Origin of the sequence: Rhizobium grahamii, assembly GCF_009498215.1 — a bacterium.
In the GTDB taxonomy this organism is placed as follows: Bacteria; Pseudomonadota; Alphaproteobacteria; order Rhizobiales; family Rhizobiaceae; genus Rhizobium; species Rhizobium grahamii_A.
In genome coordinates this window covers 3,069,530-3,182,145 of the sequence record NZ_CP043498.1, presented here as the reverse complement: position 1 = coordinate 3,182,145, position 112,616 = coordinate 3,069,530, and the positions used below count along the sequence as shown (strand labels likewise).

106 protein-coding genes and 7 pseudogenes (2 of these 113 running past the window's edge) are annotated in these 112,616 nt (G+C 61.0%); 75 read left to right on the top strand and 38 right to left on the bottom strand.

Annotation, left to right across the window (positions count from 1 at the left end; translation table 11 throughout):
- The 3 genes in view from rpsP to ffh are tightly spaced (at most 49 nt apart) and all read right to left on the bottom strand, a layout consistent with a single transcriptional unit that may run on beyond the window.
- Positions 1–195 carry the 5' portion of a 30S ribosomal protein S16 gene (gene rpsP / locus FZ934_RS15355; protein WP_153271775.1) on the bottom strand. 174 nt of this gene lie to the left of the window's left edge, so 195 of the gene's 369 nt are visible here — the first part of the coding sequence; it begins with the start codon at positions 193–195; its stop codon lies off the left edge, out of view.
- Positions 196–244: 49 nt separating this feature from the next.
- Complete coding sequence (locus FZ934_RS15350; RefSeq protein ID WP_016556656.1) at positions 245–565, bottom strand: chorismate mutase; 321 nt, start codon at positions 563–565, stop codon at positions 245–247.
- Positions 566–581: 16 nt separating this feature from the next.
- Positions 582–2,150 carry a signal recognition particle protein gene (gene ffh / locus FZ934_RS15345; protein WP_153271774.1) on the bottom strand — a complete coding sequence of 523 codons (1,569 nt, stop codon included), beginning with the start codon at positions 2,148–2,150 and terminating at the stop codon, positions 582–584.
- A 305-nt stretch (positions 2,151–2,455) separates the two neighbouring features.
- Between ffh and FZ934_RS15340 the strand changes: the two genes are divergently transcribed.
- Positions 2,456–3,460, top strand: coding sequence for an MBL fold metallo-hydrolase (locus FZ934_RS15340; RefSeq protein WP_153271773.1), 1,005 nt, complete (start codon positions 2,456–2,458; stop codon positions 3,458–3,460).
- On the opposite strand, the pseudogene FZ934_RS15335 reads toward FZ934_RS15340, so the two are convergent.
- A pseudogene (locus FZ934_RS15335) lies at positions 3,461–5,418 on the bottom strand (elongation factor G).
- 204 nt (positions 5,419–5,622) lie between these two features.
- Between FZ934_RS15335 and dapF the strand changes: the two are divergent.
- From dapF to FZ934_RS15310, 5 genes and pseudogenes are all read left to right on the top strand, one after another.
- Positions 5,623–6,528, top strand: a complete 906-nt coding sequence (dapF, locus tag FZ934_RS15330) for a diaminopimelate epimerase (protein ID WP_153271772.1) — start codon at positions 5,623–5,625, stop codon at positions 6,526–6,528.
- Positions 6,525–7,799 (top strand): tRNA (N(6)-L-threonylcarbamoyladenosine(37)-C(2))-methylthiotransferase MtaB, encoded by a 1,275-nt coding sequence (gene mtaB, locus FZ934_RS15325; protein ID WP_153271771.1) that lies wholly within the window; start codon positions 6,525–6,527, stop codon positions 7,797–7,799. Before dapF ends, mtaB begins: the two co-directional genes overlap by 4 nt.
- A gap of 15 nt (positions 7,800–7,814) precedes the next feature.
- Positions 7,815–9,460 (top strand): annotated as a pseudogene (gene ftsY / locus FZ934_RS15320) (signal recognition particle-docking protein FtsY).
- A 64-nt stretch (positions 9,461–9,524) separates the two neighbouring features.
- Complete coding sequence (locus tag FZ934_RS15315) at positions 9,525–10,169, top strand: septation protein A (protein WP_153271770.1); 645 nt, start codon at positions 9,525–9,527, stop codon at positions 10,167–10,169.
- On the top strand, positions 10,166–10,753 hold the full coding sequence (locus tag FZ934_RS15310; protein ID WP_153271769.1) for a DUF2585 domain-containing protein: 588 nt from the start codon (positions 10,166–10,168) through the stop codon (positions 10,751–10,753). Before FZ934_RS15315 ends, FZ934_RS15310 begins: the two co-directional genes overlap by 4 nt.
- Here the strand turns inward: FZ934_RS15310 and FZ934_RS15305 are convergent, their stop codons facing one another.
- The 5 genes from FZ934_RS15305 to ccmA form a co-directional block, all read right to left on the bottom strand.
- Positions 10,754–11,359 (bottom strand): DsbE family thiol:disulfide interchange protein, encoded by a 606-nt coding sequence (locus tag FZ934_RS15305; protein WP_153271768.1) that lies wholly within the window; start codon positions 11,357–11,359, stop codon positions 10,754–10,756.
- The gene (gene ccmD / locus FZ934_RS15300; protein ID WP_153271767.1) at positions 11,356–11,523 is read right to left on the bottom strand and encodes a heme exporter protein CcmD; all 168 of its coding nucleotides are present in this window, start codon (positions 11,521–11,523) and stop codon (positions 11,356–11,358) included. Before ccmD ends, FZ934_RS15305 begins: the two co-directional genes overlap by 4 nt.
- A gap of 2 nt (positions 11,524–11,525) precedes the next feature.
- Complete coding sequence (locus tag FZ934_RS15295) at positions 11,526–12,287, bottom strand: heme ABC transporter permease (RefSeq protein WP_153271766.1); 762 nt, start codon at positions 12,285–12,287, stop codon at positions 11,526–11,528.
- A gap of 47 nt (positions 12,288–12,334) precedes the next feature.
- Positions 12,335–12,994 (bottom strand): heme exporter protein CcmB, encoded by a 660-nt coding sequence (gene ccmB, locus FZ934_RS15290; RefSeq protein ID WP_153271765.1) that lies wholly within the window; start codon positions 12,992–12,994, stop codon positions 12,335–12,337.
- Positions 12,995–13,289: 295 nt separating this feature from the next.
- The gene (gene ccmA, locus FZ934_RS15285) at positions 13,290–13,967 is read right to left on the bottom strand and encodes a heme ABC exporter ATP-binding protein CcmA (RefSeq protein WP_153272472.1); all 678 of its coding nucleotides are present in this window, start codon (positions 13,965–13,967) and stop codon (positions 13,290–13,292) included.
- 228 nt (positions 13,968–14,195) lie between these two features.
- On the opposite strand from ccmA, the gene acnA reads away from it, so the two are divergent.
- From acnA to FZ934_RS15270, 3 genes are all read left to right on the top strand, one after another.
- A complete protein-coding gene (gene acnA, locus FZ934_RS15280) occupies positions 14,196–16,886 on the top strand; it encodes an aconitate hydratase AcnA (protein ID WP_153271764.1) in 2,691 nt (896 codons plus the stop codon).
- Positions 16,887–17,118: 232 nt separating this feature from the next.
- Positions 17,119–17,856 (top strand): DUF1223 domain-containing protein, encoded by a 738-nt coding sequence (locus FZ934_RS15275; protein WP_153271763.1) that lies wholly within the window; start codon positions 17,119–17,121, stop codon positions 17,854–17,856.
- Positions 17,857–18,198: 342 nt separating this feature from the next.
- The gene (locus tag FZ934_RS15270; protein WP_153271762.1) at positions 18,199–18,600 is read left to right on the top strand and encodes a DUF2794 domain-containing protein; all 402 of its coding nucleotides are present in this window, start codon (positions 18,199–18,201) and stop codon (positions 18,598–18,600) included.
- A 6-nt stretch (positions 18,601–18,606) separates the two neighbouring features.
- Here the strand turns inward: FZ934_RS15270 and FZ934_RS15265 are convergent, their stop codons facing one another.
- The 4 genes from FZ934_RS15265 to FZ934_RS15250 form a co-directional block, all read right to left on the bottom strand.
- Positions 18,607–19,164 carry a GNAT family N-acetyltransferase gene (locus tag FZ934_RS15265; protein WP_153271761.1) on the bottom strand — a complete coding sequence of 186 codons (558 nt, stop codon included), beginning with the start codon at positions 19,162–19,164 and terminating at the stop codon, positions 18,607–18,609.
- Positions 19,165–19,274: 110 nt separating this feature from the next.
- Entirely contained in the window at positions 19,275–20,003 is a 729-nt protein-coding gene (locus FZ934_RS15260) for a Bax inhibitor-1/YccA family protein (protein WP_153271760.1), read from the bottom strand.
- A gap of 182 nt (positions 20,004–20,185) precedes the next feature.
- A complete protein-coding gene (locus FZ934_RS15255) occupies positions 20,186–22,729 on the bottom strand; it encodes an ABC transporter permease (RefSeq protein WP_153271759.1) in 2,544 nt (847 codons plus the stop codon).
- Positions 22,726–23,433: an ABC transporter ATP-binding protein gene (locus FZ934_RS15250; protein WP_153271758.1), complete on the bottom strand. Its 708-nt coding sequence runs from the start codon at positions 23,431–23,433 to the stop codon at positions 22,726–22,728. The genes FZ934_RS15255 and FZ934_RS15250 overlap by 4 nt, the downstream gene beginning before the upstream one ends.
- Positions 23,434–23,497: 64 nt before the next feature.
- Between FZ934_RS15250 and FZ934_RS15245 the strand changes: the two genes are divergently transcribed.
- The gene (locus FZ934_RS15245; RefSeq protein WP_153271757.1) at positions 23,498–24,142 is read left to right on the top strand and encodes an arylesterase; all 645 of its coding nucleotides are present in this window, start codon (positions 23,498–23,500) and stop codon (positions 24,140–24,142) included.
- A gap of 68 nt (positions 24,143–24,210) precedes the next feature.
- Entirely contained in the window at positions 24,211–24,804 is a 594-nt protein-coding gene (thpR, locus tag FZ934_RS15240; RefSeq protein WP_113360221.1) for an RNA 2',3'-cyclic phosphodiesterase, read from the top strand.
- Here thpR and FZ934_RS15235 read toward each other — a convergent pair.
- The gene (locus tag FZ934_RS15235) at positions 24,738–25,211 is read right to left on the bottom strand and encodes a low molecular weight protein-tyrosine-phosphatase (protein ID WP_153271756.1); all 474 of its coding nucleotides are present in this window, start codon (positions 25,209–25,211) and stop codon (positions 24,738–24,740) included. The genes thpR and FZ934_RS15235 overlap by 67 nt on opposite strands.
- Positions 25,212–25,247: 36 nt before the next feature.
- On the opposite strand from FZ934_RS15235, the pseudogene FZ934_RS15230 reads away from it, so the two are divergent.
- Positions 25,248–25,552: pseudogene (locus FZ934_RS15230) on the top strand (4a-hydroxytetrahydrobiopterin dehydratase).
- Between the two features lie 52 nt (positions 25,553–25,604).
- Entirely contained in the window at positions 25,605–25,994 is a 390-nt protein-coding gene (locus FZ934_RS15225; protein ID WP_153271755.1) for a YkvA family protein, read from the top strand.
- Here FZ934_RS15225 and FZ934_RS15220 read toward each other — a convergent pair whose 3' ends face one another.
- Positions 25,995–26,555, bottom strand: coding sequence for a sigma-70 family RNA polymerase sigma factor (locus tag FZ934_RS15220; RefSeq protein ID WP_153271754.1), 561 nt, complete (start codon positions 26,553–26,555; stop codon positions 25,995–25,997).
- A gap of 334 nt (positions 26,556–26,889) precedes the next feature.
- Between FZ934_RS15220 and FZ934_RS15215 the strand changes: the two genes are divergently transcribed.
- The 5 genes from FZ934_RS15215 to FZ934_RS15195 all read left to right on the top strand — a co-directional run bounded on the left by FZ934_RS15215 (position 26,890) and on the right by FZ934_RS15195 (position 31,755).
- A complete protein-coding gene (locus FZ934_RS15215) occupies positions 26,890–27,447 on the top strand; it encodes an invasion associated locus B family protein (RefSeq protein WP_113360234.1) in 558 nt (185 codons plus the stop codon).
- 228 nt (positions 27,448–27,675) lie between these two features.
- Positions 27,676–28,911, top strand: coding sequence for a 23S rRNA (adenine(2503)-C(2))-methyltransferase RlmN (rlmN, locus tag FZ934_RS15210; RefSeq protein ID WP_153271753.1), 1,236 nt, complete (start codon positions 27,676–27,678; stop codon positions 28,909–28,911).
- Between the two features lie 94 nt (positions 28,912–29,005).
- Positions 29,006–29,959, top strand: coding sequence for an ABC transporter substrate-binding protein (locus FZ934_RS15205; RefSeq protein ID WP_153271752.1), 954 nt, complete (start codon positions 29,006–29,008; stop codon positions 29,957–29,959).
- A gap of 123 nt (positions 29,960–30,082) precedes the next feature.
- Positions 30,083–30,964, top strand: a complete 882-nt coding sequence (locus FZ934_RS15200; protein ID WP_153271751.1) for an ABC transporter permease — start codon at positions 30,083–30,085, stop codon at positions 30,962–30,964.
- The gene (locus FZ934_RS15195) at positions 30,961–31,755 is read left to right on the top strand and encodes an ABC transporter ATP-binding protein (protein WP_153271750.1); all 795 of its coding nucleotides are present in this window, start codon (positions 30,961–30,963) and stop codon (positions 31,753–31,755) included. The genes FZ934_RS15200 and FZ934_RS15195 overlap by 4 nt, the downstream gene beginning before the upstream one ends.
- Positions 31,756–31,798: 43 nt before the next feature.
- On the opposite strand, the pseudogene FZ934_RS15190 reads toward FZ934_RS15195, so the two are convergent.
- Positions 31,799–32,439 (bottom strand): annotated as a pseudogene (locus tag FZ934_RS15190) (LysE family translocator).
- Positions 32,440–32,519: 80 nt separating this feature from the next.
- The gene (locus tag FZ934_RS15185) at positions 32,520–33,374 is read right to left on the bottom strand and encodes an SDR family NAD(P)-dependent oxidoreductase (RefSeq protein WP_153271749.1); all 855 of its coding nucleotides are present in this window, start codon (positions 33,372–33,374) and stop codon (positions 32,520–32,522) included.
- A 187-nt stretch (positions 33,375–33,561) separates the two neighbouring features.
- Between FZ934_RS15185 and FZ934_RS15180 the strand changes: the two genes are divergently transcribed.
- Positions 33,562–34,785 carry an argininosuccinate synthase gene (locus tag FZ934_RS15180; RefSeq protein ID WP_153272471.1) on the top strand — a complete coding sequence of 408 codons (1,224 nt, stop codon included), beginning with the start codon at positions 33,562–33,564 and terminating at the stop codon, positions 34,783–34,785.
- Positions 34,786–34,833: 48 nt separating this feature from the next.
- Here FZ934_RS15180 and FZ934_RS15175 read toward each other — a convergent pair whose 3' ends face one another.
- On the bottom strand, positions 34,834–36,042 hold the full coding sequence (locus FZ934_RS15175; protein WP_246737808.1) for a multidrug effflux MFS transporter: 1,209 nt from the start codon (positions 36,040–36,042) through the stop codon (positions 34,834–34,836).
- A 166-nt stretch (positions 36,043–36,208) separates the two neighbouring features.
- On the opposite strand from FZ934_RS15175, the gene FZ934_RS15170 reads away from it, so the two are divergent.
- Positions 36,209–36,850: a LysE family translocator gene (locus FZ934_RS15170; RefSeq protein ID WP_113360252.1), complete on the top strand. Its 642-nt coding sequence runs from the start codon at positions 36,209–36,211 to the stop codon at positions 36,848–36,850.
- A gap of 2 nt (positions 36,851–36,852) precedes the next feature.
- Here FZ934_RS15170 and FZ934_RS15165 read toward each other — a convergent pair whose 3' ends face one another.
- Positions 36,853–37,284, bottom strand: coding sequence for a hypothetical protein (locus tag FZ934_RS15165; RefSeq protein WP_153271748.1), 432 nt, complete (start codon positions 37,282–37,284; stop codon positions 36,853–36,855).
- A gap of 212 nt (positions 37,285–37,496) precedes the next feature.
- Between FZ934_RS15165 and FZ934_RS15160 the strand changes: the two genes are divergently transcribed.
- The 8 genes from FZ934_RS15160 (at position 37,497) to ppa (ending at position 48,518) form a co-directional block, all read left to right on the top strand.
- On the top strand, positions 37,497–39,584 hold the full coding sequence (locus FZ934_RS15160; protein WP_153271747.1) for a M3 family metallopeptidase: 2,088 nt from the start codon (positions 37,497–37,499) through the stop codon (positions 39,582–39,584).
- Between the two features lie 136 nt (positions 39,585–39,720).
- On the top strand, positions 39,721–40,836 hold the full coding sequence (locus FZ934_RS15155; protein ID WP_153271746.1) for an ABC transporter ATP-binding protein: 1,116 nt from the start codon (positions 39,721–39,723) through the stop codon (positions 40,834–40,836).
- Positions 40,829–41,788, top strand: coding sequence for an ABC transporter substrate-binding protein (locus tag FZ934_RS15150; protein ID WP_153271745.1), 960 nt, complete (start codon positions 40,829–40,831; stop codon positions 41,786–41,788). Before FZ934_RS15155 ends, FZ934_RS15150 begins: the two co-directional genes overlap by 8 nt.
- 10 nt (positions 41,789–41,798) lie before the next feature.
- Positions 41,799–43,478, top strand: coding sequence for an ABC transporter permease (locus FZ934_RS15145; RefSeq protein ID WP_153271744.1), 1,680 nt, complete (start codon positions 41,799–41,801; stop codon positions 43,476–43,478).
- Between the two features lie 129 nt (positions 43,479–43,607).
- Entirely contained in the window at positions 43,608–45,185 is a 1,578-nt protein-coding gene (locus FZ934_RS15140) for an alkaline phosphatase D family protein (RefSeq protein ID WP_153271743.1), read from the top strand.
- Positions 45,186–45,311: 126 nt separating this feature from the next.
- Positions 45,312–47,129 (top strand): translational GTPase TypA, encoded by a 1,818-nt coding sequence (typA, locus tag FZ934_RS15135; protein WP_153271742.1) that lies wholly within the window; start codon positions 45,312–45,314, stop codon positions 47,127–47,129.
- 205 nt (positions 47,130–47,334) lie between these two features.
- Positions 47,335–47,841 (top strand): GNAT family N-acetyltransferase, encoded by a 507-nt coding sequence (locus FZ934_RS15130; RefSeq protein WP_153271741.1) that lies wholly within the window; start codon positions 47,335–47,337, stop codon positions 47,839–47,841.
- A 140-nt stretch (positions 47,842–47,981) separates the two neighbouring features.
- Positions 47,982–48,518, top strand: coding sequence for an inorganic diphosphatase (gene ppa / locus FZ934_RS15125; protein ID WP_065694490.1), 537 nt, complete (start codon positions 47,982–47,984; stop codon positions 48,516–48,518).
- A gap of 123 nt (positions 48,519–48,641) precedes the next feature.
- On the opposite strand, the gene FZ934_RS15120 is transcribed toward ppa, so the two are convergent.
- Entirely contained in the window at positions 48,642–48,932 is a 291-nt protein-coding gene (locus FZ934_RS15120) for a YggT family protein (RefSeq protein ID WP_153271740.1), read from the bottom strand.
- Between the two features lie 136 nt (positions 48,933–49,068).
- On the opposite strand from FZ934_RS15120, the gene FZ934_RS15115 reads away from it, so the two are divergent.
- Entirely contained in the window at positions 49,069–50,313 is a 1,245-nt protein-coding gene (locus FZ934_RS15115) for an MFS transporter (RefSeq protein ID WP_153271739.1), read from the top strand.
- Between the two features lie 16 nt (positions 50,314–50,329).
- Here the strand turns inward: FZ934_RS15115 and FZ934_RS15110 are convergent, their stop codons facing one another.
- The 6 genes from FZ934_RS15110 to hemC form a co-directional block, all read right to left on the bottom strand.
- Positions 50,330–51,091, bottom strand: a complete 762-nt coding sequence (locus FZ934_RS15110; RefSeq protein ID WP_153271738.1) for a glutamine amidotransferase — start codon at positions 51,089–51,091, stop codon at positions 50,330–50,332.
- Positions 51,081–51,566 (bottom strand): TerB family tellurite resistance protein, encoded by a 486-nt coding sequence (locus FZ934_RS15105; protein ID WP_153271737.1) that lies wholly within the window; start codon positions 51,564–51,566, stop codon positions 51,081–51,083. Before FZ934_RS15105 ends, FZ934_RS15110 begins: the two co-directional genes overlap by 11 nt.
- Before the next feature lie 14 nt (positions 51,567–51,580).
- Entirely contained in the window at positions 51,581–53,167 is a 1,587-nt protein-coding gene (locus FZ934_RS15100; RefSeq protein ID WP_153271736.1) for a heme biosynthesis protein HemY, read from the bottom strand.
- 3 nt (positions 53,168–53,170) lie between these two features.
- A complete protein-coding gene (locus FZ934_RS15095) occupies positions 53,171–54,400 on the bottom strand; it encodes a COG4223 family protein (protein WP_153271735.1) in 1,230 nt (409 codons plus the stop codon).
- Positions 54,401–54,480: 80 nt separating this feature from the next.
- Positions 54,481–55,185 carry a uroporphyrinogen-III synthase gene (locus FZ934_RS15090; protein ID WP_153271734.1) on the bottom strand — a complete coding sequence of 235 codons (705 nt, stop codon included), beginning with the start codon at positions 55,183–55,185 and terminating at the stop codon, positions 54,481–54,483.
- 6 nt (positions 55,186–55,191) lie between these two features.
- Complete coding sequence (gene hemC, locus FZ934_RS15085) at positions 55,192–56,121, bottom strand: hydroxymethylbilane synthase (RefSeq protein WP_153271733.1); 930 nt, start codon at positions 56,119–56,121, stop codon at positions 55,192–55,194.
- Positions 56,122–56,194: 73 nt separating this feature from the next.
- On the opposite strand from hemC, the gene tsaD reads away from it, so the two are divergent.
- The 5 genes and pseudogenes from tsaD (at position 56,195) to FZ934_RS15060 (ending at position 59,666) form a co-directional block, all read left to right on the top strand.
- Positions 56,195–57,292, top strand: a complete 1,098-nt coding sequence (gene tsaD / locus FZ934_RS15080) for a tRNA (adenosine(37)-N6)-threonylcarbamoyltransferase complex transferase subunit TsaD (RefSeq protein WP_153271732.1) — start codon at positions 56,195–56,197, stop codon at positions 57,290–57,292.
- Positions 57,289–58,272, top strand: coding sequence for an NAD(P)H-dependent glycerol-3-phosphate dehydrogenase (locus FZ934_RS15075; RefSeq protein WP_153271731.1), 984 nt, complete (start codon positions 57,289–57,291; stop codon positions 58,270–58,272). The genes tsaD and FZ934_RS15075 overlap by 4 nt, the downstream gene beginning before the upstream one ends.
- 9 nt (positions 58,273–58,281) lie before the next feature.
- Positions 58,282–58,575 carry a YciI-like protein gene (locus FZ934_RS15070; protein ID WP_153271730.1) on the top strand — a complete coding sequence of 98 codons (294 nt, stop codon included), beginning with the start codon at positions 58,282–58,284 and terminating at the stop codon, positions 58,573–58,575.
- 2 nt (positions 58,576–58,577) lie between these two features.
- Complete coding sequence (locus FZ934_RS15065; RefSeq protein ID WP_153271729.1) at positions 58,578–59,009, top strand: EVE domain-containing protein; 432 nt, start codon at positions 58,578–58,580, stop codon at positions 59,007–59,009.
- A gap of 7 nt (positions 59,010–59,016) precedes the next feature.
- A pseudogene (locus tag FZ934_RS15060) lies at positions 59,017–59,666 on the top strand (class I SAM-dependent methyltransferase).
- Here FZ934_RS15060 and FZ934_RS15055 read toward each other — a convergent pair.
- A complete protein-coding gene (locus FZ934_RS15055; RefSeq protein WP_153271728.1) occupies positions 59,653–60,138 on the bottom strand; it encodes a hypothetical protein in 486 nt (161 codons plus the stop codon). The pseudogene FZ934_RS15060 and the gene FZ934_RS15055 sit on opposite strands and share 14 nt — an antisense overlap.
- Positions 60,139–60,438: 300 nt before the next feature.
- Here FZ934_RS15055 and sdhC point away from each other — a divergent pair, with 300 nt between their 5' ends.
- The 17 genes and pseudogenes from sdhC to FZ934_RS14970 all read left to right on the top strand — a co-directional run bounded on the left by sdhC (position 60,439) and on the right by FZ934_RS14970 (position 78,571).
- A complete protein-coding gene (gene sdhC, locus FZ934_RS15050) occupies positions 60,439–60,834 on the top strand; it encodes a succinate dehydrogenase, cytochrome b556 subunit (protein ID WP_153271727.1) in 396 nt (131 codons plus the stop codon).
- An 11-nt stretch (positions 60,835–60,845) separates the two neighbouring features.
- The gene (gene sdhD, locus FZ934_RS15045; RefSeq protein WP_113362011.1) at positions 60,846–61,226 is read left to right on the top strand and encodes a succinate dehydrogenase, hydrophobic membrane anchor protein; all 381 of its coding nucleotides are present in this window, start codon (positions 60,846–60,848) and stop codon (positions 61,224–61,226) included.
- Positions 61,227–61,233: 7 nt separating this feature from the next.
- Positions 61,234–63,075, top strand: coding sequence for a succinate dehydrogenase flavoprotein subunit (gene sdhA / locus FZ934_RS15040; RefSeq protein WP_153271726.1), 1,842 nt, complete (start codon positions 61,234–61,236; stop codon positions 63,073–63,075).
- A 2-nt stretch (positions 63,076–63,077) separates the two neighbouring features.
- A complete protein-coding gene (locus FZ934_RS15035) occupies positions 63,078–64,010 on the top strand; it encodes a glycosyltransferase family 25 protein (protein WP_153271725.1) in 933 nt (310 codons plus the stop codon).
- A 9-nt stretch (positions 64,011–64,019) separates the two neighbouring features.
- A complete protein-coding gene (locus FZ934_RS15030) occupies positions 64,020–64,799 on the top strand; it encodes a succinate dehydrogenase iron-sulfur subunit (RefSeq protein WP_113362008.1) in 780 nt (259 codons plus the stop codon).
- 224 nt (positions 64,800–65,023) lie between these two features.
- Positions 65,024–65,536: a protease inhibitor Inh/omp19 family protein gene (locus FZ934_RS15025; protein ID WP_153272469.1), complete on the top strand. Its 513-nt coding sequence runs from the start codon at positions 65,024–65,026 to the stop codon at positions 65,534–65,536.
- Positions 65,537–65,582: 46 nt separating this feature from the next.
- Positions 65,583–66,746, top strand: coding sequence for a cell division protein ZapE (zapE, locus tag FZ934_RS15020; protein ID WP_153271724.1), 1,164 nt, complete (start codon positions 65,583–65,585; stop codon positions 66,744–66,746).
- A gap of 177 nt (positions 66,747–66,923) precedes the next feature.
- The gene (gene mdh / locus FZ934_RS15015; protein ID WP_113362006.1) at positions 66,924–67,886 is read left to right on the top strand and encodes a malate dehydrogenase; all 963 of its coding nucleotides are present in this window, start codon (positions 66,924–66,926) and stop codon (positions 67,884–67,886) included.
- Between the two features lie 38 nt (positions 67,887–67,924).
- Positions 67,925–69,118, top strand: coding sequence for an ADP-forming succinate--CoA ligase subunit beta (sucC, locus tag FZ934_RS15010; protein WP_153271723.1), 1,194 nt, complete (start codon positions 67,925–67,927; stop codon positions 69,116–69,118).
- Positions 69,119–69,135: 17 nt separating this feature from the next.
- The gene (sucD, locus tag FZ934_RS15005; protein WP_153271722.1) at positions 69,136–70,038 is read left to right on the top strand and encodes a succinate--CoA ligase subunit alpha; all 903 of its coding nucleotides are present in this window, start codon (positions 69,136–69,138) and stop codon (positions 70,036–70,038) included.
- A 161-nt stretch (positions 70,039–70,199) separates the two neighbouring features.
- Positions 70,200–73,184, top strand: coding sequence for a 2-oxoglutarate dehydrogenase E1 component (locus FZ934_RS15000; RefSeq protein ID WP_153271721.1), 2,985 nt, complete (start codon positions 70,200–70,202; stop codon positions 73,182–73,184).
- 118 nt (positions 73,185–73,302) lie between these two features.
- Positions 73,303–74,541 carry a 2-oxoglutarate dehydrogenase complex dihydrolipoyllysine-residue succinyltransferase gene (odhB, locus tag FZ934_RS14995; RefSeq protein ID WP_153271720.1) on the top strand — a complete coding sequence of 413 codons (1,239 nt, stop codon included), beginning with the start codon at positions 73,303–73,305 and terminating at the stop codon, positions 74,539–74,541.
- A gap of 48 nt (positions 74,542–74,589) precedes the next feature.
- Positions 74,590–75,135 carry a hypothetical protein gene (locus tag FZ934_RS14990; protein WP_153271719.1) on the top strand — a complete coding sequence of 182 codons (546 nt, stop codon included), beginning with the start codon at positions 74,590–74,592 and terminating at the stop codon, positions 75,133–75,135.
- Positions 75,132–75,883, top strand: a pseudogene (locus tag FZ934_RS14985) (SDR family oxidoreductase). The gene FZ934_RS14990 and the pseudogene FZ934_RS14985 overlap by 4 nt, the downstream one beginning before the upstream one ends.
- A gap of 18 nt (positions 75,884–75,901) precedes the next feature.
- On the top strand, positions 75,902–76,540 hold the full coding sequence (locus FZ934_RS14980; protein ID WP_153271718.1) for a LysE family translocator: 639 nt from the start codon (positions 75,902–75,904) through the stop codon (positions 76,538–76,540).
- Between the two features lie 26 nt (positions 76,541–76,566).
- Positions 76,567–77,973 carry a dihydrolipoyl dehydrogenase gene (gene lpdA, locus FZ934_RS14975; RefSeq protein WP_153271717.1) on the top strand — a complete coding sequence of 469 codons (1,407 nt, stop codon included), beginning with the start codon at positions 76,567–76,569 and terminating at the stop codon, positions 77,971–77,973.
- Between the two features lie 94 nt (positions 77,974–78,067).
- Positions 78,068–78,571: a cytochrome b gene (locus tag FZ934_RS14970; RefSeq protein WP_153271716.1), complete on the top strand. Its 504-nt coding sequence runs from the start codon at positions 78,068–78,070 to the stop codon at positions 78,569–78,571.
- Here the strand turns inward: FZ934_RS14970 and FZ934_RS14965 are convergent.
- The gene (locus FZ934_RS14965) at positions 78,568–79,647 is read right to left on the bottom strand and encodes a TraB/GumN family protein (RefSeq protein ID WP_153271715.1); all 1,080 of its coding nucleotides are present in this window, start codon (positions 79,645–79,647) and stop codon (positions 78,568–78,570) included. The two genes, FZ934_RS14970 and FZ934_RS14965, sit on opposite strands and share 4 nt — an antisense overlap.
- 82 nt (positions 79,648–79,729) lie before the next feature.
- On the bottom strand, positions 79,730–80,665 hold the full coding sequence (locus FZ934_RS14960; protein ID WP_153271714.1) for a tyrosine recombinase XerC: 936 nt from the start codon (positions 80,663–80,665) through the stop codon (positions 79,730–79,732).
- A gap of 143 nt (positions 80,666–80,808) precedes the next feature.
- Here FZ934_RS14960 and FZ934_RS14955 point away from each other — a divergent pair, with 143 nt between their 5' ends.
- From FZ934_RS14955 to FZ934_RS14875, 17 genes are all read left to right on the top strand, one after another.
- Positions 80,809–81,756, top strand: coding sequence for a GNAT family N-acetyltransferase (locus tag FZ934_RS14955; protein ID WP_153271713.1), 948 nt, complete (start codon positions 80,809–80,811; stop codon positions 81,754–81,756).
- A 21-nt stretch (positions 81,757–81,777) separates the two neighbouring features.
- Positions 81,778–82,914, top strand: a complete 1,137-nt coding sequence (locus tag FZ934_RS14950; protein ID WP_153271712.1) for an AAA family ATPase — start codon at positions 81,778–81,780, stop codon at positions 82,912–82,914.
- 60 nt (positions 82,915–82,974) lie between these two features.
- Positions 82,975–85,191, top strand: a complete 2,217-nt coding sequence (locus FZ934_RS14945) for a primosomal protein N' (protein ID WP_153271711.1) — start codon at positions 82,975–82,977, stop codon at positions 85,189–85,191.
- 79 nt (positions 85,192–85,270) lie between these two features.
- Entirely contained in the window at positions 85,271–85,660 is a 390-nt protein-coding gene (locus FZ934_RS14940; RefSeq protein ID WP_153272468.1) for a DUF4345 domain-containing protein, read from the top strand.
- A 260-nt stretch (positions 85,661–85,920) separates the two neighbouring features.
- A complete protein-coding gene (locus FZ934_RS14935) occupies positions 85,921–86,481 on the top strand; it encodes a F0F1 ATP synthase subunit delta (protein WP_153271710.1) in 561 nt (186 codons plus the stop codon).
- On the top strand, positions 86,481–88,010 hold the full coding sequence (atpA, locus tag FZ934_RS14930) for a F0F1 ATP synthase subunit alpha (RefSeq protein ID WP_153271709.1): 1,530 nt from the start codon (positions 86,481–86,483) through the stop codon (positions 88,008–88,010). Before FZ934_RS14935 ends, atpA begins: the two co-directional genes overlap by 1 nt.
- 24 nt (positions 88,011–88,034) lie before the next feature.
- Complete coding sequence (locus tag FZ934_RS14925; protein ID WP_153271708.1) at positions 88,035–88,919, top strand: F0F1 ATP synthase subunit gamma; 885 nt, start codon at positions 88,035–88,037, stop codon at positions 88,917–88,919.
- A 23-nt stretch (positions 88,920–88,942) separates the two neighbouring features.
- Entirely contained in the window at positions 88,943–90,391 is a 1,449-nt protein-coding gene (atpD, locus tag FZ934_RS14920) for a F0F1 ATP synthase subunit beta (protein ID WP_153271707.1), read from the top strand.
- A gap of 77 nt (positions 90,392–90,468) precedes the next feature.
- Positions 90,469–90,876: a F0F1 ATP synthase subunit epsilon gene (locus tag FZ934_RS14915; RefSeq protein WP_113361986.1), complete on the top strand. Its 408-nt coding sequence runs from the start codon at positions 90,469–90,471 to the stop codon at positions 90,874–90,876.
- A gap of 223 nt (positions 90,877–91,099) precedes the next feature.
- Entirely contained in the window at positions 91,100–91,870 is a 771-nt protein-coding gene (locus FZ934_RS14910) for an SDR family NAD(P)-dependent oxidoreductase (RefSeq protein ID WP_153271706.1), read from the top strand.
- A gap of 104 nt (positions 91,871–91,974) precedes the next feature.
- Entirely contained in the window at positions 91,975–92,310 is a 336-nt protein-coding gene (locus tag FZ934_RS14905; RefSeq protein WP_153271705.1) for an ArsR/SmtB family transcription factor, read from the top strand.
- A gap of 68 nt (positions 92,311–92,378) precedes the next feature.
- On the top strand, positions 92,379–93,272 hold the full coding sequence (locus FZ934_RS14900; RefSeq protein WP_153271704.1) for a LysR family transcriptional regulator: 894 nt from the start codon (positions 92,379–92,381) through the stop codon (positions 93,270–93,272).
- Positions 93,273–93,422: 150 nt separating this feature from the next.
- Entirely contained in the window at positions 93,423–93,902 is a 480-nt protein-coding gene (locus FZ934_RS14895; protein WP_153271703.1) for a formate dehydrogenase subunit gamma, read from the top strand.
- Positions 93,899–95,455, top strand: a complete 1,557-nt coding sequence (locus FZ934_RS14890; protein WP_153271702.1) for a formate dehydrogenase beta subunit — start codon at positions 93,899–93,901, stop codon at positions 95,453–95,455. Before FZ934_RS14895 ends, FZ934_RS14890 begins: the two co-directional genes overlap by 4 nt.
- Before the next feature lie 4 nt (positions 95,456–95,459).
- On the top strand, positions 95,460–98,339 hold the full coding sequence (gene fdhF / locus FZ934_RS14885) for a formate dehydrogenase subunit alpha (protein ID WP_153271701.1): 2,880 nt from the start codon (positions 95,460–95,462) through the stop codon (positions 98,337–98,339).
- The gene (fdhD, locus tag FZ934_RS14880) at positions 98,336–99,163 is read left to right on the top strand and encodes a formate dehydrogenase accessory sulfurtransferase FdhD (RefSeq protein ID WP_153271700.1); all 828 of its coding nucleotides are present in this window, start codon (positions 98,336–98,338) and stop codon (positions 99,161–99,163) included. The genes fdhF and fdhD overlap by 4 nt, the downstream gene beginning before the upstream one ends.
- Positions 99,153–99,401, top strand: coding sequence for a formate dehydrogenase subunit delta (locus FZ934_RS14875; protein WP_153271699.1), 249 nt, complete (start codon positions 99,153–99,155; stop codon positions 99,399–99,401). Before fdhD ends, FZ934_RS14875 begins: the two co-directional genes overlap by 11 nt.
- An 8-nt stretch (positions 99,402–99,409) precedes the next feature.
- On the opposite strand, the gene FZ934_RS14870 is transcribed toward FZ934_RS14875, so the two are convergent.
- Complete coding sequence (locus tag FZ934_RS14870; protein ID WP_153271698.1) at positions 99,410–99,832, bottom strand: cupin domain-containing protein; 423 nt, start codon at positions 99,830–99,832, stop codon at positions 99,410–99,412.
- Entirely contained in the window at positions 99,832–100,602 is a 771-nt protein-coding gene (gene gloB, locus FZ934_RS14865) for a hydroxyacylglutathione hydrolase (RefSeq protein WP_153271697.1), read from the bottom strand. The genes FZ934_RS14870 and gloB overlap by 1 nt, the downstream gene beginning before the upstream one ends.
- A gap of 53 nt (positions 100,603–100,655) precedes the next feature.
- Here gloB and FZ934_RS14860 point away from each other — a divergent pair, with 53 nt between their 5' ends.
- The 3 genes from FZ934_RS14860 (at position 100,656) to FZ934_RS14850 (ending at position 103,557) form a co-directional block, all read left to right on the top strand.
- Positions 100,656–101,432 carry a class I SAM-dependent methyltransferase gene (locus FZ934_RS14860; RefSeq protein ID WP_153271696.1) on the top strand — a complete coding sequence of 259 codons (777 nt, stop codon included), beginning with the start codon at positions 100,656–100,658 and terminating at the stop codon, positions 101,430–101,432.
- An 89-nt stretch (positions 101,433–101,521) separates the two neighbouring features.
- A complete protein-coding gene (gene hisC / locus FZ934_RS14855) occupies positions 101,522–102,631 on the top strand; it encodes a histidinol-phosphate transaminase (RefSeq protein WP_153271695.1) in 1,110 nt (369 codons plus the stop codon).
- Positions 102,628–103,557 carry a prephenate/arogenate dehydrogenase family protein gene (locus FZ934_RS14850; RefSeq protein ID WP_113361976.1) on the top strand — a complete coding sequence of 310 codons (930 nt, stop codon included), beginning with the start codon at positions 102,628–102,630 and terminating at the stop codon, positions 103,555–103,557. Before hisC ends, FZ934_RS14850 begins: the two co-directional genes overlap by 4 nt.
- A gap of 2 nt (positions 103,558–103,559) precedes the next feature.
- Here FZ934_RS14850 and FZ934_RS14845 read toward each other — a convergent pair whose 3' ends face one another.
- The gene (locus FZ934_RS14845; RefSeq protein WP_153271694.1) at positions 103,560–104,561 is read right to left on the bottom strand and encodes a DUF2125 domain-containing protein; all 1,002 of its coding nucleotides are present in this window, start codon (positions 104,559–104,561) and stop codon (positions 103,560–103,562) included.
- Between the two features lie 11 nt (positions 104,562–104,572).
- On the opposite strand from FZ934_RS14845, the gene FZ934_RS14840 reads away from it, so the two are divergent.
- Positions 104,573–105,142, top strand: a complete 570-nt coding sequence (locus FZ934_RS14840) for a gamma-glutamylcyclotransferase (protein WP_153271693.1) — start codon at positions 104,573–104,575, stop codon at positions 105,140–105,142.
- Positions 105,143–105,144: 2 nt separating this feature from the next.
- Here FZ934_RS14840 and FZ934_RS14835 read toward each other — a convergent pair whose 3' ends face one another.
- From FZ934_RS14835 to ftsE, 4 genes and pseudogenes are all read right to left on the bottom strand, one after another.
- Positions 105,145–105,942 carry a lysophospholipid acyltransferase family protein gene (locus FZ934_RS14835; RefSeq protein WP_153271692.1) on the bottom strand — a complete coding sequence of 266 codons (798 nt, stop codon included), beginning with the start codon at positions 105,940–105,942 and terminating at the stop codon, positions 105,145–105,147.
- Positions 105,943–106,020: 78 nt separating this feature from the next.
- Positions 106,021–106,730, bottom strand: a pseudogene (locus FZ934_RS14830) (YdcF family protein).
- Between the two features lie 74 nt (positions 106,731–106,804).
- Positions 106,805–107,815, bottom strand: coding sequence for a cell division protein FtsX (locus FZ934_RS14825; RefSeq protein ID WP_153271691.1), 1,011 nt, complete (start codon positions 107,813–107,815; stop codon positions 106,805–106,807).
- Entirely contained in the window at positions 107,808–108,467 is a 660-nt protein-coding gene (gene ftsE, locus FZ934_RS14820) for a cell division ATP-binding protein FtsE (RefSeq protein ID WP_113361972.1), read from the bottom strand. Before ftsE ends, FZ934_RS14825 begins: the two co-directional genes overlap by 8 nt.
- A 206-nt stretch (positions 108,468–108,673) precedes the next feature.
- Between ftsE and FZ934_RS14815 the strand changes: the two genes are divergently transcribed.
- The 3 genes from FZ934_RS14815 (at position 108,674) to FZ934_RS14805 (ending at position 110,395) form a co-directional block, all read left to right on the top strand.
- Complete coding sequence (locus tag FZ934_RS14815) at positions 108,674–109,315, top strand: hypothetical protein (RefSeq protein ID WP_153271690.1); 642 nt, start codon at positions 108,674–108,676, stop codon at positions 109,313–109,315.
- 62 nt (positions 109,316–109,377) lie between these two features.
- Positions 109,378–109,920 (top strand): hypoxanthine phosphoribosyltransferase, encoded by a 543-nt coding sequence (hpt, locus tag FZ934_RS14810; protein WP_113361971.1) that lies wholly within the window; start codon positions 109,378–109,380, stop codon positions 109,918–109,920.
- Between the two features lie 115 nt (positions 109,921–110,035).
- Complete coding sequence (locus tag FZ934_RS14805; protein WP_113362025.1) at positions 110,036–110,395, top strand: response regulator; 360 nt, start codon at positions 110,036–110,038, stop codon at positions 110,393–110,395.
- Between the two features lie 52 nt (positions 110,396–110,447).
- Here FZ934_RS14805 and FZ934_RS14800 read toward each other — a convergent pair whose 3' ends face one another.
- Both FZ934_RS14800 and FZ934_RS14795 read right to left on the bottom strand, forming a co-directional pair.
- Positions 110,448–110,894, bottom strand: coding sequence for a hypothetical protein (locus FZ934_RS14800; protein WP_153271689.1), 447 nt, complete (start codon positions 110,892–110,894; stop codon positions 110,448–110,450).
- A gap of 124 nt (positions 110,895–111,018) precedes the next feature.
- A protein-coding gene (locus tag FZ934_RS14795) for a TIGR02302 family protein (protein WP_153271688.1) crosses the window boundary here: on the bottom strand, positions 111,019–112,616 show its 3' portion. Its footprint extends 1,078 nt past the window's final position; only the last 1,598 of its 2,676 coding nucleotides appear in the window; the start codon falls outside the window, past its right edge; its stop codon occupies positions 111,019–111,021.

The window sequence follows — 112,616 nt, the reverse complement described above, 5'->3', positions numbered from 1 at the left end:
CTGGTCGAGCCAATGCTTGATGCGGTCAGCGTCGAGCTTGATGCGGGCATCGTTGTCCTTGGCGAGCATCGGGTTCCAGGAACCGAGGTTCTCGAGGAAGCGGCCATCGCGCGGCGAACGGGCGTCGGCGAGAACGATGTGGTAGTACGGGCGCTTCTTGGAACCACCGCGTGCGAGACGAATTTTCAGTGCCATTTTCTTTACTCCTTGGACTTTTCTGGACCGCCCGATCGGGCGGTATGGTTCATTTTGCTGCGGCGCCGTTTTCGGCGTGATCTGCAGCGATCTGCTCATGATGCCGGATGACTTCCTTGATGATGAAGTTCAGGAACTTCTCGGCGAAATCCGGATCCAGATTGGCATCCTTCGCCAGATGGCGGAGGCGTTCGATCTGGTATTCTTCGCGCGCCGGATCAGCCGGCGGCAACTTGTACTTGGCCTTGAGAACGCCGACCTCTTTGGTGCAGCGGAACCGTTCGGCCAGGATATGGACCAGCGCGGCGTCGATGTTGTCGATCGACTGGCGATAGTTCGAAAGCTGGGCTTTGATTTCAGGATCAATCATCTTCTACGCGACCCCTTCACTTCTTCTTGGGCAGGCCAGGAAGGCCTGGGAAACCACCGCCAAGGCCCGGCAGCTTGGCGCCGCCCAGACCCGGCAAACCGCCGCCGCCAAGACCGGGCAGCCCGCCGCCCGGCTTTCCTAGACCGGCAGCTTCAGCCTGCTTCTGGAGCGCTTCGAGCTGCTTTGGGTCGATGTTCGAAAGATCAGGCATGCCACCGCCGAGGCCACCAAGGCCCATCTTGCCGGCAAGGCCGCCCATCATCTGCTTCATCAGGCCGCCCTTGCCCTTGCCGCCCATCATCTTCATCATGTCCGCCATTTGGCGGTGCATCTTCAGAAGCTTGTTGATGTCGGAAGCATCGGTGCCGGAGCCTGCGGCGATGCGCTTCTTGCGCGAATGCTTGAGCATATCAGGGTTGGCGCGCTCGGCCTTGGTCATCGAACCGATGATGGCGAGCTGGCGGCCGAACAGGCTATCGTTCAGGCCGGCTGAGGCCATCTTGTCCTTCATGCCGGCCATGCCGGGCATCATCGACATGATGCCGCCCATGCCGCCCATCTTCTGCATCTGGCGCAGCTGGTCGGCGAGGTCGTTGAGGTCGAACTTGCCCTTGGCCATCTTGGCGGCCATGGCGGCCGCCTTCTCGGCGTCGATGTTTTCGGCCGCGCGCTCGACGAGGCTGACGATGTCGCCCATGCCAAGAATGCGGTCGGCGATACGGCGGGGGTGGAATTCCTCCAGCTCGCCCATGCGCTCGCCGACACCGATGAGCTTGATCGGCTTGCCGGTCACTGCGCGCATCGAGAGCGCCGCACCACCACGGCCGTCGCCGTCCATGCGGGTGAGCACGAGGCCGGTGATGCCGACGCGTTCGTCGAAGTTGCGGGCGAGATTGACTGCGTCCTGACCGGTCAAGCTGTCGGCGACCAGCAGGATTTCATGCGGGTTCGACTTCTTCTTGATGTCGGCCATTTCGACCATCAAGGGCTCGTCGATATGCGTACGGCCGGCGGTGTCGAGGATGACGACGTCATGGCCGCCGAGCTTGGCTGCCTGAACGGCGCGCGCGGCGATATCGGTCGGCGACTGGCCGGCGATCACGGGCAGCGTGTCGACATTGGTCTGGACGCCGAGCTGGCGCAGCTGCTCCTGGGCGGCCGGGCGTCGCGTATCGAGCGACGCCATCAGAACCTTCTTCTTCTCGCGGTCGGTGAGCCGCTTGGCGATCTTCGCCGAGGTCGTCGTCTTGCCCGAGCCCTGCAGACCAACCATCATGATGACGACGGGGGCAGCCGCATGCAGGTCGACGCCCACGCCTTCGCCGCCGAGCATCTCGATCAGCTCGTCATGGACGATCTTGACGACCATCTGGCCGGGCTTGATCGACTTCAGGATCTCGGCGCCGACGGCCTTTTCACGGACGCGATCGGTAAAGCCGCGCACCACGTCGAGCGCGACGTCGGCCTCCAGAAGCGCACGGCGAACCTCGCGCAGCGCTGCGGAAACATCGGCTTCCGAAAGCGCGCCACGGCCTGTCAGTCCATTCAGAATGGATCCAAGACGGTCCTGGAGGTTCTCAAACATCGGCTCTTCCTTGTGATTTCCGCGATGACGGAAACCTTGTGCTTTTCCTTGACGAAAACAAGACGCATAGCCAAAAAGCACCCGAGGGCGCATCGCGCTGTCGGGTGTGGACCTCCGGGATCGATTTATACCTTTGCGGGTCCCGGTCGGTGGCTCGAGTCTTGAAGCTCGTCGCAGATTGAGCGGCGGTAAACAGGAAAAAGCGCCGCGAGTCAAGGCAAAGCCGAGAAAAGACGGCGTTTTGGCCTTTCAAAAGCGCCCACTCGATCCCAGATCAGCCTTCCCTTCAACGGAAACGCTCTTGCATGTCCACTGCCAAGCGACGCAATCCCTATTATCAGGGTCCGGTCTCCGATCACTTCGACGGCACGCATTTCTTCAATCCCGATGGCATCGAACCTCTCGGTTTCAGAGATCTCATGCGATGGCAGTTCGGCGGTGGTCGCGATCGCTGGCCGAAGTCGGTTCCAAGCCCATTCCAGCCAGCCAAGCCGGATTTGCGTGTCGATGGCGAGGATATCAGGGTAACGATGGTCGGCCATGCGACCATGCTGATTCAGGTCGCGGGGTTGAATATCCTGACGGATCCCGTCTGGTCGGATCGGGCCAGTCCCTTCGCCTTCGCCGGACCCAAGCGCGTCGTTGCGCCCGGCATCGCGTTCGACGATCTGCCGCCGATCGATCTCGTCCTCGTTTCGCATAACCACTACGATCACCTTGATGTTGCGACGCTTCGCCGTCTGCAGGCGAAACACCGGCCGCATGTCGTTACACCGCTTGGCAACGATACGATCATTCGCCGTGCCGCGCCCACAATGCAGGTGACGGCAATGGACTGGGGCGAGCACATCTCGCTTCAGGGGATCGATATCTACGCGGAGCCTGTTCACCACTGGTCGGCGCGCGGCACCGGGGATCGTCGAATGGCCCTCTGGGCCGCGTTTGTCTTGGCGACGCCGGCCGGGAAGATCTATCACATCGGCGATACCGGCTTTCACGGCGGCGTCAACTATAAGGCCGCCCAGCAAAAGCATGACGGTTTTCGCCTCGCCATCCTGCCGTTCGGCGCTTACGAGCCGCGCTGGTTCATGAAGGGGCAGCACCAGAACCCGGACGAGGCGGTGCGCGGGATGAACCTTGCGAATGCTGCCTATGTCGCCGGGCACCATTTCGCTACGTTCCAGCTGACGGACGAGGCGATCGATGCGCCGGTCAAGGCGCTCAACACGGCAATGGCCGAACACAGCATCTCGCCCGAACGGTTCCGGCCGCTCAGGGCAGGCGAGGTGTTCGATGTGCCGCTGCTATGATCAGTGTGGCTGCGCCCCCGAACCGTGGGTGTTGACGATGGAATCGGCCTCCTTGCCGTAAAGTTCTTCGAAATGATCGAAGGTCTTCGAGAAGTGGCCGATGCCCTGCGTAGCGGATTTCAGGGATCGTGCCAGCTCTTCGAGGACGCCACCTGGCACCAGTGCGCGGAATATGTCCCAGCCCTTTGCGTTCTCGTCCCGGTCGAAACCGAGAACCTGTCCCTTGAGCGAGGAAACGAGCGTCACCATGCCTCCGGAATAGACCGAGGGGATATGGATATCGACCCGCACGACAGGCTGCATGAGCACGGCGGATGCTTGCGACAGCGCCTGCTTGACGCCCATCTTGCCTGCCGCGCGGAAGGCGAAATCGGAGCTGTCGACCGAGTGGTACTGTCCGTCGGTCAGTGTGACGTCGACGTCGATTACCTGGAAACCGAGAGGTCCTTTCTCCATGGCTTCGCGAGCGCCGGCCTCGACCGCTGGTATGTAGTTTCGCGGCACGGTGCCTCCCTTGACGTGTTCGCCAAAGGTGAAGCCCTGGCCGCGCTCGTTGGGGCGCACACTCAGCTGCACATCGGCGAATTGACCCGCGCCCCCGTCTGCTTGCGGTGGCGGTAATGAACGTCCGACGTCTTCGAGATGGTCTCGCGATAGATCGGGTTCGGCGCGCGATCCGAAACTTCTACGCGAAAGACCTCCGACAGCGTCTTGCGAAGATCGCGGAGATGGACGGGACCCTGGGCGCATATCAGGGCAGCGCCGGTGCCTTCCTCCTGCATTACTTTCAGGCCGCGATCGGTTTCCGCGAGTTTTGCCAAAGTCGCGGACAGTTTCGTCTCGTCGCGCTCGTTGCCGGGGACAAGAATTCTTTCCAGCATGGGTGTTGGTGGCGTCGTCCAGTCGGGTGGCTCGACGCTGCCCGGCTGCGTCAGCAGGGCAGGTGCCGGCAGATGATCCGATTTCAATGCGACAAAGACATCACCCGCCTTGACTGCGCCGGCGATCGGCTTGCCGCTGCCAGCCTCCTGCAGCGGGCCAAGCGTGGCGCCGCCGAGCGAACCGCCTTGCTTGAGGCCATCGACGAGCGCCCGCATCAATACCGTCTTGCCGACATTGGCCTTGTGATAGGCGTGGAAACTCACGGCGGAAAGCGTTGCCTCCTGCGCGCCGGAACTTGTTGCCAGCCTTGCGCGTAGCGCTGTCGCCGGTGGTGCTTCATGGCGAAGCGCCTTCATCAGGCGCATAATGCCATTGCTATGCGAGGCTGCCCCGAACAGCACTGGGATAACCCGGTTCTCCTTCAGAATGCGCGACGAGATCGCGAAGATCGTGTCGCTCGCCGGTTCACGATCCTCGATCAGTTCCTCGAGCAGCCAGTCATCGAACTCGGAAAGCTGCTCGAGCATCTCTGCGCGGGCTTCATGTTCGCGTTCTAGAGTATCCTTGGGAAGTTCGATCAGTGCGGAGGGTTGGCCCTCGCGATAGCGCCAGGCGCGCTCGGAAATCAGGTCGCAGCTGCCGACGATTGTATCGCCCTCGCGGATCGGCACCTGCCGCAGCACGAGGGGATGGTTCGAGTAGGTTTGAAGCGCGGCAATGACATCGCGCAATCGGCCGCGCGGCTCATCCATCCTGTTGATGAAGACGAGACAAGGCGTGCCCGAGGCCTCAATGGCGCGCAAATAGGGTGCAGCCAGAACGGCATCATCGGGCGTTGGCGATATGCAGAGAATACAGGCGTCGCTGGCAAGCAGGGCATCCTGCGCGAGGGCAAGCGCCTCGTTTGCTCCGGGGGTGTCGATCGCACACCACGCTTCGTCCTTGAAATCGAATTCCGTCAGGCTTGATCCATATGGTGAAGCTGACTTTCTGGGCATTCCCTCGAGCGAGGCCAGCTTTGCGACGAGTGTCGTTTTTCCCGTCTGCGAGGGCCCAAGTACCGTGAAGCAGCGCATCGGCGATCCTCCCTGCCAAAAGCACGCATCCGAGACCAAGAATGCCTCGAAGCGGCGAAAAGCGCTAGATATCTGCAGTCATTCTTAAATATGAAGTCGGTCCGGCTTCCCATGAATGTGTCGCTGCGTCCCGCTCCGTCAAGCCACTGGTAATTCCTCGGCATTTCCGCCATATACAGCCCAAACAGAGACGGACATGACACTATGAGCGCAACGGTCGAATTCGCGAAGATGAACGGGCTTGGGAACAAGATCCTGGTCGTTGACATGCGCGGCCGCGCCGACAAGGTGACGCCGGCCGCAGCAATCGCGCTGAATGCCGCTGACGATACGCAGTTCGACCAGATCATGGCGATCCATGACCCGAAGGCTGCAGGCACCGATGCCTGGATCGACATCCTCAACTCGGACGGCTCGAAGGCGCAGGCCTGCGGCAACGGTACGCGCTGTGTCGTGCAGGCGCTTGCGTCCGAGACCGGCAAGAAGGTGTTCACCTTCCAGACGGTTGCGGGCATCCTCAATGCCGTCGAGCATGAGGACGGGACGATCTCCGTCGACATGGGCAAGCCGGTGTTCGAGTGGGACAAGATTCCGCTTGCCGAAGAATTCCATGATACCAGCCGCATCGAGCTGCAAATCGGGCCGATCGACAATCCGGTTCTGCATTCGCCCTCCGTCGCGTCGATGGGCAATCCGCATGCAATCTTCTGGATCGACCGCGATCCGATGTCGTTCGATCTCGGCCGCTTTGGACCGCTGCTTGAAAACCATCCGATGTTCCCTGAGCGCGCCAATATCACGCTGGCGCAGGTGACCTCGCCGAGCTCGATCACGACACGCACCTGGGAGCGGGGCGCGGGACTGACGCTTGCCTGCGGTTCTGCCGCCTGTGCGACGGCTGTTTCCGCTGTCCGCACGGGACGGACCGGGCGGGAAGTCGCGGTGAAGGTCGCGAGCAGCCCCAATCAGGGCATCCTCAACATTGAATGGCGCGAAGGCGATGGCCACGTCATCATGACCGGCCCTGCCGAATGGGAATGGTCTGGCACGCTCGATCCGTCGACGGGTGCGTGGTCGCGCGATGCGGCGCCGGGAGCGGAAGCGCGGTGAGCGGCGTCGAAGTCATCACCTTCGGCTGTCGTCTCAATACCTACGAATCCGAAGTGATGCGGGCCGAGGCCGAGAAGGCCGGGCTCAACAATGCCATCCTCGTCAATACATGCGCCGTCACCGGTGAGGCTGTCCGTCAGGCTCGCCAGGCAATCCGTCGCGCCCGGCGCGACAATCCTCATGCCCGCATCATCGTGACCGGTTGTGCGGCCCAGACCGAAAAACAGACTTTCGCCGAGATGGCCGAGGTCGATGCCGTTCTCGGTAACGAAGAGAAACTGAAGAGTGCGTCCTATCGCGCTTTGCCGGATTTCGGCGTGTCTGCGGAAGAGAAGCTGCGCGTCAACGACATCATGAGCGTGCGCCAGACGGCGCCGCAGATGGTCAAGCATATCGACGGTCATGCGCGGGCGTTCATCCAGGTCCAGAATGGTTGCGACCACCGCTGCACCTTCTGCATCATTCCCTATGGTCGCGGCAATTCGCGCTCCGTGCCGATGGGGGCGGTCGTCGATCAGGCTCGTAAGCTCGTCGAAAGCGGCTATCGGGAAATCGTGCTGACCGGCGTCGACGCGACCAGCTATGGTGCCGATCTTCCGGGCGAGCCGACGCTCGGGCTGCTTGCCAAGACGCTGCTGAAGCAGGTGCCCGATATTCGCCGCCTGCGGCTTTCGTCGATCGACAGCATCGAGGCCGACGGGCATCTGCTCGATCTGATCGCCGAGGAAGCGCGGTTCATGCCGCATCTTCACCTCTCGCTGCAGCATGGCGATGACATGATCCTCAAGCGGATGAAGCGCCGTCATTCCAGCGCGGACGCTTTGGCTTTCGTCAATGACGTGCGCCGCCTGCGGCCTGAGATGAGCTTCGGTGCGGATATGATCGCCGGCTTTCCAACCGAGAGCGAGGAGATGTTCGCCAATGCCGTGCGGCTGGCGGAAGAGGCTGGGATCGCCCATCTCCACGTGTTCCCTTACAGCCCACGACCGGGAACGCCTGCCGCGCGGATGCCGCAGCTCGATCGCGCGCTGGTCAAGGAGCGGGCAGCGCGGCTTCGCGTCACTGGACATCGCCTGCATCAGTCCCATCTCGACGGAATGGTCGGGACGCAGCAATGGCTGCTGGTGGAAAACAACGGTTTGGCGCATACCGAGAACTTCACGCTTGTCGAAGCGGCGGGACTTGCACCCCGAAGCTTCGTGCAGGCTGTGATCACAGGGCACAACGGCAAACACCTCGACATGCAATTGACGGCCGCCGACGCGGCCTGAGTTTACGGAATCCTCATGGCGTTCAACTTCATCAAAAAGGTCTTCACCTTCGGCCCGAAGCCGGAGGAAGAGCAGGCGCCGGAGCCGGTCGAGACCAGGGCCGCCGAGGTCGCGGTCGAGCCGGTCGTGGAAACGACTGCGGTTGCCGAAGTGACTGCGCCGGCGTCATCCGTGCCGGTGGATGGTATGCCGGTTGCCGCCGATCCGGTGTTGCCGGAGGAGATGGAGACCGCGGGTGGGCCTTCCGCCGATGGCGAGGATGTTGGCGCGGACGAGGTTTCCGAGGATTTGCCGACGGCTCTAGCCAGTGAGGATATCGGGCTGGTGCCGTTGTCCTTGCTGGAAGCTGAGGCGGAAGTCGCTGCCGATGCTGCTGAAGCGAAAGGCGCTGACACCGAGGGTTTGGTACCCCCCTCCGTCCTGCCGGACATCTCCCCGGAGATCAACTCGCGGGAAGCTCTCGACCAGGCAATTGATGCCGGAATGAGTGGGCAGGCGGTCCCGCCTGCGGACGAGATCGACCAGCAGCCGTCAACCGACGAAACAGCCGAGGATGAAGCGAGTGAGCCCGCCCAGCCAATCTCCTCCCGTGTGGGGGAGATGCCCGGCAGGGCAGAGGGGGTATCCCGGACGCCGACCCCGCTGATCTAGCTCCCACCGAATCCGACGCCCCCATCCTCCCCAAGGGCTTCTCCACCGCCACCGCGACCCCCGAACCCGTCACCATCGTCCCGCCGGCCAAACTTTCCTGGTTTCAACGTCTGCGCGCCGGCCTTGCCCGGACCTCGTCGCAGCTCACCGGTCAGATCGCGGCGCTGTTCACCAAGCGCAAGCTTGATGACGAGACGCTGCAGGATCTCGAGGATCTGCTGATCCAGGCCGATCTCGGCGTCGAGACGGCGATGCGTGTCACCGATACGCTCGCCTCCGAGCGTTACGGCAAGGACGTGACCGGCGAGGACGTCAGCCGCATCATGGCAAGCGAAATCGCCAAGGTGCTGAAGCCGGTCGCCAAGCCCTTGCAGCTCGATCTCAGCCACAAGCCGCACGTCATCCTTGTCGTCGGCGTCAACGGAACAGGCAAGACGACGACAATCGGTAAGCTGGCGTCGAAGCTTTCGGGTGCCGGCCTCAAGGTCATGGTGGCTGCCGGTGATACGTTCCGTGCCGCCGCGATCGAGCAGCTGAAGATCTGGGCCGACCGCACCAAGTCGGAGTTCATCGGGACGAAGCTCGGCGCGGATGCTGCCGGTCTTGCCTATGACGCTTTCGAGCAGGCCAAGGCGAAGAAATGTGATGTGCTGATCATCGATACGGCCGGCCGGCTGCAGAACAAGGCGGAGCTGATGGCCGAACTCGAGAAGATCGTTCGCGTTCTCGGCAAGCTCGACCCGGACGCGCCGCATACGGTGCTGCAGACGCTCGACGCGACGACGGGGCAGAACGCGTTGTCGCAAGTCGAGATCTTCCGCAATGTCGCCGGCGTCAACGGCCTGATCATGACCAAGCTCGACGGCACAGCGCGGGGCGGCATTCTCGTGGCGATCTCCGCCAAGCACAAGCTGCCGGTCTATTTCATCGGCGTCGGCGAAGGCGTCGATGATCTCGAACCTTTCGAGGCCGAGGATTTCGCGCACGCCATTGCCGGGCTCGGCCAATAATGCCACAGATATGCCGACAAGCACGGGCAAGCGTCTCGTGTGGCACAAACGGATTTGAGATAGAATGACGACAGAGAGCGATATCACCCCAAGCGCTGCCGACCGGCATCACCCGATGCTGAAGCTGGCGCTCGAGCTTGGCCCGCTGCTGATCTTCTTCTTTGCCAACCTGCGCGGCGCCTGGCTGGTCGAGCGTTTTCCTGTTCTCTCGGAGCTCGGCGGACCGCTGTTCGTGGCAACAGCCGTCTTCATGGGGGCGACGGTAATCTCGCTGGTCGTGTCGAAGGCCATGCTCGGGCATCTGCCGATCATGCCCTTCGTGTCGGGCATCGTCGTCCTCATCTTCGGATCGCTGTCGATCTATCTGCAGAACGAAACCTTCATCAAGATGAAGCCGACCATCGTCAACGCGCTCTTCGGCGTTTCGTTGCTTGGGGGGCTCGCTTTCGGCAAGTCGTTGCTCGGCTATGTCTTCAATGCCGCCTTCCAGCTCGATGCCGAGGGATGGCGCAAGCTCACGGTTCGCTGGGGCATCTTCTTCCTTTTCCTCGCCGTGCTGAACGAGGTCATCTGGCGCAATTTCTCCGATGACTTCTGGGTTGCCTTCAAGGTTTGGGGAACGATGCCGATCACCATCATCTTCACAATGGCGCAGATGCCGCTCATCATGAAGCACACGGTAACGCCAGCGGGAGAGGCCGAAAAGTGACAGTCGCAGAAACGCAGACAAGGGTTCGCCATCAGACATTCTGGTTCGCAGCCTGTCTGCTGGTTCTGCTGGCGCAGGTGGTCGCAGAATATCTGATGGGCCGTACGCCGATCTGCACCTGCGGCTACGTCAAGCTGTGGGAAGGCGTCGTCAATTCGAGCGGCAACTCCCAGCACCTGTCAGACTGGTACACGCCGTCGCATATAATTCACGGGTTCATCTTCTACGGCGTGGCGCATCTTGTCCTGCGCGGAAAGCCGTTTGCGGCACGCCTGCTGCTGGCGCTGGTCATCGAGTCCGGCTGGGAACTCCTGGAGAATTCCCCCATCATCATTGATCGCTACCGCACGGCGACGATCTCGCTCGACTATTACGGCGACAGCATCATCAATTCGGCGATGGACACCGTTTTCATGGTCGTCGGCTTCATCTTCGCATCGCGCGCGCCGGTGGCGCTGACGGTGGGGATCGCGATCTTCTTCGAGCTTTTGACCGGCTACCTGATCCGCGACAACCTGACGCTCAACGTCCTGATGCTGGTCTGGCCCGTCGAGGCGGTCAAGACCTGGCAAAGCGCGATCTGATCAGGACGCGGGCGTGCCAAGTGCCTTTGCCATGGCGGGCAACAGGCCTTCCTTCAGACTGATATCGTCGAACGGGCCGACCCGCTTGTAGAGGATCGTGCCGTCAGGGGCGACGAGATAACTTTCCGGAATACCGTAGACACCCCAATCGATCGCGGCCTGCCCCTTGGGATCGACGCCGATGGCGGCAAAGGGATTGCCGAGTTCGCCGAGGAAGCGAACGGCATTGTCGTTCTTGTCCTTGTAGTTGATGGCAACCACGTTGAGGCGGCTGTCCTTCGCGAGCTCCTTGAGGATCGGATGCTCTTCGCGACAAGGGATGCACCAGGAGGCGAAGACGTTGACGAGCGTCAGCTTGCCCTTGATGGCACTATCGGTCAGGGCCGGCAGGTTGGCGCCCTCAAGCGGCGGCAGGCTCAGCGTCGGTGCCTTCGTGCCGATCAATGCCGAAGGGATTTCCGAGATATCCTTGCCGTGGACATCTTGATCGTAAAGCATCTTCGCTGCGGTGGCCGCGATGCCGGCAAAGACGACCAGAGGGATTAAGGCGACGGCATAGCGTCCAAAGCCGCGCTTGGCGGCGTTCGTTTCCAGGGGGGTGCTCATTCGCCATCCTTTGCCCGTGCCGAGCGGCGGCGAATGCCGGAGGCCTCGAGAGCCGCTAGCTCCTTGCGGCGAGCGCGACCATCGGCCCAGGTCCACAGCGTGGCAGCGACTGTCACAAGCGCAGCAAACACGTAGGAGCCGTAAACATAGAAAGCATGTGTCATGGCTATCCCTCGCGGCTCGCGAGGCGCGCTGCCATGCGGCGTTGCGCCGCGACGCGGCGGCGCCAGATTTCGTTGCGCATCGCCATGATGTGCAGCGTGAAGAAAAGCGCGGTGAACGCCACGGCCATCACCAGCAGCGGCCGCAGGAATTCCGGATCGATGGCCGGGCCGTCGAGGCGCAAAACACTGGCGGACTGATGCAGCGTATTCCACCAGTCGACGGAGAACTTGATGATCGGGATATTAACGAAGCCGACGAGGATCAGCACGGCGCTGACACGAGCGGCCTTCGACGGCTCGTCGATTGCCCGATTGAGCGCGATTAGCCCGAGATACATCAGGAACAGAATGAAGACGGAGGTAAGCCTTGCGTCCCAGACCCACCATGTACCCCACATCGGCTTGCCCCAGAGCGAGCCGGTGACGAGGGCAATCAGCGTGAAGGCGGCGCCCAGCGGGGCGGCGGCCTTGGCCGATACATCAGCCAGCGGATGGCGCCAAACGAGCGTGCCGATCGCCGAGAGGCTCATGATCGTGTAACCCATCATCGACAGCCAGGCCGCTGGGACGTGGATATACATGATGCGAACCGTCTCGCCCTGCTGGTAGTCGCCTTCGGTCGTGAAGCTGAGATACAGCCCCACGATGAAACAGAGGGCCGTGAAAGCGGCCATCCAGGGGAGGATGCGGGCAACCAGCGCCAGGAACCGCGTCGGGTTGGCGAGATCGCTGAATTTCGTGATGGAAAGGCTCGTTTCGCTCATGCCGTTTCCTTACCGCGATATGCCTTATGCCGCAATCGAGCGCTCCATCAATCCGACGTGTTGCGCAGTGCCAATGCCGCCGCGGCCGGGCCGATGACGGCAAAGAACAGCGTCAGCGCGACCAGGATCAGAAACGGCGGCAGGAAGGGTGAGGGTCCTTCGACGGCCGCGTAGGTGGCGCTGACGCCGAAGATCAGAACGGGGATAGTCAGCGGCAGCACCAGGATCGAGACCAGCAGGCCGCCGCGCGGCAGGGCGACGGCAACGGCTGCGCCGACGGCGCCAATGAAGGTGATCGCCGGAGAGCCGACCAGCAGCGTCAGCATCGTCGCCCCGATCGCCGTCTCGCTCATGTTCATGAACAGGCCAAGCAGCGGCGAGGCAATGACGAGCGGCAGACTGGTGGCGATCCAGTGTGCCAGGCACTTCACCAGCACCGTCAGGACGAGCGGGGTCTCCTGCATCAGCATGAGGTCGAGCGAGCCATCGTCGCGTTCAGCCTGGAACAGGCGGTCGAGGCCGAGAAGTGCCGCCAGCAGCGCGCCGATCCAGACGATTGCCGGGCCGATGCGGGAGAGCAATGCAAGATCCGGCCCGACGCCAAAGGGGATGACAGCAACGACGGTCAGGAAGAAGAGTACGCCGATCAGCGCACCCCCGCCGGCGCGGACGGAGAGCGTGAGGTCGCGGAGGAGGAGGGCGGTCACGGGCAGGCCCTCGCTGAGGTGGGGTGATTGCTTGGTGCACTAGTCGAGGGCGTTCTGGGTGGGGCAAGCCCGGCGGGACGGTGGCCATGAAGAGGCCATGCCTCGGCGGGTGCCGTGGAAGGCCCCTCCCCAACCCCTCCCCACAAGGGGGAGGGGTTGGGCTGAGGCGCTGTCGAGCGTTCGCATTGTAGCCCAGTGCCGGTTGATAGGTTGGCGTTTTGCCGAGCGGTTACGGCACGCAAGCCCCTCCCCCTTGTGGGGAGGGGTTGGGGAGGGGTTTTTATTGCAGCCACACTCATCCCCACACCCCCGCGCTTACCCCGGCAAATCCCGTCATCCGCAGCTCCCGCACATCGCTCAGCGCCAGCGGTTGATGCGTCGCGGCAAGCACGATCCCGCCCCTTTGGCGGTGGGTCTCGATCAGGCCGGCAAAGAGGCTGTCGCCGCTTGTGTCCAGCGCTGCTGTCGGTTCGTCAAGGATCCACACCGGACGGTGAGCGACGAGCAGCTTGGCAAAGGCGAAGCGCCTTTGCTGACCGGCCGAGAGATAGCCGAAGGGGAGGTGGGTGATCCCGTCAAGTCCTACGGCCTCGGCAGCGTCGTCGATGGAAAAGGCCGGCGTATCGTGGGTATTTCCGAGAAAGCGGCGCCAGAAATCTAGGTTTTCGGCGACCGTCAGTTCGCTCTTCATTGCATTACGGTGGCCAAGATAGTGGCTGACTTCGCCAACGCGCTGATGAATGCTACCGTGTGAATCCGTGAAGCTCACCGAGCCTCTTTCCTGCCGCAGCAAACCGGCGACTACACGCAGCAAAGTCGACTTTCCCGAGCCGTTCTTGCCGGTCAAAACCAGTGCTTCGCCTGACGTCAGGCGGAATGATACACCCTCGAAAATCAGGTCCTCCCCACGGCGCGCGGACAGATTGGTTGCCTCGAGAGAAAAGACGTTTGAGAGGTTTAATTTTTGAGTCATTGCAATGCAAAAAAATCCGAAATGGGCCATGCACTCTCTGGCACCTTTCCCTGAAACTATCTATATGTGCCTAACCACGCCAGCGGTCGGCGTGAATTTCATCGTAGCGCCGAACATGAGGTCTGACTTCATGTGCGGACCGCGGAAATGGCCGTACCCGCATCCTGATGTGCCTTTAGTGCATAGGCGTCCGCACAATTGTGTTCGCGATCAGAAACGGGGTCTCTCGTGTCTAAATCTCTTGATAGCTTCAACTGTCGTTCCGTCCTTACCGTCGATGGTAAGGACTATGTCTATTTCAGCCTGCCGAAGGCCGAAGCGAACGGCCTGCCCGGCGTTTCCAAGCTTCCCTATTCGATGAAGGTTCTGCTCGAGAACCTGCTGCGCTTCGAGGACGGCCAGTCCGTCACCAAGGAACATATCCTTGGCGTTGCCGAATGGTTGAACAACAAGGGCACTGTCGAAAACGAAATCGCCTATCGCCCGGCGCGCGTTCTGATGCAGGACTTCACCGGCGTTCCCGCCGTCGTCGACCTGGCCGCGATGCGCGACGCGATGGTGTCGCTCGGTGGCGATCCCGAGAAGATCAACCCGCTCGTTCCCGTCGACCTCGTGATCGACCACTCGGTCATCGTCGATGAATTCGGCACGCCGCAGGCCTTTGCCCGCAACGTCGAGCTCGAATATCAGCGCAACGGCGAGCGTTACCGCTTCCTGAAGTGGGGTCAGCAGGCGTTCAAGAATTTCCGCGTCGTTCCTCCCGGCACCGGCATCTGTCACCAGGTCAACCTCGAATATCTCGGCCAGACCGTATGGACCAAGGAAGAGGATGGCGAGACGATCGCCTATCCGGATACCTGCGTCGGCACGGATAGCCATACGACGATGATCAATGGTCTCGGCGTTCTCGGCTGGGGTGTCGGCGGTATCGAGGCGGAAGCGGCCATGCTCGGCCAGCCGGTCTCGATGCTTCTGCCCGAGGTTATCGGCTTCAAGCTCACGGGCAAGCTCAAGGAAGGCGTCACGGCGACCGACCTCGTGCTGATGGTCGTGCAGATGCTGCGCAAGAAGGGCGTGGTCTCGAAGTTCGTCGAATTCTTCGGTCCCGGCATGGACAACATGCCGCTCGCCGACCGCGCGACGATCGGCAACATGGGTCCAGAATATGGCGCGACCTGCGGCTTCTTCCCGGTTGACGGCGAAACCATCAACTACCTCACCATGTCCGGTCGCTCGCATGACCGGATCGCGCTGGTCGAAGCCTATTCGAAGGCTCAAGGGATGTGGCGCGAAGGAGATGGCTCTGATCTCGTCTTCACCGATACGTTGGAACTCGACCTCGGCGACGTCGTGCCCGCCATGGCCGGCCCAAAGCGTCCTGAAGGCCGCATCCCGCTGGAAAACATCGCGTCCGGTTTCGCCGGCTCGATGGATGCCGACTACAAGAAGCCCGGCCAGCTCTCTAACCGCTATGCGGTCGAAGGCACCGACTTTGATCTCGGCCATGGCGACGTGGCGATCGCCGCCATCACCTCCTGCACCAACACCTCGAACCCGTCGGTTCTGATCGCGGCGGGGCTTCTTGCCCGCAACGCCGTTGCCAAGGGCCTGAAGACCAAGCCGTGGGTCAAGACCTCGCTGGCGCCCGGATCGCAGGTTGTCGGCGAGTATCTCGCCAAGTCCGGTCTGCAGGCCGATCTCGACAAGCTCGGCTTCAACCTCGTCGGCTTCGGCTGCACGACCTGCATCGGTAACTCCGGCCCGCTGCCGGCGCCGATCTCGAAGACGATCAACGACAAGGGCTTGATCGTGTCGGGTGTTCTCTCCGGTAACCGCAACTTCGAAGGCCGTATCTCGCCGGACGTTCAGGCGAACTACCTGGCCTCGCCGCCGCTCGTCGTCGCCTATGCGCTTGCTGGTACGGTCCAGAAGGACCTGACCAAGGAGCCGATCGGCGAGGACCAGAGCGGCAACCCTGTCTACCTCAAGGATATCTGGCCGACCTCGCACGAAGTGCAGGCTTTCATCCAGAAATACGTCACCCGCGAACTCTACGAGACGAAGTATGCCGACGTCTTCAAAGGTGATGCCAACTGGCAGGCCGTGCAGGTTCCTCCGGGCCAGACCTATGCCTGGGACGACAACTCGACCTATGTGCAGAACCCGCCCTACTTCGTCGGCATGGGCAGGACCGGCTCCGGCGTCTCCGACATCAAGGGCGCCCGCGTCCTCGGTCTCTTCGGCGACAAGATCACCACCGACCACATTTCTCCGGCCGGTTCGATCAAGGCGTCATCTCCTGCCGGTGCCTATCTGCTTGAGCACAATGTCGGCGTCGCCGAGTTCAACCAGTACGGCACGCGCCGCGGCAATCATGAGGTGATGATGCGCGGCACCTTCGCCAACATCCGCATCCGCAACCACATGCTCGGCCCGAACGGCAAGGAAGGTGGCTACACCATCCACTATCCGTCCAAGGAAGAGGAATCGATCTACGACGCGGCCATGCAGTACAAGGCCGAGGGCGTTCCGCTCGTCATCTTCGCAGGTGTCGAATACGGCAACGGCTCGTCGCGCGACTGGGCGGCGAAGGGCACCAACCTGCTCGGCGTCAAGGCCGTGATCGCGCAGTCCTTCGAGCGTATCCACCGCTCGAACCTGGTCGGCATGGGCGTCATCCCCTTCGTTTTCGAAGAGGGCACGACCTGGGCGAGCCTCGGCCTGAAGGGCGACGAAATCGTCACCATCGAAGGTCTCGAGAACATCAAGCCACGCGAGAAGAAGATCGCCAAGATCACCTATGGCGATGGTTCCGTGAAGGAAGTGCCGCTGCTGTCGCGTGTCGACACGCTCGATGAGGTCATCTACCTCAACAATGGTGGCATCCTGCAGACGGTTCTTCGTGACCTCGCTGCCTGATTTTTAACGGACTTGCAGGAGAATGACCGCCGGAAAGAGATTTCCGGCGGTTTTTTGTTTGTCCGAAGGGGCTTTCCGCGGCAGGTCACGACGATGTGTTTTGCTCGTCAGCCGAGAAACCGCGTCTCACCCCTTCGTGACTTTCCGTTTCCGGCCGCAGCGACTATCTCTACGATTAATAGTCGGAGCCGACCTTGCGAGGCCGTCGGCGCTGAAGAAAAGGTAAAGGTGAATGCGCGCGCGGTTGATGATTTCGCTGGTTGCAGTGGCCGCTATGGCGAGCCCGCTCTTTGCGCAGGAAGCCCCCAAGGGCGTCGTCGAGCTTTTCACGTCACAAGGCTGCGCTTCCTGTCCCCCCGCCGATGCCGCATTTCGCAAGCTCGTTGAAAGGGGCGACGTGATCGCGCTCGCATATCATGTCGATTACTGGAACTACCTTGGCTGGGCAGATACGCTGAGCTCCAAGGAGAATACCGAGCGCCAGTATGGCTATGCACGCAGCATGGGCCGCAGCAACGTGTACACGCCGCAGGTGATCGTCAACGGACGGGATCATGTCGCCGGTGCCGATCTCAGTGGCATCTCCGGCAAGATCGATTCCTACGCCGGCGACGGCAAGGGTCTCACGGTTCCGATCAAGGCACGCGTCAATGGAGACGAGCTTGAGATCAAGATCGGCGGTGGTCCCGGCAAGGCGAATGTGGTGATGGTCTATTTCGATCGCGAAAAGACGATCAACGTCGAGAAGGGCGAGAACGGCGGCCAGCAGATCGCCTATCTCCGTAGCGTCTCCGATGTCGAGACGGTCGGCATGTGGGATGGCAAGGAAACGAGCTTGACGCTGCCGGCCAACGTACTGCAGAAGCCCGATTTGGAGGGCTGTGCGATTCTGCTTCAGACGTCGACGGCGGATGGCACGCCTTCAGCAATACTGGGCGCAACTGTCATCATGGCGGGCAAGAGCATCTGATAGTTTCATCTGCGTGGCAGGTGGAAACCGGGTGGCCCGGCTGATCGTATTCGGGGCTGGGGTTAAGGTCGATACGGTCAGCCGGGCCCTTTGGCGCGCTGGCGCCAAACTCGCGATTTGCTACCTGATGAGGTGCGCAAATCTTATTGCAGCGGACTCAGACGAACCCGCAGCTCGATTGGGAGCGAATTTCTATTGCAAATGAGGCGCTGTTTTGACTGAATTGCGGCGCGGGGGAGATTGCACAGAGTATGCTTAATGTGCGCGAGCGCCCGCTTGCAATTTGTAAACGCTGAGGCAAACTGTCATTCACCTGTCACGAACAGAGGCCTTTGGAGACTGATGACAGATCAGCCGGATTTGCGGCCGGGGGAGATCCGAGCCGCCGACAACAGTTCGTCCAGCGTCGTGGATCTCAAGGAATACAGGCAGAGCAAGGATCCGCTTCCAGTCACGTTTCACCGCCGCGAACTCGATGCGATCTTGTGGATCTACGGGCGGATGGTCGGCGAGGGGGAATGGCGGGACTACGCCATCGATCACCTGAAGGACCGGGCGGTCTTCTCCGTTTTCAAACGCTCGGGCGAAATACCCCTCTTCCGCATCGAGAAGAATCCGAAGCTCGCCGCCAAGCAGGGCGCGTTCTCGGTGATCAATACGAACGGTACCATCCTCAAGCGCGGACACGAACTGCAGCAGGTTCTCAAGGTCTTCAACAAGACGCTGAAACTTGTCGAGAAGTGACGCCGGTCAACCGTTGAAAAGCGTTCCAGGGTAGGTTGTCGGATCGGGGTCGGTTGAGCTTCCGGCACCGAGCGCTCGCTGCATGATCATCGTGTCGAGCCATTTGCCGTGTTTGTACCCGGTGCCCTTCAGGCGGCCGGTTTCTTCGAAGCCCGCGCTGCGATGAAGCGCGATCGACGCCGGGTGCGCGCCTCCGATGACCGCCGCCATCTGCCGGAAACCGAGCGACGTGCAGCGTTCGATCAGCTCATGCAGGAGCAGCCTTCCTATGCCTTTCCCCCGCGCTTCGGGCCCGAGGTAGATCGAGTCTTCCACCATCCACCGGTAGGCCGGTCTGGTGCGGAATGACGATGCGTAGGCATAGCCCAGCAACCGGTTCTCGTCGTCCACGGCTGCGATATACGGATAGCCCTGGCCGGTGATGGCGGAGAAGCGTGCTGCCATCTCGCTCAGCTCAGGCGGCGAGATCTCGTAGCTTGCAACGCCGTTCAATACCGACTCTCGATAGATCGCGGTGATGGATTCGAGGTCGGAGGGGGACGCGTCGCGAAGGAGAGTTGGCATTCGGTGGACCGGAGCTGAGAAGACTGAGCGCCCAGAAAGCACTCTCGCGCTTGCCGTTCAAACAAAAAAGGCGGCCGAAGCCGCCTTTTCCGTATTGGTGAAGCCCGCCGTTACTTGCGGTCGCCCATGAACTGCAGAAGGAACATGAACAGGTTGATGAAGTCGAGGTAGAGCGTCAGGGCGCCCATGATCGCCTTGCGGCCAGCGACGGTCGCGCTGTCGGCTTCGTAGTACATGTCCTTGATGCGCTGCGTGTCGTAGGCAGTCAGACCCGAGAAGATCAGGACGCCGATGACCGAGATCGCAAACTGCACGGCCGACGAGGCCAGGAAGATGTTCACGATCGACGCGATGATCAGGCCGAAAAGACCCATCATCAGGAACGAGCCCATCGCCGACAGATCACGCTTGGTGGTGTAGCCGTAGAGCGACAGGGCACCGAACGAAGCCGCGGTCACGAAGAACGTCTGTACAACGCTTTGGCCCGTGTAGATCAGGAACACCGACGAGAGCGACAATCCGACAAGTGCGGCATAGACCCAGAAGGTCGTCTGCGCAGCGGATACGCTCATGCTATTAATCCTGAAGCTCAGGAAGAAGACCATCGCCAGCGGGGCGAAGATAACGACCCACTTCAGCGGGCTCGTGTAGAGCGCTGCGCCAAACGCGGTCAGCTGGCCGTCGGAGACGGCAAAAGTAAAGGCGAAGTAGGCGGCCAAACCGGTGATCGCCAAACCGAGCGCCATCAGGTTGTAAACCTTGATCATGTAGGCGCGCAGGCCCTGGTCGATCATCTCGCCGGTTTGTGCGCGGCTTTGGTAGTTGCGTAGGTCAGCCATAGTTTCCTCTTGACAGCCCCGATTGGAAAACGGTGTCGGGTTCACGACCCGGGCGCCGCTGCGGAGCTCCAGCATGCCTACTGAGCAATATGAGGCTTTCGCCTGCTGCAAACAAGAGCCTTGCAACCGCCGATCGGGTTAAATCGCAGTAAGGTGAAGGGAAATCCGGCTGCGGACCGTCCTCAAAGTTCACGCAAAACGGGTGCGGCTTTCTGCCCGAGAATACGCCACGTTCCGATCAGGCCGATGCTGACCGTCAGCACCAGAGCCACGACGAGCGTGCTGCCGGCGACGGCGGGGAGGAAGTGTGACGGTATCCGCATGATGCGGGCAACGATGAACCAGGCTGCAATGCCACCTGCAAACAAGGCGAAGATGGCGGTTGCGGCGCCGAGGATCAGATATTCGTAGCAGAATGCGCGGATGAGCATTTTTCTCGTTGCGCCCAATGTCTTCAGCACCACCGCGTCGTGGGTTCGCGCCCGGTTTCCGGCGGCGAGCGCACCGGCTAGCACGAGAACGGACGCCATCAGGGCCACGGAGGCGGCGGCACGGATGGCCGTCGCCAGCTGCGCCACAAGCGTATTGACGATGTCGATCGCGTCCTTGACGCGGACGCTGGTGATCGTCGGGTAGGTGTTGGTCACGGACTTGAGTATCGCGGCCTCCTCAGGCGCGGTCGCGGTCGGATCGGTCAAGGTTGCGAGCCAGGCATGTGGTGCGCCCCGGAACGTATTCGGCGAGAACACCATGACGAAATTGATGGAGAGCGATTCCCATTCGACCTTGCGCAGGTTGGCGATCTTGGCTGTGATGTTGCGGCCGAGGACATTGACGGTGACGCTGTCGCCGATCTTCAGTCCGAGTTCCTTTGCCTCTTCCGCCGAGAAGGATACGAGCGGTTCGCCGCTGTAGTCCTTCGGCCACCATGTTCCATCGGTCAGCGATGCGTTCTCCGGAAGGGTCTCCGCGTAGGTAATGCCGCGATCACCGCGAAGAACCCATTGTCCGGCCGGCGGGACCTTCATTTTCGTCACGTCCTGCCCGTTGAAGGCAAGGATGCGGCCGCGAAGCATCGGCACCTCGACGAGCTTGCCCTCTGGTGCGTGTTCCTTGACCAGTTCACGGAACTGGTTCACCTCCGAGCCCTGGATGTCGACGAAGAAGAAATTCGGCGCGCCTGCGGCCATGCGGCCCGTCAGCTGCTGACGCATGTTGCCGTCGATCAGCGTCAGGGTCACGAGCAGCGCCAGGCCAAGGCCGAGTGATAGGACCACGGCTGGCGTGAGGGCGCCGGGCCGATGAATATTGCCGATCGCCAGCCGCAGCGCCGGCGAATTGACGCGTGGGCTGCGTTTTGCCAGCCATGCGATACCGGCCGCGACTGCTCGCAACACCACGAAAGCGAAAGCGATGGCGCCGATGAAGACGATTGCGATGAAGCGGTCGTGGGCGGTTGCGATTGCAAGGCCAGCCAGGGCGGCAAGAAAGGCTGCCGCCAGCACTACATATGGCCAGGAAGGCAGCCCCTTCGCCTCGAAGCCCTGCTCGCGGAAGAGCGCGGTTGCCGGAACTTCGCGAGAATGGCCAAGCGGCATGATGGCAAATGCGAGCGTGGTCAGGACGCCGAAAAGAACCGATACCGCAAGTGCAACGGGATAGAGCGTCGGTGCGGTCGAGATGGGCAGGAACTGCGCGAGGAACTGTGAGGCGATGATGGGCGCCAACGCACCGATCACCAAGCCGATCACGATGCCGCCAAGCGCGATGATGCCGATCTGGAACAGATAGATCAGGACGATCGTGGCAGCAGGTGCGCCGAGACATTTGAAGGTCGCGATGGTCGTTCGCTTCGCGTCAAGAAACGCGCGAACGGCGTTCGCCACGCCGACACCGCCGACAATCAGTGCCGTCAGGCCAACGAGGGTGAGAAACTGGGAAAAGCGCTCGATGTTCTCCGTCAGCGACGGAGCCGCGCGGTCGCTGGTGCGGATTGACCAGCCCGCCGAAGGAAACTCCTTGGCGGCGCGTTCGCGGATACCAGTGACGTCGCCACGGTTCTCAAGCCGGATCTTGTAGGCATGTTCGACAAGGCTTCCGGTCTGGATCAGACCGGACGCCTGCAGCGCCTTGCGGCTGACGATCAGGCGCGGTGCGAAGCCGAAGCCTTCTGAAACGGCGTCCGGCTCCGTCTTCACCGTCCCGGTGATGTTCAGGATCACGTTGCCGAGAAGAATCTCGTCTCCAAGCTTGAGGCCGAGACGGTCGAGGAGCAAGGGAGCCGCGACCGCTCCATAGGTTCCGTTTTGATCAGCGAGGAGAGTATGAAGGGGATAGTTCGGTTCTGCTTCGAATTTCCCGTAGAGCGGATAGGCACCGTCAACGGCCTTCACCTCGACCAGCGCCTGATCCGATCCGTCAGGCTTGCGGGCCATCGAACGGAGGCCGGTGGAAACCGATACCTTGCCCAGTCCCTGCAGGAAGCCAAGTTCCGGCTCGGTCGCCTCGCGATTGTTGAGCTCGAATCGAACGTCTCCAGCCAGAATTTCCTGGCCGCGTGTCTCGATCGTATCGGTGATCGATTGGGATACCGAATTCACAGCCGCAATTGCACCCGTGCCGAGCGCGATGCACGCAAGGAAGATGTAGAAGCCTCTCAATCCTCCCCTCAGCTCGCGCAGAGCCAAGCGAAAGGCGAGCGATATCCGCGGGGTCATCAGCGTCATGCGATGGCCGCTTCGGATGGCACAGCAGCGCTGTCACCCTCGATCCGGCCGGACCGAACGCGAATTTGCCTTGAGCATCGTTTTGCGAGCGCCTGATCGTGGGTCACGAGAAGTAGGGTCGTCCCGCGCTCCGCTTGCTTGGCGAAAAGCAGGTCGGCGATCTGGCGGCCCGTGTCGGCGTCGAGATTTCCGGTTGGTTCGTCGGCAATCAGCAGGGCAGGCGAAGGGGCGAGCGCGCGGGCGATTGCCACGCGCTGCTGTTCGCCGCCGGAAAGCTGACCGGGATAGTGGTTCAGGCGCTCGCCGAGACCGACGGACTTCAGTTCTCGTCGCGCGATCTCGAACGGATTGGCAACGTTTGCAAGCTCGAGCGGGACGGCCACATTTTCCAAAGCCGTCATATTGGCGATCAGATGAAACGACTGGAAGACGATGCCGATATTGCGGCCGCGGAAGTCGGCGACCTGATCTTCGGTCAACGTGTGGAGCGGCGTATCGCTGATATTGATTTCGCCGCTGTCCAGTTTTTCCAGGCCTGCCAGCACCATCAGCAAAGTCGACTTCCCGGAGCCCGACGGACCCACGATGCCGACGGATTCGCCGGCTGATATCGTGAGGTCTATGCCCTTGAGAACGTGGACGGACGCTGCCGCATTGCCGAGCGTCAGATCCGCTTCCTTCAATTCGATGATGGTTTTTGCCAACAGTGTTCGCCCTATATAGATGCGGATAGCACGCCAGTCTTCGGCCCAATCTAGGGAAAGCGGAATGAGTTTTAAAGTTGCCGGCCTTCACATCGCTGTCATTGCAGCCGCCCTGCTGTTCTCGACAGTTGCAAATGCACGAACCATAGCCCTGGTCGGCTTTGGGGACAGCCTGATGGCAGGGTATCAACTGCCGCCTGGTGATGGCTTTCCGGAGAAGATGCAGGCGGCGCTGAAGGCGAAGGGCGTCGATGTGACGATCGCCAATGCAGGCGTCTCCGGCGACACCACGAGCGGCGGGCTTGCGCGAATCGATTGGTCCGTTCCCGACGGTACCGACGGGGTGATTCTCGAGTTGGGCGCGAACGATGCCCTGCGCGGGATCGCTCCGGAACAGAGTGAAAAGAATCTGGACGAAATGCTTGCCCGGCTAAAGGAGCGCGGGATCGCTGTCTTGCTCGTCGGCATGATGGCGCCGCCGAACATGGGTGATGACTATGCCGCCCGGTTCAATCCGATCTACGAGAAACTTGCGCAAAAACATAATGTTGCGATCTATCCGTTCTTCCTCGACGGGGTCGTTCTCGATGCCGGGCTCAAGCTTGAGGATGGCATGCACCCGAACAGCAAGGGGGTTGATGTGATGGTTCAGAAGATGGAGCCGGCTATCACGCAATTCATTGGAACGATTTCTACTGTGAAGAATTAGGGACTTGCGCAGGTGCGCAATGCGTGATTCCGTGTGAGCACCTGCAAAAGATTCGGGGAGTGCTCGTTATGCCGAGACTATTTACCGCCCTCGAAATTCCGCGCAATGCGGCGATGAGCCTCTCTTTGCTGCGCGGTGGTCTCCCTGGTGCTCGCTGGATCGACGTCGAGAACTATCACATCACGTTACGCTTCATCGGCGATGTCGATGGCCGGACCGCTGACGAGGTAGTAGACCGTCTCGATCGCATCGATCGCCCCGAGTTTCAAATTCGGCTGGATGGGATCGGATCATTCGGTTCGAAGAAACCGCATTCGGTGTGGGCAGGGGTTTCGCCTTCCCCGGAAATGTACGCCCTGCAGGCCGAAATCGAACGCATTTGCCAACGGATCGGGCTGCCGCCGGATCCACGCAAGTTCATGCCGCACGTCACATTGGCGCGAATGAAGAACGCACGGGTCGATGACGTCGTCCACTATCTCGCGGGTCGCGGGAATTTCCAGACGACGCAGTTCACCGTGCCGCGTTTCGTGCTTCTCTCCTCACGGGATTCCGTCGGTGGCGGGCCATATCTGACGGAAGAGATCTTTCCTCTTCACGAGGCGTTGTCGGCGCCGAGCGCTGCCAGCAGCTTCCTGCAGCCGGTCAAGAGCCTGGCATAGACCTGCTCGAAATCGCGCTCCGAGCCGTAATAGGGATCGGCGATATACTCGCCGGTTCCGAGAGCGCGATCACCAAACAGGAAGACGTTCCGGGCTTCGGGCGCTAGCCGCCGCAAGCTTGCGACATGTGTCCGGTCCATGCCGAGAATGATGTCGAAACTCTCGATGTCATCCGGCGTTACGCGTCTCGCGCGCTGGTTCGACAGATCGACACCGTGTCGCTTGGCGACTATGACCGACCGGCGATCGGGTGGGTCGCCGACATGCCACCCGTCCGTGCCGGCAGAGTCGACCACGACGTCAAGACCGATGCCGGTTTCCGCAGCGAGATGTGCCATAATGCCTTCGGCAAGCGGTGACCGGCATATATTTCCGGTACAAACAAAGAGGATGCTGACGCGTTTCATAGAGAACCGTTATCTGGAAACGAGGAGGACAATCGCATGAAACGAGAGAAACTGGAACGGACGGCAATTCAGCAAGAGCTCGCCAAGCTCGAGGGTTGGTCTCTGGATGAGGGAGCGGCCTCGATCTCGAAGAGCTTCAAGTTCGGCAGCTTCGTTCAAGCCTTCGGCTTCATGACAGAAGCGGCGCTGGCCGCGGAGAAGCTCAACCATCATCCCGAATGGTTCAATGTCTATTCGCGGGTGGACGTGAAGCTCAACACGCATGATGCCGGGGTCTGACCGAACTCGATTTCAAGCTGGCGGCGGCGATGGAAAAGGCGGCCGCAGGACGGATTGATTGAACGGCCCGCATCAATCACCATATCTGCGCATGGACCAAGAGGATTGATTGGAATGGACGACGTCAAATACGGTGAGATCTTGCTGCCAGGCGACGAGGATACGCAGGCTCGCCGGGAGAAGACGGTGCGCAAGAAATTCTGGCCGACATTCCGGAGGGCGGTTCGACAGATTCCGTTTTCCCGGGATGTCGTTGCGGCATTCTACTGTGCGCTCGATCCGCAGACGCCGCTAAAGGTCCGCGGCACGCTGCTGGCGGCACTTGCCTACTTTGTCCTGCCTATCGACATGATTCCCGACATGCTCGTGGGGATCGGTTTTTCGGACGACATCGCCGTGCTGTCGGCTGCCTTCGCCATGGTCAGCCGCCACATGAAGCCGGACCACTATTCGGCCGCGGACAGCGCACTTGCCGACGAACCTCAGGGAATGAAGACTGTCTGATTAGACGCCTTCGACTTCGAGCAGCTTCTTCAGCTTGCCGAATGCCAGCCGTATGCGCGATTTGACCGTGCCGAGCGGAAGCCCGGTCGCTTCGGCGATCTGTGAGTGGGACTGCCCGAGAAAGAAAGCAGCCTTCAGCATCTCGCGCTGTTCTTCCGGCAGCCTGCCGACCGCAGCACGGACAAGCGCATCGCGATCGTCGTTCGCCACCAGTTCGTCGGCTCCGATCGCCGCCACCGGCTGCAGTGTCGGATCAGCCTGGTCGAGATTGCGGGCGCGGCTTCTCCTCACGAGATCGATGCGCCGGTTGCGAGCAATGCGGAAGAGCCAGGTCGACAGGGAGGACCGCGCGGAATCGTAAAGGTCCGCCTTGTGCCAAAGGACGGTCATCACGTCCTGCACCAGTTCCTCGGCCTCGTCATTGGGCATTTTCTGGCGCAGTAACCAAGATTTGAGGCGCGGCGCGAAATAATCAAAAAGGACGGCGAACGCTTGCTGGTCACGGCGTTCCGCGACTGCCCTGGCAAGGGCAGCGAAGCGCTGTTTTTCCTCCGCATCCATATTCCGTCAAAAGCCCCCTGGCTCGGCGAATTCCTTACCGGATTTCCAATACCTTAATGACCTACAACGGATTTTGGAAAGGTCAAACTCTTGCCTGAATCTTTATGTCTTAAATTTCCTCAGGGCGCTAATTTGGCACCTTTGTCGCATCGCACATCTCGAGCGAGGTTCCAGCGCTCAACATTGACACTCGGGCGGAAATGGCACAGGCAGGCACTTCTCGCGGTCTGTGTTGACGCTTTGGTAACCTGAATTAAGTCAAAATAAAGCAGATCGTGATTATGCGCCGCCCGCTTTGCTCGGGCTCGAATCGCAAGAACCGGCAGGAATATCCATGTTTGTAAAAAGTACCGCAATCGCCCTTTCCCTCGTTCTCGCCGGCGCCGGCATTGCATCCGCTCAGTCCAAGAAGCCCGCTGCCCAGGCAGCGCAGCAACCGGCTGCCGCCGCTTCTTCCGCGCCGACCCGCATCCAACAGTTCCAGGCCTGGGGCGCTTACTCCTACAAGTCCGGCGCGAGCACCGTCTGCTACGTGCTGTCGGTTCCGACCGAGAAGAAGCCGGCCAACATCGACCACGGCGACAATTTCTTCATCGTGTCGCAGCGTCCCGGCCAGAACATCTCTTACGAGCCGCAGGCGATGATGGGCTACACGGTCAAGGAAAGCTCCAAGATCGATGTGGTCATCGACAACAAGACCTTCGTGATGTTCACAAAGGACAAGGCCGGCTGGGTCGAGAACGCGGCGCAGGAACCGGCACTGGTCGCGGCCATGAAGAGCGGCCACTCGATGACCGTCAACGCTACCTCGCGCAAGGGCACCCAGACTTCTTACAGCTATTCGCTGGCCGGTATCTCGGCCTCGCTGAAGCAGATCGAAAGCTGCAAGTAAGCGTTCCACGAGAGCGATGAAATTTCAGAAGGCCGGCCTTGTGCCGGCCTTCGTCGTTTCCATCTATAGTGACGCGCGGCAAAAATGATGCTAAAGGCCCGCGCAACAGCGGATAGATCGCGGTCCTTGCCGTATGCTCCGCATTCAATTTCTGCCACCATGCCCTTCCTACCCGCAAGTCATCCGGCTTTCCGGGGCGGCCGCATGTTGAATTCGGGATTAGAGACTATGTCCGTCATGGATGCGATGACTGTTACCAAGCCCTTGGGCGCAGCGACCGGCAGTGCCGACGCTGGGCTGAAGCCTTCGCTGATCGGCCTCAGCCGCGAAGAGATGGGCGCTGCACTGCGCGAAAAGGGCGTGCCGGAGAAGCAGATCAAGATGCGCGTCGCGCAGCTGTGGAACTGGATCTACGTGCGCGGCGTCTCCGACTTCGACCACATGGCCAATATCTCCAAGGATATGCGCGAGACGCTGAAAAAGCATTTCACCATCGCGCGGCCGGAAATCGTCGAGGAGCAGGTCTCCAACGACGGTACCCGAAAGTGGCTCCTGCGCTTTCCTGCCCGCGGCGCCGGTCGTCCGGTCGAAATCGAGGCGGTCTATATTCCCGAGGAAGGCCGCGGCACGCTTTGCATTTCGAGCCAGGTCGGATGCACGCTCACCTGTTCCTTCTGTCATACCGGCACGCAGCGACTGGTGCGTAACCTGACCGCGGAAGAAATCCTGTCACAGCTGCTGCTGGCGCGCGATCGGCTGGGCGATTTCCCTGACCGTGAAGCGCCTCAGGGTACGATCATGCCGGCCGAGGGCCGCAAGGTCAGCAACATCGTGATGATGGGCATGGGTGAGCCGCTCTACAATTTCGACAGCGTCAAGCAGGCGCTGTTGATCGCTACGGATGGCGACGGGCTCTCACTCTCCAAGCGTCGCGTCACGCTCTCGACCTCGGGCGTTGTGCCTGAAATCTTCCGCACCGGCGATGAGATCGGCGTGATGCTGGCGATCTCGCTGCATGCGGTACGCGACGACCTGCGCGATATCCTGGTGCCGATCAACAAGAAGTATCCGCTGAAGGAACTGATCGACGCCTGCCGCAAGTATCCGGGGCTTTCCAACGCCCGTCGCATCACCTTCGAGTATGTGATGCTGAAGGACGTCAATGACAGCCTCGAGGATGCCAAGGGGCTGATCCAGTTGCTGAAGGGCGTACCGGCGAAGATCAACCTCATTCCGTTCAACCCCTGGCCGGGCACCAACTACCAGTGTTCCGACTGGGCGCAGATCGAGAAGTTCGCCGACTTCATCAACTCGGCCGGCTATGCCTCGCCGATCCGCACGCCGCGCGGCCGCGACATTCTCGCTGCCTGCGGCCAGCTGAAGTCCGAATCCGAGCGTATGCGCAAGACCGAGCGTCTGGCCTTCGAGGCGATGATGATCGCCAACCACGGTGCGGATGATTGATCAGCAAGTTTGATCCGTTCAGTGTTTTCTAATGATTGATTTCATGGCCTGCTTTTCCTAGAAGCAGGCCAAAATCATATCTGGAGGATACCCAATGCGTTCAATTCTGCTTGCTGTCGCGGCCACGCTGGCCCTGACCCTGCCGGCCAAGGCCGAAGATGTCACCGTCGCCGTTACGGCGATCGTCGAGCATCCGGCTCTCGATGCAGCGCGCAAGGGCGTCCTCGATGTGCTGACGGCTGCCGGCTACAAGGAAGGCGAGAACCTGAAGTTCATGTTCGAGTCGGCCCAGGGTAATCCGGCAACGGCTGCGCAGATCGCTCGCCAGTTCGCAGGCGAGGGCCCGAACGTTATCGTCCCGATCTCCACGCCATCGGCTCAGGCCGTCGTTTCCGCGACGCGTGATATCCCGGTCGTGTTTACCGCCGTTTCCGATCCGCTCGGCGCGCAGCTGGTCAAGAACATGGACAAGCCCGGCGGCAACGTTACCGGCCTCTCCGATATGTCGCCGGTTGCCGAGCATGTTGCGCTGATCAAGGAAATCCTGCCGAACGCCAAGACGATCGGCTACCTCTACAACTCAGGTGAAGCGAACTCCGTATCGCTGCTCGCTGTCCTGAAGGTGGAAGCCGAGAAGGCCGGCCTGAAGGTCGTCGAATCCGCTGCCACCAAGTCCGCTGAAGTGCAGGGCGCCGCCCGCGCGCTCGTCGGCCGCGCCGATGCGATCTATGTTCCGACGGACAACACGATCATCTCCGCACTGGAAGGCGCTGTTGCCGTTGCCGAGGAAGCCAAGCTGCCGCTCTTCACGGCCGACACGGATTCCGTTTCTCGCGGTTCGATCGCTGCCCTCGGCTTCAACTATTACGATGTCGGCAAGCAGACCGGCGAGATCGTCGTTCGCATTCTCAAGGGCGAAAACCCGGGCGACATTCCGGTGAAGGTTGCCGCTGGTAGCGATCTGGTCATCAACAAGGGCGCTGCCGCCAAGATGGGCGTGACGCTGCCGGAAAGCGTGCTGAAGCGCGCGACCAAGACGATCGACTGATCGTCCTCGGATACTAGAGAAACTTGCCATTCAGCCGCTCCCGTTTTACGCGGGGGCGGCTGATGGTATTAAAAGCTTGGGTCCGGTTGCAGGCGGGCCAAGTCAAAGGAAAGGGCAGGAGCCTTGAGTCAGATCGCATTCTGGGGAGCCGTGGAGCTGGGGCTGGTCTATGCCTTTGTCGCGCTCGGTGTTTACCTTGCATTCCGTGTGCTGGATTTTCCGGATCTGACGGTTGACGGCTCCTTTCCGCTGGGTGCCGCAGTAACGGCGGTTCTCATCATTGCGGGCGTCAATGCCTGGGTGGCGGCACTCGTCGCCATGGTCGCGGGTGCTGCGGCCGGCATGGTGACCGCGATGCTCAACGTGCGCTTCAAGATCCTCAACCTGCTTGCCTCGATCCTGACGATGATCGCGCTCTTCTCGGTGAATTTGCGCGTCATGGGCAAGCCGAATGTCGCATTGATCAATGCGGATACGATGATCAGCCCGTTCTTCGGCCATGGAATCCGCGATTTCTACGTCCGCCCGCTTTTCGTCGGCGTCCTCGTTGTGGTTGCCGTGGTTGTCGTGTGGCGCTTCCTTGAGAGCGACTCAGGCCTCGCGATGCGCGCGACCGGCGCGAACGCCCGCATGGCCCGCGCACAGGGTGTCGATACCAGCCGCCAGATCTATCTCGGCATGGCGCTCTCCAACGCTTTGGTCGCCTTGGGCGGCGCCTTGTTCGCGCAGACGAACGGCTTTGCCGATGTCACCTCCGGCGTCGGTACGATCGTTGTCGGTCTCGCGGCTGTCATCATCGGTGAAACGTTGCTCGGCCGACGCGGGCTGCTGATCGCCTTGATCGGCTGTGTGCTCGGTTCGATCCTCTACCGCATCGCCATCCAGCTCGCGCTCTCGACCGATGTCATCGGGCTGCAGGCGTCCGACCTCAACTTCGTGACGGCCGTGCTCGTGACGATCGCGCTCATCCTCCCCCGTCTCCGTCGCGGAGGTGCCGCATCGTGATTACGCTCAAGGATATCAAGGTCGTCTTCGGCAAGGGTACGCCGCTGCAGAAGCAGGCGCTGAACGGAGTCAGCCTGACGATCGAGGAAGGCTCGTTCGTAACAGTCATCGGCTCGAACGGAGCGGGAAAGTCGACTCTGCTCGGCGTTCTGGCGGGCGACGTGCTTGCCAGTGAAGGCCAGATACTGATCGGCCACGCGGATGTCACGCGCAAGTCGACGGCTGCTCGCGCCAGCCTCGTCGCACGGGTTTTCCAGGATCCGTTGACGGGAAGCTGCGGCTCGCTGTCAATCGAGGAAAACCTTGCGCTTGCGGCGCGTCGCGGTGAAACCCGCGGGCTCACCTCTGCGCTCGGCCCGAAGCGGCGCGAGCATTTCCGCGAGCGGATCGCCGAACTCAACCTCGGCCTCGAGAACCGGATGCGGGACCGCATGGACCTGCTTTCAGGCGGTCAGCGGCAGGCCGTCTCGCTCGTCATGGCGACGCTTGCCGGCTCTGAAGTCTTGCTGCTCGACGAGCATACCGCTGCGCTCGATCCCGGGATGGCCGAATTCGTCATGGGGCTCACGCAGAAGATCGTCTCGGAGCGCAAGCTGACGACGCTGATGGTCACGCACTCCATGCGCCAGGCGCTGGACTATGGCCACCGCACGATCATGTTGCATGGCGGCGAGATCGTGCTCGACGTGTCAGGCGATAGCCGCAAGGACCTCCAGGTCGAGGACCTGATCGACATGTTCCGAAAGATGCGCGGCCAGACGCTCGACGACGACGCGCTGCTGATCGGCTAAAGATAGGTCGTTGTTCCGGGAAGCCAGCGCTTCCCGGAATTGCCTAGCGCGCCTGTGTCAGCAGGATTTTGGCCGCGAAGGCCGAGAAGACGCCGGCGAAGGTGAAATCCATGCCGCGCAGGATTTTCTTGTTGCTCTGCAGCCAGCTTGACAGTCCATCGGCGGCGAAGACGACGGCGGCATTCACAGGCATGCCAATCACGATGAAGCAGAAGCCTAGGAACAGCAGCTTCTGCGTCACGGCAGGATCGCCGGCACTGACGAACTGCGGCAGGAAGGTCATGAAGAAGATGATGACCTTCGGGTTCAGCAGATTGACCCAGAAGCCCGACGAGATGTTGGCAAGCGGCGTGCCCTTCGAGGCTTCCACCTTGTTGACCGAGAGCTTCGAGCCGTAGCGAACCGCCTGGACGGCAAGCCACAACAGATAGGCCGCACCGCCGGTCTTCAGCATCAGGAAGGCTGTCGGGGATGCGGTGATCAGCGCCGAAACGCCGAAGGCAACCAGCATGGTATGGACGACGATGCCGAGGCTGGTGCCGAGAACCACGAACAATGCCGCCTTCTTGCCTGTGCCAGTGCACGGCTGATGGAAAGCGTCATGTCCGGGCCGGGCGTCGCTGCAAGCAGAAGGGTCGCGGCGGCAAAGGCGAGAAGCGTGGTGAAGCTGGGCAGGAAATCCATGGTCTACTCTGAAAGCCGGAAAACGTCGGTCGCTTTTATCCGGCTTCCAGAGAATGTCTAATCAAACCTTCTAATAGAACCTATTCCTTCTGTTCGAGGTAGGCCTTGAACTTGTCGGAATAGTCTTTGTGCCAGCGCGAGAGCGGCGGGCGGTTTTCGATGATATCGCCCATCGCCCAGGCCATGCGGCGCTCATCCACCGCACGACCGACGTCGTTATCGGGGCAGAGGATGTAGAAGTCGCCGCGTTCCAGGCTTTCGATCATGAAATCGACGGTCTGGTCCGATGTCCATGCCGCAGCCGGCTTTTCGGCGCGATCGCCCTTGGTGAGACCGGTGAAGACGAAGCCGGGGATCAGCAAGTGGGCGGAGATCTTCGAGCCCTCGGTGTTACGCAGTTCGTGCTCAAGCGCTTCGGTGAACACCTTCACGCCGGCCTTCGAGACATTGTAGGCCGGATTGCCGGGCGGCGTGGTGATGCCCTGCTTGGAGCCGGTGTTGATGATCAGGCCGGGTTCGCCATGCGAGAGCATGTGCTGGCCGAAGGTCCTGACGCCGTTGATGACGCCGAGCAGGTTGACGCCGAGGATGCTGTCCCAGTTGGCCTGGGCGCCGAAGATCGACGTTTCCGGGCCAATGCCGGCGTTGTTCATGAGAATATGTACGCGACCGAAGCGCTGGATTACGGTCCGTTCGAGCGCTTCGAGAGACTCCTTCTGCGCGACGTCGGTTTCGACGGCGAGCACATGTTCTTCTCCCGAGATCGCTTTCAGTTCCTCTGCAGCGGCAGCTAGCCGGTCGCCGCCGAGATCGGCAATGGCGACGCTCATGCCCGCGCGTGCGAAATGCTTTGCCGCCGCAAGCCCGATGCCGGAGGCGCCGCCGGTGATGACGGCGACATTGGATTTCTTGATGATGTCTTGGATTCTTGTCACGGCCGGCCTCTCCTCAGCATTGTCAGGACGCTGGCAGATATGGGTTGCGCTTTCGGCCTGTCAAATACTATCCGAACCGCCTATGGCAGCCGTTGCCCTTGCGTCCTGCGCCGATCTCGCTAAAAGTGCCCGCCAGACCGGGCTTGGCGGGTTTGCCGCTGCCCTTTTTGCAACGGACCTCATCATCATGGCATCGCACAAAGACGTAAAGAAAGTCGTCCTCGCCTATTCCGGCGGTCTCGACACCTCGATCATCCTGAAGTGGCTCCAGACCGAACTCGGCGCAGAAGTCGTGACCTTCACCGCGGATCTCGGCCAGGGCGAGGAGCTTGAGCCGGCGCGCAAGAAGGCCGAAATGCTCGGCATCAAGGAAATCTACATCGAGGACGTTCGCGAAGAGTTCGTTCGTGACTTCGTCTTCCCGATGTTCCGTGCCAATGCCGTCTATGAAGGCGTCTATCTGCTCGGCACCTCGATTGCCCGTCCGCTGATCTCCAAGCACCTGATCGATATCGCCCGCAAGACCGGCGCAGATGCGATCGCGCACGGTGCGACCGGCAAGGGCAACGACCAGGTTCGCTTCGAGCTTTCCGCCTATGCCCTGAACCCGGATATCAAGATCATTGCGCCATGGCGCGACTGGTCGTTCAAGAGCCGTACCGATCTGCTCGCCTTTGCCGAAGCCCATCAGATTCCGGTCGCCAAGGACAAGAAGGGCGAAGCGCCGTTCTCCGTCGACGCCAACCTGCTGCACTCCTCGTCCGAGGGCAAGGTCCTGGAAGATCCGGCGCAGGAAGCACCCGAATACGTGCATATGCGCACGATTTCTCCGGAAGCGGCCCCCGACAAGGCGACCACCATCAAGGTTGGCTTCGAGAAGGGTGACGCGGTTTCGATCAACGGCGTACGCATGAGCCCGGCGACGCTGCTCGCAGCGCTCAACAACTACGGTCGCGACAACGGCATTGGCCGCCTCGACCTCGTCGAAAACCGCTTCGTCGGTATGAAGTCGCGCGGCGTCTACGAGACGCCCGGCGGCACGATCCTGCTTGCCGCGCACCGCGCCATCGAGTCGATTACCCTCGACCGCGGTGCCGCGCACCTCAAGGACGAGATCATGCCGCGCTACGCCGAGCTGATCTACTACGGTTTCTGGTTCTCGCCGGAACGCGAAATGCTGCAGGCTCTGATCGACAAGAGCCAAGAGCATGTCGAGGGCGAAGTGACGCTGAAGCTCTACAAGGGCAACGTCATGGTTACCGGCCGCGAGAGCCCGAAGTCGCTCTACTCGGACAAGCTGGTTACCTTCGAAGACGACCAGGGCGCCTACGACCAGAAGGATGCCGCCGGCTTCATCAAGCTCAACGCGCTGCGCCTGCGCACGCTCGCCAAGCGCAACCTCTCGAAGTAATCGAGGGCAGTCTGCCGGATATCGAAGGCCCGCCTCGTGCGGGCCTTTTCATTGGTCCGTTGTGGCGTGGGAGAGTTGTGCCGCGCGTTGCGAGGCGCGCACGAACCAGACGTAGCTGATGATCGAAATCAGCGCCATGATCGGGATCACCGTTCCGAAGGCGAGCAGCGGCATGCCGATCAACGAACCCGCGACGCCGCCGGCAAAGCCGCCGCCCATCTGGATGAAGCCCATCATCGCGGATGCCGAGCCGGCGATATGCGGGAAGGGGTATAGGCCCGATGTCGTCATATGCGGCGTCAGGAAAGCCAATCCAAACGCCAGGAATGCGATAGGCCCCATGATCGAGAGATAGGAGGGCGTGACGAAGTGGACTGATAGCGCGATCATGATACTGGCAAAGCCCAGCAGGCCAAGCCCGACGCGCACTGAGCCGTCGCCGCCCAGGCGCGCCGCCGCACAGCGGAGGCAGACGGAGCCGAGGAAATAGGACCCAGATTGCATCAGCATGCCCAAGCCGAAGGTGGTCGGTGACAGGCCGACGACCTTGATGAGGATGAAGGGGAGAAGTGTCGCCTGCGCGTAGAGTGCGCCGATCGAGCCGCCGAGGACGATCGAAGCAGAGACGAAGCGGCTTTCGCGGGCAAGCTCCAGATAGGCGCGAAGCAGGGGCCCCGGGAGCGCACGGCGCGGATCCGGCATGCTCGTCTCGCGCATGAAGACGATCACCCCGAAACAGATCAGCAGTCCGAAGCCGATGAGGAGGAAGAAGACCGACTGCCAGCCAAACGCGGCCAGCGCCAAGCCGCCGATGGTTGGCGCAGCCGCCGGTCCGATGGCGATCAGGTTCATGATGCGGGAGGCTTCGGTGCCGGTAAATTGATCGCGGACGATGGCGCGCGCCACGGTAATCCCGACGGAGGCGCCGATGCCCTGGATCAGACGGCCGGCGAGCAGCCACTCGATGCCGGGCGCAAAGGCGGCAAGCAGGCTGCCGACCACATAGATGCCGATGAACAGCAGCGTCGCCGCCCGGCGGCCGAACGCATCGGACAGCGGGCCAGCAAGTAGCTGCGCAACCGAGAAGCCGGCGAAATAGACTGACAGCGTCATCTTGATCGCTGAGTCTGATGTCTGGAACGCATGGACGAGCTCGGGCATCGCCGGCGTGTAGATCGACATCGAGATCGGGCCGATGGTTGCGAGAAGCGCGCCGAGCACGCTCGTTCGCCGTTCGCTCATCCGGAATGGGGGCATATGGGTACTCGGTTCTAGTGACTTGCGCGGCCAGCGCGAAGGCTGCTGCTTTTCTTCTGTCGCAAGCTGCGTGATGCGGCAATTCAAAAATCTCAAGGATCGCCATGACAGCTTGACGCCTTTCGATTGGTGCATAAGCTGCGGCTCACCTTTCCGGAGTTTCTCGATGACGCAATCCTTGCTCGCGGGCGCCTTTCTGGCAGCCCTTCTCTACGTGCTCATTCCAGGGCCTGCCTTCCTTGCACTGCTCGGCATAGGCGCGGGTCAGGGCCGCCGTGCCGGGGCCATGTTCGTCAGCGGCCATTTGGTGGGCGATCTGCTTTGGGCATCGCTGGCGCTGATCGCGATCATTGGGGCGAAGACGATCGGGACCTTCGTGTTTGACGCGCTTGGTCTCCTCTGTGGCTTCTACCTAGCCTGGATCGGCTGGAATGCGGTTCGGGCAAAGCCGAAGGGTGACGGGCAGGCGCTTGTGGTGGTGGAACGACCGTTCCGTCGCGGCCTGATTTTCGGCGTCACCAACCCCAAGGGATATCCGGTCGCGCTGGCGACGTTTACTGCTCTCGTCGCGGGATCGGCGAGCGCGCTACAGTTTCACACCCTGCCCATTCTGCTGGCGGTTTCGTTCCTGGGCTTCATCGTCGCCGACATGATCCTGATCACCATCATCGGTGCGGGAACGGTCCGGCGGTTCTACAGGGCGCATGAGCGGCTGATCGTGCGCTGCTCCGGCGTGCTCTTCATGGGCTTTGCCGCGCAGGCGCTCTGGCATGCAACGCCCGGCCTGCTCGGATGGCGGAAGGCCTGAGATCAGACGTCGAGGAAGCTGACGACGGAATCGAGCCGCGCCACCGTTTCCGGGTCGCCGATCGAGTTCGCGATCTGCAGCTGATCCTTGTAGTAGTCCCGGAAATTGAAGCTCGTCGCGTCAGTCACATCCGACAGGTCGAGGATGTTCCCTGACGGGTCGATCGTCCGCATCGGCAGCGGTTCGGAGATTGCCGCAAACGTATCCTGGTCGATGTTGCCGGCGTCGAAGCTCTGCCTTGCATATTGGCGTAGTTCACTGGCGCTGATCGCGGAAAAATCGGGCGTTTCCGCGTTGGTTTCATCGACCTGGAAGGATGATGAAGCCTTCGCCGTCGTGCCGATCTGGTCTTCTAATTCATTGTAATGGCTGGAATTATCTTGGTTTCTTTTAAAGAGAAAATACGGCGAAGACCGCACAGAAAGGATTTCCATGGCGTGTATCCACTTGCAAAAATATGATGCTTGAAATTACCGCGCGTGGCGGACGTACGTCAATCGTTAACGATTAGTTAATTCTTATACATCATTTCTTGCCATGAACTTTTTACAGTGCGGCTAGGAGATGTGCGTCTGATCGGCAATACCAATTGCCAATACGCGTCCCTATATTGCCTGTTCAGTTGCCTGCCACAAAGGATTTCCGAATGCCTTCCACACCAGAATTCAACCCGGCACTTGTCGAATGGAACGGCCTTCACGGCTTGCCGCGTTTCGATGCTCTCAATGATGGCGACTTTGCTCCTGCCTTCGATGCAGCACTCGCGGCGCACGAGAAAGAGATCGACGCGGTTGCCGGTAACCCGGAGGCGCCGACATTCGAGAACACCGTTGTCGCGCTCGAGATCGCCGGCGATGAGCTGTCGCGTGTTTCGGCACTGTTCTGGAATCGCGCGGGCGCGCATACCAACGACACGATCCAGGCGCTGGAGCGGGATATCTCGCCGAAGATGTCGCGCCATTATTCCAAGATCGGCATGAATGCGGCGTTGTTCGCCCGCATCGATGCCTTGTGGGAAGCGCGCGAAGGTCTCGGCCTGACGCTGGAGCAGACGCGCGTGCTGGAGCGCCACTGGAAGGGCTTCGTCAAATCGGGCGCGAAGCTGCCGAAGGTCGAGCAGGAGAAGCTCGCGGGGATCAACGAGAAGCTCGCGGGTCTCGGGACCCAGTTCGGCCAGAACGTGCTTGCCGACGAGAAGAGCTGGGCGCTCATCCTGTCCAACGGCGCGGATCTCGATGGTATTCCGGAGTTTCTGAAGGATGCGATGGCGGCGGCTGCGCGCGAGCGTGGCGAAGAGGGCAAGTTTGCCGTCACCTTGTCGCGCTCGATCATCGAACCGTTCCTGACCTTCTCGGAGCGGCGCGATCTGCGCGAGCAGGCTTTCAAGGCCTGGGTTGCGCGTGGTGCGAACGATGGCGCCACTGATAATCGCGGCATCATCAGGGATACGCTTGCGCTCCGCGACGAGGTGGCAAAGCTCCTCGGGTATGGCAACTTCGCCGAACTGAAGCTCGACAACACCATGGCGAAGACGCCTGACGCCGTGAACCATCTGCTTCGGGAGGTATGGGCAAAGGCCGTCAAGCGTGCCGGCGAGGAGGAAGCCGACATCGCCAAGCTCATCGCTGACGAAGGCAAGAACCACGACGTCATGCCCTGGGACTGGCGGCACTATGCCGAGAAGATCAGGGCCCAGCGGTTCAATTTTTCCGAGGCCGAGCTGAAGCCCTATCTGCAGCTCGAGAAGATCATCGACGCCTGCTTCGATGTCGCTGGACGGTTGTTCGGCATTCGCGCCGTCGAGAAGAAGGGCGTTCCGGCCTACCACCCCGATGCGCGCGTGTTCGAGATCCGCGATCGCGAAGACAGGCTGGTCGCGCTCTTCCTCGGCGACTATTTCGCCCGCAGCTCGAAGCGTTCCGGCGCCTGGATGAGCTCGTTCCAGTCGCAGCACAAGCTGCTACTGAAGAATGGCCGCAGCGGCGAACTGCCGATCATCTACAACGTCTGCAACTTCGCGAAGCCCGCCGAAGGAAAGCCGGCGCTGCTGTCACTCGACGACGCGCGTACGCTCTTCCATGAATTCGGCCATGCGCTGCACGGAATGCTGTCAAACGTCACATACCCCTCGGTTTCGGGCACAGGCGTTTCCCGAGACTTCGTCGAGCTGCCGTCGCAGCTTTACGAGCATTGGCTGACGGTACCCGCGATCCTGAAGCAATATGCCGTGCATTTCGAAACCGGTGAGCCGATGCCGCAGGCTCTGCTCGACAAGGTTCTCGCAGCGCGTACCTTCAATTCCGGCTTCAATACGGTCGAATTCACCTCATCGGCGCTTGTCGATATGGCGTTCCATACCCGCGACAAGGTCGAGGATCCGATGGCGGTTCAGAAAGAGGTGCTGTCGGAGCTCGGCATGCCGAAGTCGATCGTCATGCGGCATGCCTCGCCGCATTTCCAGCACATCTTCTCCGGTGGTTATTCAGCCGGCTACTATTCCTATATGTGGTCCGAAGTTCTCGATGCGGATGCTTTTGCCGCCTTCGAGGAAACCGGCGACGCGTTCAATCGCGAGATGGCCGCCAAGCTCAAGGACAACATCTATTCCGTCGGCGGCGCGATCGACGCTGAAGATGCCTACAAGGCTTTCCGTGGCAAGTTGCCGAGCCCGGATGCCATGCTGGTGAAGAAGGGTCTGGCGACGTTCGAGGAACTGTCAGGCAGCGACGCCTGAGGCGGCAGGTCGCGTATGATCGATACGCGAGGGCTAAAGTATTGACGAACGATGGCATCTTGCCGCTTCGTCACATGACTGTCATTGAACGTTAATAAGCAACCGGCATCGATTTTCAACCGATGCCGGTTTTTTCATGACCCCTCAACCTTCAGAGATCAATGCGGCCGTTTCCACGGCCGGCGTGGAATTGCACTATGGGGCGACACCCGTTCTGAAGGGCATAGATATCTCGCTTTCCAAGGGCAACACGCTGGCGCTGCTTGGGCCGTCCGGCTGCGGAAAGACCACCCTTCTCAGGCTGGTTGCTGGATTGCTCGCGCCGACAAAGGGCTCGATCGCGATTGCCGGACGCACTGTTGCCGATGCCGCGAGCGGCTCTTTTTCGCCACCGGAAAAGCGCAATCTCGGCATGGTGTTTCAGGACTATGCGCTCTGGCCGCACATGACGGTCGGCGGCAACGTCTCCTTTCCCCTCGAAATGCGCGGTATCGGCAAATCCGAGCGGGAATCCCGGACGATGCGAGCATTGGAACGCGTCGGTCTCGGCGCCTATGCCGACCGCAGGCCGAGCGATCTCTCCGGGGGTCAGCAGCAGCGTGTCGCGATTGCGCGGGCGATCGTTGCCGAGCCGCAGCTCATTCTCTTCGACGAACCGCTGTCGAATCTCGATCGCGAGCTGCGCGAGAACATGGTCGGCGAACTGGCCGAACTCATCGCGACGCTCGGCCTGACGGCAATCTACGTGACGCACGATCATAGCGAGGCGCTGACGCTGGCGGACGACGTCGCCGTCATGCGTGGCGGGTTGATCGAGCAGCTGGCATCGCCCGACGAGCTGATCGAGAAGCCCGCAACGCCCGAGGTCGCTGACTTCCTGCGCCTCGGCGGTGTCGCCGAACTCGAGTATCGTGATGAACATTGGTTCTTCAAGGACAGCGCGCTTGCATTGCTGCGCGGCGTCGATGGGTTCGATTGCGCCGTTCGTGTCCTCATTCCCACCGGATCGATCACCGCGGGAGAGATCCTTCCCGGTACGCTTGCCGCAACGGTGCTGCGCTCGCAGTTCCGCGGCGATGGCCATCTGGCGACCGTCTCTCTGGTCGGCGCCGAGACAATCGAATTGCAGGTTTTGAGCCGCGCCAAGCTGCGACCCGGCGAGGCTATCGGTCTATCGATCGATCCCCGCCAGATCCGCTGGTTCGGCAAAGAGGTTCATTCGTCCAAAGAGGAGAATTTGGAGCATGTTTAAGTCGTTGAAGAGCATCACTTTCGGCGCTCTCGCAGTAACGCTGATGGCGGGCGTCGCCCATGCCGATATCACGGTCTACACCGCTGGTCCCCAGGGGCTTATCGATAAGCTGTCGGCCGGCTTTACCAAGGAGACTGGCGTCAAGGTCAACGTCTTCCAGGCAACAACCGGCAAGGTGATGGCGCGTATCGAGGCCGAAGCCTCGAACCCGGTCGTCGACGTTCTCATTTCGGCTTCCTGGGATACGGCGACCGACTTCGCCAAGCGCGGCTGGCTCGTATCCTACACCAGCCCGAACGCCGCCCAGGTTCCTGACTTCCTGAAGACCGACACGGCCGTTGCCCAGGGCATCTCGGCGCTCGGCATTGCCTGGAACACCAAGAGCGGCACGCCGAAGCCAGCCGAGTGGACAGATCTGACCAAGCCTGAATACAAGGACCTGGTCAACATTCCGGATCCGGCACAGTCCGGCTCGTCCTTCGAGCTGACGGCGGCGCTTGCCGGCCAGGATGACTTCAAGCTCTTCAAGGATCTGAAGGACAACGGCGCCATCATCGCGGGTGCCAATGCAGAGGCTCTGAACCCGGTTCTGCAGGGTGCCAAGGCTGCCGTCTTCGGCGCCGTCGATTACATCACCCTCAATGCCAAGGAAAAGGGCGAGGCCATCGATGTGATCTTCCCGGAATCCGGCACCGTCATCGCGCCGCGTCCGGCCATGATCCTCAACTGGTCGAAGAACCAGGACGAGGCGAAGAAGTTCATCGACTACATGCTCTCTGACGAAGGCCAGAAGCTTGTTGCCGACCAGATGCTGATGCCGGCCCGTACCGACATTCCGGCAAACCGTCCGCTGATCAGCGATCTGAAGCTGCTGAAGTACGACACTGCTGCTGTCTACGGCAAGCGGAAGGAAACGCTGAAGCAGGTCACCGACACGTTCGGCGGCAAGTAAGGGCAGGGCGATGAGGACGAACGATAGTAGCGGCGCTGCGCCGGCCGCCTGGCTGGCGATCGCGGGGTTGACCGTTATCGTCGGCGTTCCATTCATCGCCGTTGTGCTTCAGGGCATCTTTCCCAACCTCGGACAGGGCTCGTTCGCGGGCCCTTTCTCCTCGCTTGTTGCGACGCTTTTCGATAGCGCGCTTGTCGGTATGGCCGGGAACACCATTCTGCTCGGCAGTTGCGTGGTGCTGGCCTCGGCGCTGGTGGCGGTGCCGCTCGGCGTGTTTCGGGCGCTCTATCGCATTCCGCTTGCGCCGCTGTGGGATGTGTTGCTGCTCGTTCCGTTCATGATCCCGCCTTACATCGCCACACTTGGCTGGATCATGACGTTGCAACCGCGCGGCTATCTTCAGCAGATCGCGGGATTCAACCTCGCACCCTTTCTTTTTTCGCTGTTCGGCATGACCATGGTCATGGCCTTCAATACCTTTCCGGTCGTCTATTTCGCCGTATCGCGCACGGTCGAGGCGGTTGGCGCGCGCTATGCGGATGTCGGCCGTGTGTTTGGCGCGTCGCCGGCGCGGGCCTTCTGGCGGATCACGCTACCACTGTCGGCGCCCGGGCTCGTTGCGAGCCTGATGCTGGTCTTTGCCGCAGCGATCGAGGAATACGGGACGCCCGCAGCGCTTGGTCGTCGCGCCGGCTTCCAGGTGCTGGTCACCGGTATCGACCTGCGGATCTCGGATTGGCCGATCGATCTGCCGGGCGCGGCGATCCTGTCGATCCTGCTTGTCGTCATGTCTCTGCTGACATTCCTGCTGCAGCGATGGATCCTCGCCCGGCGGTCCTATCAGACAGTGGGCGGCAAACCTGCTGCCAAGGACAAGCGGCCGCTTGGGGCGATGAAGGTTCCGGTGATGATCGCCTTTGCCGTTGTCGCCTTCCTTGCGACCGGCGTACCATTGCTCTCGATCCTGTTCACCGCACTGTCGCGGACGATCTCGGGTGGTCTGGGGCTCGACAACATCAGCGCCGAGAACTTCCTGTCCGTCTTCAACAACAGCGCCGGTGCGCTGGGGGCACTTCTCAACAGCTTCTCGCTCGGCATCGGCACGGCGTTGATTACCGGCCTCATCGGCGTGCTGGCCGCCTATACGGTGGTCAAGACGAAGATCCGCGGACGCGTGGCGATCGACACGATGACGATCCTGCCGAATGCGTTGCCGGGCATCGTCGTTGCCGTCGGGCTGATCCTTGCCTGGAACATGCCCTGGCTGCCGGCGACCCCCTACAACACGGCATTTATCCTGCTTCTCGCCTATTGCTGCATCCTGCTGCCGCAGCCCGTGCGTTACACGACGGCGGCATTCCAGCAGATCGGAGACAGCCTGGAAGCCGCGGCTCGGGTCTTTGGTGCAAGCGGAGTGACTGCGTTCCGCCGCATCCTCCTGCCGCTCGTCTTTCCGAGCCTCGCTTCGGCGATGCTGCTGGTCTTTGCGCTTGCGTCGCGCGAGCTGGTCGCCTCCGTCGTCGTCGCACCTGTCGGCATGCAGACGATCGCCACCTTCATCTGGCGCCAGTTCGAGCAGGGGTCGATCGGCCTCGGCATGGCGATGGCCTTCATCGCCATCCTCATCACGACGCTGTTGCCGCTTCTGCTGCTGACGCTGCTTCGTCGCAGTGGTTTGGTGGCGGAATAGCGCCTCGCCAGCGGGGCTCCCGTAACAAAACTGTCGCTGAAGTTTCGAAAAACCGTCATGCCGCCTTCAAGCGGATGACATGACTGCCGCCATAGGTTCGGCCCTCCCGTTAGCCGGATAGACCTTGGCATGAGATTGACTGAAACGACCCGTCGACGCTTCCTTTCATCCATGGGCGCTGTCGGCGGATTTGCAGTAGCCGGGCTGGCGATGCCCTACTATGCACGCGGCTCGTCCAGTCGTCCGGTCTTCACTGCGGGCGTGCAATCCGGCGATGTCGATGCGAATTCGGGTGTCGTGTGGGCGCAAGTGAGCCGGCCGGCACGGCTCTATGTCGAATATTCGACGAGCGACCGCTTTGCCAATGCAGTGCGCGTCGCGCCCATAGACGTGACGCCGGAGACCAATCTGGCGGGAAAGCTGCTGCTCCAGAATCTCCCGGATGATCAGGAGATATTCTATCGCTTTCGTGCGGCCGACCTTCAGGACGTCAACGATTTGTCCGAACCCATCCATGGACAGTTTCGCACGGCGCCATCAGGCAAGCGCAGCATCCGTTTCGCGTGGTCCGGGGATACGGCTGGCCAGGGCTGGGGCATAGATGACGAGGGGATGCGCACCTATTCGACGATCGCCTACCATCGGCCGGATTTCATGATCCACTCCGGCGACACGATTTATGCCGACAATCCTGTTGCCGATGAGGTCAGGCTGCGAGACGGCGGCATCTGGAAGAACCGTGTGGTCACCGAGGCAAAGCGCGACATTGCGCAGACGCTCGACCAGTTTCGTGGCCAGTGGGCCTATAATCTGCTCGACGACCACGTGAAGGCGTTTAACGCGGTCTGTCCTGTCTTCTATCAATGGGACGATCACGAGGTCCTGAACAACTGGTCGCCCTCGACCGATCTTCGCGACGATGATCGCTACAAGGAAAAGTCGATCGCCATGCTTGCGGCCCGCGCCAGTCGTGCCTTTCACGAGATGACGCCGATCCGCTACGTGGCTGACGAGCCTGGCCGCATCTATCGCAAGGTGTCCTACGGTCCGCTGCTCGACGTCTTCTTCATCGACCTGCGCTCCTATCGCGGCCCGAACAGCGATGGGCTCGATGCCGAGCCAGCGGCGGAGTCGCGACTGTTGGGCGAACGGCAGGTGGCGTGGCTGAAACGAGAACTGGTGCGCTCGACGGCGACCTGGAAAGTGATTGCCTGCGATCTGCCGATCGGGCTGGTGATCTGGGACGACTACGGCCACCGGACGGGCAGCGAGTCGATCTCCAACGGCGACAACGGCCCACCGCGTGGCCGCGAGCTGGAATTCGCCGATCTCCTGCGCTTCATCCGCGACGCGGGCATAGCGAACATGATCTGGCTGACGGCCGACGTGCATTACGCGGCTGCGCATTACTACGATCCCGGCAAAGCGAAATTCCGCGAGTTCCTGCCGTTCTGGGAGTGCGTAGCAGGTCCTCTGCATTCCGGAACCTATGGCCCGCAGGAACTCGACATGACCTTTGGGCCGCAGGTGAAGTTCATGAAGGCCGCGCCCGGCGGGGCGGAGCAGAACCTGCCGCCGTCGGCCGGCATGCAGTTCTTCGGGCTTGTCGACATCGATGGGCAGACCGAGCAACTGACCGTGAGGCTGATGGATCGGAACGATACCGAGCTGTGGCGGACGACGCTCGATCCGCAGATATCGAGTTGATGTCCATGCATGGCAGGCATTCCGGCTTTCCCCCCTTTCGCAAAAGCGAAAAACACTGTATGAGCCGCCCAAATGAAATTGGCGCCTTCTCCCAGCGCGGCGCCCCAGCCTCAGAGATTTAGACATATGGCACTTCGCAACATCGCGATTATCGCGCACGTTGACCATGGCAAGACGACACTGGTTGACGAACTCCTGAAACAGTCCGGCTCGTTCCGCGAGAACCAGCGCGTTGCAGAACGCGTCATGGACTCCAACGACCTGGAAAAGGAACGCGGCATCACGATCCTTGCCAAGGCGACCTCGGTCGAGTGGAAGGGTGTTCGCATCAACATCGTCGACACCCCCGGCCACGCCGATTTCGGCGGTGAAGTCGAGCGTATCCTGTCGATGGTGGACGGCGCGATCGTTCTGGTCGACTCGTCGGAAGGCCCGATGCCGCAGACGAAGTTCGTCGTCTCCAAGGCGCTGAAGGTCGGCCTCCGTCCGATCGTCGCGATCAACAAGATCGACCGTCCCGATGGCCGCCACGAAGAAGTCATCAACGAAGTGTTCGACCTCTTCGCCAGCCTCGATGCGACCGACGAACAGCTCGACTTTCCGATCCTTTACGGTTCCGGTCGCGATGGCTGGATGAACGTCAACCCTGAAGGTCCGAAGGACCAGGGTCTCGCGCCGCTGCTCGACCTCGTGCTTAGCCACGTTCCGGAGCCTACGGTTGCCGAAGGCCCGTTCACGATGATCGGCACGATCCTGGAAGCCAACAACTTCCTCGGCCGTATCATCACCGGCCGTATCAATTCCGGTTCGATCAAGCCGAACCAGGCCGTCAAGGTTCTCGCTCAGGACGGAAAGACGATCGAAACGGGTCGTATCTCCAAGATCCTCGCTTTCCGCGGCATCGAGCGTACCTCGATCGACGAAGCGCACGCAGGCGACATCGTCGCGATCGCCGGTCTCTCCAAGGGCACGGTTGCCGATACCTTCTGTGATCCTGCCGTCACCGAAGCGCTGACCGCCCAGCCGATCGATCCGCCGACCGTTACCATGTCCTTCATCGTCAACGACAGCCCGCTCGCTGGCACCGAGGGTGACAAGGTTACCTCGCGCGTCATCCGCGACCGCCTGTTCAAGGAAGCCGAAGGCAACGTCGCGCTGAAGATCGAAGAAGCCGAAGGCAAGGATTCGTTCTACGTATCCGGCCGCGGCGAATTGCAGCTCGCCGTTCTGATCGAAACCATGCGCCGCGAAGGCTTCGAGCTTGCCGTGTCGCGTCCGCGCGTCGTCATGCACAAGGATGACAGCGGCAACACGATGGAGCCGATCGAAGAAGTCGTCATCGACGTCGACGAAGAGCACTCCGGCGTCGTCGTTCAGAAGATGTCCGAGCGCAAGGCTGAAATGACCGAGCTGCGTCCTTCGGGCGGCAACCGCGTTCGCCTGGTGTTCAACGCGCCGACCCGCGGCCTGATCGGCTACCAGTCGGAACTCTTGACCGACACCCGCGGTACCGCCGTGATGAACCGCCTGTTCAAGGACTACCAGCCCTTCAAGGGCGAAATCGGTGGTCGTACGAACGGCGTTCTCCTGGCCAACGCTCCGGGCGAAGCCGTTGCCTACGCCATGTTCAACCTGGAAGATCGCGGCCCGATGATGATAGAGCCCGGCGAAAAGGTCTACATGGGCATGATCATCGGTATCCACAGCCGCGACAACGACCTTGAGGTCAACGTCCTGAAGGGCAAGCAGCTGACCAACATCCGCGCCGCCGGCAAGGATGAAGCCGTCAAGCTGACGCCGCCGATCCGCATGACGCTCGACCGCGCTCTCTCCTGGATCCAGGACGACGAGCTGATGGAAGTGACGCCGAAGTCGATCCGTCTGCGCAAGATGTATCTCGACGCCAACGACCGCAAGCGCTTCGCCAAGGCGAAGACTGCCTGAGGCGAAACCACTTCGTAGAGACTTTGAAACCCCGGCCATCGCGCCGGGGTTTTTTATTTTGTGCGGTTCGTCGAATCCTTCTTGTCGCAATAGTTAAAAAAGCGTTAAATTTCAGCCGTCGTCCACATGTTAAGTCTGTGGGCAATCAGCCTTAATGCGTTGATGCATATGGTTAATTGTCCACAACGGGACCAGAGTAAGCGTTATGAAGACGTTATCGATCGATGTTCGGCGGGCTGAGCCGCATGACTCCCGAGCTATCTCGGAGGTGCATCGGCTTGCGTGGCGTCATACCTATGCCGGTATCATTCCGCATCGCGCGTTGACGCAAATGATCGAGCGCCGTGGTGAAAACTGGTGGCGCAAGGCAACGCGCGGGCCTGCAACGCTGCTGGTTCTTGATGTTGCCGGTACTGTCGCCGGTTATGCGACGCTGGGGCTCAATCGGGCACGGGCGTTGCCGCAGGAAGGCGAGATCTACGAACTCTATCTTCGCCCGGAATATCAAGGCATTGGCCTTGGAAACATGCTTTTCGGCGAAGCCCGCAGGCTATTGACCTCGCTTGGCTGCAAGGGGCTGGTCGTGTGGTGTCTGGAAGAGAACGATCGTGGCGCGGATTTCTATCGCGGCCACGGTGGCGTTGATTACTGCGAAGGCATCGAGTCCTTCGACCGGAAGCAGCTGAAGAAGATAGGCTTCATCTGGAATTGAGCCTGCAAAAGCAGGTTTTGTCCGGGGCTATCTGCCGCCGCTGAAATTGCCTTCCCCCGAACTTCGCCTACAATGCCGTGTTGCGTCGCGGCATGAAACCGATTATTTGGCTGCGAGCAATCACCTCGCGGGAGTATCGCATGCGCATTGACGCCGTTTCCATTGGCAAGAACCCACCTGAGGACGTCAACGTCATCGTTGAAGTGCCCGTCGGTGGCCACCCGATCAAGTACGAGATGGACAAGGAAGCCGGTACGCTCGTCGTCGACCGCTTTCTCTACACGCCGATGACCTACCCGGGTAACTACGGCTTCGTTCCGCACACGCTTTCGGAAGACGGCGACCCGATCGACGTCCTGATCGCCAGCACGCGTCCGCTGGTTCCGGGCTGCGTCATCAACGTGCGCCCGATCGGCGTGCTGAAGATGGAAGACAATTCGGGCAAGGACGAGAAGATCATTGCCGTGCCGTCGCCGAAGCTGACGATGCGCTACGACAAGGTCAAGGACTACACCGACATGCCTGAGATCACCCTCAAGCAGATCGAGCACTTCTTCGAGCACTACAAGGATCTGGAACCCGGCAAGTGGGTGAAGATCTACGGCTGGGGCGATGCCAAGGAAGCCGGCCAGCTTATCCTCGAAGCCATCGAGCGCGCCAAGAAGGAAAAGGCCTGATCGGCCCGATCTGACATACCGAGTTTTTGAAAAACCCTCCGGGTCGTCACCGATCCGGAGGGTTTTTCTTATGCGGTTGTGTGATGCAATTCGGGGCGCACGTCAACGGCGTGCGCGCCAGGCTTAGGCCACCAACGGGAAGATGGTGTTCCACATCAGCGAACGGATGAAGAAAATGATCAGCAACAGGATGATCGGCGAAATGTCGATGCCGCCGAGATTGGGCAGCACGCGCCGGATCGGTCGAAGCAGCGGTTCGGTGACGTTGTAGAGGAACATCCCGACCGAGTTGACGAACTGGTTGCTGGAATTGATGACGTTGAATGCATAGAGCCAAGAGAAAATAGCGCTGGCAATCAGCACCCAAGTGTAAAGATTCAAAGCCAAATCAATGGTTTGAAAAAGGGCAATCATCGCGGTCTCCAGTTCTTAGTTGACAGACATGTAGACATTGGCGACTAAACGAGCAAGAGCCGTGTCAAAACGCGCAGCAAATCATGTTTAACGGGCCTCCTGCGAGCGGTTGTCGGCCCTGTTTCTTGGAACGCCGATGTCCTTTGCAGCTACCGGAGACCGCTTTGCCGCTTTCCGGCATTCGTCCTACACCCGATTTTTCTTCGCGCGGTTCCTGCTGTCCTTCTCGCAACAGATCGTCAGCGTCGCCGTTGGCTGGCAGATGTACGACCAGACCCGGAGCGCCATCTATCTTGGCCTGATCGGCCTTGTGCAGTTCCTGCCGTCGCTCGTACTCATTCTCGTAACGGGTTCCGTTGCCGACCGGCATAACCGGCGGGCGATCGCGGCGGTGTGCTCTCTCGTCAGCGCGCTTTGCACGCTGGCCCTGTTGCTGATGACCGTGACCGGCACCTTCTCTCCCATTCCGGTTTTCGCGGTGCTGCTGGTCTTCGGCATCGAGCGCGCCTTCATGTCGCCGGCCATCCAGTCTCTTGCACCCAACCTCGTTCCGCCGGAGGATCTGTCGAACGCGATCGCCTGGAATTCGTCTTCCTGGCAGCTGGCGGCGATCACCGGCCCCGTGCTTGGCGGTCTGCTTTATGGCGTCAATCCGCATACTGCCTATACCGTCGCAGTGGTGTTTGCCGGGCTCGGCGCGATCCTGCTTTTCATGATCCCGAAGCCGGCGCAGAAGACCACCGGCGAGGCGAAGAGCTGGGACATGATCCTTGGCGGTTTCCGCTTCATCAAGGCCGAGAAGGTCGTCCTCGGGGCTATCTCGCTCGATCTCTTTGCGGTGTTGCTGGGCGGTGCGACGGCGCTGATGCCGATCTACGCCCGCGACATTCTCACGCTTGGCCCCTGGGGTCTTGGTCTGCTTCGTTCCGCGCCCGGCGTCGGCGCGATCGCAATGGCGCTGTTTCTCGCCGCCTATCCGCTGAGGCATCGCGCTGGCATCTACATGTTCATCGGTGTTGCCCTTTTCGGCCTTGGCACCATCGTTTTCGGCTTCTCGACAAATACCGAGGTGTCGATCGCCGCGCTGGCCTTGATGGGCGCTGCCGACATGGTCTCCGTCTATGTTCGCGAAAGCCTGATTGCGCTCTGGACGCCGGACCAGCTGCGCGGGCGCGTGAATGCCGTCAACATGGTGTTCGTGGGCGCTTCGAATGAACTTGGGGAGTTTCGTGCGGGCACGATGGCGTCCCTGTTCGGCGCCGTGCCTGCAGTCATTGTCGGTGGTATCGGCACGCTTGCCGTTGCGGCGATCTGGGCGACCAGTTTCCCACAGCTTCGCAAAATCGATACCCTGGATGCGCCTTCACGCGAACATGCCTGATCCAAACAGGCCGGCCCTAACCGGGAAGTGCGATCCTGGTTTCCGTCTCAGCCTTTGCAGAATGGCCGGTAAAGACGATATCGAGAAATTCGTTGAGCCATGACCGGAGCGGCGCATCGAACAACATGCGCCCTTCCAAATGCTCGCGCCCCTGCTGGGCGTTCGGCAGGATGAAGCGGTGGGCGCCATGAACCACCCAGCGATGCATCATAGCCCGCGTCAGTTCCGCGTGAAACTGCAGCCCCCAGGCGTGGCCGTTGTAGCGAAAGGCCTGGTTGGGATAGGCGTCGCCCTCCGCCAGAAGCTCAGCGCCGCGCGGCAGGTCGAAGCCCTCCCGATGGAAATGATAGACCATCTTCGGCCAGTGCATCAGCCGCCGGCCCTTCTCGGTGGCGTGCAGCGGATACCAGCCGATCTCTGTCGAGCCATCGGAGTTTGACTGGACCTTGCCGCCGAGCTGACGAACCAGCATCTGTGCTCCAAGGCAGATGCCGAGCAGCGGCCGCTTTTCTCTGAGCGGCACGTCAAGCCAGTTGATTTCGGCCTTCACGAAATCGTCGGGATCGTTCGCACTCATCGGTCCGCCGAAGACGACAGCGCCGGCGTAATCCGCAAGCGTCGACGGCAACTTGTCGCCGAGGACCGGACGGCGGATATCGAGGCGATATCCCTTCTCGACCAGAAGCTGGCCAACCCGTCCGGGACTGGACCGCTCCTGATGCAGCACGATGAGCACCGAGCCGCGGTCGTCCCCTTGCGCCAAAGTGTCAGTCGGCATCGTCCTGTACCACCGTCACGTCAGTCACCCGTCTTGCCGCTTCCTGGCGCTTCTGGATTCGTTCTCGCGCCGAGATGCCGAGCAATTCGGCGATCCGCCAGATCGCGTCGTCTTCCATCTCGCTTCGTTCGCCGTCCGCGTAGACAATGTCCCAGAGAATGCCGATCAGCTCCACCCGCTGTTCGCTGTTCAGGTGGCGCTTGAGGTCAGAGGTGAAGCGGTAATAGTCCACCGCCGAACTTTCGGCTTCCTGTCCTGCCGCGATCAGGGCGTCGAGCTGTTTGCGATCCAGCCCGTATTGTTCCTTCAGCAGCTTGCGAAGGCGCTTTTTCTCGCTGTCCTTGATCTGTCCATCGGCTTCCATGACCTGCATACAGAGCGCTGCTACGGCGATGCGGGGATCGTCGGGAGCAAAGCTGTTTTTCGGGCGGTCTGCGGTAAGGTTGTGAAAGAATACCTGAAATCGTTCGAACATCCGGGTCCTGTTTTCTAGAATAAGCGAAGCCGCGTCTTGGGTTCGGGTTCCGCCATCGGATTGCGCACGCCGGGATCATCCGGACGTCCGCCAAAGAATGGGCGTGCTTCAGAGGACGTATCGTCCGTTGCCTTTGCAGGCGGGGTCGGTTTCGGAGCGGGCCGTGCTGCCTCCGCGATAGTGGCTGCCCGCTCGAGTTCGATGATCCGGTGATCATTGACCGGGCTCTCCGGCCGGGCTTCGCGGACAGGCGGAAGCGTCCGCAGAGCCTGATCGATGGAGACGACGGCACCTTCTTCGGCCGGACCCTCAGCCTGGCCGTAGGGAACCTTCCAGACGAAGGCGTCCAGTTGACCGGTAATGGGCGAGAGCGGCAACCACTTGTCTGACACAAAGCCATCCGCAACCCACGCCGGATCGCGTGGTGCCTTCAGCGCCTGCGCGAGCCAATGCCGGATACGGCCCTGGTCTCCTGTCTCCGCCTCTTCGATGTCGGCAAGTAGCAGGAATGCGGCTTCGCGCGGTTCGATGCGAGCGGCAGCTTCGGCCTTCGCCCGCGCCTTGGCAAAATCCTTGGCATCGACCGCGGCTTGCGCCACGACAAGAAGCGATTCGACGTTGTTGGGGCGCAAAGCTTCGAGCTTCTCTGCGCGTTTCAACCGATCGACGGCGGAATCACCGCTCCTTGCGCGAACGTAGGTACGCCCGATCTCGGGATGCGGATGGGCCTTCCATGCCTGTTCGAGAATTCCAGCCGCCTTGCGGATCTTGTCTTCGCGGAAGAGCGCCTTCGCCGCGACAATTGCGGCGGGCTCGAAATCGGCTGAAAGCCGCAGGGCATGAGTCGCATCGTCCCTGGCGCCGGCAGGATCACTCTCCAGCTTTTCGGTCGCCCTGGCCGTCAGCAATACCGCGCGCAAACGGTCAGCCTCCTGCTTTTCCACGACGCGGGCCGCCTTCTGCTGCTCAAGCAGCCTGATCGCATCGTCCCACCGGCCGGCCTGGCTTCTGTACTCCAGCGTCGCCTGGGCAGCCCAGGGAAGGTAGGGCGCGTTGTCGGCCGCCTGCTCGGCATATTGCCGCGCGGCCTCGTTGGCGCCGAGACGCTTGGCTTCGAGATACAAACCGCGCAATCCGAGTTCTTTCGTCTCGGGATCTCCGGTCATCGCTTCGAACTTTGCCCGTGCCTCGTCATGCCGTCCTTCGATCAGGGCGGCCTGGGCTTCCAGGAGGATGATCAGCGGCTCCTGATCGGCGCGAAGCAGGCCACGAGAACGCGCCGCCATCTTGCGCGCGAGCAGGGCATTGCCGGCGCCGGCCGCGATCAGGCCGGTCGAAAGGGCCTGATAGCCGCGATCACGCTTGCGGGCGCGGAAATAGCGGGTGACGGCATAGGGCGAAGTCCAGATCGAGCGCAGCAGCCACCATGCGACCATGACAATGGCGATCAGCGCGATCAGCGCAGTGGCCGCAACGATAAGCTTCGTCTGATAGAGTTGCCCTTCCCAGATCAGGGAGAGATCGCCAGGCCGATCGGCCAGCCACGAAAAACCATAGCCCAACACAAGTACGAGAGCAGCGAATATAACGAGCTTGATCATTCCTCAGCCCTCTCGTCCGGTGCCGGAGACTGCTTTCGACAATGCACTACCGACAAGCTCTTCGACGCGAATACGTGCTTCCAGCGATTGCTTGAAAGCGGCGGAGGCCTGTTTGGCCGCTGCCGGCAGATTGTTCCATTCAGTCGACGCGCCTGGCAGGTCTCCGTTGTTGACCTTGTTTTCGAAACGCGCCGCAATCGCGTCAACGCTATCGCCCTCGATGTTGCCGACGGGACGAACCTTTACCAGCGATTTCGCGCTAGACATGAGTCGATCCGACCAGCTTTCGTTCGGGTCCGCCTGGTTGGCGGAATCGATGATGGCAGTTGCGACATCAGGCACCTGACGGATGAGGTCGGCGCGCGATGGTACGCCCGTTTCGGCGTAGCTGCGAAGGCTGGCGACGACAGGATCATCGGGAGAGACGCCCGCAAACGTGTCCAGTTCGGCGGCAAAGGGGCCGCCGCGATCGATCGCGGCTTTCAGGGCGGCCGCGGCAATGGCCTTCGCCACCGCTACGTCCTGTCGCGGCTCGTTCAGCTTCTTTTCGGCTTCGGCCAGCCGTTTCTCGATGTCGGCTCCATCGGAGTTGCGCTCCGCGCTGGCACTGGTCACCGTCGCCTGCAGTTGCGAAAGCTGGCTCGTGAGGTCCGCAATCTTCTGATTCAAGGCGTCGACGGATGCGCCGTCGCTGCTTGCCGGTGCTGCCGTCTTTTCGGCTGCCTCCAGTGCTGCGATTCTGGCCTCGAACTTGGCGTCAGGCGCAGCTGGCGGGGAGGCCGCGAGATTGGCGACCGACTGTTTCAAGCCCTCGATCTCGCCGGCGAGGTTGCTTACCTCGGTCGACTGCGAGGGAGCAGCGGAGCGGCCCGGCAGAAAGCCTGCATATTGGATGGCGCCCGCGCCAACGAGAGCGATCAATCCGCCGACGATGCCGGCGGCAATCAATCCCGAGGTATTGCCACGGCCCTCCTGCTTATGTACCGGCGGCTCGTCGGCAGCGTCGGCAGCGTCGGCAGCGTCGGCAGCGTTGAAAGGCTTTTCGAACGGCGCGTCCGGTTCGCTTGCAAGCTGTTCAGTCCCGGCGCCGGATAATTCCGATTCGGTCGCACCAGAGGGTGCCTGCTGGTCCTTTTCAGCATCATTGGCAGAGGCAATTTCCTGCGCATCCAGATCGATGGTGACCGGCTCGTCGGTACTTTTCGAGTGGCGTGGCGGATTTCCTGGTGCCATGGGACCCTCATTTTTCTGTAATAGTTCGAAACTAGTCAGTGATGCCAGTTAAGAAAAGACCTTAGATAAAATTTGGGCGATCAGGAGCCTCCGAGAAGCGACAGAAGGGCACCTTCTTCCGGCGTAAGGGCAATGTCGGCAGAGTGTCGCAGCGAGGCCGGGATGCCTTCAGCAACGGCTTGGCTGAGACACAAGAAGCGAACCGCCGACACGATTTCCGGATTCTCCATGAGCGCAAAGAAGGCCCTGGTTGTCTCGCGGGAGTAAAACAGGATCGCCCGCGGGGGGCGATCGTGCAGCAGGTCTTCCAGCTCGGAGTGAGCGATCTGCAGCGGTCGCATCCGATAGCATTCGACGATGTCTATCGGCAGGCCGATTTCGTTGGCGCGGGCTTCGAACGTGGCCGCCCGCGGTGAACCGGCGAGATAGGTCACAGGCTGGCGGCAGGCCGAAAATATCATATCCGCCAGATCTGCCCCGTTGCCCGTGGAGGCCGCGACGGTACGGAACCCAAAGGCCCGTGCCTCCTCGGCCGTCGCTTGACCGACCGCGAAGACCTGCCGGTCGAAATACTCCGCTGGAAATGTGGGCAGAGATGCCAGCGCGCGGATCGCTTCGGCACTGGTGACCGCCAGAGGGCCGGTACGTTCAGCCAGTCCGAGCAAGGCAGCCGGATCGTGAACCGGTTCCGCCAGCGGAAAAAGGATCGGTTCGTGGCCCATGTCGCGGAGGCGTTCTGCGGTGCGCTCGCCCGAATGGAGAGGACGGGTCACGAGCACACGCATGTCGCCTCAGCTCCAGTCGTCGAAGAAGCTGCTGCCGGCGCGGGCGCGAATGTCCTGCCCGGCGCGGGTGCCGAGTGCCACCGCATCGCGGCGATGCCCGTCGATGGTAACGGCATGCTGGTTGCGGCCATCAGGCGTGATGATCAATCCCGAGAAACGGATCTGGTCGCCCTCACAGATGGCGTAGCCGCCGATTGGCGTACGACAGGAGCCGTCGAGCGCGGCCAGGAAGGCGCGCTCGCAGGAGACGGTGTCATATGTCCTGACATCGTTGATTGGTGCTAGAAGCGCATCGATGTGCGCATCGCCGATGCGGCTCTCGATACAGATCGCGCCTTGGGCGGGAGCCGGAGGAAACGTATCGGCGTCCAGTATTTCGGTGATCACCTCGACCTTGCCGAGCCGCTTCAGCCCGGCCAGAGCCAGCAGCGTGGCGTCGACCTGGCCTTCCTGCAGCTTGCGTAGCCGGGTATCGACGAGGCCGCGGAAGGTGATCACGTTGACATCAGGACGCATGCGGCGAATTAAAGCCTGCCGGCGCAGCGACGCGGATCCGACGGTTGCTCCATGCGGCAGATCGATCAGCTTCGGCGCGGTCCGGCCGATGACGGCGTCGCGAACATCCTCGCGCGGCAGATAGGCCGAGAGATAGAGCCCCTCCGGCAGGACGGTCGGCATGTCTTTCGAGGAGTGTACGGCAATATCGAGATCGCCGGCGGACAGCTTTTCCTCAAGCTCCTGGGTGAAGAGACCCTTTCCGCCGATCTCCGCCAGCGACCGATCGGTGATACGATCACCCTTGGTCGACAGGACGATGATCTCGAACATCTCTTCCGGCAGGTTATGGGCGGCCATCAGCCGGTCTCGCGCTTCATGAGCCTGAGCGAGTGCAAGCGGGCTGCCTCTGGTGCCGATCCGGAAAGGTTTTGTTTGCATCCGCATTGATCCGTTGTTACCGGAGTTCCTCGTAAACAGGTTTAGCACCCATCGCAATCAACGATCAGGCTTCATGGCTCCCTTTCTACGCATCCTCGGTATTGAAACAAGCTGCGACGAAACCGCCGCAGCGGTTGTCGAGCGGGATGCCGATGGCCAGCCGACCGTTCGGTCCGACGTCGTGCTCAGCCAACTCGAGGAGCACAGCGCCTATGGCGGTGTCGTTCCCGAGATTGCGGCTCGCGCACATGTCGAGGCGTTGGATAGCTTGATTGACGAAGCCTTGAAACGTGCCAATGTGTCGCTCTCCGATATCGACGCGATCGCGGCGACATCGGGCCCGGGATTGATTGGCGGCCTGCTGGTCGGGCTGATGACCGGCAAGGCGATCGCGAAGGCATCGGGCAAGCCGCTCTTTGCCATCAACCATCTGGAAGGCCATGCGCTCACGGCGCGGCTGAGTGATGGCCTCAAGTTCCCTTATCTCATGCTGCTCGTTTCCGGTGGGCACACGCAGCTCATTCTCGTGCGCGGCGTCGGCGAGTACGAGCGGTGGGGCACTACCATCGACGACGCGCTTGGCGAAGCCTTCGACAAGACGGCAAAGCTGCTCGGCTTGCCTTATCCAGGCGGTCCAGCCGTGGAGCGGGCGGCGAAGGACGGCAACCCGGACCGCTTCGCGTTTCCGCGTCCGCTTGTTGGCGAGAGCAAGCTGAACTTCTCATTCTCTGGTCTGAAGACCGCGGTTAGACAGGCTGCAACAGAGATTGCGCCACTGACGGATCAGGACGTCGCGGATATCTGCGCCTCCTTCCAGAAGGCGGTTTCACGCACGCTGAAGGATCGCATCGGTCGCGGCCTGGAGCGCTTCAAGATGCAGTTCGGAAATGAGGCCGACCAGCCGGCGCTTGTCGTCGCCGGTGGTGTCGCCGCCAATCTGGAGCTTCGCGAGACGTTGCAGACGCTCTGCGACAAATATGGGTTCCGCTTTGTCGCGCCGCCAATCCGGCTGTGTACCGACAATGCCGTCATGATCGCCTGGGCCGGCCTCGAGCGCATGGCAAACGGCGTCTCGCCTGATGATCTCGACGTGCAGCCACGATCGCGCTGGCCGCTGGATGCGAATGCGGAAACCCTTCTCGGTTTTGGCAAGCGGGGTGCAAAAGCATGAGCGAGAAGATCGCCGTGGTAGGAGCGGGCGCATTCGGAACCGCGCTGGCGGCTGTGATCGCCCTCAACGAACGCGGTCCTACCGTGTTGATCGGTCGCGATCCGTCGCTGATTGCCGATCTGAAGGCCGAGCGTCTGCACGAGGCAGCGCTTCCGGGCGTTGCTTTGCCTGAAGCGCTCGACTTTTCGATCGAGCCATCAGCCGCCAGCGATGCCGATATCGTGCTGTTTGCCATGCCTTCGCAGGCGCAGGCAGATGCCGCCCGCCAATACGCACCCTATCTTGCCAAGAATGCCGTCGTCGTCACCTGCGCGAAAGGTATCGAGCGGACGACCGGCATGTTGCTGACCGATCTTCTCGAACGAGAATTGCCCGGTCATCCGGTGGCGGTCCTTTCCGGCCCGGGCTTTGCCGCCGATATCGCCAAGGGCTTGCCGACGGCAATGGCGTTGGCCGCTGCCGACCTGCCGACGGCGGAGCGGCTTGCGCATGTGATTTCCGGCCGGACGTTTCGTCTCTATGCCTCTTCCGACCGGATCGGCGTGCAGCTTGGTGGCGCGCTGAAGAATGTTCTCGCCATTGCCTGCGGTATCGTCGAAGGCGCCGGTCTCGGGGATTCCGCGCGCGCCGCCCTGATCTCCCGCGGCCTTGCGGAAATGTCGCGTCTCGTGGTTGCGAGGGGAGGTCAGGCCGACACGGTTCGCGGATTGTCGGGTCTTGGCGACCTCGTTTTGACGGCGACAAGCCATCAGTCCAGAAATCTCCGTTTTGGCATTGCGCTCGGCCGCGGCGAACGCGACGATCCGGCGCACGGCCAGCTTGTCGAGGGCGCGTTTGCCGCCGCCGTTGCCTCGCAGCTTGCGAGATCGCTCGGCATCAGCATGCCGATCACGGATGCAATATCCGCTATTATCGATGGCAACCTTGGCATCGCCGATGCCATGGATCAATTGATGACGCGCCCGATCACGACCGAATAGGAGACGGAAATGCTTTTTGCTTTTCTCTGCAAGGACAAGCCAGGCCACTTGAACGTACGCATGGAAGCGCGTCCGGCTCACGTTGAGCATCTCAACAAGCTGAACGCCGAAGGTACGCTGAAGATGGCGGGTCCGTTTCTCGATGCCGACGGCAAGCCGTGTGGCAGCCTCGTGATCGTCGAGACGGACACGATCGAGGCGGCGACGGCGCTGGCGGACGCCGATCCTTACGCCAAGGCCGGCCTGTTCGAGAGCGTCGAGGTGAAGCCGTTCAACTGGGTCTTCAACAATCCGGGAGCATGAACGTGGCGCACTGGCTTTACAAATCCGAGCCTTCGGCATTTTCCTGGGAACAGCTGAAAGCAGCTGGCAAGGAAGGCACTGAGTGGACCGGCGTCCGCAACTATCTGGCGCGAAACAACATGCGTGCCATGCAGATCGGCGACAAGGGTTTCTTCTATCATTCCAATGATGGTCTTGAGATCGTGGGCATCGTCGAGGTCTGCGCGCTGTCGCATCCGGATTCGACGGCCAAGGAAGATTTGCGCTGGGATTGCGTCGATATCCGCGCCGTCCGCGACATGCCGAAGCCTGTCAGCCTGAAGGATGTCAAGGCGAGCGAGAAACTGGCGAAGATGTCGCTGGTTACCTCGATGCGCCTCTCCGTCCAGCCGGTCACCGACGACGAGTGGCTCGAAGTGTGCCGGATGGGCGGCCTCGACAACCCGCCCCGCTGAGATCCCTTTGAAAACAGATCCCGACGTCTTCATCCGCGCAAATACCGGCGTCATGGCGCCGCCGCACGTGTCCGAAATCCGCCTGCATCTGGCGAGCGAGGCGCATGAACTGTGGCTGAAGACGGAGGACGAGCTTGCCGAGATCGGTCTGCCGCCGCCGTTCTGGGCTTTCGCCTGGGCTGGCGGGCAGGGGCTCGCACGGTATGTGCTGGATACGCCTGCCATCGTCAGAAGCAAGCGGGTCGTCGATTTTGCGACAGGATCCGGTCTTGTGGCGATCGCTGCGAGAATGTCCGGCGCATCCAGCGTCACCGCCGTCGACATCGATCCCTGGGCCAAGACGGCGGTCGCGCTGAATGCGGATCTGAATGCAGTCGATTTGACGTTCAAGTCCACCGATATCGTCGGCAGCGATGTCGACGCGGACATTCTTCTGGCGGGCGATGTCTTCTATGACAAAGACTTCGCAGCCAAAATCATACCCTGGTTCGAGCGGCTGACGGCTGACGGTGTGGTCGTTCTGGTCGGAGATCCCGGACGAAGCTATCTGCCCGAGAACGGCTGACATTCTGCGCAACCTACGAAGTTCCCGTTACGCGAGCCCTTGAGGACAGCGACGTCAAGAAGACCGTTGTCTGGCGCTTCAAGGGCGAATGACGCAGACGCCTGCCTCGTAGGAGCAGCTATTGCCCTTCGCGACATCGATGACCTTGGCCTTCGGAGCCAGGGCCTGCTTCGCGCTTGCAGCATAAAAGCGATAGCCGCCACCTGTTACATACGTTCCGCCGTCGACGTCATAGGCATAGGAGGAGCCGGCATAGGTTCCGAAGCTTGCCGCATTGCCGGTCGCTTGCAGGACGATTGTTACATTGCCACGGCCATATGATTGGTTCGGCCGGTCGAAGCGCTTCAGCAGGCGATTACGCCATGGACGGTTGTCGAAGCCGTCATGGTGTCGACCGAAGGCGATTTGGCGACCCGAGAAGCCCAGGTGACCGACCGTGAACGGTTCCCGATGAACAAAGCCACGATGGCGCGGCGCGTGGTAGCCGCCGAAATCACCTGCCAGTGCAGGCAATGCAACAGTTGCCGCAACGGCGATCACCAAAAGTCTTGAAGTCGCGGACATCGTGTCTATCTCCGGAAATCGGATGCTTAACAAAGCGTTAACATGAAAATGCTCCAAAAGCGTCGCCGTGTCCACTGTGCGGCGAATATTGCTTCCTTGGCCGTGCTGGCGAGCGCACCTGTTGCGGCCCGCTGACGCAAATCGATTAAATTATGACGGGCCAGCAATTATACTTGTCGTTAGGGGCTTACGTGATTAAACGTCGCCTTGATGCAACGCACACTAAGGATTTTGTCATTCGTGTGGTTGCTTTGAATGCCCCGAAATCCGGGAGCGCAGAGAAGACGCCGCGAGGTTCTGATGGCGAATGTGACAAATAACCGGCCCCTGTCGCCGCATTTGCAAGTTTACAAACTAATCCCCACCATGCTCATGTCGATCGTCCACCGCATCACCGGTGGCGCTCTCTATTTCGGCACTCTGCTTGTTGCATGGTGGCTGATCGCGGCGGCAACCGGTCAGGCTTATTACGACTGGGTCAACTGGATCCTCGGCAGCATCGTCGGCAAGCTCGTTCTCCTCGGCTATACCTGGGCGCTTCTGCACCACATGGTCGGCGGCTTTCGTCACTTCGTCTGGGATCTCGGCTATGGTTTCGACAAGGCCGTCTCGACCAGGATGGCCAAGATTTCGATCGTCATATCGCTCTGTCTGACCGTGCTGGTCTGGGTGATCGGCTTCCTCATTCGCTTCTGAAGGTTGTTCTCATGGATATGCGCACCCCTCTGGGTAAGGTTCGCGGCCTTGGCTCGGCCAAGGAAGGAACCGATCATTTCTGGCGCCAGCGCGTCACTGCGGTTGCCAACGTACCGCTCTTCATTTTCTTCATCATCTTCATGATCGTTCACGCCGGCCAGCCCTACGCCGAGGTGGTTCACGCCCTGTCGAATCCGTTTGTGGCTGTTGTGATGGGTCTGATGGTCATTTCTGGTATCATTCACATGCGACTCGGCATGCAGGTGATCATCGAGGACTACGTGCACGGCGAGTTCGCCAAGATCGGCCTGCTGATGCTGAACACGTTCTTCTCGATCCTGATGGCAGGGCTCTGTCTCTTCGCCATTCTGAAAATTGCATTCGTAGGATAACCGTATCATGGCACCGACTTCACCCGCTCAGAATGGGAAGGCCTACAAGTACGTCGATCACTCGTATGATGTGATCGTCGTTGGCGCCGGCGGCGCCGGTCTTCGCGCGACGCTCGGCATGGCCGAACAGGGTTTCCGCACGGCCTGCATCACCAAGGTGTTTCCGACACGCTCGCACACCGTCGCAGCCCAGGGCGGCATCGCCGCTTCGCTGCAGAACATGACGCCTGATAGCTGGCAGTGGCACCTTTACGACACCGTGAAGGGTTCCGACTGGCTCGGCGACGTCGATGCGATGCAGTACCTCGCAATGGAGGCGCCGAAGGCAGTCTACGAACTCGAGCACTACGGCGTGCCCTTCTCGCGTAACGAGGAAGGCAAGATTTATCAGCGTCCGTTCGGCGGCCACATGCAGAACTTCGGCGAAGGCCCGCCGGTACAGCGCACCTGCGCCGTTGCCGACCGCACCGGCCACGCCATCCTGCACACGCTCTATGGCCAGTCGCTGCGCAACAACGCAGAGTTCTTCATCGAGTATTTCGCGCTCGACCTGATCATGTCTGACGATGGCAGCCGTTGCACCGGCGTCGTCGCCTGGTGCCTCGACGACGGTACGATCCATCGCTTTGCCGCCAAGATGGTGGTGCTGGCGACCGGCGGCTACGGCCGTGCCTATTTCTCGGCTACCTCGGCCCATACCTGCACCGGCGACGGCGGCGGCATGGTTGCCCGCGCCGGCCTGCCCTTGCAGGACATGGAGTTCGTTCAGTTCCACCCGACCGGCATCTACGGCTCCGGCTGTCTGATCACCGAGGGCGCGCGCGGTGAAGGCGGCTACCTCGTCAACTCCGAGGGTGAGCGCTTCATGGAACGCTATGCGCCTTCGGCGAAAGACCTTGCCTCGCGCGACGTGGTTTCGCGCTGCATGACGCTTGAGATCCGCGAAGGTCGTGGTGTTGGCAAAGCCAAGGACCATATCTTCCTGCATCTCGACCACCTCGATCCGGCCGTTCTGCACGAGCGCCTGCCTGGTATCTCCGAGAGCGCCAAGATCTTCGCCGGCGTCGACGTGACGCGCGAGCCGATCCCGGTTCTGCCGACCGTTCACTACAACATGGGCGGCATTCCGACGAACTATTGGGGCGAGGTACTGAACGCCGACAGTTCCAATCCGGAACGTGTCATCCCAGGCCTGATGGCCGTCGGTGAAGCCGGTTGCGCCTCGGTGCACGGTGCAAACCGCCTCGGCTCCAACTCTCTGATCGACCTTGTGGTCTTCGGTCGCGCCGCAGCGATCCGCGCCGGCGAGGTCATCGACCGCGCTGCACCCGTTCCGCATCTGAATGTCGCGGCCTGCGACAAGATCATGGAGCGCTTCGACAGCATACGCCACGCCAGCGGCAGCACGCCGACGGCGCATCTGCGCGAAAAGATGCAGCGCGCCATGCAGGAAGACGCGGCCGTGTTCCGTACGCAGGAATCGCTGGAATCGGGCTGCAAGCGCATCTCGGCGATCTGGCAGGAAATGCGCGACATCAAGGTCACCGACCGTTCGATGATCTGGAATTCCGACCTCGTCGAGACGCTGGAACTGCAGAACCTGATGGCCAACGCCATCACGACGATCTACGGCGCCGAAGCGCGCAAGGAGAGCCGTGGTTCGCACGCCCGCGAGGACTACACGGAAGGCAAGTTCGCCGGCCGCGACGACGAAAACTGGCGCAAGCATACGCTCGCCTGGGTCAACGACGCGGGTGACGTCAAGCTCGACTATCGCCCCGTTCATACCGATCTCATCGCTGATGGCATCGATCCGCAGAAGATCGCACCGAAGGCTCGCGTGTACTAAGCATGGCAGAAACCCTCTCACAAAATGGTTCTTACGGCGCAGCAAAGGCTGCTGCGTCGCCGACCATTCGTGAGAGGTCGCTTGGCATCTACGCAATCAACCTGGATCGTTCGCCTGATCGTTGGGCCGCAATCGAGGGGCATTTCGGGAAACTGCGCTGGCCGCTGCATCGCGTGAAGGGCATCGACGCGCGGATCGATCGCGACGGCGTTCTTGCCGTGCGTGGCCAGACGCTCGATCTTCCTCCCGATGGCATCGGCTGGAGTGCTTTTCGAAACCGCGTATTCACGCTGGTCGAAGAAGCCTGCCTTTCAGGCCACGTGCTGGCCTGGCAACAGTTTCTCGAATCGGATCACGATCTCGCGCTCATCCTCGAAGATGATGCGGAACCTTACGCCGGGTTCGAAGACACGATGACCGAAATCGTGTCGCGGGCGAGGGCTATCGATATCATCAAGCTCGAAGGCACGCCGCGTCGTGGCGGACGTCTCGTCGTTCCGGCCGAAACACTTGGCCAAAGCCAGCTCGTTCGCTCGTTCCGCCCGCGCTCCGGTGCTGCCGGCTACGTGCTGACCCGATCGGCTGCGAGCCGCCTCGTCGAAGCGGTTGCCCGCATACATATGCCTGTCGACGATTTCCTCTGGAGCCCCGGGCTGCATGGCTGCTCGATTGCTCATGTCTCGCCATGGGTTATCCGGCAGTCCGGTACGGAAAGCACGATGCAGGGCGATCGTTCGGCAAACAAGCGCAAGCGTCGCAACGCTGCGCCTCTCTGGAATGCATGGCTTGCCGTTCGCCGTTTCGGCCTGCGCCTCTCGGTGTGGTGGCACGCGCTCGAAGGTCGCCCGTGGCGCCTGCTCGGCGCGCGGATTGCAGCTTGGTCTCCTACAGATTTATCATATAACGAAGGGGCGGCTCTGGCCGCCAAGGATTGAGGTCCAGCAATGGTTGAACTCGCTCTTCCCAAGAACTCCCAGATGCGCGAAGGCAAGACATGGCCGAAGCCTGAAGGTGCGAAGAATACTCGCGAATTCCGTGTCTACCGCTGGAGCCCGGATGATGGTCAGAACCCGTCGATCGATACGTTCTACATCGATGTCGACAACTGCGGCCCGATGGTGCTCGACGGTCTTCTCTACATCAAGAACAACATCGACCCGACGCTGACGCTGCGCCGTTCCTGTCGCGAGGGCATCTGCGGTTCCTGCGCGATGAACATCGATGGCACCAACACGCTCGCCTGCACCAAGGGCATGGACGAGATCAACGGTTCGGTGAAGATCTATCCGCTTCCGCACATGCCCGTCGTCAAGGATCTGGTTCCGGACCTGACCAACTTCTATGCGCAGCACCGTTCGATCGAGCCCTGGCTGAAGACGGTTTCGCCGACGCCGGCGAAGGAATGGAAGCAGAGCCACGAGGATCGCCAGAAGCTCGATGGCCTCTATGAGTGCATTCTGTGCGCCTGCTGCTCCACCTCCTGTCCCAGCTACTGGTGGAACGGCGACCGTTATCTCGGTCCGGCCGTTCTCCTGCAGGCCTACCGCTGGCTGATCGATTCTCGCGACGAAGCGACCGGCGAGCGTCTCGACAATCTCGAGGATCCGTTCCGCCTGTATCGCTGCCACACCATCATGAACTGCGCGCAGACCTGCCCGAAGGGACTGAACCCGGCCAAGGCGATCGCCGAGATCAAGAAGATGATGGTCGAGCGCCGCGTCTGATCGTTCGAAGCAAAAGGGCTGCAGATGCAGCCCTTTTCTTTATCCGATCACGAAGCCTTGATCTGCCCGGCATTGCGCCAAATTTGTCTCGCAGGTACGGCGTTGCTCTCACTTCGACACAAAATCTCCCTGCGCTGGCTTGATTCAATACAGCCTTTCAAGATAATTCCGCCGTGATTGCGCGGCAACTTCGGGACAATACTGGAAAAATCAGGAGTATCATGATGCAGTTCAGACATATGGCGACAGGTGTCGTAGTCATTCTGTCGTTAGCTGGCTGCCAGCGCACCGCGTACAATGTAGCAAGCTACAGCGCTGCTCCCGCGCCGTTGACAGCTCAGCCGGTGCCATCCGTTCAGGGCGGGCAGCTTCCGCCGCCGACCGGCTCCTCGCAATTCCCGGCCGCTCCGTCTAACACCGCACCCGTCGCCGGTGCACAGCCCGGCGCCATGGCGGCGAATGCGATGGATGTCACCAAGGAATCGATGGTCGGCAGCTGGCGGGTCAACGGTTCGTGCGACATGTTCCTGACGCTCACAAACCTCGGAAGCGGATCGCGCGGCGGTACGCGCGGCTGCGCCGGTGAACTGACGGCCATGGGCTCCTGGGAAGTCTCCGGCAAGCAGGTCATCCTGAAGGACCGCAGCGGCAACCAGATCGGCAGCGTCTACAAGACCGCCGACAATGCCTTCAGCGGCCAGACCAACAGCGGACAGCAAATCAGCCTCAGCCGTTAAGTGATACGGCGGCTCGGGCCGCCGATCGTCCATAGGCGGACCCCTTATGCAACCCATGCCGGACTACTCCCTGAGCGTCAGCGAACAATTGAAGTCGCTGACGGCTTCGGGTGCGCTTCAAGTCGATTCAGCCCAGATGCACGTGGCGAAATGCCTGGATCGGGTTCTGTCCGGACTGAAGCAGCGCCGTCCAGCGGCCAAATCCAGTGCCCTCGGTTGGCTGTTCGCCAACAAGAAGAAGCCATCGGAAGCTGTCAAAGGGCTCTACATTCACGGTAGCGTCGGCCGCGGCAAGACGATGCTGATGGACATGTTTTTCGCCCTGGCACCATCGGCGAAGAAGCGCCGCGCGCACTTCCACGAATTCATGGCCGATGCGCATAACCGAATTGCCGCCCATCGTCTGAAGCTGAAGAACGGCGAGACAAAGCAGGCCGATCCGATCCCTGTCGTGGCGGCTGCTCTCTATGATGAGGCCGAACTACTATGCTTCGACGAATTCACCGTCACTGACATTGCCGATGCGATGATCCTGTCCCGGCTTTTCTCGGAGCTTTTCCGGCGCGGCTGCGTGCTGGTGGCGACGTCGAATGTCGAGCCTGACAATCTTTACCGGGATGGGCTGAACCGTAGCCTGTTTCTCCCCTTCGTCGATCTCCTGAAGCAGCATGCCGATGTTGTCAGCCTCGACTCTCCAACCGACTACCGGATGGAGAAGCTCGGTAGCCAGCCCGTTTATCTGACGCCGCTGGACGAGCGCGCCGATATGGCGATGGACGCATCCTGGATGCAGGCGTTGCACGGGCGGAAGGTGCAGCCGACCGAAATCCCGATGAAAGGTCGGTCGATACACGTTCCTCGGGCGGTTGATCGCATTGCGCGGTTCTCCTTCAGCGATCTTTGCGACAAGCCGCTCGGCGCATCGGATTTTTTGGCCATCGCGGAACGGTTCGATGCGGTCTTCGTCGACCATGTGCCGTTGCTTGGCCCCGAGAAGCGGAATCAGATCAAGCGGTTCATCATTTTGATCGATACGCTTTACGACCATGCAGTGCGGCTCTATGTGTCCGCCGCAGCGATGCCTGAAAACTTGCTGACACAAGCGCGTGGTACCGAGGGGTTCGAATTCGATCGTACAGTCTCGCGTCTTTTCGAAATGCGGAGTGCGGAATATCTAGCCCTGCACAACGAGCGGCGGGCCGCAGAGTAACGTTTTGTTGACGAATTTTCTTACGTTTACGTAAGAGTTTTAGTATCTAACCGATTGAAATTCCTCGCTCAAAAATAATCGTTTGCCATTTTTTGGCATTGGGTCTATGCGATTGCCCCATTGGGCGATGCCCCCGCGCGTCGCCTGACGAATTTTGATCGCAAAGGAAACAGCGAAATGGCGCGTAACAAGATCGCACTCATTGGTTCTGGCATGATTGGTGGCACGCTGGCGCATCTCGCCGGCCTGAAGGAGCTGGGCGACATCGTTCTCTTCGATATCGCTGATGGCATTCCTCAGGGTAAGGGCCTCGACATCGCTCAGTCCTCTCCGGTCGAGGGCTTCGATGCCAACCTGACGGGTGCCAGCGACTATTCCGCGATCGAAGGTGCGGATGTGTGCATCGTTACCGCCGGCGTCGCCCGCAAGCCGGGCATGAGCCGCGACGACCTGCTCGGCATCAACCTCAAGGTCATGGAACAGGTCGGCGCCGGCATCAAGAAGTATGCCCCGAACGCCTTCGTGATCTGCATCACCAACCCGCTCGACGCCATGGTCTGGGCGCTGCAGAAGTTCTCGGGTCTTCCGGCCAACAAGGTCGTCGGCATGGCCGGCGTGCTGGACAGCTCGCGCTTCCGCCTGTTCCTCTCCAAGGAATTCAACGTTTCGGTTCAGGACGTCACCGCGTTCGTTCTCGGCGGCCACGGCGACACGATGGTGCCGCTCGCTCGCTACTCGACCGTCGGCGGCATTCCGCTCACGGATCTCGTCACCATGGGTTGGGTTACCAAGGAGCGCCTCGAAGAAATCATTCAGCGCACCCGCGACGGCGGTGCTGAGATCGTCGGCCTGCTGAAGACCGGCTCCGCCTACTACGCACCGGCTGCCTCGGCGATCGAAATGGCTGAATCCTTCCTCAAGGACAAGAAGCGTGTTCTGCCGGCCGCCGCTCATCTCTCGGGTCAGTACGGCGTCAAGGACATGTATGTCGGCGTTCCCACCGTCATCGGTGCGGGCGGCGTCGAGCGCATCATCGAGATCGACCTCAACAAGGCCGAAAAGGAAGCCTTCGACAAGTCGGTCGCTGCTGTCGCCGGCCTGTGCGAAGCCTGCATCAACATCGCGCCTGCGCTCAAGTAATCAATCGGCGCTGACGTAATCCAAACAGGAATAGACCCATGAATATTCATGAATATCAGGCCAAGGCTCTGCTGAAGGGCTATGGCGCGCCGGTCGCGAAGGGTGTTGCGATCCTCAAGGTCGAGGAAGCCGAAGCCGCCGCGAAGTCGCTGCCGGGCCCGCTCTACGTGGTCAAGAGCCAGATCCATGCTGGCGGCCGCGGCAAGGGCAAGTTCAAGGAACTCGGACCCGATGCCAAGGGTGGCGTTCGCCTTGCCAAGTCGATCGACGAAGTCGTCGCTCACGCCAAGGAAATGCTCGGCAACACGCTGGTAACGGCGCAGACGGGCGAAGCCGGCAAGCAGGTCAACCGCCTCTACATCGAAGACGGCGCCGACATCGAACGCGAACTCTATTGCTCGCTGCTGGTCGATCGCTCGGTCGGTCAGGTTGCCTTCGTTGTTTCGACCGAAGGCGGCATGGACATCGAGGCTGTCGCCCACGACACGCCGGAGAAGATCCACACGATCGCTATCAACCCGGAAACCGGCGTAACGGCTGACGACATCGCCAAGATCGTCAAGGCTCTCGAGCTCTCCGGTGCTGCCGCCGAAGACGCCAAGTCGCTGTTCCCGGCGCTCTACAAGGCGTTCGGCGAAAAGGACATGGCTCTCCTTGAAGTCAACCCGCTGATCGTCATGAAGGACGGCCATCTGCGCGTGCTCGACGCCAAGATGTCGTTCGACGGCAACGCGCTGTTCCGCCATGACGATGTCAAGGCGCTGCGCGACGAGACCGAAGAAGACGCCAAGGAAATCGAAGCCTCCAAGTGGGACCTCGCTTACGTTGCTCTCGACGGCAACATCGGCTGCATGGTCAACGGCGCCGGTCTCGCCATGGCGACGATGGACATCATCAAGCTTTACGGCAAGGAGCCGGCAAACTTCTGCGACGTCGGCGGTGGCGCCGGCAAGGAGAAGGTCGCGGCTGCCTTCAAGATCATCACCGCTGACCCGAAGGTCGAGGGCATCCTCGTCAACATCTTCGGTGGCATCATGAAGTGCGACGTCATCGCCGAAGGCGTTGTCGCCGCGGTTCAGGAAGTCGGCCTCAAGGTTCCGCTCGTCGTTCGCCTCGAAGGCACCAATGTCGAGCTCGGCAAGAAGATCCTCAACGAATCCGGTCTCGCGATCACGGCAGCTGACGATCTCGACGATGCCGCCAAGAAGATCGTCGCGGCGATCAACGCCTAATTTGAGGACCTGATTAGATGTCTATTCTCGTAAACAAGAATACCAAGGTTCTCGTTCAGGGCCTGACCGGCAAGACCGGCACCTTCCACACCGAACAGGCGCTGGCTTACTACGGCACGCAGATGGTCGGCGGTATCCATCCGAAGAAGGGGGGTGAAACCTGGACCGGCTCGAAGGGCGAATCCCTGCCGATCTTCGCTTCGGTTGCCGAAGCCAAGGAACGCACCGGTGCCGACGCTTCGGTCATCTACGTTCCGCCGGCAGGTGCTGCCGATGCGATCATCGAGGCGATCGACGCCGAGATCCCGTTCATCACCTGCATCACCGAGGGTATCCCGGTCATGGACATGGTGCGGGTCAAGGCCAAGCTCGACAAGTCGAAGTCGCGCCTGCTCGGACCGAACTGCCCGGGTATCCTGACGCCGGAAGAATGCAAGATCGGTATCATGCCGGGCTCGATCTTCCGCAAGGGTTCGGTCGGTATCGTCTCGCGCTCCGGCACGCTGACCTACGAAGCTGTGTTCCAGACGTCGAACGAAGGCCTCGGCCAGACGACGGCTGTCGGCATCGGCGGCGACCCGGTCAAGGGCACCGAGTTCATCGACGTGCTCGAGATGTTCCTGGCCGACGAAGCCACGACCTCGATCATCATGATCGGCGAAATCGGCGGCTCGGCTGAAGAAGACGCAGCCCAGTTCCTGATCGACGAAGCCAAGAAGGGCCGCAAGAAGCCGATGGCAGGCTTCATTGCCGGCCGGACCGCTCCGAAGGGCCGCACCATGGGCCACGCCGGTGCAGTCGTTTCCGGCGGCAAGGGCGATGCGGAATCCAAGATCTCTGCCATGGAAGCGGCCGGCATCAAGGTTTCGCCTTCACCGGCACGCCTCGGCAAGACGCTGGTTGAAGTCCTCAAGGGCTAAACCAATCTATATCCCGGGCAGCGGCCGAACCGTCTGCCCGGGTTTTTGACCTAGAATTGAAATGAGCCGCGGACAGGCGGCTAACGATAGATGCGGCAAGCCGGTCGAGTATCCGGCAAAATCACAAGTCAGGAGGCGGGCGAAAGCGTCCGCGTGTAACCATGGCACGGCAAGAAGCCAACGAGCAGTTTCAGATCACCTCGTTCCTGGATGGCGCCAACGCTGCTTACATCGAGCAGCTGTATGCGCGCTACGAAGAAGACCCGAGCTCGGTCAATCAGGAATGGCAGTCCTTCTTCAAGGCGCTCGAAGACAATCCTGACGATGTGAAGAAGGCGGCCAAGGGTGCCTCCTGGCGCAAGAAGAATTGGCCCCTGCAGCCGAAGAGCGATCTTGTTTCAGCGCTCGATGGCGATTGGGGTACGGTAGAAAAGATCATCGAAACCAAGGTCAAGGGCAAGGCGGAAGCCGCCGGCAAGCCGACCGATGGTGCCGACATCCTGCAGGCGACGCGTGACTCCGTCCGCGCTATCATGATGATCCGCGCTTATCGCATGCGCGGCCACCTGCACGCCAAGCTCGATCCGCTCGGGATTGCTGCTCCGGTTGAAGACTACAAGGAACTGTCGCCGGAAAACTACGGTTTCACCGCCGCTGACAACGATCGCAAGATCTTCATCGACAACGTGCTCGGTCTCGAATACGCGACCATCCCGCAGATGATCGAGATCCTCGAGCGCACATACTGCTCGACTCTCGGCGTCGAGTTCATGCACATCTCGAACCCCGAGGAAAAGGCCTGGATCCAGGAACGGATCGAAGGTCCGGACAAGGGTGTTGCTTTCACGCCAGAGGGCAAGAAGGCGATCCTTGCCAAGCTCGTCGAAGCCGAAGGCTATGAACAGTTCCTCGACGTCAAGTTCAAGGGCACCAAGCGCTTCGGTCTCGACGGCGGTGAATCGCTGATCCCGGCGCTGGAACAAATCCTGAAGCGCGGCGGCAGCCTCGGCCTCAAGGAAGCGGTGTTCGGCATGGCCCACCGCGGCCGCCTCAACGTGCTCTCCCAGGTCATGGGCAAGCCGCACCGTGCCATCTTCCACGAGTTCAAGGGCGGTTCCTACGCACCTGACGAAGTCGAGGGTTCCGGCGACGTCAAGTACCATCTTGGCGCATCGTCCGACCGCGAGTTCGACGGCAACAAGGTCCACGTTTCGCTGACGGCCAACCCGTCGCACCTTGAAATCGTCGACCCGGTTGTCATGGGCAAAGCCCGCGCCAAGCAGGACATGGGCGCGACCGTCTGGGACGGCGACACCATCCCTCTGTCCGAGCGTGCCAAGGTTCTGCCGCTGCTGATCCACGGTGACGCGGCATTCGCCGGCCAGGGCGTGATTGCCGAAATCCTCGGCCTTTCCGGTCTGCGCGGTCACCGCGTTGCCGGCACGATGCACGTCATCATCAACAACCAGATCGGCTTCACCACGAACCCGGCCTTCTCGCGCTCGTCGCCATATCCGTCCGACGTCGCCAAGATGATCGAAGCGCCGATCCTGCACGTCAACGGTGACGATCCGGAAGCTGTCGTCTACGCCGCCAAGATCGCCATGGAATTTCGCATGAAGTTCCACAAGCCTGTCGTCGTCGACATGTTCTGCTACCGCCGCTACGGCCACAACGAAGGCGACGAGCCGTCCTTCACGCAGCCGAAGATGTATAAGGTCATCCGCGCTCACAAGACCGTCCTGCAGATCTATGCGGATCGTCTTGTTGGAGAAGGTCTCCTGACCGACGGCGAAGTCGAAAAGATGAAGGCGGACTGGCGTGCGCACCTCGAACAGGAGTTCGATGCTGGCCAGAGCTACAAGCCGAACAAGGCCGACTGGCTGGACGGCGAGTGGGCTGGCCTGCGCACGGCCGACAATGCCGACGAGCAGCGCCGCGGCAAGACCGCTGTGCCGATGAAGCAGCTGAAAGATATCGGCCGCAAGCTGTCCGAGATCCCGGAAGGCTTCCATGCGCACCGCACGATCCAGCGCTTCATGGAAAACCGCGCCAACATGATCTCGACTGGCGAAGGCATCGACTGGGCAACGGCGGAAGCGCTGGCGTTCGGCGGGCTCGTCACCGAAGGTCACAAGATCCGCCTTTCCGGTCAGGATTGCGAACGCGGCACCTTCTCGCAGCGCCACTCGGTGCTCTACGATCAGGAAACGGAAGAGCGCTACATCCCGCTCGCCAACCTGTCGCCGACCCAGGCGCGCTACGAAGTCATCAACTCGATGCTGTCGGAAGAAGCGGTTCTCGGCTTCGAGTACGGTTACTCGCTGGCCCGCCCGAACGCGCTGACGCTCTGGGAAGCCCAGTTCGGCGACTTCGCCAACGGTGCACAGGTCGTGTTCGACCAGTTCATTTCGTCTGGCGAACGCAAGTGGCTGCGCATGTCCGGTCTCGTCTGCCTGCTGCCGCACGGCTACGAAGGCCAGGGTCCGGAGCACTCGTCCGCCCGTCTCGAGCGCTGGCTGCAGATGTGCGCAGAAGACAACATGCAGGTTGCCAACGTCACGACGCCGGCGAACTACTTCCACATCCTGCGTCGGCAGCTGAAGCGAGACTTCCGCAAGCCGCTGATCCTGATGACACCGAAGTCGCTGCTGCGCCACAAGCGGGCTGTCTCGACCCTCGCGGAACTTGCCGGCGAGTCCTCCTTCCATCGCCTCCTGTGGGACGATGCGGAGGTCATCAAGGACGGCCCGATCAAGCTGCAGAAGGACGCGAAGATCCGCCGTGTCGTCATGTGCTCCGGCAAGGTCTACTACGACCTTCTGGAAGAGCGCGAAAAGCGCGGCATCGACGATGTGTACCTGCTGCGCGTCGAACAGCTCTATCCGTTCCCGGCAAAGGCGCTCATCAACGAGCTCAGCCGCTTCCGGAACGCGGAGATGGTCTGGTGCCAGGAAGAGCCCAAGAACATGGGCGCATGGTCGTTCATCGATCCGTATCTGGAATGGGTGCTTGCCCATATCGATGCGAAGTACCAGCGCGTCCGCTACACTGGTCGTCCGGCCGCGGCATCGCCCGCAACCGGCCTGATGTCCAAGCATTTGTCGCAGCTCGCCGCATTCCTTGAGGATGCGCTGGGCGGCTAAGAGAATGAGATCGAAGAGGGAGCGATATGTCGCTTCCTCTTCGCATTAATTCGTTCTTCGGCCTCCGCTGTCGGAACGCCGTCAAACATTACAACGATCAAAATTCAGGATTTGAACAATGGCCACAGAAATCCGCGTTCCAACTCTCGGTGAATCCGTCAGCGAGGCAACCGTCGGTACCTGGTTCAAGAAGGTGGGCGACGCCATCAAGGCCGACGAGCCGATTCTCGAGCTTGAAACCGACAAGGTGACCATCGAAGTACCGGCTCCGGTTTCCGGCACGCTGTCCGAAATCGTTGCTCAGGCTGGCGAGACCGTCGGTCTTGGCGCACTGCTCGGCCAGATCGCCGAAGGTGCGGGCGCTGCTGCCGCCGCTCCGGCAAAGGCTGCTGAACCCGCTGCCGCTGCTCCTGCACCCGTTGCCGCCGCTGCTGCTCCTGTCGCTGCTGCTTCCTCCATGCCGCCGGCCCCGGCTGCCGCCAAGATGCTCGCCGAGAACAACCTGTCTGGCGATCAGGTCGATGGATCCGGCAAGCGCGGCCAGGTTCTGAAGGGTGACGTGATCGCTGCCGTTGCCAAGGGCATTTCCGCTCCGGCAGCCGCCGCGGCGCCTGCCGCTCCGGTCGCCGCACGCGGTCCGTCGACGGTCGAGGATGCCGGTCGCGAAGAGCGCGTGAAGATGACGCGCCTGCGCCAGACGATCGCCAAGCGCCTGAAGGATGCACAGAACACGGCCGCCATGCTGACCACCTACAACGAGGTGGACATGAAGGCTGTCATGGACCTGCGCGCCAAGTACAAGGACGTCTTCGAAAAGAAGCATGGCGTGAAGCTCGGCTTCATGGGCTTCTTCACCAAGGCCATCACCCACGCGCTGAAGGAACTGCCGGCTGTCAACGCCGAGATCGACGGCACCGACATCATCTACAAGAACTTCTGCCACATCGGCATGGCCGTCGGTACGGACAAGGGCCTCGTCGTCCCGGTTATCCGCGATGCCGACCAGATGTCGATCGCCGAAGTCGAAAAGGAACTGGCACGTCTGGCAAAGGCTGCTCGTGACGGCTCGCTCTCGATGGCCGACATGCAGGGCGGTACCTTCACCATCACCAACGGTGGCGTCTACGGCTCGCTGATGTCCTCGCCGATCCTGAACGCACCGCAGTCCGGTATCCTCGGCATGCACAAGATCCAGGATCGTCCGGTTGTTGTCGGCGGCCAGATCGTCATCCGTCCGATGATGTACCTCGCTCTCTCCTACGATCACCGTATCGTCGATGGTAAGGAAGCAGTGACCTTCCTCGTTCGCGTCAAGGAAAGCCTGGAAGATCCGGAGCGTCTGGTTCTCGATCTCTAAGCAATCGACTGGGCCGCGCGAGCGGCCCTTTTCACCTCGGGGCGCGGAATGTCGCTGGCAATCTCCACAGGGCGTATGATGCTGCACCGTGCCGCTGGCAAGGTTGGAGCTTCGCTGGCGTTTCTGCTGAGCTTGCCAATGGCGGCTGTCGGCGCTCCCGATTGCAAGCAGGCCAGCGCCGTCTATGCCGACAGGGATGGTGCCTACGAACTGCGTTTCAAGCCGATCGCTTCGGAGGCGGCTTCCGCCAGCAACTTCTTCACGTTGAAGGTGTTGAAGACCTCCCTGGAACTCGACGGTTATGTCATGCCCTCCGAGGATCCGGCGCGGGCTGCGGGTATCCTGATGTTCCAATGCCCCGACGGCGATGCGACCGGCGCAGACCTCGACGCTTGTACGATCTGGCAGGGTCCGGTCTACGGCGCCGACGCCACGGGCAAAATCGACAATCTCCCGCCTGAAACCGCAGCAGCGGCTGATACGATCCTGCTGCCCGGTCTCGGTCCCGCGATCCGGCAGTCGAAGATCTGGGGTAAGGACAAGGCGACCGTCGCGCCGTGGGATTTGCTGACCTTCAAGGAGTGCGCGAAATGACAGGGCGGCCCGTTCTTCTCGTCACCGGCGGCAGCCGGGCATAGGCGCCGCAGTGTGCCGCCTTGCCGCCAGGCAGGGATGGAATGTTGCGGTGAACTACGCCGCGAACCGTGCGGCCGCCGATGTTGTTGTCGCGGAGGTTCGGGCAGAAGGTGGCGACGCGATCGCGATCCAGGGCGATGTTGGCAACGCGCAAGATATCATTGCGATGTTCGAAGCAGTCGATCGGCATTTCGGGCGGCTTGATGGCCTCGTGAACAATGCCGGCATCGTCGACGCGCCGCAGCGTGTCGACGAGATGAGTGTCGAACGTCTCGAGCGGATGATGCGTATCAACGTCACGGGGTCGATCCTCTGTGCTTCCGAGGCGGTGCGTCGCATGTCGTCGAAGCATGGCGGCAAGGGTGGATCGATCGTCAATATCTCGTCCATGGCGGCGGTCCTCGGGTCGGCGTCGCAGTATGTCGACTATGCGGCTTCCAAGGCTGCAATCGATACGTTCACGATCGGCCTGTCGCGCGAGGTGGCTACCGAGGGCGTGCGAGTGAATGCCATCCGTCCCGGCGTCATTGATACCGATATTCATGCCTCCGGTGGCCTGCCCAACCGCGCGCGCGACATGGCATCCAGCATTCCGATGCAGCGCTCGGGGACGGCCGAGGAAGTCGCCGATGCGGTCCTCTACCTGCTCTCGCCGACGGCTTCCTATATAACGGGCGCCATACTCAACGTAAGCGGTGGCCGCTAGGGTACGAGGGCCTTTGAGATGCAGTACGTTTTCGAATTTCTGGGCCTGATGGCCGTCTTCTCGATATTCATCGTCGTGCCGGGCGCCGACTTCGCCGTGATCCTTCGCCAGAGCATCGTTCACGGCCGGCGCGCGGCCGTCATGACTGGCCTTGGCATGGGCTTTTCGCTGCTCTTCCACATCAGCTACACGATCCTGGGCCTCGGCCTCATCGTCTCCAAGTCGCTGATGCTGTTCGCGATGATCAAGTGGGCGGGTGTTGCCTATCTCGTCTATCTTGGCATCAAGTCGTTTCGGGCGCCGGGCTTCAACGTGGCCGAGATCAGCGTGACTGAAGAAGATCGCAAGCCGATCTCGGCGCTGAAGTGCCTGAGCATGGGGTTCGTCACCAACGCGCTCAATCCGAAGCCGGTTCTGTTCTTCCTGTCGCTGTTCTCGACGCTTGTTCATCATGACACGCCCGGTCTGATCCAGTTCAGCTACGGTATCGGCATGGCCACTGCGCTCGTCGCCTGGTTTGCCGGCGTCTCCACCTTCTTCACCGTAAAGCCCATTCGAGACCGCTTCATCGCAAGCGGCAAATGGTTCAACCGCATCACCGGCGCCGCTTTGGTCGGCTTCGGTTTCCGCCTCGCACTCGCCCGCGCGGCTGACTAAGCAAATAACGAAAAGGAAAAGAAACAATGTCCTATGATGTGATCGTTATCGGAACCGGCCCCGGCGGCTACGTCGCTGCCATCAAGGCCGCCCAGCTCGGCCTCAAGGTCGCCGTCATCGAAAAGCGCGCGACCTTCGGCGGCACCTGCCTCAACGTCGGCTGCATCCCGTCCAAGGCGCTGCTGCACGCCTCCGAAATGTTCCATCAGGCCGGCCACGGCATGGACGCGCTCGGTATTGAGGTGGCTGCACCCAAGCTGAACCTCGACAAGATGATGGCGCACAAGGATGCCACCGTGAAGTCGAACGTCGACGGCGTCGCCTTCCTGTTCAAGAAGAACAAGATCGACAGCTTCATCGGCACCGGCAAGATCATCTCGGCCGGTAAGGTCTCGGTTACGTCCGAAGACGGCAAGGTCCAGGAGATCGAAGGCAAGAACATCGTCATCGCCACCGGCTCCGACGTTGCCGGCATCCCCGGCGTGAAGGTCGACATCGACGAGAAGGTGATCGTTTCCTCCACCGGCGCGATCGCGCTTGAGAAGGTACCGGAGACGATGATCGTCGTCGGCGGCGGCGTCATCGGCCTCGAGCTCGGCTCGGTCTGGTCGCGCCTCGGCGCCAAGGTCACCGTCATCGAATATCTCGACAAGATCCTTGGCGCGATGGATGGCGATGTCTCCAAGCAGTTCCAGCGCATGCTCGCCAAGCAGGGCGTCGACATCAACCTGAGCTCCAAGGTGACTGGCGTCGAAAAGGGTGGCAAGGGCGCGAAGGTGACCTTCGAGCCGGTCGCCGGCGGTGCCGCGCAGACAGTCGAAGCCGATGTCGTGCTGATCTCCACCGGCCGCATTCCCTACACGGCCGGCCTTGGTCTCGAAGAAGCAGGCGTTGCGCTCGACAATCGTGGCCGCGTCGAGATCGACGGTCACTTCCGCACCAATGTTGCCGGAATCTACGCGATCGGCGACGTGGTGAAGGGCCCGATGCTGGCGCACAAGGCTGAAGACGAGGGCGTGGCGCTCGCCGAAATCCTCGCCGGCCAGCATGGCCATGTGAACTACGACGTTATTCCGAGCGTCGTCTACACGCAGCCCGAAGTCGCCTCCGTCGGCAAGACCGAGGAAGAGCTGAAGGCCGCTGGCGTCGCCTACAAGGTCGGCAAGTTCCCGTTCACGGCAAACGGCCGCGCGCGCGCGATGCTGGCGACGGACGGCTTCGTGAAGATCCTGTCGGACAAGACCACCGACCGCGTCCTCGGCGGCCACATCGTCGGTTTCGGCGCCGGCGAAATGATCCACGAGATCGCCGTGCTGATGGAATTCGGCGGTTCCGCCGAAGACCTCGGCCGCACTTGCCACGCGCACCCGACCATGTCGGAAGCGGTCAAGGAAGCGGCTCTCGCCGCCTTCGCCAAGCCGATCCATATGTAATATTAAATTTCGGCAATATGCGTCCGGCCGCTTGTCTCATGACAGGCGGCCGTTTTACTTTTGAACGGTTCTAAAATTGTTCAGGGGGCAACCCATGCGGTCCACACCCGTCGATGCATTCAGCCTGCCGCAACGCCTGCTTCATTGGGGCATGGCGCTGCTGATCTTCTTCAATCTTCTGTTTCCCGACGGAATGAACGAATGGCACCGCGCGATGCGTCACGGCAACGTTCCATCCGCAGACCAAGTCGCAGCAGCCAATATTCATGCCTATGTCGGCATCGCGATCCTCGTGCTTGCGATCGTTCGCGTCTGTCTGCGCTTGCTCCAGGGCGCGCCTGCGGAAATTGAGGACGAGCCCTTGCTATTTCGCGTGGCGGCAAAGGCCGTTCACGTCGGTCTTTACGCATTCATCTTCGTGATGCCGCTGACGGGGATCGCCGCCTATTATTTCGGAGCGAATACCGCCGGGTCTCTCCATGCCGACGTGCTGAAGGTGATCCTCTGGGTACTGATCGCTGCCCATGTCGCAGGTGCACTTGTCCACCAGTTCTACTGGAAGACGAACGTTCTCAGGCGGATGACGGTCGGGCGTTAGTTGACGGCGGTGACCGTGAAGCCCTGCTTGCGCAGCAACTCGATGACGCCGCCTTCACCCGGCAGATGCAGGGCCCCGACGGCCATGAAGACGTTGCCATTGGCCAGAATCGGAGCGGCGCGTTCAGCCATCACCTTGTTGCGGACGAGGATAATGCGCTGCTCGAAGGCGGCGTAGTCGCCGTCATCGTCCTTATTGTCGGGTGACACAGTCTTCAGCATCGGGATCGTCATGCCGATGTCGCCGGAGAGGTAGAGATCGGTCATCGTCTCGACGACGTCGTTCATCTTGGAACCGAGCGCCAGCGTCTCGATCAGCGATTTCAGGTGAAAGTCGGTCGGAAGCTCGGCCATCGCTTGCAGTTGTTCGGCAAGGGTTTCTAGTCCCTTGACCTGCTTGCCTGATGCGATGGCGTCCGTCGCGATCTTCTGGTCGAGGAACTGAACGCCCTTCGCCTTACGTGCCATCTCGCAGCCCGGCAACGCAACGACGCTCGATATCATCCAGGGCCGCATCCGAGAAACAGCGGCGAGCGGAATGCCGCGTTCCTTCAGGCCTTGTTCCAGTCGCGCATAGTCTTCGTGCGACAAAAGCTTCTCGATGGTCGTTCCATCGGTGAACATCATCAGTTCCGGGCGCATGAGAAGGGCCGCGGAGGCCTTCTTCTCGTCGAGGATCTCGTCAGACTCGATGATGATCGTATTGGCGGCATCATGCGCAGCCTGCGCACGGGGCGGCAGGTTGAGCACGCGGGGATCGGTCACATGCATGCTGCCGAGCAGCCAGGAGGGCGCTATTCCCTGCTTTTCGATCTTCCAGAAGATGCCCTTGCCATTCGGCACGGCATCGCCCTCCTTCACGACTTCCGCGTAGCGCGCGGGGTCGCTCTGTTTGAGATCCGTGAGGATGTTGCGGCCGGTGCAGGCGACATCATCGGCTGCGGCAGCCGGCGAGACCGACAGCAATACCGCAATGAGAGTTGCCGCGAGCAGCATGTGAAAGGCGGCGATCAGCCAGAGCAGGATATTGCCCGGCGATGCTATGCTCAGACTGCGGTGGCCGATGGAGATCGTCATGATGATGTTCCGGTCACTGTGGATTGCTAAGCTCTACGCCGCGCGTGCGGATATTCCTTTAAGAGAAGCCGTTAACAAAAGATTACGCCCGCGGATGGGCACGGTCGTAAACTTCCAGAAGCCGCGATGAATCCACACCCGTATAGACCTGGGTGGTGGAAAGGCTGGCGTGGCCGAGCAATTCCTGGATCGTGCGGAGATCGCCGCCGCCGGCCAGCAGGTGGGTCGCGAAGGAATGCCGGAGGGCATGTGGGGTTGCCGTTTCGGGTAAGCCAAAGGCGCTGCGCATCTTCTGCATGGTGCGTTGTATGATCGCCTGCTGCAGCTTGCCGCCGCGCGCGCCGCGGAAGAGGGGTTGCTGGCTTTCGAGATAATAGGGGCATAGCGCCCGGTATTTCTCGACAGCCTCTAAAACAACGGTCAGCAATGGCACGAGGCGTGTCTTGTTGCCTTTACCGGTGATACGCAGCGTCGTCGCACCGCGACTAAAATCGTCAGGCATCAGGTCAAGCGCTTCCGATATGCGCAGGCCGCAGCCGTAGAGCAGGGAAAACACGGCCGCATCGCGCGCTGCGATCCAGGGCTCCTCATGCAGTTGCGCCTCGTCGCTGACCATGGTGATCGCCTGACGGTCCGAGAGTGGCTTCGGCAGGGATTTCGGTTGCTTCGGAGAACGCACCGCGCTCGCGCCGGCGGCATTTACCAGGCCCTTCTTTTCGAGATAACGCAACAGTGAACGCAACCCGGCGAGATTGCGGCCGAGCGACCTTGCGCCAGAACCTTCCTTGCGGCGCGCAGCCAGAAAGGCGCGGAAATCCGCGGGCCGCAGCGCATGGATATCTTTCAGCGTTGCGGGCCCGGCGAGATGGCCTGTCAGAAAGGTCAGGAACTGCCGGGTGTCGCACTCATAGGCGTCGAGCGTGTGCTCGGACAGACGCCTTTCGTTGGCGAGGCTCGCGAGCCAGGCGGTTCGCTCCGCCATCAGCTGCGGGTCGGCGATGATCAGAAGTTCGTTCACGTATCTGGCCCTTGATTTTGCCAATCCGGCTGCCAATTCTGAGGGAGTGACGGTTATGGAATTGCTAATACCGGCCAAGTGGTTGTCATGCTTCCATCATATTAATCACCCTAACTGAGTTTCCCAACGACGTAGGATCTTGAATGCCACGGCGCCACCCCACGACCGCTTTTGGACAGTTCGCGGAAGCAATATCGCTCGTCTCTCATGGCAGGCCGGGACATATTGTCGATACACTGATCGCCGAACGTGGCCAGCGGATCGTGAACCATCCGCTGTGGCCGGTCATGCGCCCTTTTCTCTATACGCTCCTTCGCTACAACAGGGCGATCAGCTTCGCCAATGATGTCGCGAACATGCCGGGCTTCCAGTGCTTCGAGTATATGAGCAACCTTTTGAAGCTCGATATCAATGTCAGTCACGGCGAACGCATTCCCGAGCGTGGCGGTTTCATCCTCGTCAGCAACCACCCGACGGGCATCGCCGATGGTGTCGCGGTTTTTGACCTTCTGAAGAGCAGACGGCCCGACATGATGGTGTTTGCAAACCGCGATGCGGTGCGCGTCAATCCGCGCTTTGCCGAAGTCATCATTCCTGTCGAGTGGCGGGAGGAATACAAGAGCAAACTGAAGACACGCGAAACGCTTCAGCTGACCAACCATGCAGTCAAGGAAGGCAAGGCGACCGTCCTTTTTCCCTCGGGGCGCATTGCCTACTGGGCGAACGGCCGGCTGAACGAGCGGCCTTGGAAGACCTCGGCCGTCGGCCTTGCGCGCAAGTACAATCTTCCGATCCTGCCCGTGCACATGACGGCGCGAAACTCCGGCCTGTTCTACTGGTTCGCGAAGTGGTCGACCGAGCTTCGTGACATGACGGTGTTTCACGAACTGCTCAACAAGCGCGGTGACCGCTTCGATTTCGTGGTCGGGAACCTGATCCCGGTGGAACATCTCGAGGGCGATATCAACGAAGTAACCAAGGCTCTGGAAGACCACACTGTGCATGCGCTGGATGCGGATAGCGATGCGCGCTTTTCGCCGCTCGTACCGCCGGCGGCGCCGGAACTGATCGCTGCCCATTCAATTCCGTGATCGGATCGGCTAAAGCAAGGCATGCTTCTCCGATCCATGTTTGCCCAGAACTACCGGTCCCTGCGCTCGATCCGCATGGATCTTTCGGGAATCAATCTGTTCATTGGCGAAAACGGGGTCGGGAAATCCAACCTCTATCGTGCGCTACAGCTCATCCAGGCGGCGACGCGCGGCCGGCTGGCCCATGAGATCGCGGCCGAAGGCGGCATGTTTTCGGCGCTCTGGTCCGGCCCGCGCAAGGATTCGGAGGGACCGTTCCGCATTCGCCTGGAAACGGAACTTCTGGACGCGGAGAGGGCGATCACCTTTCGCTATCGCGTCGAAGCGGGTTTGCGACCACCGGCTGCCGCGGCAGGCTTTCCTTTCGAACCGCAGATCAAGGCGGAGGAACTTTCGATCGAGACCGGCACGCGGCCGGTCACGATGATGAAGCGCGCCGGCCCGGCCATTTCCGTTCGCGGGCCGAATGGCCGAATGCAGGACTATCCGGAGCAGGCGATGACGTCGGAAACGGCAATCGCGCTGCTCGGCGACGCCGGTCACTACCCTGAGATCGGGACGTTTCGCCGTGCGGTTGACAGCTGGCGGTTTTTTCACGGTTTCCGGACAGATCGCCTCTCGCCGCTGCGGGCGCCTTGTCTTGCCGTGACGGCGCCGCTGCTCGATGAGGATGGCAGTAATATCGCGGCCGTCTTCGCGACGCTGGTGCACACGCGGGAAGACACCGTCGATCTCGATCGAGCTGTAGCGGCGGCCCTCGGTGGTGCGCGCCTTGTCGTGCCGCCGCCTGGGGAGACGGCTGAGTTTGGCCTATCCCTTCCGGAGTTTCCCAACCGGGTCTTTCAGCCGCGAGAATTGTCCGACGGTCAGATCCGTTTTCTTGGGCTGGCCGCGGCACTGATGTCCTATCGCCTGCCGCCGTTGATCGCGCTCAACGAACCGGAAGCGAGCCTTCATCCCGACATGCTGCCGCCATTGGCGGACATGATCGCGGAGGCGGCGCGCAGCAGCCAGATCTGGATCGTCACGCATTCGGAAGCCCTGGCCGCTGCCGTGCGCGAAAAATGCGGCGCCCGTGCACGCCGTGTCGTGCGTCAGGATGGCGCGACGTGGATCGATGGCATGCGCTTCACCGGTGTCATCGATGAGGATGAGTAAGCCGGTGCCATCAGTCTTCCAGGTTTTCTTTTCGCCGCGATGCGGGCATGGTCTCGCCCGATGAGCACAGATTCGTCCGATCTCTTTGGAGCGCTGTTTGAAACGCTGCCGGCAAACCGCACGGTTCCGGTGCTCGTTCCCATGCCTGCGCCCAAGCCTTATTCCTACGCCGTGCCGGATGGCATGGCGGTCGAGCCCGGGTCGGTCGTGCAGGTGCCGCTCGGCCCGCGCCAGGTGATCGGCGTCGTCTGGGACGGTGGCGAGGATGGCGTCGATCCCAAGAAGCTGAGACCGATCAGCCATGTCTTCGATTGCCCGCCGCTCACCAAGGAAATGCGTGACTTCATCGATTGGGTCGCGACCTATACCCTGTCGCCGCCGGGGCTCGTGGCGCGGATGGCGCTTCGCGCGCCGAATGCCTTCGAGCCCGAGCCGATGGTGGAGGGGTTGCGCTTCATGGGCGGCGAGCCGGAGCGGATGACGCCGGCGAGAGCGCGTGTGCTCGATGCGGCAGCGGATGGCCTGTCATGGACGCGCACCGGACTTGCTCATGCAGCCGGCGTTTCGACGAGCGTCGTCGACGGTTTGATCAGCCAGGGGATTTTCGAGACCGTTTTCCTGCCGCCTCCGCCTGTCGTTGCCAAGCCCGATCCCGATTTTGCCGCGGCGCGGCTCGAAGGCCCGCAACGCGAGGCGGCGGACGAAATTCTGGACGAAGTCCGAAAGGGCGAATTCGCGGTTTCGCTGATCGATGGCGTCACCGGTTCGGGAAAAACCGAGGTCTATTTCGAGGCGATCGCTGAAACGCTGAGGCGTGGCAAGCAGGTCTTGATTCTCCTGCCGGAAATTGCGCTGACCGCAAGCTTTCTGGAGCGTTTCCAGGATCGCTTCGGGGCCAAGCCGGCGGAGTGGCATTCCGACCTCCCGCCACGCATGCGCGAAAAGGTCTGGCGCCAGGCGGTGACCGGTGAGGTTCGCGTTGTTGCCGGCGCGCGCTCCGCTCTGTTCCTGCCGTTTGAAGATCTCGGGCTGATTATCGTCGACGAAGAGCACGACCCTGCCTACAAGCAGGAAGACCGCGTCTATTACAATGCGCGCGACATGGCCGTTGTTCGCGGACGGATCGGTGACTTCCCCGTGGTGCTTGTCTCTGCGACGCCGTCCGTCGAGAGCCAGGTCAACGGCCAGAGCGGTCGCTACACCACCATTCACATGCCGACACGCTTCGGCGATGCGGCCTTGCCGGACCTTCACCTCGTCGACATGCGTCGGCATGCACCTGAGCGCGGTGGCTTCCTGTCGCCGGTGCTGATTCGGGCGATCGGCAAGACGGTAGAGAAGCAACAGCAGGCGCTGCTGTTCCTCAACCGACGGGGCTATGCACCGCTGACGCTCTGCCGCGTCTGCGGCCATCGGTTCCAATGCCCGCAATGCTCCAGCTGGCTCGTCGAGCATCGCTTCAAGAGGCAGTTGCAGTGCCATCAATGCGGCCATTCGGAGCGCACGCCTGAAGCCTGCCCGGAATGCGGCACGTTCGATCACCTCGTCGCCTGTGGCCCGGGTGTCGAGCGTATTGCCGAGGAGGTGGAGCGTCATTTTCCCGAGGCGCGAACGATCGTGCTCTCGTCCGACATGATGGGCGGGGTCAAACGGCTGCGGCTCGAACTCGAGGCGATCGCCAAGGGTGAAGCCGATATCGTCATCGGCACGCAGCTTGTGGCCAAGGGTCACAACTTTCCCCTGATGACGCTGGTCGGGATCGTCGACGCGGACCTCGGCCTCGCCAATGGCGACCCACGGGCCGCGGAGCGTACATTCCAGCTCCTGTCGCAGGTTACGGGCCGCGCCGGGCGTACCGGCCTGAAAAGTCATGGCCTGTTGCAAACCTATCAGCCGCAGCATCCGGTCATGCAGGCGATCGTCTCAGGCGATGCGGGCGCATTTTACGAGAGAGAGATCGCCGAGCGCGAGCGCGCGATCCTGCCGCCGTTCGGGCGCTTGGCGTCGATCATCGTGTCGGCAGAAACGCGGCACGATGCGGAAAACCATGCGCGGGCGGTGAGAAGTGCCGCGCCTCACGTCTCCGGTATCGCCGTCCTCGGGCCGGCCGAGGCGCCGTTGGCGCTGGTTCGCGGCCGGCACCGTTTCCGTCTTCTCGTGCACGGTCGGAAAAACTCGGACATGCAGGCGTTTCTGAGGGCGATGCTGGCGCAAGCGCCAAAGGAGCGTGGCTCGGTGCACGTCCAGCTCGACATCGACCCGCAAAGCTTCCTGTAGATCGCTGTCGCAACGGGCTTTTGCCGCGCACGCCAACTATGCCATAAGAACGCGATTGGGCGTGATTTGGGGTCGACTGATGGAACTATATTTTCCTGAGGAATTTGGCGAGCAACTGGCTTTTTGCTCGGCGGCATTCGCGGTTTTGGCGGGCCTCGTTATCATGTTCGCTCCCGGATATTCGATGCGGCTCTTCGGGCTTCAGCCGCGAGAAGGGCGGCGCGACGGATATGCGGAGCTTCGCTCGACGGGCGGAATGTATCTCGCGCTGGGGCTCGCCCCCATCATGTTGGCTCAGCCAAATACTTACCTGGTCTTCGGCGCAGCCTTCGCCATGGCGGCTTTCGCGCGCATCATTTCTCTCCTTTCAGATAAGGGGAGCACGATTCTCAACTATTTACTTCTGGTTGTGCAAGTCATCCTGGCAGCCCTCCCGCTCGCCTATGTCTTCGGTTTCTTTTCCGCTTGAGTTGAACGGAGATCTCGGGCGCCCGGCTCATTATTGAGGCGCATTGCGCATTTTTGCGCGAGAAATCGATGGGAAAGGCGTATTCGGGCGTTACGCGTGTTGCGAGTCCCGATATCCTATGTTAGACGGACCCCGAATTTCGGAAGAAGCAAGAGGCTTCTCTTGCGATTTCTGGGGGAAATCATAACGAATTCAAGATTATAGGTCAGGCGCCCGCCGGGGACCGGATTCTTGGGTTGAAATCAGGGAAATTTGGGCCAGTGGCAGACACATCCCAGCTTACTTCTGGTGTTGCAGAGCGCTATGCCTCGTCGTTGTTCGAGCTCGCGCTTGAGCAGGGCGCCGTCGAAAGCGTCACCAAGGACCTCGAGCAGTTCCAGGCGATGCTCGATGAGAGCGACGATCTGAAGCGTTTCGTTTCGAGCCCTGTTTTCTCGGCCGAAGATCAGCTGAAGGCGATCATTGCCATCAGCGAGAAGGCTGGCATCAGCGGATTCTTCGCAAACTTTCTGAAGGTCGTGGCGCGTAACCGCCGCCTCTTTGCTCTCCCGGGCATGATCAAGGCCTTCCGCATCATTGCTGCCAACCAGCGTGGTGAAATTGCTGCCGAGGTTACCTCGGCCCATGCGCTCACAGCAGCGCAGGAAACTGAATTGAAGGCGGCGCTCAAGGGCGTCACCGGCAAAGACGTGGCGATCAACGTCACGGTTGATCCGTCAATTCTTGGTGGTCTGATCGTGAAGGTCGGGTCCCGTCAGATTGATACGTCTCTTCGTACAAAACTCTCTACCCTTAAGCTTGCATTGAAAGAGGTCGGCTGATGGATATCCGCGCTGCGGAAATTTCCGCAATTCTCAAAGACCAGATCAAAAACTTCGGTAAAGAGGCAGAAGTCTCGGAAGTCGGTCAGGTTCTCTCCGTCGGTGACGGTATCGCTCGCGTTTACGGTCTGGACAATGTTCAGGCAGGCGAAATGGTCGAATTCCCCGGCGGCATCCGTGGTATGGCGCTGAACCTTGAATCTGACAACGTCGGTGTTGTTATTTTCGGTTCGGACCGCGACATCAAGGAAGGCGACACCGTCAAGCGGACCGGCGCCATCGTTGACGTTCCGGTTGGTCCGGAACTGCTCGGCCGCGTTGTCGACGCTCTCGGCAACCCGATCGACGGCAAGGGCCCGATCAACGCGACGCGCCGTGCGCGCGTTGATGTCAAGGCTCCTGGCATCATTCCGCGTAAGTCGGTTCATGAGCCGATGTCGACCGGCCTCAAGGCTATCGACGCGCTCATCCCGGTCGGCCGTGGCCAGCGTGAGCTCGTCATTGGTGACCGTCAGACCGGCAAGACCGCGATCATTCTCGATGCGATCCTGAACCAGAAGGCTATCCACGACAACGGCCCGGACGGCGAAAAGCTGTACTGCGTCTACGTCGCTATCGGCCAGAAGCGTTCGACTGTTGCCCAGTTCGTCAAGGTTCTCGAAGAACGCGGCGCAATGAAGTACTCGATCGTTGTTGCCGCTACGGCTTCCGATCCGGCTCCGATGCAGTACCTGGCGCCGTTCGCCGGCTGCACGATGGGCGAATACTTTCGCGACAACGGTCAGCACGCGCTGATCGGTTACGACGACCTGTCCAAGCAGGCTGTTGCCTATCGCCAGATGTCGCTGCTGCTGCGCCGCCCGCCGGGCCGCGAAGCTTATCCGGGCGACGTTTTCTACCTGCACTCGCGTCTCCTCGAGCGCGCTGCAAAGCTCTCCGACGAGAAGGGCGCTGGCTCTCTGACGGCTCTGCCGGTCATCGAAACCCAGGGCAACGACGTTTCGGCGTTCATTCCGACCAACGTGATCTCGATCACCGACGGCCAGATCTTCCTTGAAACCGACCTGTTCTACCAGGGCATTCGTCCGGCCGTTAACGTCGGTCTGTCGGTTTCGCGCGTTGGTTCTGCCGCTCAGATCAAGGCCATGAAGCAGGTTGCCGGCTCGATCAAGGGCGAGCTCGCCCAGTATCGTGAAATGGCTGCCTTCGCCCAGTTCGGTTCGGACCTCGATGCTTCGACGCAGCGCCTGCTGAACCGCGGTGCACGCCTGACCGAACTCCTGAAGCAGCCGCAGTTCTCGCCACTGAAGACGGAAGAGCAGGTCGCAGTGATCTTCGCTGGCGTCAATGGCTATCTCGACAAGATCCCGGTCGCACAGGTCGGCAAGTTCGAGCAGGGCCTGCTGTCGTACCTTCGTTCGGAAGGCTCGGCTATCCTCGACACGATCCGCACGGACAAGGCAATCAGCGACGATACGAAGGGCAAGCTCACGGCTGCCGTCGATAGCTTCGCGAAGTCCTTCGCCTAATCGGACCCAAAGGACGGATAACGGATGCCTTCACTTAAGGATCTGAAAAACCGGATCGCCTCCGTCAAGGCGACGCAGAAGATCACCAAGGCGATGAAAATGGTCGCCGCGGCGAAGCTGCGTCGCGCGCAGGAGGCGGCCGAGGCCGCCCGTCCGTACTCGCAGCGCATGGGTGCCGTTCTGGCAAACATCGCCGGTGCGATGACGGACGCCGACGGCGCGCCGGCGCTGATGACCGGCACCGGCAAGGACCAGGTTCACTTGCTGGTTGTCTGCACTGCCGAACGCGGCCTGTGCGGCGGCTTCAACTCGCAGATCTCGCGTTTTGCGCGCGATCACGCTCGCAAGCTCATTGCTGAAGGCAAGACCGTCAAGTTCTTCACCGTCGGCAAGAAGGGTTACGACGTTCTGCGTCGTGAATTCGCCTCGCTGATCGTCGAGCGCAAGGAATTGCGCGACGTGAAGAAGGTCGGCTTCGAGAATGCGGATCAGATCGGCAAGCGCATCATCGAGATGTTCGACGCCGACGAGTTCGACGTCTGCACGTTGTTCTACTCCGAATTCAAGTCGGTCATTTCGCAGGTTCCGACGGCACAGCAGCTCATCCCCGCATCGGCCCCCACGGCCGTTGTCCAGGACGAGGAGCATGCCGGCGCAGTCTACGAATACGAGCCGGATCCGGCATCGATCCTCGAGGATCTGATTCCGCGCAACATCTCGGTCCAGATTTTCCGCGCGCTCCTTGAGAACGTTGCCGGCGAAATGGGTGCCAAGATGAGCGCCATGGACAATGCAACGCGCAACGCTGGTGAAATGATCAACAAGCTGACGCTGAACTACAACCGTCAGCGCCAGGCTCAGATCACCAAGGAACTCATTGAAATCATTTCGGGCGCGGAAGCGCTCTGAGGTTAGGGAAAGAGGGTAAGAAGATGGCTAAGGCAGCTACCCCCAAGAAGGCCGCGGCAGGCTCCGCCGGCAAGGTTACGCAGGTTATCGGCGCCGTCGTGGACGTTGCTTTCGAAGGCGAACTGCCGGCGATCTTGAACGCGCTCGAAACCACGAACGGCGGCAACCGCCTCGTTCTCGAAGTGGCGCAGCATCTTGGTGAAAACGAAGTCCGCACGATCGCCATGGACTCGACCGAAGGTCTGGTTCGCGGTCAGCCGGTCTCCGACACCGGTGGTCCGATCACGGTTCCGGTCGGTCCGGAAACGCTCGGCCGTATCATGAACGTCATCGGTGAGCCGGTCGACGAAGCTGGCCCGCTGGTCACCTCCGGCAAGCGCGCGATCCACCAGGACGCTCCTGCCTACGTCGACCAGTCGACCGAAGCACAGATCCTCGTCACCGGCATCAAGGTCGTCGACCTGCTCGCGCCTTACGCAAAGGGCGGCAAGATCGGCCTGTTCGGCGGCGCTGGCGTCGGCAAGACCGTTCTGATCATGGAACTGATCAACAACGTCGCCAAGGCGCACGGTGGTTACTCGGTATTCGCAGGCGTGGGTGAACGTACCCGCGAAGGCAACGACCTTTACCACGAAATGATCGAATCGGGCGTCAACAAGCATGGCGGCGGCGAAGGCTCGAAGGCAGCCCTCGTTTACGGCCAGATGAACGAACCGCCGGGCGCCCGCGCTCGCGTCGCTCTGACGGGTCTCACCATCGCTGAAGACTTCCGCGACAAGGGCCAGGACGTTCTGTTCTTCGTCGACAACATCTTCCGTTTCACCCAGGCAGGTTCGGAAGTGTCCGCTCTGCTCGGCCGTATTCCTTCGGCCGTTGGTTATCAGCCGACGCTCGCCACCGATATGGGCCAGATGCAGGAACGCATCACGACCACGACGACGGGGTCGATCACCTCGGTTCAGGCGATTTACGTCCCCGCCGACGACTTGACCGACCCGGCTCCGGCAACCTCGTTCGCCCACCTGGACGCAACGACCGTTCTGTCGCGTTCGATCGCTGAAAAGGGTATCTACCCGGCCGTTGACCCGCTCGACTCCACGTCGCGCATGCTCGACCCGATCGTTGTCGGCGAAGAGCACTACGAAGTGGCTCGTAAGGTTCAGTCGACGCTGCAGCGCTACAAGGCTCTCCAGGACATCATCGCGATCCTGGGCATGGACGAACTGTCCGAAGAGGACAAGCTGGCCGTTGCCCGCGCCCGCAAGATCGAGCGCTTCCTGTCGCAGCCGTTCTTCGTTGCTGAAGTCTTCACCGGTTCGCCGGGCAAGCTCGTCGCGCTCGAAGACACGATCAAGGGCTTCAAGGGCCTGGTCAACGGCGACTACGACCATCTGCCGGAAGCTGCCTTCTACATGGTTGGCTCGATGGAAGAAGCCATCGAAAAGGCCAAGAAGCTGTCCGCAGCTGCCTGATGCATTCAACAGCGGCGCGCGGGCCGAGGCCACGCGCGCCGTCGTTTGTTTCAAAGACAATCAAGAAGTGAAACGTCATGGCTGACAATTTCAATTTTGAACTCGTATCTCCCGAGCGTCTGCTGCTGTCGGAGATGGTGACCGAAGTTGTCATTCCGGCAACCGAAGGTGAGATGACCGTCATGGCGCACCATGCGCCGACGATGACGACCATCAAGCCGGGCATCGTCAGCGTTCGCTCTGCTAACGGCAAGAAGCAGGACTACGTGGTGTTCGGCGGCTTTGCGGACATTCTGCCGACCGGCTGCACGCTGCTCGCGGAATCTGCAGTCATCGTGCAGGACCTGTCCAAGGACGAGCTGACGCTGCGCATCGACGCGGCGAAGACCGAACTCGATGACGCGCACCACCATGAGCAGAAGTCCCGGCTTGAGCACTACATCATGGAGCTCACGCATCTGCAGGGTGTGGTCAACAAGGACTGACATCGTCTTACCGGACGGATGGAAAGCGGCCCTTCGAGGCCGCTTTTTTTGTTTTTGGCGCAGGGTGTCAGCACCTTCGCGCGACGTCGATGTCAACATGAGCTGTTGCGAAACGTGCAGCGTTGCGCGTGTTTGCTTTCCGCGATTGCCGCTATAGTTTCGCCGTGGGGATTCATGAGGTTCGGCGCGACGGCTGCGCCATAAAAGGTTCATCGGGGGTATGATGTTTCATCCGAAGCTTTTCGAAAATCGCAATGTCGTAGTAACAGGCGCAGGCAGGGGGATTGGACTGGAGGTTACCCGCCAGTTTCTCGACTGCGGTGCCAAGGTGCTTGCTCACATCGGTCGGGAGAGCGAGCGCAGCTTGCCCGATTTTCTGCTGACGGCCGAGGCCGATCGGCGCGCGTTTCTTGTCGCGGCCGACTTCAGCAAGGGCGAGGGAACGCAGGCCTTTGCCAACAAGGTGCTTTCGACGTTCGATCGCATCGATGTTCTCGTGAACAATGCGGGCACCATGGTCGGCCGTTTTCCCGCCGATCAACTGACGGACGAGCAGTATGATGCCGTCGTGCAGCTCAACCAGACATCCGTTGTGGAGCTGACACGCGCGCTCATTCCGGCATTGCGGGCGGCGCAGGCTGCGGCGATCGTCAATACGGTTTCCATTTCGGCGCTGACGGGCGGGAGCCCCGGATCGGCAATCTATTCGGCGTCGAAGGCGTTCGTCGCCACTTACTCGAAGGCGCTTGCGCGAGAACTGGCGCCCAGTGGGGTCCGGGTCAACTGCGTTTCGCCCGGCACCATCGAGACGGATTTTCATCAGCGCTATTCTTCTCCCGAGAAGCTTGAGGCGACTCGCAAGAGCATTCCGCTGCAGCGCCTTGGTACCGCCGAAGACTGCGCACCCGCTTACCTGTTTCTATCTGCTCCTTCACTTTCCGGTTATGTGACCGGGCAAGTACTTGAAATCAACGGCGGTCAGCTCATCTGCTAACCGCCGGACTTTTTTTGGTATTTTAGAAGATCCAAACGATCGGCATGCGCGTATATGTTATCTTGCGACCTGAGTTTTATAATTCATGCAATCAGAGATATAGAATGCATTTGCCTACACCGAGATCGGGTATGCCCGATCACGAATTTCAGAAATTCTCCGCGCGCGCACGAGAGGCGAGCGATCTTCTAAAAGCGCTCGCCCACCATACGCGGCTGCTCATCCTCTGCATTCTTGCCGAGGGGGAGAGAACGGTAGGCGAGATCGAGGATATCCTCGGCATCCAACAAGCGATGGTTTCTCAACAGCTTGCCCGTCTGCGGATGGAGGGGATCGTCAATACGCGCCGACAGGGACGGTTGATCTACTATCGCGTGGAAAACCCTGGCACGGTCGCTTTCCTGCGGACACTGTTCGTCATGGTCCCGGCGGAGGCCTAATCCGGCCCCTTGCCCGTCCCGGTCTTGTCGTGACAATAGCGTGAGCCGAGGTTCGGCGCGGAGGCCGGATGATCGACAAGCTGGAATTCTTCATCGCACTCGCAAACGAGAAGCATTTTGGCCGTGCTGCCGAAGAGTGCGGAATTTCACAACCTTCACTTTCAGCCGCGATCCGCCAGTTGGAGGATCAGCTGGGCGTCATTCTCGTGCAGCGTGGTTCACGCTTTCAGGGCTTAACGCCCGAGGGGCAGCGCGTGCTGGAATGGGCCCGGCGTATCGTCGGTGATGCCCGCACGATGCGGGAGGAGATGCGCGCCGCCCGGAAGGGCCTTTCCGGACATATCAAGATCGCGGCAATTCCAACAGCCTTGTCGATGCTGACGAAGATCACGGCGCCGTTTCAGGAGCGGCATCCGGATGTGACCTTTTCGATCGTCTCCAGGAACTCGCTGCAGGTCCTGAGCATGCTTGAAAATCTGGAGATCGATGCCGGGATCACATACCTCGAGAACGAGCCGCTCGGGCGCGTCACCACCGTTCCGCTCTATGCCGAGCACTACAATCTGATCACGGCCGCCGGCAGCCCTCTCTCGGATCGCGAGAGTGTGACGTGGAAGGAAGTCGGTCTTCTTCGGCTTTGTCTATTGACGGCGGACATGCAAAACCGCCGCATCATCAACCAGCATCTCGCAGAAGCGGGCGCCGTTGCGCATCCGACACTCGAGTCGAACTCGATGATCGTGCTGTTCTCACACGTCCGGACAGGACGCTGGGCGAGCATCATGCCACGCAATATTGCGAAATCATTCGGTTTTCCTGCCGAAATCAGGATGATCCCGATCACCGAACCGCAAGCGCATCATCTCGTCGGTCTGGTGGCGACGCATCGTGAGCCATTCACGCCACTGGTTTCGGCATTATTGCACGAAGCACGAAATCTCGCTGAAGAAGCGGATTTTTGATAGGTTTTTCCTATCGTTTGACGGAACAGCATTATTGATCGCTTCGTCCAACCCTGAGAAAGTTCTATAATGAACTGACGTTAGCGGTCGCAGGCTGCGGAAGAGAGCCTTGCCCCGACGCGCGATTCGCAGGCCGCGGGAGGGCTGCTGATGAATATCCATGTCGCCAAAGGCGATATCGCAACGCGCACCATCGCGATCATCGACCATCTCAAGCATCTCGAAGGGCCGTTGTTGCCGATCCTGCACGAGATCCAGGATGAGTTCGGCTACGTCCCGCACGAGGCGTTGCCTGTCATCGCGAAAGAGCTGAACCTTTCGCGCGCCGAGGTGCATGGCGTCGTCACCTTCTATCATGATTATCGCGATCATCCCGCTGGTCGGCATGTGCTGAAGCTCTGTCGTGCCGAGGCCTGTCAGTCGATGGGCGGCGATCTGCTGGCCGAGCGCGTCAAGGCGCTGCTTGGCGTCGACTGGCACGGCACGACGCCTGATGGAGCGATTACGCTGGAACCCGTCTTCTGTCTTGGGCTCTGTTCGTGCTCGCCGTCCGCGATGATGGACGGCGAGGTACATGGGCGGGTGGACGCCGCCGATCTCGAGGCGCTGATTTCGGAGGCACGTCGATGACCGTCCGGATTTATGTTCCCTGTGATGCGGCGGCACTGGCGTTGGGCGCGGAGCGTGTCGCCAAGGCTATCGCCGAGCAGATTGCCGCTCGCGGGCTCGACGCCAAGATCGTGCGCAATGGTTCGCGCGGCATGCACTGGCTGGAGCCGCTGGTCGAGGTGGAAGTCGCCGGCAAGCGTATCGGTTACGGGCCTGTCAAGGCGAAGGATGTCGTCTCGCTGTTCGATGCGGGCTTGGCCATCGGCGGCGATCATCCCCTCTGTCTTGGCGAGGTGGAGGAACTGCCGTTCCTCAAGCGTCAGACGCGTCTGACCTTCGCCCGTTGCGGCATCACCGATCCGCTCTCGCTTGATGACTACGAGGCGCACGGCGGTCTCGCCGGCTTGCGCCGCGCGGTTTCGATGTCGCCTGCGGATGTCGTCAAGGAAGTGACCGATTCGGGTCTGCGTGGTCGCGGCGGCGCGGGCTTCCCGACGGGGATCAAGTGGAAGACGGTGCTCGACGCACCGGGTGATCGTAAGTACATCGTCTGCAACGCTGATGAGGGCGACAGCGGCACCTTCGCCGACCGGATGATCATGGAAGGCGATCCCTTCGTGCTGATCGAAGGCATGGCGATTGCGGGCCTTGCGACCGGCGCCAGCAAGGGCTTCATCTACACACGCTCGGAATATCCGCATGCGATCGCGGCGATGAGCCGGGCGATCGATATTGCCCGGAGTGCCGGCATCCTAGGTACGTCGGTTCTGGGCTCAGGCAAGACTTTCGACATGGAAGTCCGCACGGGTGCTGGCGCTTATGTCTGCGGCGAGGAGACGGCGCTTCTGAACAGCCTCGAAGGCAAGCGCGGCATCGTGCGCGCCAAGCCGCCGCTGCCTGCTCATAAGGGTCTCTTCGACTGTCCGACCGTTATCAACAACGTCATTTCGCTCGCTTCCGTGCCTGTGATCATGGACAAGGGGTCGGCCTATTATCGCGACTTCGGCCTTGGCCGTTCGCGCGGCACCATTCCGATCCAGATCGCCGGCAATGTGAAGCATGGCGGTTTGTTTGAAACCGCATTCGGCATTTCGCTCGGCGAACTCATCGATGACATTGCCGGCGGAACCGCCTCCGGGCGGCCGGTGAAGGCGGTTCAGGTCGGCGGGCCGCTCGGCGCCTACTTCCCGCGTGCCCTGTTCGATACGCCATTCGACTACGAGTCTTTCGCCGCCAAGGATGGCCTGATCGGCCACGCCGGCATCGTTATCTTCGACGAGAGCGCCGACATGCTGAAGCAGGCGCGGTTTGCGATGGAATTCTGCGCCGTCGAGAGCTGCGGCAAGTGCACGCCCTGCCGCATCGGCTCGACGCGCGGCGTCGAGACGGCGGACAAGATCGCACGCGGTATCGAGCCGGAGAAGAACCGCGAGCTGCTTGCCGATCTCTGCAACACCATGAAGTTCGGGTCGCTCTGCGCGCTAGGGGGCTTCACGCCCTATCCGGTCATGAGCGCGATGACGCATTTCCCCGAAGATTTCGTTCCCACACCTCTCATCGAAGCGGCGGAGTAAGACCATGCCTCTCGTCCATGAAATCGATTACGGCACGCCGGCCTCGACCTCGGAAACCATGGTGACGCTCACCATCGACGGCAACCAGGTGACGGTGCCCGAGGGCACATCCGTCATGCGCGCCTCGATGGATGCGGGCATCGAGATCCCGAAGCTCTGCGCCACCGACATGATCGACGCCTTCGGTTCGTGCCGGCTCTGTCTCGTCGAGATCCAGGGGCGCGCGGGTTTGCCCGCGTCGTGCACAACGCCGGTTGCACCTGGCATGGTGGTCTCGACGCAGACGAACCGCCTGAAGGATGTCCGCAAGGGCGTGATGGAGCTCTACATCTCCGATCATCCGCTCGACTGTCTGACGTGCGCTGCAAACGGCGATTGCGAGCTGCAGGACATGGCGGGTGCGGTCGGTCTGCGCGATGTGCGCTACGGCTATGAGGGCGACAACCATGTCAAGGCGCGCAACAACGGCGATCTCAATCTCAAATGGGCGCCGAAGGACGAGTCCAATCCCTATTTCACCTTCGATCCCGCCAAGTGTATCGTCTGTTCGCGCTGCGTGCGCGCCTGCGAGGAAGTCCAGGGTACGTTCGCACTGACAATTGAAGGCCGCGGCTTCGATTCGCGTGTTTCGGCCGGCATGCATGAGGACTTCGTCTCGTCCGAATGTGTTTCCTGCGGGGCCTGCGTGCAGGCCTGCCCGACGGCGACGCTGACCGAAAAATCGGTGATCGAGATTGGCCAACCGGAGCATTCCGTCGTCACCACCTGCGCCTATTGCGGCGTCGGCTGCTCCTTCAAGGCTGAGATGCGTGGCGAAGAGCTGGTACGCATGGTGCCCTGGAAGGACGGGCAGGCAAACCGCGGCCATTCCTGCGTCAAGGGTCGCTTCGCCTATGGCTATTCCAGCCACAAGGATCGCATCCTCAATCCGATGATCCGCGAGAAGATTACCGATCCCTGGCGCGAAGTGAGCTGGGACGAGGCCTTTGCGCATGTCGCCTCCGAGTTCCGCCGCATCCAGTATCAGTACGGTCGCGATTCCGTCGGTGGCATCACCTCGTCTCGCTGCACCAACGAGGAGACCTATCTGGTGCAGAAGCTGGTGCGTGCCGGCTTCCGCAACAACAACGTCGATACATGCGCTCGCGTCTGCCATTCGCCAACCGGATACGGCCTCGGCCAGGCTTTCGGCACCTCGGCCGGCACGCAGAACTTCGACAGCGTCGAGCAGAGCGATGTCGTCGTCATCATTGGCGCCAACCCGACAGATGGGCATCCGGTTTTCGGCTCGCGCCTGAAGAAACGGCTGCGCCAGGGCGCCAAGCTGATCGTCATCGATCCGCGCCGCACCGACATCGTTCGCTCGCCGCATGTCGAGGCGTCCTATCACCTGCCGCTGAAGCCCGGTACGAACGTCGCGATCCTGACGTCGCTGGCACATGTCATCGTGACGGAAGGATTGTTCAACGAGGCCTTCATCCGCGAGCGCTGCGACTGGTCTGAGTTCGAGGACTGGGCAAGCTTCGTCGCCGAGCCGCATCACAGCCCGGAAGCGTCCGAGAAATTCACCGGCGTTCCTGCAGATCTCGTGCGCGGCGCAGCACGTCTCTACGCCAAAGGCGGCAACGGGGCGATCTACTATGGTCTCGGCGTTACCGAACACAGCCAGGGGTCGACCACCGTCATGGCGATAGCCAACCTTGCTATGGTGACCGGCAATATCGGCCGTCCCGGCGTCGGCGTGAACCCGTTGCGCGGGCAGAACAACGTGCAGGGCTCGTGCGACATGGGGTCGTTCCCACATGAGTTGCCTGGCTATCGTCACGTCTCCGACGATGCGACGCGCGACATCTTCGAGAAGCTCTGGGGCGTCAAGATCAGCAATGAGCCGGGGCTGCGCATTCCGAACATGCTGGATGCAGCGGTCGATGGGTCGTTCAGAGGCCTCTACGTCCAGGGTGAGGATATCCTGCAATCCGACCCTGATACGAAGCACGTCGCCGCCGGCCTTGCTGCCATGGAGTGCGTCGTCGTTCACGACCTCTTCCTGAACGAGACGGCAAATTACGCGCATGTCTTCCTGCCGGGCTCGAGCTTCCTCGAGAAGGACGGCACCTTCACCAATGCCGAGCGCCGTATCAACCGCGTTCGCAAGGTCATGAGCCCGCGCAACGGTTATGCCGACTGGGAAGTGACGCAGAAAATGGCGCAGGCCATGGGGCTTGACTGGAACTACACGCATCCCTCCGAGATCATGGACGAGATCGCCGCGACGACGCCGAGCTTTGCGCTCGTCTCCTACGACTATCTGGAGAAGGTGGGTTCGGTGCAGTGGCCCTGCAACGAGGCGCATCCCGAGGGATCGCCGATCATGCATGTCGACGGATTCGTCCGCGGCAAGGGCAAGTTCATCCGCACCGAGTATGTCGCGACCGACGAGCGGACGGGCCCGCGCTTCCCGCTGCTGCTGACGACGGGCCGCATCCTCAGCCAGTACAATGTCGGAGCCCAGACGCGCCGCACCGACAACGTCGTCTGGCATCCGGAAGACCGTCTGGAGATCCACGCGCACGATGCCGAACAGCGTGGCATTCGCGATGGCGACTGGATCAAGCTGATGAGCCGCTCGGGCGACACGACGCTGCGGGCGCTGATTACCGACCGGGTGGCGCCGGGCGTCGTCTACACCACCTTCCACCACCCGGATACGCAGGCGAACGTCATCACGACGGACTTCTCGGACTGGGCGACCAACTGCCCCGAATACAAGGTGACCGCCGTACAGGTCTCGCCGTCCAACGGCCCGACCGACTGGCAGCGGGACTATGATGAGCAGGCACGCCAGAGCCGTCGCATCGTCAGCAAGCTGGAGCCCGCCGAGTGATCGATCGCCCGACCCGTATTGCCGTCAGACGCACCGCCCGCAGCGGCGGTGTCGTCCTGTCCGGCGAGCGGATCGTTCCCGAGGAAGTGCCGATCGCGTTTTCCTATGGTGGCAGCACGCATGCCGTGATGATGGGCACGCCTGCCGACCTGGAGGATTTCGCCATCGGCTTCAGCCTCACGGAAGGGATCATTTCCGATCTCGGCCAAGTCGCCGGCATCGAGATCGTCGAGAACGAGAGCGGTATCGATGTCCAGATTGCTCTCGTCGATGACGTCGCCACGGCCCTGACTGCCCGCAGACGCAGCATGGCCGGGCCTGTCGGCTGCGGGCTCTGCGGCATCGAGTCGATCGAGCAGGCCGTTCGCAAGGTGCCTGACGTGGCGGCCGTGTCTCTCAAGGCTGTATACCGCGACATCGTGGAAGCCGTTGCGCTATTGAATGGCGCGCAGCCGCTACATCGCGAGACGCGCGCCGTGCATGGCGCGGGCTTCTACCTGCCGGGCAAGGGGCTGCTTGCGGTGCGCGAGGATGTCGGCCGTCACAACGCGCTCGACAAGCTCTGCGGCGCGGTGATTGCTGAGCAGCGATCCGGGGCGGAGGGCATCGTCGCCGTCACCAGCCGTCTGTCCGTCGAGATGGTCCAGAAGGCCGCGATCCTCGGAAGTTCCATTCTTGTCGCCATCTCGGCGCCAACAGCCCTTGCCATTCGCACGGCCGATGAAGCCGGGATGACCCTCGTTGCGCTCGTGCGCGGCGAGGATTTCGAGATTTTTACGCATCCGCACCGCATTCAGCCGGGAAGCATTTCCGATGTCGCATGATACCCATAGCAAGCTGGTCTACATGGCCAACCAGATCGCCACTTTCTTCACCAGCCAGCCGGCCTCCGAGGCGGCTGACGGCGTTGCGAGCCACATCAACAAGTTCTGGGAGCCGCGCATGCGGCGGCAGCTGTTCGAGATCCTGAAGACAGGGGACAACGGGCTGCATCCGCTCGTTGTCGACGCGGCCCGGATGATCAAGAAACCCGAGCCGGTCGCGGCGGCGGAAAAGGCGTAGCTCTAATCTCAGCCCGCCGGCTTCCAGTCGGGCGGGGCCATTTCGAAGCTCGCGAATTCGAAGCCTGGCGCAACCGTGCAGCCGACCAGCGTGAAATCGCCGAGCGTTTCAGCGGATTGCCACCAGTTTGCCGGGATGATCGCCTGCGGACGTTCGCCGGCGAGGATGTCTGTCCCGAGCCTCAAGGTTTCGCTTGCCTTGCCTTCTTCGGAACGATGGAGCGCAAGCGGTGCGCCCGCGTAGAAATGCCATACCTCGGCCGCGTCGTGAACGCGGTGCCAGTGCGAGCGTTGTCCCGATTTCAGCAGATAGTAGATCGCCGTCGAATTCCCGCGCTTGTCGTCGGGACTGTCGCGAAATGTCTGGACGTACCAGCCGCCTTCCGGGTGCGGCTGCATCGAAAGCGCTTCGATAATCTCGTCCGCCGACATCAGAAATTGTCCTTGCGCTTGCGGATCTCGGCAAACACTTCTTCGTTCGTCTTGCTCTCCATCAGCAGGTTGCGACGGATTGCCGGGTCGCCGGCGCGCAGGAAGGGGTTCGTCTCCTTCTCCAGAGCAAGCGTGGTGGGGATCGTGAACTTGCCCTCGGCCCGCATCGTTTCGATCTCGGCGGCGCGGCTCTTCAGCCGCTCGTTGGTGGGATCGATCGTCAGCGCGAAGCGGGCATTGGACAAGGTGTACTCGTGACCGAAATAGACCGCCGTCTCATCGGGGAGCACCGCGAGTTTTTGCAGCGAGTGCCACATGTCGGCTGCCGGCCTCTCGAAGAGCCGACCACAGCCCAGCGCGAACAGGGTATCTGCGGCAAAGAGAAGCTTGTCGTCGACGAAGTGGTAGCAGATATGGCCTGCCGTATGGCCGGGCGTCTCGATGACGCTAATGGTGTGGTCGCCAAACAGAAATGTGTCGCCATCGGCCATCGTCTGGTCGAGACCCGGTATGGCGACGGCCTCGTTGATCGGGCCGATGATCTCGCAGCCATAATGCTCCTTGAGCGCAAGGTTGCCTTCAACGTGGTCGGTGTGGTGGTGGGTCGTGAAAATGTGGGTGATCGTCCAGCCGCGCCGATCGGCAGCAGCCATAACAGCATTTGCATCGGGGGCGTCGATCGACACCGTCAGATTGGTTTCAGGATCATGCACCAGCACCCCAAAATTATCGGTGCGGCAAAGAAAAACATCTAAATCCAAAGGTTTCATTGCTCAAAATACCTCTTTATCGCGGACATACCGGGAATGTAGAGGTTCCGACCTTGAAGTCCAATCGGCCATTGATAACATTTGGTGCAATGCACGCCGATATCGTAGACCTGCGCCAGTTTTATCACTCGGACCTTGGCCGTATTGCCGAGCAGTCGATCTCCATGGCGCTGTCGTCTCTATGGGTTCGTCTGCCTCAGGAGCGGCTCGTGGGCCTCGGCTACGCCGTGCCGTTTCTCGATCGTTTCCAGGCCGACACCGAGCGCACATTTGCATTCATGCCGGCCGGGCAGGGCGCGGTCAATTGGCCTGTCGGTTCGCTATCGAGCACGGCGTTGATCTTCGACGAGGAACTGCCACTGCCAGACTCGTCGATCGATCGGGTGCTGATGGTCCATTCCCTTGAGTTCGCCGAAAGTCCGCGGGAAACACTGAAAGAGCTCTGGCGCGTGCTGGCTCCGGGCGGTCGCCTCGTTATCGTCGTGCCGAACCGTCGCGGCGTATGGGCGCGGATGGAACACACGCCGTTTGGCTCCGGGCGTCCCTATTCTCGCGGCCAGCTGACACATTTGCTGCGTGAGACCAATTTTACGCCCGGTGCGACCGCTGAGGCGCTGCTGTTTCCTCCATCCAAGCTTCGCACGATGATGCGCGTTCGCGGTGTCTTCGAGCGTGTCGGACGGGCGTTGTGGCCCGCCTTTTCCGGTGTCATCATCGTCGAAGCGCAGAAGCGGCTCTATCAGGGTCTGCCGGTGGCGGCCCGCGCCTCTCGCCGCGTCTTCGTTCCAGTGCTGGCACCTCACGGTGTTCCGACCACGCGAAGCAGATAGCCGCTCGGCACTCGACAAGATCGTCGTTCCGTTCTATTGCCTCAGGGCAATTTCAGCCGGATTTCCGGTGTTTTTCCAAGGTCGATCCCATGAGCGAAGAGATGAGCAAGCCCGTTCCGCGTCCCGGTATTCTGGATATCGCAGCCTATGTGCCGGGCAAGGAGCATGCCCCGGGCGTTGCGCGCGTCTACAAGCTCTCGTCGAACGAAACGCCGCTTGGCGCCAGCCCGAAGGCGATCGAGGCATTTCGCGCCGCTGCCGCCAATCTGGAGCGCTATCCCGACGGTCAGGCCATCGAACTGCGCGAGGCGATCGCTGCGGTCCATGGTCTTAACCCGGCTAATATTTTATGCGGCAACGGTTCCGACGAGCTGCTCGGGCTTCTTTGTCACGTCTATCTCGGCGCCGGCGACGAGGCGATCATCACCGAGCACGGTTTTCTTGTCTACAAGATCCAGATCATGGGCGCCGGCGCGACGCCTGTCACGGTCAAGGAGAAAGACGCGACTGTTGATGTCGACGCTATCCTTGCTGCGGTGACGCCGAAGACGAAAATGGTGTTCATCGCCAACCCCGGCAACCCGACCGGCACCTACGTTCCGGTCAGCGAGATACGCCGGCTGCAAGTCGCGCTGCCAAAGAACGTCGTTCTGGTGCTCGACGCGGCCTATGCCGAATATGTTCGCCGCAACGACTATGAAGCCGGGATCGAAATCGTTTCCTCCAATGCAAACGTCGTGATGACGCGGACCTTCTCGAAGGTCTACGGCCTTGCCGCACTGCGCGTCGGCTGGATGTATGCGCCGGCCGAGATCGTCGATGCGCTGAACCGCGTTCGCGGGCCGTTCAACATGAATTCCGCCGCGATTTCCGCCGGTGCGGCAGCGATCCGGGATCAGGCCTTCGTTCAGGAAACGGTGGTCTTCAACCAGATGTGGCTCGACAAGCTTACCTCCGCGTTCGAGGCGCTTGGGCTCAAGGTCACGCCTTCGGTCACCAACTTCGTGCTGATCCACTTTCCTGACGTCGACGGCAAGCGTGCTGCTGATGCCGACGAGTTCCTGACGAGCCGTGGCTACATCCTGCGCGCCGTAAAGGGCTATGGGTTTGCCAATTCGCTGCGCATGAGCATCGGACCGGAGGAAGCGAACCGCGGCGTCATCGAGTCGCTCGGCGAATTTCTGGGACGCAAGGCATGACCGCCCAGTTCGACCGCATCGCGCTGATCGGTATCGGCCTGATCGGCTCCTCGCTCGCGCATGACATCAAGCGCCTTGGGCTGGCAAAGGAGGTCGTTATTGCGACCCGCAGCGCCGAGACGCTCAAGCGCGCCGAAGAGCTGGCGCTTGGCGATCGCTATACGACGTCTTCGGCAGAGGCCGTCGAGGGTGCGGATCTGGTCATCGTGTCGGTGCCGGTGGGCGCTTCCGAAAGCGTCGCGAAGGAAATTGCCGGAAGCCTGAAGCCGGGCGCGATCGTGACCGACGTCGGCTCCACCAAGGCTTCCGTCATCGCACAGATGCAGCCGCATATGCCGCCGCACGTTCACTTCATTCCGGGGCATCCGCTGGCAGGCACCGAGAAGTCAGGCCCGGACGCTGGCTTTCCGGGTCTCTTCGAGGGACGCTGGTGCATCTTTACGCCGGTTGCCGACACCGACCCGGCCGCGTTGAATACGCTGCGCCAGTTCTGGGAGACGCTCGGTTCCAAGGTGGATGAGATGGACCCTGAGCACCACGACAAGGTGCTCGCGATCGTCTCGCATCTGCCGCACATCATCGCCTACAACATCGTCGGCACGGCCGACGATCTGGAGACGGTGACCGAATCCGAAGTCATCAAGTACTCGGCCTCCGGTTTTCGCGATTTCACCCGTCTTGCGGCATCCGACCCGACCATGTGGCGAGATGTCTGCCTGCATAACAAGGATGCGATCCTTGAGATGCTGGCACGCTTCTCGGAGGATCTTGCCTATCTGCAGCGTGCAATCCGCTGGGGCGAAGGCGACAAGATATTCGAGCTGTTCACGCGCACTCGCGCAGTCCGTCGCTCGATCATACAGGCGGGGCAGGATGTGGACGCGCCGGATTTCGGGCGCCCACATGCCCTGGACAAGAAGCCCTGAGGTCAGATCGGCGGGATCGAGCCGAGCGGGATGAAGCCGCTGACGGTGGCATTGCCCTTGTTCACGACCAGATCGACGGAAACCTTGTCGCCGCCGCCCGCGAGGGCCTTCAAGAGCTTGGCTGCGGTATCGACGCTCTTTGCGATCTCCGGGAAGGTCGTCTTGATGCTATCGCGCCAGGGGCCGAGGCGCTCGATTTCCAGCTTGAACTGGCCTGAGAGATAGCCTTCCTCATCGAAGGAGAAGGGACCCGTGACGGTCATGGTCCTGCCATCGCCGATATCAGCCACGGCCTTGCGCAGTTCGCCGCTTGCCCCATAAAGACCCTTCTCGTCGCTGCCGTCGATCATTCCCGCCTTGCCGGCCAGCGTGATATCGGCGCTCGCGGTGAGCTGCGGGAAGACCTGCGGCCAGTCCTTGATCTTGGTGTTGGAGCCCATCACTGCGACCGCGCCATCAAGATCGGCGCCGTTCTGGCGAAGATGGATTTCGGTGTGGGTGGAATCGAAATTGACCGTCTGACCGGTGGTGGAGGATGTTGCAACAACCTTCAGACCGTCAATGACAGTCGAGGAGCGGTCGATGCCCTTCAGCTTGGTGACGAGGCTGGATTGCAGGTTCGCCCACTCCGCATTGATCGAAAGACCGTGTGCGGTCCGGATCTCCGCCGGAGAATCGAGCTCCCAGACAATATGGCCCGGAGCATAGACCTGAGCCGCCGAGCGAAGCTCGCCGAAGCTTGCCGAGACGCCGTTGACGTTGTCGTCGACATCGACCTTCGAGCAGAACAGGCCGATACGGAACGGGAAGCCGCGGAAATCGATGTCGGCGCATTCGCCGCTCACGCCGGCGCTGTCGTGCGGCGCGATGGCTCTCAGCACCGTGGTCTTCAATTGCGAGGCAGCATAGAACCAGCCGCCGGTATAAAGCGCGATGACCAAGATAATGCCGCCGCCAAGCAGCCAGAACTTCCTGCCGCTGCTAGATTGGCTTGACGCTGCCATGATGTTCTCCAATGGTGAATCGCAAAGAGAATTTCGGTCTGGCGTGCGATATGGACGAATTTTGGGTGTTTGGCTACGGATCCCTCATGTGGAATCCCGGCTTCGAGTTTGTAGAGCAGTCTCAGGCGCTTGTTCGTGGGTATCGTCGCTCGCTATGCGTCCGATCCTGGGTACACAGGGGAACGGAGCAGAATCCTGGGCTGGTGCTCGGGCTTGATCGCGGCGGGTCGTGTCGGGGAATGGCCTTTCGGGTCGCCTCTGACCTCTGGCACGAGGTGATAGAATACCTGCGGGAGCGTGAGCTCGTCACCAATGTCTATCTCGAGCGCAACCTGTCACTGCAGCTTGCCGGCGGGCGAAGCGTCAAAGGCGTGACCTACGTCGTCGATCGGAACCACACGCAATATGCGGGCGCGCTGGATGCAGTGGCAGCCGCGCAGATCGTGCATGAGGCGCACGGTAGATCAGGACCCAACGACGCCTATGTCTTCAACACCCTGGCGCATATGAAGGATATGGGTATCCGGGACCACTGGCTTGAACAAGTGGTTGACGAGGTGGAGCGGCTGCGGGCGGCCTGACGTCAGGCGCGGGCAGCGCTTTCCTTGCGAAGCTCTTCAAGCCGATGGGCTGCTGTCGGCGGCATCGGCAGATCTGGATTACGCTCAGCCGCATCGATCAGGAGTTCATCGCTGGCGCGCTCGGTAACGTCGATCAGATGCGCGAAGAAGGCATCGGGATCCATTCCCGGCTGGATGGCCGGCAAGATCCGCACCTTGTAATGGCCGGGATAGCGCATCGTACTACGGCGTGGCCAAAACAATCCGGGATGCATGGCGACGGGCACGACGGGTAGCTTAAGGTCACGATACATCCGTGCAATCCCGTACTTGTAGGCAGGTTCCGCGCCCGGCGGCCGGCGCGTGCCTTCGGGATAGATGATCAGCTGGCGGCCCGTCGCCAGCTCTTCCTTGGTGCGTCGCAGGGCCTCGACCATGACCTTGCCGCGTGCGCCGCGATTGATCGGGATCATCCGCTGCTTCTTGGCATACCAGCCAAACAGCGGGATCCACATCAGCTCGCGCTTCAGAATGTAGACTGGGTCGTCCAGCCAGGGCAGGAGCGCGTAGGTGTCCCAGAAAGACTGATGCTTGGGAGCCAGGATGTAGCCACCCGACGGCAGGTTTTCCATTCCTTCGATCTCGAAGGTGGTCCCGACGATCTTCTCCATCAGCCAATGGTTCGAGAGCGCCCAGTTCTTGGGGACCCGGTAAGCGAGCTTGCGCGGGGCCAGGAAGTAATAGGGCGAGAGCACGAGCATCCGGAGGATGAGATTGGCGTAGAAGATCGTGTTGAAAAGGACGGAACGCAGCGCGATCATGAAATTTCCCAAGGCAAGTGTCCGCAACGAGCGGCTGCGTCGTCGTACACGATATTGCGCGCCTAAAAAAGCGCCTGTTCAGCTTTGTCCGTCGGAGGCGGCCGAACGCAAGCCGGGATGGCGGCCAAGACCGGTCAGGTTCCGTGCACCGGCGAACAGCACTTTCAGGTACTCCGCCAGCATGACGCGCATGGCGTTGGGATCGGTAAACCAGGCGCTGGTCTTCAGGTCGGTGTTGACGACCGGATAGGGAATGAACTGCGTCTCGGGATCGACATAGGCGAGCTCCGAGAGGCTACGTGGCATGTGGTAGTTGTTGGTCACGACAAGCACGCTCTTGTAGCCCTGGCGTGAATCCAGTTTGTCGCTTCCTCGGCGTTGCCGATCGTGTCGAGCGCGTCGTAGCCGATGTCGACGCAGCAGGCGAAGAGTTCAGGCGTTGCCTGTGTCATCTTGCGGATTTGCTTGCTGGTCGTTGTCGGGTGGACGCCCGAGATCAGCAGGCGCTTGCCGGCGCCCTTCTGCAACAGTTCGACAGCCTGGTCGATCCGCTGATAGCCGCCTGTCAGCACCACGATCGCGTCGGCGCGGGGCTCCAGCGGCGGCTTCAGGGTGGTTACCGAATCGGCGAAATGCAGAAAGCCGCCGAAGATCAGGGCTATCGCCAGCACAAAGGCAAAGCCACCCCAGCGCAACATCCGCCGCACCGGCCCGCGCCGTGCAGGCTCGGAGCCGGAGCGGCTCAACTCCGATCTCGAACGACTCGTGTTGCGGGACATATGGCTCATGCTCATGAATCGAAAATTATACGCAGATTACGGCAGCGAACAGACGCTTTGATGGCAAAAAAGGCATGGCAACATCAATTGGTGAGACCGTCGGCCCTTGTGGGGTCCGAGCGCAAGGTGTCGATCTCATAAATCGTCCGCATGACCGTCAAGCGTGCGGTGAAGGTCGTCAGCAGGGCGATGACGATCATCGTGGCGAAGATGCCGGCATAGCCCAGGGCGCCGACGGAAAACGTACCAAAGAGCGCGGTTGCCTGGTCGGTCTGAGGTGTCGCGATCGTATGGCTCTGCAGGAAGCCGGCTGTTAGGAAGAAGAGAGCGGCAAGTGCGCTTCCGACCGCAGATCCCTTGAGGCTGATCTTCAGGAAGTGCTTCTGGAACTCGGTCGCGACGAAGGAACTTTCAGCACCGACGAAATGCAGGACTTCGACGATATGCCGATTGCCTGAAAGCGCGCCGCGCGTTGCAAACACCACCGTCAGCACCATGGCGGAAAATACCAGCAGCAGGATACCTGTGCCGATCATGACCGTGGTGTGAGCCATGGAGACGAGCCGGTCTACCCAGGTACGGTGATCGTCCAGTGTGGATTGCGGGATACTGTCTTTCAGCATAGCGCGCATTGCTTCGAAATCGGGCGGATTGTACTCGTCGATGGTGACGATCACGAGGCGCGGAACGGGCAGTTCCTTGATGTCGAGCCCGGCGCCGAGCCAGGGCTCCAGAAGGCGAGCCGTTGCCGCCTCATCGACGATTTGGGCGCTCTTCGTGCCAACGAAGGTCATCGCCGTGTCGCGCGCCTGATTGAGCGCTTTTTCCATATCGAGACCGTCGTCCGGCTTGATCTGGATCGTGATCTCGCGGGATATCTGGCTTTCCCAGCTGGCCGCGGTCGAGCGCACCATGCTGACGCCACCGAGCGTCAGGCAGGCGAGAAATGCCATGATGGCGATCACCACCATGAGCGCGTTGCCCTGGATATTGGCCGAGGGAAGGATCGGGGCCGTCGGCCTCACCTTCATTTCAGCGCGCTTCGGCGCCTTCTGCGCGGATTTGGGCGATTGCAGCGGAGCGGGCTCAGTCATGGATATCGAGATGCCCTTCCGAAAGAATCATGCGGCGGGCATCGACCTGATCCATCAGCGCCAGATCGTGAGTCGCGATCACGACAGCGGTACCGAGGCGGTTCAGTTCCAGGAACAGGTTGAGCAGCCTGCGGGCCATCGGCGGATCGACGTTGGCAGTCGGTTCGTCGGCCAGCAGGATCTCCGGCCTGTCGATCAGCGCGCGCGCAATGGCGGCGCGCTGTTTCTCACCACCCGAAAGCACCGGAGGAAGCACATTGATGCGCTCGCCGAGGCCTACCCACTTGAGCAGTTCAAGTACGTCGGTCTTGTAGCTGCTTTCCTCCTTGCCGCGCACCCGCAACGGCAGTGCCACGTTCTCGTAGGTGGTCAGGTGGTCGAGGAGGCGGAATTCCTGGAAGATGATCCCGACACGGCGGCGCAGCAGCGGCAGCTCAGGCCGGGGAATATCGGAAATGTCGCGGCCGAACATGCGGATCAAGCCGCGTGTCGGTTGGAGTGACAGGAAAAGCAGCCTGAGTAACGTCGTCTTGCCGGCGCCTGAGGGCCCGGTCAGGAATTGGAATGATTTCTTCGGAATGTCGAAGGTCAGATCCCGGAGAATCTCCGGTCCCATTCCGTAGCGCAAACCGACGTTCTCGAAGTGGATCAACGGGCAGCTCAGTCTTTTGTTGGTTTCACCGCAGGACTTGTTAACCAACTCCGTTAACAAGCGGTAAATTCAGCCGGAAAGACGCCCGTTTGATGGCGGTCTTTGCGAAGCATTAACCATTAAAATTTACGACTGAGCAGGATTCGTTTCAATGCCGGATTTCGTTGCCGGCGCGAAACCATGTGGACACCGGAAAGGCCGTCGTCATGACTTCCTCCTCGTTCAAACGCCAGATGCCTGGTCAGGCATACGACTATCTGCCGCCGGAGCCCGCCAAGCGCGAAATCCGTCCCAACCGGACCGACGATATCGCCGATGCCGAGTTCGTCGTTATCGAAAGAAGCCGGCCGGAAACAGTTCGCAGCCGTGCGTTCAATGACAACCGATCGCGGGTGGACGTCAAGCCGGCGCCGGTCGGTCTGGCGCGCTCCGTTGCTTCGTCCGGCGAGGCATGGCTGCAGCGCGCATCGACGCGCAGTTTCGCTGCGCTCGTCGTTGCTGTCTGCATACTGGTCTTCGGCCTCTCCGGCGGCTTTGCCGGCTTCTCCGGACCGGATGTCGTGAGCGACGGCGCGCCGCTGCATTTCAGCCACGTCACAACGACGCCGCGCGATGCCAACGGCATGCGCGTACTTGTCATCAATGGCATCGTCGACAACGTCAGCCGGGTCACCCAGGTCGTTCGGCCGATACGGGCGGATCTTCTGATCGGCGAACAGCTGACGGCAAGCGTCATCATCAATCCGCCTGGCGACGTGATCTACAGCGGCCAAAGTCGCGGTTTTTCCGCGAAAGTGCAGTACGCCGGTGGAAAAATGCCGGAAGTGCGCCTTTCCTTCGTGCCGTAAGGGGTGCCTCGAACCGTCGTTTGTGGTAACGGCTTGTGCTTCTATTCATGGAGCAAGCCTTAATGCCCGTCGTGCGCGGAAAAAACATCGAGCCTCTTTTCACTGCCGAGCAGATTGCCGAACGCAATCACGCCATCGCAAAGCAGATTGCGGCCGGCCCGACCAAGGATCTCCTGGTGATCGCGATCCTCAAGGGCTCCTTCATTTTTGCAGCCGATCTCATTCGAGCGCTGCATGACAGCGGTCTGGCGCCCGAGGTCGAATTCATCACGCTCTCCAGCTACGGCACCGGCACGGTTTCGCAGGGCGTTCGCATCGTCAAGGACATCGATAGCGATGTGAAGGACCGCGACGTTCTCTTGATCGACGATATTCTGGAATCCGGGCGCACGCTGCGTTTCGCCAAGGAACTGCTGTTTGAGCGCGGCGCCAGAAACGTAACTATCGCAGTGTTGCTCGACAAGAGCGTAAAACGCCGGGAAGAGCTGGAAGCGGATTATGTCGGCTTCGAATGCCCGGACTACTTTGTCGTCGGCTATGGCATGGACGTTGCCTACGCGTTCCGCGAGCTGCCATTCGTAGGCGTCGTCACCGGCGACGCCTGAGCCAGTTTCAAGACGGGTTGTTAACCATCGCGTCCATCGCTGGCCGCCGTTTACCGATCGCAAAGGAAAATCATGTGATTTCCGATGCAGGGCATGAAACGGAGCGATGCACACCATGGCAAAAATTCTGATTACGGAAGACGAGGATTCCCTGCGCTCTTTCGTAGCCCGCGCTTTGCGTCTCGATGGTCATGAGACCGCGGAGGCCGCTGACGGTGCGGAAGGACTGGAAAAGCTGAAGGACGGGGTCTACGACCTTCTTCTCTCGGATATTCGCATGCCCGTCATGGATGGCATAGAACTGGCCCACCAGGCGAAGTCCGCCTTTCCGGCGCTGAAGATCCTGCTGATGACCGGCTATGCCGAGCAGCGGGAACGCGCTGACGATCTGGCGGAGAAGATTGTCGACGTCGTTTCGAAGCCTTTTGCGCTGCCGGATATCCGCAAGGCAGTCGCCAGAGCACTTGCTGCCTGATTGACCGGGTGCCCGCAGTCGTGCGGGCAATCCTCCTCCGACTGGCTTCAGCCTAGTTCGGAACGAATTTTCCTTCGTAGCGCACGCGAAAATTCCGGCGGTGGAAATCCTGCTGGAAGCATACGAAGATCAGCTCGATATCGGCCGCGCTGTCGCGCTTGCTGAGGAGGCTGAGGGTAACGACCACGACGCCCGCATAGCCGCGCGTCAATTTGAAAGCTGCATTGCGGATCTCGTTCGAGGCAGCGTCCTGCCTGTCGTCGCGCCGTTCGTAGATCACCCAGAAACGACAGATATCCCAGGTCGCCCGCAGAATTTCGGTGACTTCCGCCTGAAATTGTTCGGCGTGCATGCCGGGCGCCCAGGACAGGGTCTGCTCGCCCTCGTCGGCGATGACGTTCACATATCCGTCGAAATCGCCTGCCGGGTCGGAGAGCGCGCTTTCGATCATTTCGAAAGCGGCATTTTCACCGATTGCTGTCTTGAAGAGAATCGCCATCGAATCGCTGTTATCACCTATCTAGCGATGCGACATTACGAATCTTCGCGCGCCTGGGAATAGTCTCATAGTCGTGAACGAGAGCGCAGGCTGCGAGTTTCTGCGCTCGAAGGGCAAGTTTCGCCTACTGAATGTCAAGCAGACGCTCCAGATAGTGCCGTTCCATCTCCTGCGATGGATTGTTTCCAAGCTTTTCGCGGATGGCATCCAGAATTTCGCGGGCGCGCTGGACGTCGATCTCATCAGGAACCTTGACCTGATCGCCGAAGTCAGGGCCATCGGCGCGACGCGGACGCCCGAGCGGGTCACGGCCGTTCTGGTTGCCTTGGCCCACCTGTCCCTGCGGCCCCTGGCCTTGGCCCTGCTGGGCCTGCATCATCTGGTTCATCATATCGCGGGCACCCTGGCGAAGGGCTTCCAGCGCGCGTCCCTGGCCCTGTATCGCAGGCTCGCCGTGGCCCTGGCCGAGCTCGCGACCGGCGCCTTCCATCTCGCGCTGCGCCTGGCCGAAACCGGAGCCAGGCTTGATGCCCATGTCGCCAAGGCCCTTCTGAAGCTCTCCGAGCTGCTTGCCGAGTTGGTCCTGGCGCGACCGAAGCTGCTTCAGCGCCTCGCGCAGCTGGTCGGCGGTCATCTGATCAGAAGGAGACTGGCCCTGCTGGTTCTGCTGACCTTGCTGATCCTGCTGGCCCTGTTGCTGCTGATCGCCCTGCTGCGGGTCTTGCGGCAGACCGTCATTGTCCATCGGCATGTCGTCAAGCAGCGGGTCGTTCATGCCCATATTCGGGTCGCCGCGCTGCATGCGGTCCTTCAACTGCTGGTCCAGCTTGAAGGTCTCTTCCATCAGCTTCTGTTGGTCGCGAAGGATCTGGCCGAGCTTGTCCATCTGCTGACGCATCTGGCTGTTGTCTCGTCCCTGTTGCTGCCCCTGCTGAGGGCGTCCAGCCTGCATGTTGTTCATCATGCGCTGCAGTTCGGACAGCATCTGCTGGGCGGCGTCGCGGTTGCCCGAGCGTGCGAGGTTCTCGATCTGGTCCATCATCCGCTCAAGGTCCTGCTGGCGAATGATGTTCTGCGTATTCTGGTTCGGCTGCGTCGGCGCATTCTGCATCCGCTGCGCCAGTTCCTTCATGTAGTCCTGCATGGCCTTGCGCAGCTCGTCCATGAGCTTCTTGATCTCGGCGTCAGGTGCATTTCGCTGCAGGGCGTCGGCCAGGTTCTGCTGCGCATTCCTGAGGTTGCGCTCCGCCTGCGAGAGATTGCCGTCCTCGATGCCGACGGCGATGTCCCAGAGGTAATCCGCCGTGTCCTTCAGCGCTTCCTCACCCTTGGCGAGCTTCATGCGGGCAAGCGCCGATTCCAGCAGGAGATAGTTGGTAAGGTTGGGGATCGTTTCTTCCGGGCGGATCGTCAGCGCTTCGTTCAGCGCGATAGCTTCCGGCATCTTGCGTGTATCGAGGGCAAAGACCTGCCGTTCCTCGGCGACTGCGCCCGCGAGCGGCTCGTTGAAGGGGCGTGCCGGCAGCGTCATCTCGTGTGGCGGGCTGCGTCCCGTCTGCCCGGCCGCATCCTTCGCGACGAGCGTGATGCGGACGCGTTTGCCAGCCAGCGGATGCTCGGTCAGGTTCTTGCTCGCAAGGCCTTTGGCGTCGCGGGCGTTGCGGCGCGGTATGTCGAGCTTGTATTCCGGCAGAGGATAGAGCGGTGTTGCGGCTGGGTCGG

What these genes read in the sequence shown, in the direction of transcription:
- FZ934_RS15350 (WP_016556656.1), bottom strand. Translation starts at nt 565, where the DNA reads ATGATTGATCCTGAAATCAAAGCCCAGCTTTCGAACTATCGCCAGTCG.
- ffh (WP_153271774.1), bottom strand. Translation starts at nt 2,150, where the DNA reads ATGTTTGAGAACCTCCAGGACCGTCTTGGATCCATTCTGAATGGACTG.
- FZ934_RS15340 (WP_153271773.1), top strand. Translation starts at nt 2,456, where the DNA reads ATGTCCACTGCCAAGCGACGCAATCCCTATTATCAGGGTCCGGTCTCC.
- dapF (WP_153271772.1), top strand. Translation starts at nt 5,623, where the DNA reads ATGAGCGCAACGGTCGAATTCGCGAAGATGAACGGGCTTGGGAACAAG.
- FZ934_RS15315 (WP_153271770.1), top strand. Translation starts at nt 9,525, where the DNA reads ATGACGACAGAGAGCGATATCACCCCAAGCGCTGCCGACCGGCATCAC.
- FZ934_RS15305 (WP_153271768.1), bottom strand. Translation starts at nt 11,359, where the DNA reads ATGAGCACCCCCCTGGAAACGAACGCCGCCAAGCGCGGCTTTGGACGC.
- ccmD (WP_153271767.1), bottom strand. Translation starts at nt 11,523, where the DNA reads ATGACACATGCTTTCTATGTTTACGGCTCCTACGTGTTTGCTGCGCTT.
- FZ934_RS15295 (WP_153271766.1), bottom strand. Translation starts at nt 12,287, where the DNA reads ATGAGCGAAACGAGCCTTTCCATCACGAAATTCAGCGATCTCGCCAAC.
- ccmA (WP_153272472.1), bottom strand. Translation starts at nt 13,967, where the DNA reads ATGACTCAAAAATTAAACCTCTCAAACGTCTTTTCTCTCGAGGCAACC.
- FZ934_RS15275 (WP_153271763.1), top strand. Translation starts at nt 17,119, where the DNA reads ATGCGCGCGCGGTTGATGATTTCGCTGGTTGCAGTGGCCGCTATGGCG.
- FZ934_RS15270 (WP_153271762.1), top strand. Translation starts at nt 18,199, where the DNA reads ATGACAGATCAGCCGGATTTGCGGCCGGGGGAGATCCGAGCCGCCGAC.
- FZ934_RS15265 (WP_153271761.1), bottom strand. Translation starts at nt 19,164, where the DNA reads ATGCCAACTCTCCTTCGCGACGCGTCCCCCTCCGACCTCGAATCCATC.
- FZ934_RS15260 (WP_153271760.1), bottom strand. Translation starts at nt 20,003, where the DNA reads ATGGCTGACCTACGCAACTACCAAAGCCGCGCACAAACCGGCGAGATG.
- FZ934_RS15255 (WP_153271759.1), bottom strand. Translation starts at nt 22,729, where the DNA reads ATGACGCTGATGACCCCGCGGATATCGCTCGCCTTTCGCTTGGCTCTG.
- FZ934_RS15245 (WP_153271757.1), top strand. Translation starts at nt 23,498, where the DNA reads ATGAGTTTTAAAGTTGCCGGCCTTCACATCGCTGTCATTGCAGCCGCC.
- thpR (WP_113360221.1), top strand. Translation starts at nt 24,211, where the DNA reads ATGCCGAGACTATTTACCGCCCTCGAAATTCCGCGCAATGCGGCGATG.
- FZ934_RS15235 (WP_153271756.1), bottom strand. Translation starts at nt 25,211, where the DNA reads ATGAAACGCGTCAGCATCCTCTTTGTTTGTACCGGAAATATATGCCGG.
- FZ934_RS15225 (WP_153271755.1), top strand. Translation starts at nt 25,605, where the DNA reads ATGGACGACGTCAAATACGGTGAGATCTTGCTGCCAGGCGACGAGGAT.
- FZ934_RS15220 (WP_153271754.1), bottom strand. Translation starts at nt 26,555, where the DNA reads ATGGATGCGGAGGAAAAACAGCGCTTCGCTGCCCTTGCCAGGGCAGTC.
- FZ934_RS15215 (WP_113360234.1), top strand. Translation starts at nt 26,890, where the DNA reads ATGTTTGTAAAAAGTACCGCAATCGCCCTTTCCCTCGTTCTCGCCGGC.
- rlmN (WP_153271753.1), top strand. Translation starts at nt 27,676, where the DNA reads ATGTCCGTCATGGATGCGATGACTGTTACCAAGCCCTTGGGCGCAGCG.
- FZ934_RS15205 (WP_153271752.1), top strand. Translation starts at nt 29,006, where the DNA reads ATGCGTTCAATTCTGCTTGCTGTCGCGGCCACGCTGGCCCTGACCCTG.
- FZ934_RS15180 (WP_153272471.1), top strand. Translation starts at nt 33,562, where the DNA reads ATGGCATCGCACAAAGACGTAAAGAAAGTCGTCCTCGCCTATTCCGGC.
- FZ934_RS15175 (WP_246737808.1), bottom strand. Translation starts at nt 36,042, where the DNA reads ATGCCCCCATTCCGGATGAGCGAACGGCGAACGAGCGTGCTCGGCGCG.
- FZ934_RS15170 (WP_113360252.1), top strand. Translation starts at nt 36,209, where the DNA reads ATGACGCAATCCTTGCTCGCGGGCGCCTTTCTGGCAGCCCTTCTCTAC.
- FZ934_RS15165 (WP_153271748.1), bottom strand. Translation starts at nt 37,284, where the DNA reads ATGGAAATCCTTTCTGTGCGGTCTTCGCCGTATTTTCTCTTTAAAAGA.
- FZ934_RS15160 (WP_153271747.1), top strand. Translation starts at nt 37,497, where the DNA reads ATGCCTTCCACACCAGAATTCAACCCGGCACTTGTCGAATGGAACGGC.
- FZ934_RS15155 (WP_153271746.1), top strand. Translation starts at nt 39,721, where the DNA reads ATGACCCCTCAACCTTCAGAGATCAATGCGGCCGTTTCCACGGCCGGC.
- FZ934_RS15150 (WP_153271745.1), top strand. Translation starts at nt 40,829, where the DNA reads ATGTTTAAGTCGTTGAAGAGCATCACTTTCGGCGCTCTCGCAGTAACG.
- FZ934_RS15145 (WP_153271744.1), top strand. Translation starts at nt 41,799, where the DNA reads ATGAGGACGAACGATAGTAGCGGCGCTGCGCCGGCCGCCTGGCTGGCG.
- FZ934_RS15140 (WP_153271743.1), top strand. Translation starts at nt 43,608, where the DNA reads ATGAGATTGACTGAAACGACCCGTCGACGCTTCCTTTCATCCATGGGC.
- typA (WP_153271742.1), top strand. Translation starts at nt 45,312, where the DNA reads ATGGCACTTCGCAACATCGCGATTATCGCGCACGTTGACCATGGCAAG.
- FZ934_RS15130 (WP_153271741.1), top strand. Translation starts at nt 47,335, where the DNA reads ATGAAGACGTTATCGATCGATGTTCGGCGGGCTGAGCCGCATGACTCC.
- ppa (WP_065694490.1), top strand. Translation starts at nt 47,982, where the DNA reads ATGCGCATTGACGCCGTTTCCATTGGCAAGAACCCACCTGAGGACGTC.
- FZ934_RS15120 (WP_153271740.1), bottom strand. Translation starts at nt 48,932, where the DNA reads ATGATTGCCCTTTTTCAAACCATTGATTTGGCTTTGAATCTTTACACT.
- FZ934_RS15115 (WP_153271739.1), top strand. Translation starts at nt 49,069, where the DNA reads ATGTCCTTTGCAGCTACCGGAGACCGCTTTGCCGCTTTCCGGCATTCG.
- FZ934_RS15110 (WP_153271738.1), bottom strand. Translation starts at nt 51,091, where the DNA reads ATGCCGACTGACACTTTGGCGCAAGGGGACGACCGCGGCTCGGTGCTC.
- FZ934_RS15105 (WP_153271737.1), bottom strand. Translation starts at nt 51,566, where the DNA reads ATGTTCGAACGATTTCAGGTATTCTTTCACAACCTTACCGCAGACCGC.
- FZ934_RS15100 (WP_153271736.1), bottom strand. Translation starts at nt 53,167, where the DNA reads ATGATCAAGCTCGTTATATTCGCTGCTCTCGTACTTGTGTTGGGCTAT.
- FZ934_RS15095 (WP_153271735.1), bottom strand. Translation starts at nt 54,400, where the DNA reads ATGGCACCAGGAAATCCGCCACGCCACTCGAAAAGTACCGACGAGCCG.
- FZ934_RS15090 (WP_153271734.1), bottom strand. Translation starts at nt 55,185, where the DNA reads ATGCGTGTGCTCGTGACCCGTCCTCTCCATTCGGGCGAGCGCACCGCA.
- hemC (WP_153271733.1), bottom strand. Translation starts at nt 56,121, where the DNA reads ATGCAAACAAAACCTTTCCGGATCGGCACCAGAGGCAGCCCGCTTGCA.
- tsaD (WP_153271732.1), top strand. Translation starts at nt 56,195, where the DNA reads ATGGCTCCCTTTCTACGCATCCTCGGTATTGAAACAAGCTGCGACGAA.
- FZ934_RS15075 (WP_153271731.1), top strand. Translation starts at nt 57,289, where the DNA reads ATGAGCGAGAAGATCGCCGTGGTAGGAGCGGGCGCATTCGGAACCGCG.
- FZ934_RS15070 (WP_153271730.1), top strand. Translation starts at nt 58,282, where the DNA reads ATGCTTTTTGCTTTTCTCTGCAAGGACAAGCCAGGCCACTTGAACGTA.
- FZ934_RS15055 (WP_153271728.1), bottom strand. Translation starts at nt 60,138, where the DNA reads ATGTCCGCGACTTCAAGACTTTTGGTGATCGCCGTTGCGGCAACTGTT.
- sdhC (WP_153271727.1), top strand. Translation starts at nt 60,439, where the DNA reads ATGGCGAATGTGACAAATAACCGGCCCCTGTCGCCGCATTTGCAAGTT.
- sdhD (WP_113362011.1), top strand. Translation starts at nt 60,846, where the DNA reads ATGGATATGCGCACCCCTCTGGGTAAGGTTCGCGGCCTTGGCTCGGCC.
- sdhA (WP_153271726.1), top strand. Translation starts at nt 61,234, where the DNA reads ATGGCACCGACTTCACCCGCTCAGAATGGGAAGGCCTACAAGTACGTC.
- FZ934_RS15035 (WP_153271725.1), top strand. Translation starts at nt 63,078, where the DNA reads ATGGCAGAAACCCTCTCACAAAATGGTTCTTACGGCGCAGCAAAGGCT.
- FZ934_RS15030 (WP_113362008.1), top strand. Translation starts at nt 64,020, where the DNA reads ATGGTTGAACTCGCTCTTCCCAAGAACTCCCAGATGCGCGAAGGCAAG.
- FZ934_RS15025 (WP_153272469.1), top strand. Translation starts at nt 65,024, where the DNA reads ATGCAGTTCAGACATATGGCGACAGGTGTCGTAGTCATTCTGTCGTTA.
- zapE (WP_153271724.1), top strand. Translation starts at nt 65,583, where the DNA reads ATGCAACCCATGCCGGACTACTCCCTGAGCGTCAGCGAACAATTGAAG.
- mdh (WP_113362006.1), top strand. Translation starts at nt 66,924, where the DNA reads ATGGCGCGTAACAAGATCGCACTCATTGGTTCTGGCATGATTGGTGGC.
- sucC (WP_153271723.1), top strand. Translation starts at nt 67,925, where the DNA reads ATGAATATTCATGAATATCAGGCCAAGGCTCTGCTGAAGGGCTATGGC.
- sucD (WP_153271722.1), top strand. Translation starts at nt 69,136, where the DNA reads ATGTCTATTCTCGTAAACAAGAATACCAAGGTTCTCGTTCAGGGCCTG.
- FZ934_RS15000 (WP_153271721.1), top strand. Translation starts at nt 70,200, where the DNA reads ATGGCACGGCAAGAAGCCAACGAGCAGTTTCAGATCACCTCGTTCCTG.
- odhB (WP_153271720.1), top strand. Translation starts at nt 73,303, where the DNA reads ATGGCCACAGAAATCCGCGTTCCAACTCTCGGTGAATCCGTCAGCGAG.
- FZ934_RS14990 (WP_153271719.1), top strand. Translation starts at nt 74,590, where the DNA reads ATGTCGCTGGCAATCTCCACAGGGCGTATGATGCTGCACCGTGCCGCT.
- FZ934_RS14980 (WP_153271718.1), top strand. Translation starts at nt 75,902, where the DNA reads ATGCAGTACGTTTTCGAATTTCTGGGCCTGATGGCCGTCTTCTCGATA.
- lpdA (WP_153271717.1), top strand. Translation starts at nt 76,567, where the DNA reads ATGTCCTATGATGTGATCGTTATCGGAACCGGCCCCGGCGGCTACGTC.
- FZ934_RS14970 (WP_153271716.1), top strand. Translation starts at nt 78,068, where the DNA reads ATGCGGTCCACACCCGTCGATGCATTCAGCCTGCCGCAACGCCTGCTT.
- FZ934_RS14965 (WP_153271715.1), bottom strand. Translation starts at nt 79,647, where the DNA reads ATGACGATCTCCATCGGCCACCGCAGTCTGAGCATAGCATCGCCGGGC.
- FZ934_RS14955 (WP_153271713.1), top strand. Translation starts at nt 80,809, where the DNA reads ATGCCACGGCGCCACCCCACGACCGCTTTTGGACAGTTCGCGGAAGCA.
- FZ934_RS14950 (WP_153271712.1), top strand. Translation starts at nt 81,778, where the DNA reads ATGCTTCTCCGATCCATGTTTGCCCAGAACTACCGGTCCCTGCGCTCG.
- FZ934_RS14945 (WP_153271711.1), top strand. Translation starts at nt 82,975, where the DNA reads ATGAGCACAGATTCGTCCGATCTCTTTGGAGCGCTGTTTGAAACGCTG.
- FZ934_RS14940 (WP_153272468.1), top strand. Translation starts at nt 85,271, where the DNA reads ATGGAACTATATTTTCCTGAGGAATTTGGCGAGCAACTGGCTTTTTGC.
- atpA (WP_153271709.1), top strand. Translation starts at nt 86,481, where the DNA reads ATGGATATCCGCGCTGCGGAAATTTCCGCAATTCTCAAAGACCAGATC.
- FZ934_RS14925 (WP_153271708.1), top strand. Translation starts at nt 88,035, where the DNA reads ATGCCTTCACTTAAGGATCTGAAAAACCGGATCGCCTCCGTCAAGGCG.
- atpD (WP_153271707.1), top strand. Translation starts at nt 88,943, where the DNA reads ATGGCTAAGGCAGCTACCCCCAAGAAGGCCGCGGCAGGCTCCGCCGGC.
- FZ934_RS14915 (WP_113361986.1), top strand. Translation starts at nt 90,469, where the DNA reads ATGGCTGACAATTTCAATTTTGAACTCGTATCTCCCGAGCGTCTGCTG.
- FZ934_RS14910 (WP_153271706.1), top strand. Translation starts at nt 91,100, where the DNA reads ATGTTTCATCCGAAGCTTTTCGAAAATCGCAATGTCGTAGTAACAGGC.
- FZ934_RS14905 (WP_153271705.1), top strand. Translation starts at nt 91,975, where the DNA reads ATGCATTTGCCTACACCGAGATCGGGTATGCCCGATCACGAATTTCAG.
- FZ934_RS14900 (WP_153271704.1), top strand. Translation starts at nt 92,379, where the DNA reads ATGATCGACAAGCTGGAATTCTTCATCGCACTCGCAAACGAGAAGCAT.
- FZ934_RS14895 (WP_153271703.1), top strand. Translation starts at nt 93,423, where the DNA reads ATGAATATCCATGTCGCCAAAGGCGATATCGCAACGCGCACCATCGCG.
- FZ934_RS14890 (WP_153271702.1), top strand. Translation starts at nt 93,899, where the DNA reads ATGACCGTCCGGATTTATGTTCCCTGTGATGCGGCGGCACTGGCGTTG.
- fdhF (WP_153271701.1), top strand. Translation starts at nt 95,460, where the DNA reads ATGCCTCTCGTCCATGAAATCGATTACGGCACGCCGGCCTCGACCTCG.
- FZ934_RS14875 (WP_153271699.1), top strand. Translation starts at nt 99,153, where the DNA reads ATGTCGCATGATACCCATAGCAAGCTGGTCTACATGGCCAACCAGATC.
- FZ934_RS14870 (WP_153271698.1), bottom strand. Translation starts at nt 99,832, where the DNA reads ATGTCGGCGGACGAGATTATCGAAGCGCTTTCGATGCAGCCGCACCCG.
- gloB (WP_153271697.1), bottom strand. Translation starts at nt 100,602, where the DNA reads ATGAAACCTTTGGATTTAGATGTTTTTCTTTGCCGCACCGATAATTTT.
- hisC (WP_153271695.1), top strand. Translation starts at nt 101,522, where the DNA reads ATGAGCGAAGAGATGAGCAAGCCCGTTCCGCGTCCCGGTATTCTGGAT.
- FZ934_RS14850 (WP_113361976.1), top strand. Translation starts at nt 102,628, where the DNA reads ATGACCGCCCAGTTCGACCGCATCGCGCTGATCGGTATCGGCCTGATC.
- FZ934_RS14845 (WP_153271694.1), bottom strand. Translation starts at nt 104,561, where the DNA reads ATGGCAGCGTCAAGCCAATCTAGCAGCGGCAGGAAGTTCTGGCTGCTT.
- FZ934_RS14840 (WP_153271693.1), top strand. Translation starts at nt 104,573, where the DNA reads ATGGTGAATCGCAAAGAGAATTTCGGTCTGGCGTGCGATATGGACGAA.
- FZ934_RS14835 (WP_153271692.1), bottom strand. Translation starts at nt 105,942, where the DNA reads ATGATCGCGCTGCGTTCCGTCCTTTTCAACACGATCTTCTACGCCAAT.
- FZ934_RS14825 (WP_153271691.1), bottom strand. Translation starts at nt 107,815, where the DNA reads ATGACTGAGCCCGCTCCGCTGCAATCGCCCAAATCCGCGCAGAAGGCG.
- FZ934_RS14815 (WP_153271690.1), top strand. Translation starts at nt 108,674, where the DNA reads ATGACTTCCTCCTCGTTCAAACGCCAGATGCCTGGTCAGGCATACGAC.
- hpt (WP_113361971.1), top strand. Translation starts at nt 109,378, where the DNA reads ATGCCCGTCGTGCGCGGAAAAAACATCGAGCCTCTTTTCACTGCCGAG.
- FZ934_RS14805 (WP_113362025.1), top strand. Translation starts at nt 110,036, where the DNA reads ATGGCAAAAATTCTGATTACGGAAGACGAGGATTCCCTGCGCTCTTTC.
- FZ934_RS14800 (WP_153271689.1), bottom strand. Translation starts at nt 110,894, where the DNA reads ATGGCGATTCTCTTCAAGACAGCAATCGGTGAAAATGCCGCTTTCGAA.